Raw genomic sequence first — 115,343 nt, forward strand, 5'->3', positions numbered from 1 at the left:
GAACCCATCGACATCCACGATCCGATACGCAACAAGACCGTTTCAGGCTTCCTTCCCGAGGAGCGCTCGTGGCTCGATATCTTTATGAAAAGTGGCTTTGTCGACAGTTTCCGCCATTTCAACAAGAATCCGCACAATTATACGTGGTGGAGTTACCGCGCCGGTGCCCGTGGCAACAATAAAGGCTGGCGCATCGATTACATTCTGGTCAGCAAAACCATCGAAAACAGGCTGACGCGCGCCGTGATTTTGCCGGATGCGAAACATTCAGACCATTGCCCGGTTTTGGCCGAGATTATTTAGGAGCATGATCCCGCTTTACGGCTTTATCTTGCTTCCGCTGCGCTACAGCAAGGATACCGCCTGCAATCGGGGCTAGGGTTCACAGAAAAATGAACGATTACAGTACACTATTAAATACCTACAAAAATGATTAAGAAAGTTTCCGCCGCACTATTGATTATGGCTTTGTCCAGTTCATGCGTATCTAAAAAAGTTTACACCGACCTCGAGAACAAATTCGCCGACCTGAAAAAAGAAAGCCGCAAAATGGCCGACGACAATGAAGCGCTGCTCGCCGACAAGAACAAGCTCGAAATCGACCAATCGAACCTTCAAAAGGAATACGACAAGACCAAATCCGAACGCGATAAACTGCAGGCGGATCTTGCTGCCGCCAATGCCAATATGAAAACGCTGCAGGCGTCTTACAGCGCTTTGGAAAAAAACAGCGATGACGCATTGCAATCGAACATGACTAAAAACCGCGAACTTCTGGCAAAACTGGAAGCCAAGGAAAAAGCCCTTGCCGCCGAGCAGGAGCGCATCAACAAACTTATGGCCGATTTCCAGGAACGGTCAAACCGCGTCACCGAACTCGAGGAAATGATGGCATCAAAAGAAGCCGGCATGAAAAAACTGAAGGAAACACTTTCAAAAGCGTTGAATGCCTTCGAAGGAAAAGGACTTACCATCGAACAGAAAAATGGCAAAGTGTATGTTTCCATGGAAAACAAACTGTTGTTCCAGACCGGAAGCTGGACAGTCGGCGCAGAAGGCAAGAAAGCCGTAACCGAACTCGGAAAGGTTTTGGCGCAAAACCCAGAAATCGCCGTACTTATTGAAGGGCATACCGATAACGATAAATTTGCAGGTGCCGTGGGCGGCATAGAGAACAATTGGGACCTTTCCACAAAACGCGCTACGGCTGTAGTGAACATCCTTTCAGAGAATAAAGGCATCAACAAGCAAAACCTCACCGCTGCAGGTCGCGGGGAATTCGCCCCAATCGCGTCAAACGACAACACAGAAGGCAAATCGAAAAATCGCCGTATCGAAATCATCTTAACGCCAAAACTGGACGAAATCAGTAAGATGCTGAATGATTTGTAGGAGTGCCTGAGTGCCTGAGTGCCTGAGTGCCTGAGTGCCTGAGTGCCTGAGTGCCTGAGTGCCTGAGTTCAAAATTACATTTTCAATAAAAAAACCAGCTTTCGGGCTGGTTTTTTTTATTACTGTTAAAGCATATAATCCGCACTTGAATCCATCGGAGGCAATTACTTTCACAAACCGTGAGGTATTCGTGTCTGTAGCCGAAGGCGTTTCCATAGTGTAGCGTTTATCCTACATATTATACAGCCAGCTCGCCGGATTCTGGTAGGTGGTATTCTGCGCAATCATGAATTTGATAACCGTCTTTCCCGTGTCGTTGTTGTGCCTTACCTTTCCAATGGTTTGCTTGGTCGATACTTTATCTCCCTTACCTACTGAAACGCTGCTCAGGTTTTGATAAAGCGTAAAGAAATCCCCGTGTTGGATCACTACGGCGGTATTGATCGGGGATAATTTCTGGACACTGAAAACCGTTCCGCTGAATACCGCACGGGCACTCGCATCATTATCCGTAGTGATCTCGACGCCGCTGCAGTGTACCGTGAGCGAGCTGATCAACGGATGTGGCTGGTCGCCGTAACGCAAAGTGACAGTTCCTTTTTCCACGGGCCATGGAAGTTTTCCTTTATTTGCCTTGAAATTATCCGAAACGAGTTTTGCCTCAGGTGTCAGTACGATTTTTGTTGACGTTTCCGTTTTTTTGGTTTCGGCAGCTGTAGTCGTTTTCGGGTTTGCCTTCAGGTTGGCCGCTGCTGCCTTTTTATTGGCTTCGGCAATTGCAGCGCGAAGCAATTTATCAATCTGTTTATCGATGGCACGGCTTTCCTGTTGCTTTTTCTTGATTTCGGCGGCAATTTTCTTTTTGTCTTTCTTAATGGAATTGACGAGCTTTTCCTGTTCCTGTTTTTCTTTTTCGAGGGTCTTGCGTTCCTCTTCCTGTTCTGCAAGCAGTTTCTGCTTTTCGCTTTTTTGTGCATCAAGCTTACTGTTGAAACGCGCCAGCTCGGTTTGCTTCTTCTGGATTTGCGCGCCCTGCGCACGACGGTAATTCGCGTACTGCTTCATGTACTGCGCGCGCTTGTATGCCTGCAGGAAATTCTTGGAAGACAGTAAAAACATCGCCCGGCTTTGCTGTGAGCGGCTTTTGTATGACTTGACGACCATTTTGGAATATTCCGCCTTAAGGTCGGTGAGGTCGCGGTTCAGCCGGTTGATTTCAAGCTGGTTGATGTACATGTCGTTCTTTAGGCCTTTTGCCTGTTTTTCAGTAGTATTGATGAGCTTCTCGCGCAACTTGATTTTTTCGGTCTGCTGGGCGATAATGGTGGTAACTGATTTCTGTTTTTGGTTCTGCGATTCCAGTAAACGCTCTTTTTCCCGGATTTCCTCCTGGATTTCGGCTTTGCGCTTTTCGAGTTTTTCCTGGTCGATCTGGCTCCAGCCGAAGGCAGAAACAAACAGGAATAAAAACGTTAAGATTGTTTTTGGCATAGTATTGGTTTTTGCAAATCTAGTCAATATTGACCCTTTCATAACCATCAGGCGCACTGTATGGAAATGTAAGGTCCTCGTTGAAATTGACGGTTTGGTATTCAATATTGATGGCGGTTTTCTTTTGGTTGTCAAAAGCCTCGATTTTTATTTCGGTAGGCAGTGACATTACCGGATATTCTTTGTAATTCGGGTAGAAGACATGCAGCATGCGGTTTTTTTGCATCTGCTCGATTTCCTGTTTTTTGGTCAGGAATTTAGAGGCTTCGAAATAAAATTCCTTTTGGGTTTCCTGGCCATTCAAATCCTCGAGTTTGTAAAATTTATCTTCGATTGAGGATTTGTATTTGCCTTTCTTAAGATCATCCATCGCCTGCCCGATGAGCATGTTCTGGACTTTGCTGAAATTGAGGTCGGTCCCCAGCCACTTGCTCAGTGTCGAATAATCGCCTTCAAAAAACTTGCCGTTGATTTTTTCGTAATATTTGACTTCAGTCGGCGTAATCAGTGCCTTAGCCATTGTAATGCCAAGCACGCGGATGCTCACCAGGATTTTTTCGTCCTTTTTGATCTTGATTTCAGCATTGACATTTTGTGACTGCCTGTCGTCTTTATAAGAAACACTGGCTTTGATGTAGAGCGTTTTAAAATCACGTTGGGTGCTGTAGTGGTTTTCGATGACTTTTGCCGCCGTCAACGTAGTCGTGGCATTGGTTTCGGACACCAGTCCTTTCGTCGATTTACAGGAAACCAACAGCATCAGAACTCCGAGGCTGATATACTTTTTCATTGCTTTTTCTTTTTTAATAACTGGTCGGCTTTCAGGAAATACTGTTCTTTTTTCTTAGCATCGCCAAGGCCATTCCAGGCTTCCCCGAGCTGGATATTGAAATTGATTTCCATATCGCGGTTGTCGACAAGGTAATCGATTCCGGCTTCAAGGGTGTCTTTAGCCTTTTTGAAATCCTTGAGCTGGTTGTATGCCAATCCTGAGAAATAATATAATTCCGGCTGCAGCGGAAACAATTCGATCAGTGCATCGGCTTTTTTTGCCAAAACATCAAACTGCTTGTTTTCGGCGTAAGCCTGGAGCATCAGGATCCTGGTTTCAAGGTCGTCGGGATGGTTTGCGGCATCGATTTCATAATATTTTGCGGCTTTGGCCCAGTCTTTTTGGTTTTGGTAGAATTTACCCAACTCCTTTGCAGCATTTACATCCTTATCGCCATTCACATAACCGATGGCTTTTTCAAGATCGGCATCATATTTGGGATTGGTTTTGGTAAAAATCAAAAACTCGTTGATGATGCGTTGCTTCACTTTATTGTCAATCTTGCTGCTTTTCAAAGCCTGGTTCATTGAAACGACCGCCTTATCGCCGTCATTATTATTCAAATGGAATTTGAAAAGGCTTACCTGCGCCCAGTCTGATGTCGGGATTTCCTTTTCCAGCTGTTTTGCGATTTCCTGTGCTTTCTGTTCCTGGTTGCTGTTGGAATAGAGGTAAATCAGGGCAATATAATTCGACTCTTCCTTCGGGTTTTTCTTAATCTGATCGATAAGGTTGTCCTTTTCAGAACCCTGATATTTTGTATCTTTCAGGATGTCAGCTTTGTAAGCATCCCTTTTATCGGAATGCCCAACGGATTCGTTAAGCTCGTTGATCATTGCAAGGGCTTTATCAAATTGTCCCGTTTTCATGTACAAAGAGGTGAGGTCTTCCTTATAACTGTCATCAAACGGGACCAGTTTCTGTACCAGCGTAATGGAATTGTTGTAATCTTTGGTCTCATAGGTTACATCATACATCCCGGCCAGATACCAACGGTTTTTAGGCTCGATTTGTGAGGCTTTCTCATACGCTTCATAAGCCTCCTTATACCTTTTAAGATGCAGGTAATTTTTGCCGAGCTCACTTAAAACCACCGGATTATTCGGTTGCAGCTTAAGGCATTTTTCTAATGATTCCACCGCCTTGTCATAATTCTCGATTCCTTTTTGCTTCAGGGATTCGAAAAAAGACTCCTGGAACTGGTCCGAAACCGCGGCAATATCCTCAGGTTCACCCTGGGCATGGAGCGCCTGCGGCCTGAAACCGGTAAGCAGTATAACCAATAATAAAAAAATCCTTCTCATAATATCTTATTCTAAAACCGAGTAATCGCCGATGCTGATACTGGTAAATTTTCCGTCAAATGTTGCGTGGCTTCCTACCATTGCATTGTCAAGATCGGCATTGCGTATTTTGGAATGTGTCTGGATCAGGCTGTTCTTCACCGTACTGTTGATGATGTGGCAGCCACGGCCCAGCGAAACATTCGGGCCGACAGTCGCATTGATTAATATGACATCCGGGCCGATATAACATGGCGGGATGATTTTCGAGTTTTCCGCCTTCACATGGGCATCGACAAGATCTTCGCCATCTGCATTTAAAAAGGCAAGCATCCGCGAATTGGTTTCGACAGTAACGTTTTTGTTGCCGCAGTCCATCCACTCATCCACTTTACCGGGAACGAATTTTAGGCCTTTCACTTTCATGTTCTCCAGTCCGTCGGTCAATTGGTATTCGCCACCCTTTACAACATTATTATCGAGTAAATATTGTAACTCATCGCGTAAAGTTTCTCCGCTTTTAAAGTAATAAATCCCGATAATAGCCAGGTCTGAAACAAAAGTCTGAGGTTTTTCAACGAAATTCACAATCTGGTTATTATCATTGAGCTGTACTACTCCGAAGGCGCTCGGATCTTCCACCTGCTTTACCCAGATTACACTATCGGCGGTAGTATCGAGGGTGAAATCGGCACGGAAAAGCGTATCGGCATAAGCCACGACAATCGGTCCCTGCATCGACTCTTTGGCACACATGATCGCATGCGCGGTTCCCAAAGCCTCATTCTGATAATATATCGTCCCTTTCGCGCCAAGCTTTTCCGCAATCGCGACCAGGTCTTTTTCTACATGAGACCCGAAATCTTCATGGATGATGAATGCGATTTCATCGATTTTCTGGTGTATTACGCCGGCGATGTCTTCTACCAGACGGTGTACGATCGGTTTTCCGGCTATAGGAATCAATGGTTTCGGCACTGTTAATGTATGCGGGCGTAATCTGGAGCCGCGACCGGCCATGGGTACTATTATTTTCATATTTTATATTGAAAGATTGAAGAATTGAAAGATTTAAAATTCCGTTTGAACGGGCGCTTTCAGTTGTCAATTATTAATTGTTTAAGTATTCATTATTTCACGCCTGTACTTCCAAAACCACCTTCACCTCTCGAAGTTTCGCTTAATACATCAACCTCAAGCCACTCCGCGCGTTCATGTTTTGCAATGACGAGCTGTGCAATGCGTTCGCCGTTTTCCACGGTAAAGTCCTCATTGGATAAATTTACTAAAATCACCCCGATTTCCCCACGATAATCTGCATCAACAGTTCCGGGTGAATTCAGTACCGTAATCCCTTTTTTTGCAGCCAATCCGCTGCGGGGCCGTACCTGCGCTTCATGACCGATCGGCAATTCAATAAAAAGCCCTGTTTTTATGATAGCCCTTCCCAATGGTTTCAAAACAACGGATTGGTCCAGGTTTGCCCTGAGGTCCATTCCTGCCGAAGCAATGGTTTCATAATTTGGTAACGGATGCTGTGATTTATTGACGATCTGGATCTTCATCTGGATTTTGGGTATTTGGTATGATATCTTTTGCAACCGGCGCTGTTGCCTTTCTTTTGATGATGGCGTTGAGCGTGGCTTTTTCGTTGTAATATATGAAATAAAGGAAAATCAGCAAAAAGGCCGACCCTATAAAATAATTTTCCCGGAAATAATAAAATGACATTCCGGAAAATAGGATCGAAAGCCCCAGGTAACCGCCAATTTTTTTACCATCATAAGGAATCGGATAGTGGCGGTTGCCCCAGATGTAAGAGATCAGCATCATGCTTCCATAGGCAGCGATCGTGGCGATGGCCGAGCCCATGTAGCCATCATAGCCATTGTTTTCAAAAAACGGGATCAGGATAAAATTAAGCGCCAAGGTAATGATGGCACCGATCACCGAAATATAAGCACCGATGTAAGTTTTGTCGATCAGTTTGTACCAAACAGAAAGATTGGTGTAAATGCCAAGGAAGAAATTCGCAAGGATAATCAGTGGGACGACTTTCATGGCTTCCCAGTATTGCGGGTTTGGGATCATGACTTTTTTGAAAACATCTGCAAAAACGATCACGAACAACAATATGAACGACCCGAAAATCACGAAATATTTTGTCACCGTCGCATACGTCTGGCTCGCATTTTCCTTGTCGGCATGGCTGAAGAAAAACGGTTCAATACCCAGTGTATAAGCGGTCCGGTACAACACCATAAACAATCCGAGTTTATAACAGGCCGCATAGACACCCACTTCTGCTTTGGCAATATCAGCAGGAAGCAATTTTTCGAGCAGGATCTTATCGAATTGGTCGTTAATGGCAAACGCGATCCCGGCCACAAGGATGGGCAGGCCATAGCGCATCATGCGTTTCCACAGATTGAAATCGAACTGCCATTTGATGTTGAAATAATTGGGCGAAAGGATGAGCAACGTCAGTCCGCTTGCAATGATATTCGACACGAAAATATACCCCGCCTGAAAATCCCTGAAATAAAAACCGCTGAGCAAAGAATCCGGCCAGGTTTTTGCTATTTTCGGCAGGTAAATCAGGAAGAACACGTTGAGCAGCAGGTTCACCCCCACATTCCCAATCTTTACTGAGGCATAAAGCAACGGCCGGCCGTGCGCACGTAATTTCGAAAAAGGCACCACCGCCAAGGCATCAAGAACAATGATCCAGATGGTATAAGTTATAAACCGGACATCAAATCCTATCAGGTGTGCCAATGCATTCCGGAATAAAAGCGCGGCACCCAGAAAAACGACAGACGACCAGAACAGTGAAATGGTAGATGTCCTGATGACATTATCCTTATCGGTTTCCTTATTATAAAAACGGAAAAACGAGGTTTCCATGCCATAAGCCAAAATCACATTAAAGAAAATAATGTAGGCGTAAATGACATTTACCGAGCCATAATCCGCTTTGTTGAGCAGCTTCACATACAGCGGCACCAGCAGGAAACTGAAAATCCTCGGCAATACCGTGGCCAGGCCATAAATGGCGGTCTGCTTGAAAAGGTTTTTATATAAACTCAAGGATATCCGGTTATTTGTGGTTCAAAAATAATTAATCTTTACGGTTTGTTGCGCGTGTAGGCCTATTTTGTTTCCGTAAGTTACCCTTAAAGGACTATTTTTACGCTGAAATCATTTATCATGAGAAAATTCCTGCTGCTTAGCTTCCTTACCATGTTTTCATATGGCTTTTCCCAATCGCCTGAGACGAAAAAAACACCAACCGTTGTAACCCGCCACGGACTTTCATTTACAGATGACTACACCTGGCTGCAGCAGATGAATTCCCCGGAAACCAAGGCTTGGGTTGAAGCCAACAACCATGTCACCGATGAAGCGATAAAACTGGCAAGGAAATCATATGACCCAATCTCCAAAATAAAGGAGTATGATTTCCTGTCGTCAAACTCGTTGCCTGCCCGGAAAGGGGCGTATTTCTATTCGCGTTACCGCACCGACAAGAATTATCCGGCAGCGCTGCATTACCGTAAGAACCTGAAAGACCAGTCGATTGAACTCGTGGATCCGTATAAATTGACAAAGAATAAGAATGTTGTTTTGGATGATTATATGCCGTCTGCCAATTCGGTTTACATGGCTTACATGTTGAGCCAGAATGGTGGGGACCGGAAGGAAATACGGTTTTGCCCATTTTCAGGATCGGCAAAAATGGAAGATTTGATTACCGATGTGAAGTTTTCAGGCATCAGCTGGAATGGTGACAAAGGCATTTTTTACAAAAAGAATATGAACAAAAGTACGTTTGCGCGCGATTCGACATATCAGTTGTTTTATCATAAAATCGGGACGGACCAAAGCATTGATAAACTGGTTTTGGACACGAGCAAAAATGATGGAAAGATCAGCTTTCATACCAAGGACAATTATCTTTTTGTAACCGAATCCAGTCCGAAAAGTGCTGCCATTTACTATTATTGCTTTCTTGATGATGAGGAATTTGACCTTGTAAAGTTTTATGAGAATGAGGTGGATGGATTCGATTTTTTCGGTTACAGCGATGGGCGTATCTATTATTCGTCAGGGAAATTCGATTGGGGCGACATCCGGTCGTTTGATCTGAGGCATCCTGAAGATGACAAACAAGTGGTGCCGCAGCTGTACCAAAACCTGTTGGTATCGACAACCATTTCAGACGAATACCTTTTCTGCAAATACAAAACTGTCGGGAAGAATTACATCGTTGTTTATACCAAGGCCGGGCAGTTCGTACGAAAATTCGATGCGCCGGCGGGCATGGATTTCGACATGCGTTTTTATGTAAAGGAAACCAAAGAGCTGTTCGTGACATTTTATTCCAATACGATTTCGTTCCAGAATTTCAGGTTGAATATTGAAACCGGCGACGCCGGATATTATTATAATGATTACATCAGGCCGAAGGTTTTGTTGTTCCCGCTGGATTATTTCATTACCAAAAATATTACGTACAAGAGCCGCGATAACGTAGACGTGCCGATTACCATCATTTATAAAAAGACTTTGAAACTGGATGGAAATAATCCCACTTTACTGTCCGCTTACGGGGGATTCGGGAACATCTCCGAACCGGATTATGATACCGGGATATTGTATTTCCTCGAAAAAGGCGGCGTGTATGCCTTTGCTGAAGTGCGTGGCGGCGGCGAGAAAGGTTTGGGATGGCACCGCGAGGGAAAGGATGAAAACAAGCCCAATTCGATTCATGATTTTGTTGATGCAGCGGAATTCCTGATCATTGAGAAATATACTTCGCCGCAGAAACTCGCGATTACGGGCGGTTCCCACGGCGGTTTGCTTGTGGGTGGCGCTGTTGTGGAAAGACCAGACTTATTTAAGGTTGCCGTGCCGTATTCCGGGCGACTGGATGTGTTGAGTATTGACGATTATACATCTGGGAGATTCCACCTCGAGGAATACGGCAACCCGAATGACAAAGAAGATTATAAACGGATGCTGGCGTATTCGCCATACCAGAATATTAAGGAAGAGGTAAATTATCCGACAATGCTGATTGTTACTTCTGAAAATGATGACCGTGTGCCGCCGTTACAGTCATATAAATTTGCCGCGAAAATGCAGAACCGGGCTGCGCAGAAGAATCCAATTTACCTGCGGACACAGCATGATTCGGGACATTCCGGGAAGATAGCGAGTTATCAGGACCGAAAGGAAGCTCAGGCGGATTTCTTTGGGTTTTTGCTTTATATTTTAATGTAGGGTCTGTTGCGTTAGCGATTACAGCGGAAATCCTTTTGGAAGGCCGGCGCAGCAAGGCGTTCCAAAAGATTGCAGCGGAAAGCGCGGGCCGCAGGCAACGCCCAAAACAAAAAAGCCGATCAAATGACCGGCTTTTGTATATCTGATAAAATGAATTATCCTTTCAATGCTTCCGCACCACCAACGATCTCGAGGATTTCGTTTGTAATAGCGGCCTGGCGTGCTTTGTTGTAGGTCAGTTTCAACTGGTTTCTCAACTCGGTTGCGTTATCAGTTGCTTTGTGCATGGCAGTCATACGGGCACCGTGCTCAGAAGCGAATGAATCACGAACTGCTTTGTACAATTGTGTTTTCAGCATTTTCGGGATTAATGTCAATACGATTTCCTCTTTTGAAGGTTCGAAGATGTAATCCACATTTGAATTCACCGATCCTGAAACTACAGGAGCCAATGGCAGGAATTGCTCGGTTTGGATGATCTGCGTTGCCGCATTCTTGAATTGATTGTACACCAAAACGATTTTATCGTATTTACCGTCTGTAAAGAGCTTTACCAATTCGTCGGCTACCTCTGATACACGCTCGAAAGTAAGATCATCGAAAATGTGGTTGTGGTTTGACAATACGGTATTGGTTTTACGGATAACGTCATTACCTTTCTTACCGATGGTAACAAAATCAACCTGTTTTCCGGCGTATTCGTTTTCAAGCAGACGCTTGGTTTCTTTTACGACATTGGAGTTGAAGGCACCGCTCAATCCCCTGTTTGAAGTGATTGCCACCACCAGCACGCGTTTCACGATGCGTTGTGTAGTAAACTCTCCACCTGCATCACCATCAAGTGTTGCAGAAAGGTTTTGAAGCAGTTCCGTCAGTTTTTCGGCATAAGGGCGCATGGCTGTGATTGCATCCTGTGCCTTCTTCAGCTTGGCCGCAGAAACCATTTTCATCGCTGATGTGATTTGCATCGTTGATGAAACGGAGGTAATTCTGTTACGGATTTCCTTTAAGTTTGCCATTTTTTATGGATTCAGGGTTCAGGGTTCAGGGTTCAAGACTCAGGAATCCCTGTACCTTGCACCCTGTACCTTGCACCTATTTAGTTATATTTTGCTGAAACTTCTTTCGCTACTTTTTCAATAACATCAGTAATCGAATCGTCCAGTTTTCCAGCCTTTAATGCGTTCAGCGTGTCTTTGTGCTGTGCATTAAGGTATTCAAGGAAATCTTTTTCGAATTCTTTCACTTTGTTCACAGGAACGTTCCTCAACAGGTTTTTAGAACCTGCGTAGATAATCGCCACCTGGTCTTCTACTTTATAAGGATCGTTCAATCCTTGTTTCAGGATCTCTACGTTTCTTTTTCCCTTTTCGATTACGTTCAACGTAACAGCATCAAGGTCAGAACCGAATTTAGCAAACGCTTCCAGTTCACGGAATTGTGCCTGATCCAGCTTTAATGTTCCCGATACTTTCTTCATCGACTTGATCTGTGCGTTACCTCCAACACGTGATACAGAAATACCCACGTTGATGGCAGGACGAACCCCTGAGTTAAACAAATCTCCGTCAAGGAAAATCTGCCCGTCGGTAATCGAGATTACGTTGGTTGGGATGTATGCAGAAACGTCACCCGCCTGTGTTTCGATGATTGGCAAAGCCGTTAAAGATCCACCACCTTTTACGATTGGTTTCAGGTTGTCCGGAAGATCGTTCATCGCTTTTGCGATTTCATCGTTGTTGATTACTTTACAAGCTCTTTCCAATAAACGGCTGTGCAGGTAGAAAACGTCTCCAGGGTAAGCCTCACGGCCCGGTGGCCTTCTTAAAAGAAGGGAAACCTCACGGTAAGCCACCGCCTGTTTTGACAAATCATCATAAACGATTAATGCAGGACGACCGGTGTCACGGAAATACTCACCGATGGCAGCACCCGCAAGTGGCGCGTAAACCTGCATTGGCGCAGGATCAGAAGCGTTCGCTGCAACGATAATAGTATAAGCCATTGCGCCCTTTTCTTCTAATGTTTTTGCAATACTGGCTACAGTCGAAGCTTTTTGCCCGATCGCAACATATATACAGAATACAGGCTGGCCTGCATCGTAAAATTCTTTTTGGTTCAAAATGGTATCAATACAAACTGTAGATTTACCAGTCTGACGGTCACCGATTACAAGCTCCCTTTGTCCACGTCCCACAGGAATCATGGCATCAACAGCTTTTACACCTGTCTGAAGCGGCTCTGTTACCGGCTGACGGAAGATAACTCCCGGTGCTTTCCTTTCTAATGGCATGTCGTAAAGTTCACCACCGATTGGGCCTTTGCCATCGATTGGCTGGCCCAGCGTATTTACTACACGGCCAACGATTTGCTCACCCACTTTCAAAGAAGCGATACGTTGAGTCCTTTTTACAGTAGAACCTTCTTTGATTCCGGTTGATGGGCCTAATAATACCACACCTACGTTGTCTTCTTCAAGGTTCAGTACGATGCCTTCCATACCGCTGTCAAACGATACAAGCTCACCGTATTGTACATTCGATAAGCCGTAAACACGGGCAATACCATCTCCAACCTGAAGTACAGATCCCACTTCTTCAAGTGTGGCTCCTGACTCAAAATTCTCAACTTGTTTCTTTAATATTGCTGAAATTTCAGCAGGTTTAATTTCCGCCATAATTATATAAAAATAACTAGTTACTTAATTCTCTTTTTAATACCTGTAATTTGTTGGCAATGGAAGCATTATATTGCTGATCGCCCATCCTTAGTATAAATCCACCGATGATGGCAGGATCCACTATATTTTCCAATACCACTTTCTTATTTGAAAGCGTTAATACTTTTGACAATACTTTGGCTTCCAACTCCGGAGTCATCGGGAAAGCAGTGGTTACCGTAGCTTTCTCCATGCCGTTCATTTCGTCAAAAAGCCGTCCGTATTCAGAAGCGATGGCGCTTAAGATTTCAAACCGCTTGTTTTCAAGTAACAACCTGAAAAGATTTTTGGTTACGCCGTTTACATCAGCAAAAATCTCAGAAACCGCTTTTTCCTTATTTTCAACTTTCGTGGTTGGGTTACCGATGAAAGTGGTCAGTTCTGCATTACCGGTAATGGTTGCTGCAATGGTATCCATATCATTGTTCACCTCATTAGCCACACCTTTTGAGTGCGCCAGGTCAAGGATCGCTTTCGCGTAACGGATTGCTGCTCTGCTTCCTGCCATGATTAGTTCAGTTTAGCGTCACCCAACATTTTCTCAACCAGTTTGGTTTGCGCTTCTTTGTTGGATAATTCGTCCTGTAATAATTTTTCTGCGATTTCAAGGGATAATGAAGATACTTTGGCTTTCAATTCGGCCATAGCAGCGTTTTTCTCGCTTTCGATAGCGGCTTTGGCCTGCTCGATCATTTTTAATCCGGCTGCCTGCGCTTCGTTTTTAGAATCCGCAATCATTTTATCTTTCATTTCACGGGCTTCTTTGATCATCGCATCGCGCTCAGCACGTGCCTGTTGCAAAGTCCTTTCGTTGTCTGCCTGAAGGTTCTGCATTTCTTTCCTTGCATTTTCTGCAGAAAGCAATGCGTTCCTGATACCTTCTTCTCTTTCATTAACAGCGTTCAGGATTGGTTTCCAGGCAAAAGCCCTTAAAAGAAATATCAATCCGACGAAGATCAGCATCTGCCAGAAGAACAAACCAAACGAAAAATCATCTACTAACTTTCCCATAATATTTATATAAGTAAATTATCTTTTTATTATCAATGTCATTTTTAAAACAAGGCTGCAACCAACCGTTACAGCCTGATGTTTTCTACTAGTTTTCAGCAACTGCGAACAATGCAGCAAAACCGATACCTTCAATAAGCGCCGCTGCAATAAGCATCGCTGTTTGAATTTTTCCTGTAGCTTCTGGTTGACGCGCGATAGCATCCATAGCTGATCCACCGATCTTACCGATACCGATACCAGCTCCGATAACTACTAAACCTGCTCCAACGATTCTAGGAATTTCCATAATATATGTATTAAAAATTAAACATTCTGTTTATAAATTATGAATTGTAACTTATGAATTACGCCCTTCGGATTCTTAATTCATGATTCTTAATTCATAATTAATGGTGTGCTTCTTCGTGGTGGTGTTCTTCAACAGCCGACCCGAAATATAAAGCGGATAACATCGTGAAAATATACGCCTGCAATAAGGCAACCAATATCTCAATGGTTGAAATCGCGAAGGAAAGCAGGAATGACAACGTTCCGCCAACCCAGCTTTTGAAAATGAAAATCAGTGCGATCAGACTCATCAATACGATGTGGCCTGCAATAATGTTCGCATACAAACGGATCATTAATGAGAATGGCTTGATCAATACCCCAAGCAATTCAATCGGTGCCAAAATGATTTTCATTGGAAGCGGCACGCCCGGCATCCAGAAGATGTGTCCCCAGTAATTCCTGTTGGCAGTAAGGTTTGTAATCAGGAAAGTGATGACAGCCAGACCGGCAGTGATGGCGATGTTTCCTGTAACGTTGATCCCCAGTGGTGTCAACCCGAAAATATTCAGGAACCATACGAAGAAAAAGATCGTAAGCAGGTAGCTCATATATCTTTTATAGTGCTTTTCACCAATGTTTGGGATAGCGATTTCATCACGAACGTACAATACAATTGGTTCGAAAATCCTTCCGAAACCCGAAGAAATACCCCCGTTCTTAGCAAATGATTTGCCAAGTCCTGCAAAAATAAAAAACATCAGGATGGCAACGACAAACATGGAAAGCACATTTTTCGTAATGGAAAAGTCCAGTTTCACCTGCTCGTTTGTCGGGTGGTGCTCATCTCCTGACAATTCAGCATCAGCACTTTCTACCTTATATATTTTCTCGTTGTGCCCTAACCTGTAGTAATTGCCGTTTGATTCGGCAACAGCATGGCCGTGCTCGAATTTTGAAGAGGAAAATATATGCAGGCCATTGTCCCAAAGGATAATAGGCAATGAGAAACCATAATGCTTGCCTTCTTTTTCATCAGAAAAAAGGGTAAACTCGTGAGAATCTAAAACGTGGTGGTTTTTGTAAGCGTCAATCTTTGATTTTAAATCAGTTGGCTCGTGGCCTTCATGTGAAGTTTCGCCGGCAACCGCTTCGTGTTGAACAGCTTCACCGTGGGTTTGTGTAGAATCGGCAACTGTGTTTGCAAAACCAAAAAACGGAAGTGCGGCAACAAGAACGGTGATTATGAATTGGTGTAATTTATTCGAAAACATCATACCTGATAATTATCTTAATTGTACTTCTGAAATTTGGTGCAAAGGTACATTTTTTATTTACACGCAAAAGCATATGAAAAATATTTTTTTGTTGAAATAACCGATTTGGAAACGTTTTATTGATTTTTGTTTAATAAACGTATCGTCAGGATTGTTTCTATTGCCAAAAAGAATAAAAATACGATAATGAAATTTCCTTTCTCGAAAGAGACTGAAGTTCCGGAACTGCTTAAGCCACTGTAGAAAAGCCCGAAGCACAAAGCCATTTCAACAAAAGTGAGTAACATAAAAAACTGCCCGACGCTGTGTACGCTGGAACCTTTAATGAAAACAGAGGTTAAGGTGATCGCTACGCAGCAGGCAGTGAAAAAACCATAAATGGTAAGGAGTGGAAAAGCAAATGCGGTTTCGGCTTGGGGGAATAACAGGTAAAACAAGCCTTTATGTATCAAAAATGCCATTGCTGAAATCATGAATGCCCATAAAACCGCGGAAAAATCTTTTATTTTCATTGATCCGACTTGTTAATGTCTTTCAGTTGCCTGTTGATATTGTAAAAGGCAATTCCAACTCCGGCAATCGTAAGCACCTTAACCCAAAGTCCATTTTCGTTGTGGTATTTGCCATCGAGCCATTTTCCGGCCCAGGCAAAAGCGAAAACGATAATCCCCATTTGTATGGGAATATTAATCAGTGCCAGCCATTTATTGGGCTTTCTCTTCGGGGTATTGTCTGGTGTCATTCGGCGGCTGGTTTTTGATATTGGGTTTCATAAGGCAGGACGCACTGAAGTCGGCGCCCGGTTCCACCGAAAGCTTGCCGCAAATCACTTCACCATGTATGCTCGCTTTTGATTTTACATTCAGGATTTCCGAGACCTGTATCTTGCCGTCAAAAATCCCTTCAATATCGGCATTTTTGCAGATGATATCGCCTTTAATGACACCGGCCGGACCGATTACGATTTTTCCTTTTGAAGTAAAATTCCCATGCAATTCGCCATCCAACCTGAAATCGGCTTGCGAAAGAATATCGCCTGTGATGGTAGTCCCTTCCACAATCCTGTTGGTCTTACCTAAAAGATCTGTATATGATTTTGGGCTTTTCTCAAACATGATTATTTCCCTTTTACAGGCGGAGCCGGTGGGTTTGGTGAATCTTCCGGATCATCAGAGTTCACGTCTACAGGTTGCGGTGGCTCCTGTTTTTTCGTTTTCTCATCTAAATCCCTGCGTTTTTGTTCAGCTTCGCGGATTTGCTGCTCGAGCAATTGTTGCTTTTTTTGTGCATCATCGCCTGATGGTGGCATGCTGCCTGGTGCTGGTGGCACTCCTTTTTGTGATGTCGGAGGATTCGCCTGTGATTGTCCCGCTTTTTCAGCTGGTTTATTCTTGTCCTGAGAAATCGGGGTAGGGCCTTGTGCTCTTGGGCCCGGTTTCAGGTATTCTTCAAGGTTTTTCTTGATCTGGACAATCTTGTAATTTTCATTTGAAATCACAATCGCCTTTAATGGGATGTTATAATCCTTGTAATCCCTGAGGATTGTGGCTATATCATTGGCTTTTTGTTCCGTCCCGATGCCGTGGATTACGATAAAGTTTTCAGTCATCGTGTAAACGTCCTGTGACAATGTCAGTTTTTCTGTGGTTCGCTCTGACGCGAATTTTTTCAGTTTATCTTCCACAGCTTTGGTTGCAGGCGTTTCCACATTACTGACCTTATAAATAATTTTCCAGCTCAGTGGTTCCGCTGCATCAAACTGCAATTGTTCCAATGCCGGAATATCCTTCGCAATCATCGCCTCGGCCTGTTTGCCTTCTTCTACATTCGGATAATTCAAGGCGACATAGTTAAGCGCTTTTCTATATTCAGCCAATCCTTTGAGTTTCCCGATGACAGCCGCCTTAAGCAATTCCATTTTGGGTACGATCTCTTCACCGGTGAATTGTTCAGTAGCTTTTTCCAGGCCTTCAAGCGTTTGTATAAACTGGCCGTCATCATACATTTTATAAAGGTTCTTGTACGCTAGTTCAGGAGAAAGTGCGGCGCTGTTTGGATCTGTAGTGCCATTCTTCAGGATTTGCGCATACCTTGATTCCGGGTATTGGCTGATGATTTTGTTTTTCATCGCTTCTGCCTTTGGTTTGTCAATGATTTCATAAATCTTGAAAAGATGGTACATTGATGGCAAAACCAGCCTTTCTTCAGGCTTATTCAACAAAAGTTGCTCCAGTTTTGACGCTGCCAATTGATATTCCTTGAATTTTTCCTTATAAATTATACCGAGCTGGTAATAGGCAAAATTGCGCTCCTTCGCCAGGCTGTCCAGCAGTTTCTTGTCTTCCGGAAGTTGTTTGAGATAAAAATCGGCCGTATACCTTTCATCGATTTTATCCTTTTTAGCATCTCCTGAAAGGCTGTCCTTGCTGTTCGAAGCATCATTTTTCTTATCGCTGTCAGACTCTTTTGATGAGGAAATGCGCCAATTGTCTTTTAATCCGCGGCTGCCCCATTTTTTCTTAAACTCCAGTTTCCCGTAAGCTACTGTTGAAGGGTTGTAAAAGTAGAATGCATCGTTCTTTCCGGCTGTAGTTTTCGTAATATCGCTGCCGCCCTTATTTGCAAGCGTTTTTTCATTCAGTTTGTCATTTGTTTTTCCCTGTACGCCAGATCCCGGAGCTGATGGCAATCCCGGTGATCTTTTGCTGTTCACAGGATCAATCACATCGTCATTGCTGCTGGCATTCCTGGCCAGGCGCTCCGCTTTTTCCTGTGCGGCTTTTTCGGCAGCGGCTTTTTCAGCATCTGATTTTTTCAGCCTGACGATATAATCTTCGTAAAAACTTTTTCTGTCTGCTGGAGATAATGATACCACATTGAGGATACTGTCATGGTGCTGTGCAATGCCTTCATACTTGATGACATCGGCGAGGTTTTCGCGCTTGTTTTTAATGTAGCGGTATTCCCGTGTTTTCGGCATAAGCCTGGTCAGGGTACTGTCGTAGTACTGTCCTGCCTGCTGGTACTTTGCATTATCAAAATAAATCTTGGCCAGGTTCCTGTAATTGGAAGCCATCAGGTATTGGTCCTGGGATTTGGTGCGCAGTGATTTATTGTAGTATTTAACAGCTTGTTTCCTATTCGTTTTCTTGTCATAAAACAAAGCCATCTGATGGTTCAGTACATCGAGGAACGGCCTGTTTTCCCTGTCGTCCATCAGTTTTTTATACTTTTTCAGGAACGCTATCGTATCGCCTTTTGCAAAATCAAACTGAGCTGCCTGCCTTGCATGCGCCTGGATAATATAACGCCGCGGAGAATTGCGCTTCATGTCGATGATCGTCTGGAATGCTGCGTAAGCGCTATCCTTTTCTCCCGCCTCATCATACAATTGGCCGAGGATAAAAGTATACCTTGCTTTTTCTTCTTTGGATTTGGTGAGTTCCCGTGCATCTTTCAGCCTTGCCCTTGCGCTGTCACGCTCTTCCATATTCAGGAAAGCCTGTGCCAGTGTGGCATTCACGTCAGCATAAACCTGTTGCTTGAGTTTGGTTTTAAGCTTGATGTCAATCAGCAGTTTCTTGAGGTTTTTCACGGCCAGCGCATCATTGTCCATACGCATATTGGTGCGCTCTCGCCAAATTTTGGCCTCATAAATCTTGTCGCTTTCCGGATATTTGTAAAGTATGTAATTGAATGCCTCGAGGGCCGGTACATAACGCTGGTCATAATAACGCGCTTTCCCTAAAAGCAGGTGCGCTTCGTCCATCTGCGGGTTTTTCTCCTTGCCGTCAATATTCATGGAACGTTTCTGGATGGCTTTGGTGGCTTTTTCTTCTGCCCTTGCGAAGTTCGCGTTGCGGTTTTGTCCCGGAAGTATATTCTCGGCGCTGACCTGCATGCGCTCTACCGGCAGGATTTCCCAGAAATTGTCTGTATAGGTGAGTTTCACATCTTCAATCCCTTTATCCAGGGCGATGTTCCCGTTGTAAAGCACATTGTATTCAGTATTGAGCGCCTGCCATTTCCGGTTTACCCATTTGTCTTTTTTGGTCGAACAGGCAAACAGTAACACCACAAAAAGCAGGGAAAATATATATCGTAAGTCGTTATTCTTCAATTTCAAAACGTTTTTAGGCATAACTTCCAAAAGCTATTTTTAGTATACAACCGGTAAAAATACGTTTCTTTTTGATATGAGGAAAAATTTGGGTGGTTTTTAGTTTGTTTGGGTTTTGGGCACCTCCCGTTATTGCTTCCTGCGTCGCAATAACGGGAACGGGCTGTCCGCTATATCTTTTTTAACCCTGCGGGATTAAAAAAGGATGCCGCTTCCATCCCTGGCGCAAATCTTCCTAAAAATGAAAAAAGCCCTCAAATTGAGGGCTGTCATCTATATTGCAAAGAATGCCTCAAGTTCTTTCAGGGTTTCTTCCGAAGTAACAATGTCTTTCACAACTTCGCCTTTATTCAATACCACAATCCTGTCCGAAACCTCAACGGTGTGCATCAGGTCATGGCTTGAAACCAGGATGGTTACCCTTGGGTCATCGGCCAGTTCCTTGATGATTTTCTTGAGTCGGAATTGCGTCGTCGGGTCCAGGTTTGCAAAAGGCTCGTCGAGCACGATCACATCGGGATTGCCGATCAGTGTAGCGATGATGCCTACTTTCTTTTGGTTTCCTTTTGAGAAATCCCTGATGTATTTCTTGCTTTTCAGGATTTCACCGTTGAAGAATTCATCGTGTTTTGCCAGTAATGCATCGACATCGGCTTTGTTCTGCCCGCGCAATTCCCCGATGAAATAAAAATATTCCTCCGGTGTCAGGTAACCGATCAGGAAACTTTCGTCAAGGAACGATGCCGTAAACGTTTTCCATTTTTCATTGGTATTGATCTGGATGCCTTTTGTCGTGATATGGCCTGTAGAAGGCTCGATCAAATCGAGCAATAAACTGAAAAAGGTCGTTTTTCCGGCGCCATTGTTTCCCACCAGGCCGAAACTTTCACCCTGGTTAATGACAAGATTTTCTATTTTAAGGACACGTTGCCCGTTGTATGATTTTGAAAGATTGGTAACTTGTATCATGGTTTGTGTGGTTTAATTTTTTTGTTTGTATGCGTCTAAAGTGGCGTATTTTTCGGTTTTGTATATTTTTTCAATCATGGAAAACACCTTATTCCTGAAAACGAGGCCCAAAATGCCCATTGCGGCCACAAAAACAAGTCCTAAATCCGGGCTGTAAATCGCGGATCCAAGGAAATAAAGCAGTATCGGCAGTAATAATTTCGGCATCGAAATGAGCATCGTTTTTACATTAAACGCTTTCTTGTCCCCAAAAGCACCTTTGGTGCTTGACAGGTCTATAGGTGTTTTTGTAAATGCCCCGCCGAGCAGCACCAGGTGCGAATTGAACCCAATGTTGAAAATAGCGCCCACCACAATCATCATGTAAATGTGCCATCCGAAATACAGGTAAAACGAGGCCAGCAAGGTGGAAACACAGGTTGCGATTACGATCAGCCACCATTTCGCCTGCAGGTATCCTTTATAGGGGATGTTCTGTGTCATCATTAACGGATAATAGGAACTGTCCCAGCTCGGCACGAACTGCCCGAAAGTGAACAGGAACCCACCCGTTACAAAGATCCCGGCAAACATGTGCATCACCGGATTGTCATACGTTTCAATCCCTCCGGAGAAAAACAACAGTCCGTAAAACAGGAACAATACACTCATCATGACCGTAGTCTTGGAGCGTTTGTTGCGCTTGATCAGCCTGATGTCATTTTTCATAAATGTCCCTATGGTCCCGAATTGGTTAAGCCAGTCAAACTGCTCCGTTTTCGCCACAGCATGTTTTGCGGCAAGTCCGGCATCGAGGTACAGGTTTTTCATCAGGTATTTGTGTGTGATGATATATAACGCCGCCACGGCGGCCAATGGCAACGCAAACATCCAGCCTGAAGTGTACAACCCATCAAAAAATACTGCCGTATAGGCCGTGATATCAAACAAATCATAATATTGCGAAGCGCCTAAAGCCGCAACAACCACAAGGAAAATCGCAAAAAGGTTGTCCTTGTTATTCAGCAGGATGTTCAGGAAGTTGTTGCAATATAAAAGGCACAAGATGGACAAATGCCACAGCAGCACGCCGCTTACATCATAACCTTCCCTTAAAAGCACAATAGTAAACGGCACAAAAAGGAAAGCGTGGATCAGGTTAAAAAAAGACAGCATCGTTTTGCCGATAGAAAAATTGACGATTATCGGCCTTTTTATGGGCAATATCAGCATCGGACGTATGTTCATCACGGGGATTTTCTGCAGCAGCAGCCTGATAATCAAGTCAAAAATAAAATAATAGACAATCATTTTATTGAGGAGCGTCAGCGGATCAAGCTTCATTTCATCGCGCACGGCATAAAATCCTCCGATACCCGCTAAAAGAAATATCGAAATCATGTAAATCGCCATAAATCCCATGAAGATCTTCAGCGCAAGGTTCGTCGCGAAGGAAGCCGACCTTATGAACGACTTCCATTCGAGGTAAAGAAATTTTCCAATCATGTAGTTTTGGTTTTGGTTATTGGGAGTGAGTTGCTAAAATAAGAAAATGTTACACTTTTGCGACGGAATATTCGGGATACATTTCCGTAAGGTAGTGTTTTGCCTTTAGCGGAATTAAAACCACGACCACATACACCAGCAGGGAATAGACGACGAGCGATGACGCAGCGATCCACAGTGCCGTATTGCTTTGAAAAACCGTACTGTCGTACATCCTGCTAACGGCCTGCAGCGGAAAAAAAAGAAACGCCGAAATGCTCCCGTAACGGTTGATGATATCTTCAAAAAGCCATTTTTTTTCAGGTTTTGCCTTGTTCCGGTTCCGGATTGCGGCTGCAATAATTTTGATGTACAAAATAAGGGTAATGCCCAAAAGCAACGTTGCGAAGTGATTTCTCGCCAAAGGATTAGTTTCAGTACATAAAACAACAGCACTACCGCCATTGCCGACAAGGCGATTTTAGGGAGTTTGAAAAACGTGACGAAGTGCTTCCACACCATTTTATGGTATTTTTTCGTCAAAGCGGCCTGCCTGCTTTCGATGACATCCATAAACCCGAAAATGCCGAACTTCCTGAACTCGGCCTGCAGCGCGTGATCGAAGGTTAGTGTTGGATTTTCAGCCATCACCGCTTCAATAGCGTTGGCGAGGTGGTCTACGAGTTCCGACTGTACGTCGTAATATTCCACGTAATGTTGTTTGGTGAAATCGTAAAGATGCTGTATTTGCTGGTCGTTGAGTGTCATTTTACTATAGCTGTAAGGTAAATTTTGTTGGTGTAAAACTGCCTGAGGTTGTACAGGGTGTAAAATATATATCCGATACTGATATAGCTGCTTATGGCAATGCCTACCGCGCTGAAGTCTTCAGAGAATAGCGTCAGGAAATACGAAGCCTGGTATAAGCTTGCCATCAGAAACCCGCTTCTTTCAATATAATAAAACCGCTTTTTGGTAACGGCATACACCAGCAGTTGGGGAGAAAGGACAATGGCCATCCAAATGAGCGGAAAGATATAAAAACTGCCATCCATGCTAAAAGCCTCGGTTTGCGAACGGAAAGTTACCGTCAGTAGAAAGAAATTCAGCAAGGCAAAAACAATCATCCAGGGTTTTTTCAAAAAGTCGAAATAGTGCCTTGCGACCACCATCGACGAAGTCCCGTTGCGCCTGTTCATTTTCATCAGCTCTTTCTTATGCTGTACCATGTAATCTTTGAATAAGATAAGGAACTCCCCGCCGGTTTCGGTCATTTCCGCCTCGATTGCTGTTGCGATGTGGTCGGTCATTTCAGAGCGTATGTCTGCATAAATCACGTCTGAATTCCTCAGGTATTTGTCGATAAATTCAATGTTTTCAGGTGTGAGCGCCATCAGAATTCAAGGTTTGGTTTTACTAATGTCTGCATGTTCCTTATAAAAGACTCGAGTTCCGAAAGCAGGTTTTGCGTTTCGGCAGTGCCTTTTGATGTCAGCCGGTAATACTTGCGCGGGCGGTTGCCTACTTTCTCGAATTCGACTTCAAGCAATCCATCGGCTTCGAGCTTATGTAATGCCGGATAAAGCGCGCCTTCGGTAATATTGAGTTCGCCGGTGGTGATCGCTTTCACCTTTTGGGTAATCTCATAACCATACATCCTGCCATTTTCCTGCAGCAGTTTCATGATGATGGTGGTGAGGCTTCCTTTATATAATTGGGAGTTTTTCATAGTGGTAAAATTACGAGGCTAATATACATAAGATTTTTATACATAAACAAATTATGTATTATAAATTTCAAAAGTAACTTTCACGACGCTTTATCGTTTAGTATCTTTGCAAAAAAAGAACTTTACATGTCCTCATTTTATAAATTACAGATTAAAGAAGTAAAAAGGGAAACTGAAAATGCGGTTTCCGTACTTTTCAATATCGCTGATGAATTAAAGCCAAACTATAAATTTACCGCCGGGCAATACATCAACCTGAAGCTGACGCTTGACGGAAATGAAATCCGCCGCGCCTATTCCTTATGCTCTTCACCCGACAGCGGCGAATTGCGTATCGCCGTAAAATCTGTAAAAAACGGGACTTTCTCCCCGTTTGCAAACAAGACATTAAAAGCCGGCGACATCCTTGAAGTGGGCACTCCGGAAGGAAAATTTACCTTTGAGCCACAAGCCGGGAAAAGGAAAAATTATGCAGCCTTTGCCGCAGGAAGCGGGATCACGCCGGTGATGAGCATCCTTAAATCGGTGCTGCTCAGCGAGCCTGACAGTACCTTTGTGCTGGTTTACGGAAATAAGACACCTGCCGAAACGATCTTCCATCAGGAACTGCACGACCTGCAATTACAATATGTAGGGCGCCTCATGGTGCATTATGTGTACAGCCAGGCAAAAGTGGAAAATGAATTGTTCGGCCGGATTGAAAAATCCACGGTGAATTTCATCCTGAACAACAAATATAAAAATGTCGCTTTCGATAAATTCTACCTTTGCGGCCCCGAGGAAATGATCAACACGGTTTCGAATGTCCTGAAAGAACACAACATCCCTGAAAAGGACATTAAATTCGAGCTTTTTTCCACGACACTTACCAAAGACAATATCGACCATCCGCTCGAAGGCCATACGAAAATCACCGTGCTTGTCGACGACGAGGAAACGACTTTTGAAATGTCGAAAAAGCAGACGCTGCTTGACGCGGCTTTAAAACAAGGTTTGGATGCGCCATATTCCTGCCAGGGCGGCATCTGCAGTAGCTGTCTCGCCAGAATCACTTCGGGAACGGCAGAAATGAAGAAAAACGCCATACTTACCGACAGTGAAATTGCCGACGGATTGATCCTGACATGCCAGGCACATCCTACTTCTGCAGAAATTTACGTGAATTACGACGACGTTTAGGAAAGTTAGCAGTCGCAGTTTTCAGTATGCAGTTGCCAGCTACCGCCCAACGACATTTCTTTCAGCGATTTGACTTAAAGCTCCATCCCAAAGCAACTTTCGTTTTTTCAGGGATTCGATTGTAGCCTGTTCTGCTTCTTTCCAAAACTGACTTTCCGTACCACAAAGGTTTGATGTCATCTGGATGGCAAGGTGGCTGTGATGGTCACCATCAACTTCAATATGCCTTTCGAGATAATACTTAAAGATGGAAATGCTGTTAGGAAAATGTTGGTGGATGTCATTTACGATTGAAATAAACATACCCGGAATCAGGTCTTCACGCCCGAAGGTAAAAACCGCTGATTGGAGATAATCCTTGTCGCTTTCGATAACCTCAAAAGTATAATTCACAAAATCACGCGCTTCTTCTGGCGTTCCCGAGGCCGCAAATGCTACTTCCAAATCACCAGAATCCTTCAGCACACTTATAAATTTTCCAATTTCTGAGGTGTCAGCTCCGCACTGCTGCATAGCATCAAGATACAATTCGAAATGGCTTTTCCGTACACCTTCCGGATCAACATCAGATTCCTCCCCTGCGACAATCTCATTGATCAGGTAACGCGTTTCAGCATCGCCTTTGGGAAACCAAGGCACACTCGTACAGGTTAAATTATTCTGCAATGCCTTAAGTAAAGACATAAAATCCCAAACCGCATACACGTGGTATTGCATGAAAATTTTCAGGTCTTCTATATCCTTAATAGCGGCATACACTGGATGGCTGATGATTTCCTGTCGCAATTGCGTGATACTGTCCTGTATCTGTTCTATCTCTTTTCTCATATTTTCACTGTTGTCTTTCATACGGCTCAAACTGCCAACTGCGACTGAATACTGCTCACTATAACCGAAGGCGCAATCGTCCGCATGGCATCCTCATACCCTTCCACTTTTTTATTTCCATATACTGATGTCGGGATTTTCGGGAATTGATTGCGGTCGGCGGTCAGGGCGTTTTCCATTTTTTGGTTGAAAGGCAAAAATCCTGCATAGGGGTGCGTGGCGCCCCAGAGTGTAATGACTTCCACGCCGAGCATCGCTGCAATATGTGCATTCCCGGAATCCATGGAAAGCATGATATCGAGGTGGCTGATGAGCTGCAGTTCCTGTTTGAAATTGATTTTTCCGGCAACGACAATGATGTTCTTCCTGTTTTGGGCAAACGCTTCCAGTTTATTTACTTCATCCTTTCCGCCAAAAAGAAAAAGTTTGTGATTGTGGTTTTCAGAAAGTTGGTCAATAACCTGTTGCATCAAATCTGCAGGGTAGACTTTTGAATCATATTGTGCATAAGGCGCAATACCGATCCATTTTCCTTCTTTTTTTCCGGTTACTGAAAGCAATTCTGAAGTGAATTCCGGTTTTTGGGGGAATTTCGGGTTTGATAAATTTACCGGAAAACCCAATTGACGGAACACTTCCGCATGGCGTTCGAACATCGTTGGCAACGGCTCGAAGATTTTATTTTCAGGTCGGATTAATGCTTTTTTTGCGGCGCGGGCTTTATCGACAAATGCCGTTTTTTTGCCGCTTAAAGCAAAAAGGGTTCGGATAATTTTAGAGCGCAAAACGTTATGTAAGTCGGCAAAAGCGTCGATATTCAATTTTTTCAAATCCCCGAATAACCGCAGCAATCCGAAAAAATCTTTGTGCCGTTGCTTGTCATCAAACTCGAAAAATGAAAGATTGGGGATGCCGTCAAAAAAAGGCCTGAAGAATGGCCGCGAAATGACCGTAATACTTACTTCGGGATATTGTTGAGAAAACGCGCGAAGCACAGGTACCGTCATCGCGACGTCACCCATTGCGGAGAGCCTCATTACGGCGATATGTTTGATGGGTTTCAAGGTTAAAGGGTCAGGGTCAGGGCTTGGGCTTGGGTATACTGGTTTCTTGTGCCTTGTACCCTGCGCCATGTACCTATTTTTTATTCTGGTACAACACTGGATTCAAATCGTCGTCGTTGTACATCTTCATTTGTTTGTACACTTTCATGAACTTGTCGCCGTTTTCGATATCTTTCAGTAAATCATCGATGGCTGTTGATAAATCTGTGCGCTGCTCCAGCAAAACATTGAGTTTTTCCTGACATTTGTCGCGGTGTTCCTGCGTGGCTTCCCCGCGGGTGGCTTCTTCCTGCATGTGGTAGATCTTCAATGCCAGGATGGACAACCTGTCAAACGCCCAGGCCGGGCTTTCAGAATTGATTTTTGCGGTTTCTTTTACCTTGACACCGCTGTATTTCTGTAAAAAATAACTGTCGATGTATTCTACCATGTCCGTACGCTCCTGATTTGACGCGTCAATCCTTCTTTTCAATGTTAAAGCTGCAACGGGATCAATTTGCGGATCACGGATGATGTCTTCAAAATGCCATTGCACGGTATCGATCCAGTTTTTCATGTACAACAAATGTTCGAATTTATCTTTCGGGTACGGATTGTTTATCGGCTGGTCCACGCTGTCAAACTGGTGGTAGTCCCTGATACTTTGCTCGAAAACGGAATAGGCTAGTTTTGAAAACATATTTTTGATTTTAAAAGGCAAAGATACTTTTTATACTTTTACGTTTTGAAAAAAAGTCCGAAAGTCCGAAAGTCCGAAAGTCCGAACCCTGTACCCTAAACCCTGCACCACTTATGCAAATCCACTACATATCCGAAGCCAACAGCGTCCTGAATCATTTCCTGGGCCAGATTCGAAACATACATGTGCAGAAAGACAGTATGCGTTTCCGCAGGAATATTGAGCGTATCGGGGAAATCATGGCATATGAGCTCAGTAAGGACCTGGTGTATAAAAATGTGGAGATCACAACGCCTTTAGGGATTAAGAAAACGACTGAAATCGCAAATGAACTGGTGTTGTGTTCGATCCTGCGCGCGGGTTTGCCATTGCATTTGGGATTTTTAAATTATTTTGATGCGGCGGAAAACGGATTTGTTTCAGCCTATCGTCACCACCACAATAACGGCGATGATTTTACCATCAAGGTGGAATACCAGGCCGTCCCGAATATCGAAGATAAAACGTTATTGCTCATCGATCCGATGCTTGCTACAGGACATTCGATGGTGGCGGTTTTCAATACGCTCCTGGAAAAAGGCAACCCAAAGGAAATCCATATTGCCGTCGTGATTGCCGCTCCTGAAGGCGTGGCTTACTTAAAGGACCAGTTGCCTGACAACTGTCATTTATGGGTCGCCACTCTGGATGAAAAACTCAACGGGAAAAACTACATTGTCCCAGGATTGGGCGATGCCGGCGATCTGGCTTACGGCAGTAAATTATAACTGGGCGAAAAACGAAAATAAGCTTGTCGCGGCCAAAATCAGCATGGCAACTTCCCTTACTGTAGTCATTTTCAGGTTTTCAATATAGCTTGTCGCCATAATCGACAACGGCATGAACGTATACACCAAAAGGCTGTTGTCTTTGCCCGGAGAGATTATGAAAACGACCACCGCTATCACAAAACCAAAAAGCACTTTTTTGTATGAAGCGTGTAAAATCAACGGCTTTGAAGGCAAAGAGATCAACTGCGCGCCAAAGAACAGGAATGCGATAGCAGCGAAAACCGAAAATGCGATGTTCTCCGCCTTATTCGTGAAATACGAAAAGGTCAAATCGATTTGTGATTGATTGATTACATCGTCAATCAGGCTCCTGTCAAAAATGATCGCAATCATAAGGTACGTCACACTCACCCCAAAAAAAGCGATGTACGGTAATATCCAATTCCGGTAATCGCGCGACACATGGAAAAACACGGAAATAAATACCAGTAGGATAAACAATATCGCCCAAAAATGGAACAAGGCCGCAACGAAAATCCACAGCGAGGCATCGAATATTTTTTCCTTTGGCGTAATCAACGATTGCAACGATACGAGCCTGCGCATGGCTAAAAGCAGGAAAAAATTAGACACGACAATCTTTGAATCCAGCAATACCGACGGAAACAAAATCAGGAACAGGAAGAAAAACAGGAACGGGTAAGTACTGTCCTTGCTGAGGCCGTTCCTTTTGGTCACAAAATTCGTAATGAACAGCGAGCTGATCAATATCCCCAGAAAAGCAGCTTTTTTAGCCAACACCAAACCGAAATCAATGCCAGTCAGGTGGGTTGACTGGATCATTATGAAGCATATTATCAGCAGCCCTGTGACCAAAATATAATTAAATGGCCTCGATTTGCTAAAAATAGTTGTTATCATGCGGATATTTTATATTTTTGTGGCTGTAAATATAATACTTGAAACCATGTTTAAAGCATTTTTTGAAGCCATCCAGTTCCTTTTTGTGGACATCCTTTTCAAACCGCTTGACCTTTTGAGGCATTTGGAATTGAAAAGCTGGTATGGTTGGTGGATTTCGAACGGCGTGAGCTGGATCCTTATGGGAATTTGTGCTTACTATACTGTTTACTGGATTAAACAATTACAGCTTCACAAAGAAAACGGAGAAGAAAACCAGGATACTACCGCGCATTCGTTCTTAAACAAATAAGTCGAAACCGATATCCTTCCTATAATACATCTTATCAAAATGTAGTTTCGCTATATTTTGGTAAGATTTTTTTATGGCCTCATCGAAGTTGTCGCCGTAAGATGTAATCGCAAGGACACGTCCTCCGTTGGTAACCACTTCCCCGTTTTTCTCAGCTGTTCCTGCATGGAAAACAATCGAATCCTCAATCATTTCCAACCCGCTGATGATTTTTCCTTTCTCGTAATCTTCAGGATAACCGCCGGAAACGACCATAATGGTCGTGGCGCTGCGCTCGTCAATCTCCAAAGGGAAATCCTCAAGCTGCTGGTTCGCCACAGCAGTAAACATAGCCACCAGATCGGATTTCAGCCTCGGGATGACGACTTCCGTTTCCGGATCGCCCATACGCACATTGTATTCAATCACCATGGGCTCGCCTTTCACATTGATCAATCCGATAAATACAAAACCCTTATATGGGATGTCATCTTCCTGTAGCCCAGCAATCGTAGGCTTAACAATGTGTGTTTCTATTTTTTCCAATAATACCGCATCGGCAAAAGGAACCGGTGACACTGCGCCCATTCCACCCGTATTCAATCCGGTGTCGCCCTCCCCGATACGTTTGTAATCTTTTGCGGTGGGCAGGATCTTATAATTTTTGCCGTCGGTGATTACAAAGCAACTCAGCTCGATGCCATCCAGGAATTCCTCAATCACGACTTTCGTACTGGCGTTCCCGAACTTTTTATCGACAAGCATGTTGTGCAGTTCCCTTTTGGCTTCAGCAAGATCATGGATGATTAAAACGCCTTTTCCTGCTGCCAGTCCGTCGGCTTTTAAAACATATGGCGGCTGCAAAGTTTCGAGGAATTCCCATCCTTGCGCCACGGTTTCAGCAGTAAAGCTTTCATAAGCAGCGGTTGGGATGTTGTGTTTCACTAAAAACTCCTTCGCAAATTCCTTACTGCCTTCGAGTTGCGCGCCGATTTTCGACGGCCCGATCACCGGTATATGTTCCAATGCTTTATCATCACGGAAAAAATCAAAAATACCGTGCACCAAAGGGTCTTCGGGACCTACCACGACCATGTCCACATCTTCCTGGAGCACAAAGTTTTTGATGGCTTCGAAATCTGTCGGGTTTATCGAAACGTTCTTCGCAATCGAAGCGGTTCCGGCATTTCCCGGCGCCACAAAAAGCGCATCGCATAAAGGGCTTTGAAGCATTTTCCATGCCAGTGCGTGTTCTCTTCCGCCGGAACCTAAAAGTAAAATCGTCATAATATTGTGTTTAGTTGTGTGCCGCAAAAATAGGCTGTTTTACGCTCAAAAAATAATATATTTGTTGAAAACCCCGCCGCTTGAAGTTATTCGACCTTACCTTAAAACTGAACGGTTTCCCGATGAAGGAAGCAAAGGCCGAATTGGATAAAATCATCCGCCTGAACGACGAACAGCATCATGCTTTCATTGAAAATAAAAAAAGGGATATTGCAGAATTCCATTTAAAGCACAATGCTTTTTACCGGAATTTAAACACTTCCGCAGAATATACTTGGTGGAAAAATCTGCCGGTGCTTACAAAGAAAAATCTTCAGGTCCCTTTACAACAAAGGCTTTCTGAGGGTTTCCCAGAAACAAAAGTTTACATCAACAAGACTTCCGGTTCCTCGGGCGACCCTTTTATTTTTGCAAAGGACAAATACAGCCACGCACTGACCTGGGCTTCCAATATTTACCGTTTCGGATGGTATGGCATCGATTTCAACGAGGCGCTACAGGCAAGGTTTTATGGTATTCCGCTTGACTTTATGGGCTATAAAAAAGAGCGGCTTAAAGATTGGCTGGCGCACCGTTACCGTTTCCCGATTTTTGACCTTTCGGATAAAGTGCTTGACGATTTTCTGAAGCATTTCCGCACCAAAAAATTCGACTACATCAATGGATATACGAGTTCAATCGTTTTGTTCGCCAAATTTCTGAAACGCAAAAACATCCTTTTAAAAGACATTTGCCCAACGTTGAAAGTCTGCATGGTGACTTCTGAAATGCTTTTTGACGATGATAAAAACCTGTTGGAAACACAATTTGGGTGTCCGGTTGTCAATGAATACGGGGCTTCGGAACTGGATTTGATTGCTTTCCAGAATCCGCAGGACGAGTGGCAGGTGAACGCCGAGACGCTTTTTGTCGAAATCCTGGACGAGCATAATAATGTCCTGCCTTACGGAGAAGAAGGACGCATCGTCATCACGTCGCTGTTCAATAAGGCGCATCCGTTTATCCGTTATGATATAGGCGATATCGGGATCCTGGATGAAAAAAGTACGCTGAAAAAACCTTTACTCAAAAAACTCGTTGGCCGTACAAATGATATTGCGTTATTGCCAAGCGGCAAAAAATCCCCGGGACTGACATTTTATTATGTCACCAAAAGCATTATCGAAGATGACGGTAATGTCAAGGAATTCATCATCATCCAAACCAAAAAAGATACTTTTGAAATTGATTACGTCAGCGAAAAAATACTGGCTCCTGAACAGATTGCAAAAATTGAAGCAGCCATCGCACAATATCTCGAACCCGGATTGCATTTTACCTTCAACAGGAAAACGACACTGGAACGCAGCAATCGGGGGAAACTCAAACAATTCCGCAGCTTGCTATGACTTTTTGACGTAACGCGGCTTGACCAACAGCTGTACCACCAGGAAAATCGCCATGCAGGCTAATGCCGCGATGACATTCAACCGATGGAAGTCTCGGTATACGGCATAATTGTATTGCAGTAAATTCATTTTTGAAGACGACACCGATTTTGTCCTGATCCTGTATACAGCAAGGCTTTCCGGAACAGGTTTCGCATACTTCAGCTTTTTGAGGATGGTGAGCCATACGATCCAGTCCTGCCGTTTTTTTATGGATGAAACGGGGATTTTGCCGAAATAATCGCTGTCGTAAATCCCGGTCAGGTTGCCGACGTAATTGCAAAAGAAAAGCTGCTTGTAAGACAATGTTTCCGGGGCTTCGACACGTTGGTTCATCAAATCGCCGTTTTCATCCATGCAATCATAAAAAGTGAAAGTGAAATGCTGGCCCGATTGCGCCATGAAACGGATTTGCTTTTCCAGTTTTTCAGGTTTCCAGAGGTCATCGGAATCAAGGAAGGCGATGTATTTTCCGGCCGCATGGTTCAGGGAATGGTTTCGGGCCACACCCGGCCCTGCATTCTGCGGAAGCGTAAAAAGCTTTATCCGGCTGTCTGCTTTTATGAAAGCGTTGATGATTTCCACCGTGTCGTCCGTGGAGCAATCATCGGTAATCAGCAGCTCCCAATGCAAAAAGGTCTGTTCCTGGACAGAGCGTATGGTTTGGGTAATAAACGAAGCGGAATTGTAAGATGGCGTGATGATGCTGACGACCGGCCTTTCCATCTTAATAGGCTTTATCTTCTCCTTTGAAGATGTTGACAACAGTTTGCACGATAATTTTCAAATCCAGCAGCAGCGACCAGTTTTCGATATAAAAAACGTCAAACTTAATCCTGTTGATCATATCGTCATCGGTTTCGATTTCACCACGGAAGCCGCGAACCTGAGCCAGTCCGGTAATGCCCGGTTTAACATAATGGCGCATCATGTATTTCTTGATTTTGTTCCCGTATGCTTTATTTTGTGACCAAAGGTGTGGCCTTGGCCCTACGACCGACATGTCACCGAGCAATACATTGAGGAACTGCGGCATTTCATCTACGCTGGTCTTGCGCATGAATTTCCCTATTTTGGTCACCCGCGGGTCGTTTTTAGACGCTTCCCTTTCTGTGGTTTTGTTGATTTTCATCGAGCGGAATTTGTAGCAGAAAAATTCCTTTTCATCTATTCCCGGCCTTCCCTGCTTAAAGAATACAGGCCCTTTGGATTCCAGTTTGATGATGATCGCTAAAATCGGGACGAGCCACGAGAGCAGGCCCAGGATGACGAACAGGGAGAAAACAATGTCGAAAGCCCTTTTGAATATTTTGGTTGCGGGATCATGCAGGATCGTTTTTTTGAGCGATAAAACCGGGAACATCTCATAGTAATCCATTTTCAGGTTTTTTGAGAAAATTTCCTTTGAATCCGGGATAAACTTGATCGTTTTGTTGTTTTCATCGGCAAAGTCCACGATATCCCTTACTTGTTCGTTGCTCATTTCGTTCAGTGAGCAATAAATTTCATCGACGTTATGCTCGAGCACAAATCCTTTGAGGTTGTCGATTTTACCGGTGATGTTCTGGTTGGTTTTCTTATCTGAAAAATAGCCCATAAAACGGTATCCGTAATCATTCCTGACCTCGAATAATTCCTTAAGCCGTATGGCTTCTGGCGTATAGCCAATGATTACTGCGCTGCGGAAATTGCTTCCGGTGACAATCCTGTATTTTTTCAGATAATAGAAAAGCAGGAACTTGAATATTGTAATCAGTGCAAAGCTCCAGATCATGAAGATGGCAATCGCATTTCCGCTGAAAATGACATTTTTCGAAAACGGAAAAAAAGCAATGACAATCAGGGTAAATATGACGCCCTGTTTGACCAGCCTTGAGAGGATTTCAACCGGGGTCGTAAAACGGTACACTTCATAAAATTTTACGAAATACGAAATGATGAACCAGCCCAGTGTCTGGTAAGCAATATAATACAGCGTATTGAGATTCAGTTCCCTGAAGAAAAACAGGCACAATACATTGATGACCAATAGGTCGATAGCGACACTAATGGGGCGTATGTATTTTGAGTATCTACCTGTGTGGGCTGCGGTCATTTTAATGTATAAATCCCGTAAAGTCTTTGTGTTCTTCCTTAAGGAGTTCTTCAGAAGATAACGATTTAAAATAGTCGTAGGTTATTTTCATACCCTCTTCCCTGTTTACTTTAGGTTCCCAACCTAAAATGGCTTTGGCTTTCGAAATATCCGGCTGGCGTTGCAGCGGATCATTTACAGGCAGCGGATGGTACACTACTTTTTGTTTTGTACCGGTAAGTTTTATGATTTCTTCGGCAAAATCCTTTATCGTAATTTCATCCGGGTTCCCGATATTCACGGGAAGTGCATAATCAGACTGCAGCAGCCTGTATATTCCCTCTACCTGGTCATCGACATAACAGAAGGAACGCGTCTGCATGCCATCACCGAAAATGGTCAGGTCCTCGCCCCGCAATGCCTGCCCGATAAACGCTGGGATAACCCGCCCGTCGTTGAGTCGCATCCGTGGTCCATAGGTATTGAAAATCCTCACGATCCGTGTTTCGACATTATGGAACGTATGGTAGGCCATCGTGATGGATTCCTGGAACCGCTTGGCTTCATCGTAAACGCCACGCGGGCCAATGGTATTAACGTTTCCGTAATAATCCTCAGTCTGTGGATGTACCAGCGGATCCCCATAAACTTCTGATGTCGACGCAATCAAAATCCTGGATTTCTTGACCCTGGCCAATCCAAGGAGGTTGTGGGTACCTAAGGAACCCACTTTGAGCGTCTGGATAGGAATCTTAAGGTAATCGATCGGGCTTGCCGGTGAGGCGAAATGCAGGATATAATCCAATCTCCCGGGAATGTGTACGAATTTAGTAATGTCGTGATGGTAAAATTCAAAGTCTTTATGACCGAATAAATGCTGGATATTTTTAAGGTCTCCGGTAATCAGGTTATCCATTCCAATGACATAATATCCTTCTGAGATAAAACGATCACAAAGATGCGATCCTAAAAAACCTGCCGCGCCGGTAATGAGTATTCTTTTCATAGTTTTTTATTCTTTATCCCGGGATTTTAGCGCAATCCCTGAATTGAAAAGGCAATAGATCGCTGCAAAAAACACCACACCCCTTTGCCTTGCGAGGAATGATTCGGTCAAAAATAAACTTATCATTAGAATTGCGAAAGAAATATGCACAAAATCTTTGGTTTTAAAGGCGTTTTTTAAATTCACAAATACGATGATAAGCAGCAGCAGGAATCCAAAAACGCCTGTTTCGGCAAACAGCTGTACATATTGGTTGTGGAAATTCTTTTTCTGGTAGCCTTCGTTTTCCCCATTTCCTGAGAAAACCGTGTGCTCCAATCCTTTCTGCTCAATCCTGAAATCGGTCGCATTGAGTCCGTAACCCGTAAAAAAAATGTCATCTTCATGAAGCATTTCAGTAAAAATCCTGAATTGGTACACCCGGAAAGCCGCTCCGGGGAAATATTCATTTTGCTCAAAATGCTCTTTTTCCCACGCTTGTTTGATGCTGACGTTATACACTTTACCCTGGGGGCCAAAATCCGTATTGATAGTGCCTTCCTGTTGGTTCGATTTAAACTCGACAAGAAACCTGTCCCTGATCTTACTGGAAAACAGCATCGTGGCCGATAGCAGCACTAAGAGTCCCAGCGTAATCCATTTTATCTTCTGTGTGGCCTTGAAGTAAAAAATCTCATAGAAGATCATGAGTACCACCAGCATCAAGATGACATTCTTCGAAGATAATAAAACGATAAAAATGGCCAACAAGAACATAGCCAGTTTATCAAAAGTACGTTTTTCATTTTTTGTGAAAAACCAGAAAAATGCCAGCGCGGCGTAAATCGATACGTGTATCGCGTTTACATCCTCTGTTACCAGCTTATGATAAAAGAACGTTGAAAAATCATTGGTTTCTATATAGTTTACCAATGCCTTTACCAGGTAAAATATACAGTAAAGTAATATTCCATAACTGTAGAACATCATGATTTTTCGCTTCTGGTTCAGCGAATACCTGGGTCCTATGATAAAACAGGCGGGCAAAACCAACAGCGGCAGGACCTTGGATATGGCCCGTGTGGTGGCTTCCTTATCGTGGCTCCAGATGATGGAGGCGGCCATGAGCAGGTACAATAAAACCGGATAAACCAGCGCCCTTTCTATACGGATATTGGCCTTTTTACAGCAGATGATTGTCACCAGAGCGAAAAGCCCCACGGCAATCCCGTTTACGGCATACGGCATAGGAATGGAAAGCAGGGAAAGGATGAGGAACAAAAAAGGCGGGTTGCGCTTAGTTTCGTTTTTTAGTTCCTGAAAAGCATTCGTGGAATAATTGGAGGTATTGGCCATTGATTTTTTCCCAGTTAAAGTCGTTTACTATGGATTCAAAATTATGCTGAACCAACTGCAAGTTATCATTTTTTTTGATTGACTGAAGGATATTTTTCACTTCCTGCGGATTCGAAAAATACACTGCATTTTCCCCTAGCACACCGCGGTTGAAACTGTTGTTGTGTGCCGCAATGAATGCCCTGGATGCCATCGCCTCGAGCAACGATGGATTTGTTCCCCCCACGGAATGCCCGTGAAAGTAAATGTTGGAATAAAACCGAAGGTTATTGAGGTGTTCCAGGTTATAGATTCCGCCCATAAAGCGGATGTGTGAATGTTCGCGGAATTTATCCTTGAGGTATTTCCCATATTTGGTTTCATGTTTGCCGACAACCAAAATCGGCGTTACGTCACCGCTCAACACCACGCCTTCCAACACCATGTCCAGGTTGTTCTCGGGTTCGAACCGCGCCATGATCATGTTGTACTTGCCGCTTTCAACCTGGTATTGCTGCAACAGCGAGGCATCAGGATTTTCAAACGGATGCGCACCATAAGCGATGTAAGTCGAATCCTTTCCGTAGCGCTTTTTAAGGAAATCCTTTATCCCGAGCGAATCTGATACCAGGAAATCACTGCTGATGGCGGCAAGCCTTTCGGCAAATTTAAGGAACTGCTGCACCGGCCTGGAATACTTGGAGCGTTTCCATTCGATGCCATCCATATTGGTGATGATTACCGGCTTTTTGGGCAAAAGGAAAAACCAAATGGAATTGCTGGTATATCCAAGTTGCAGGATGATGTCAAAACCGCGCTTACGGGAATCCATGATGCAGTTATAATCATAGATGAATTGTCCGAAAGTTCCTAACTTATGCTCCGGGTCATTTTTATGGATGATGTTCACCTGATGGAAAACCGGTTCCTGGAATGGGTGGTTGTGCGAATTGTAAACATACACCTCGTGCCCTTTTTCAGCGAGGTAAACTGAAAAAAATTCGGCAAATTGCTCGAAACCACCATAATAATTTGGTATTCCGCGGGTTCCGAGTATGGCTATTTTCATTAGTGAGTTTCTTTTTCGGTTGCCAAAAATAGTATTTTTTTCACCTTAAGCGTCGGTTACCGTAAAAAATATAGCCTCGGGTTTTTTAAGTTTCCGGAATTTATAGGCCGGCCATTATGGTTTTATTGTAGTTTTACAATTCTAAAATAACATCATTATTTCCTGATGAAAAGCATTTTATTCCTTTTTGGGACAAGGCCTGAAGCAATCAAAATGGCGCCGCTTATCCATTGCCTGAGTAACGATCCAGAGTTCCGCATAAAGGTTGGCGTTACGGCACAGCATCGGGAAATGCTGGACCAGGTTTTGGATTTTTTTGAAATAAATGTGGATTACGACCTCAATGTCATGTCGCCTGACCAGAAGCTGCACACTTTAACCTCCCGTTTGATTGCCGACATTACCAACGATATTTTATTAAAGGAGTCTTTCGATTTTGTATTGGTCCAGGGCGATACCACAACGGTGCTTGCAGCATCGCTGGCCGCTTTTTATCAGAAAGTAAAAGTAGTCCATCTCGAAGCAGGGTTGCGGAGTGGCAACATGGATGCCCCCTTTCCTGAAGAAATGAACAGGATACTGACATCAAAACTGGCCAGCATACACCTCTGCCCTACGGAAAATGCCAAAGCCAATTTATTTGCAGAAAACATCAAGGAAAACGTTTATGTAGTGGGGAACACCGTTATTGATGCCTTATTCCTGGGTTTGGAAAAACTGCGTGAAATGCCCGATACGTCATTTTCTGAAAAATACCACAACATTGATTTTACCAAAAAAATCATCCTGGTGACCTGCCACAGGCGGGAAAATTTTGGGCAGCCATTCGAATCAATCTGTAAAGCACTATTAACCATTGCTGCACAGCACCAGGACGATGTGGAGATTGTATACCCTGTACATCCCAACCCAAATGTGCAAAAAGCAGCGCACCAGCATCTCGTGGCCAGGAATATAAAACTCATCTCCCCGCTTGATTATCCTGACCTGATCTGGATGATGAGCAAATCCTATATGATCCTCACCGATTCAGGGGGCATACAAGAGGAAGCGCCAAGCCTTGGGAAACCGGTGATTGTTTTAAGGGAAGTCACCGAGCGGATTGAAGGTATCACTGCCGGAAATGCCGTTTTGGCCGGATCTTCGGTTGAAAAAATCATTGCTGAAACCTCGCGGCTGCTTTCTGATAGGTACTATTATGATTCGTTTACAGCTTCAGCAAACCCTTATGGCGACGGCAATGCGGGCAGTAAAATTGTGGCATTGTTTAAAACCGCTTTCAGCGGCTAGGTTTTTTTTCGTCCTTTGCCGCAATTTTAACATGAATTGTCGCTTATCCTGGCATTATTCTGTGTGATTAATTTCTTTATTTTGTTACTTTTGCTGGAACTATAATACTTCTTAGAGTATGATTAATTTTGAATTTTTGGAAAAAAACCTGGAAACATTGCGCATCCAGTATTTATCCGCACAACCATTCCCGCACTTGTTGATTGATAATTTCTGTGATGAGGAAAAGCTGTTAAAAGCTTACAGCAATGTTCCCGAACTCAATAATAAGAGCCGCGATTATGCTTTTGCGAACAACAAATTCGAAAAGTCAAATTACAGGGAAATCTGTCCTGAGTTTATGGAGTTATACAATGACCTGTCTTCGGAAAGATTCAACCGGATCCTTGCTTTCATTACTGCTAAAAAAACTTTCGTTGACCCAAAAAATTTCGGAGGCGGGCTGCACCAGGGTAAAAAGAACAGCTTCCTGGATATGCACCTCGATTTTAATTACCATCCGTTAAACAAAAACTGGTATCGCGAACTGAACCTGCTTTTGTACCTCAATAAAGATTGGAAACCTGAATACAAAGGCCAGCTCAAGATTAAGGATTTAAGGACAAATGACGAAGCAGAGCTCGACGTGCCTTTCAACAGGCTGATCATTCAGCAGTGTGCGCCATATACCCTGCATGGTTATGATATGACCAATTTCCCGGAGGGCCGGTACCGTACTTCCATAGCAACTTATGCTTACCAGGTGCATGAACGCCTGATAGAAACGCCCAGGACAACTGACTGGTTTCCTAAAGAAAATGCGTCGTTCTGGAAAAAGCAATTCGCTAAAAACTATAACTTTCTGGTAAAGACAAAAAACAAATTCTTCGGAAGCGCTACTGCAAAAAATCAGTAATCGCCTGATTGTATACAGCCGCAGCCAACGGCCAGTTGTACTTTTGCTTCAAGGCCGCAATCTTCCCCTCAAATCCGTAATCGGCATGGCCGCTTGTAACGTATACCAGTTTTTCCTCAAAGTCTTTTGGGTTGGCAGGATCGAAAGAAACATCTTCCAGGAAATCAAAATCCGCCATCGCGGTAAGATTCGATGTGATTGTGGGTATCCTTGCAGCAACCGATTCAAGTGGCGGAATACCGAATCCCTCTGCTCTTGAAGGATATACTGCGATTGCCGCACCCCTTAAAAGCAGCAACATGTCCGGAAAGCTTACTTTCTGGAAACTGAAAATCTTCCGTTTAACATCGTCATCAAGGCTGTCGAAAAGCTGATCGTATTTCTTATTATGAAAAGTAGTGTCGCCAATAAAGACCAGGTTAAAATCGCGGAACAATCCCAGGTTAACGAATTGTTCCAGCAACAGATGATGGTTTTTTCTGGGTTCCCAACGGCTGACGTAGATGATATACCGCGACGATATCCCGAATTTCCCTGATACTGCAGCGGTTACGCCAGCTTTGTCATACGGCTCAAAAAAAACGTCTTCCACTGCATTCGGCGTTACCCATACCCTTTTTACTTTCAGGTGACGTTCTATCTGCTTTTTTGAATAGTCCGAAACAGTCAGGACAATATCCGACATTCGTGCGCTTGCCTTATAGGTAAGGAAGCTTTGAAGCCGGTTGAGTTTTGGGAAATCTTCCGGGAAATCTTCAAAAAGCACATCATGTATGGTGACGATGTACCTGCAAAGCTTTACGGGTGGCACCCGGTATTGGAAATGTGCGAAATCAATTTGATTTTTCCTTATCATACGGGGTATTTCAATACCCAGCCTCGATAAGGCTTTTGATGATTTGTATTTCAGGTAGGTAATGTTTTCTGCCTTTCCGAAGATGTCCTGCAGATTGCCAGTGTCTGAAGCCGCAAGGAAAAAATGCCTCGAATTGTCTTTGATCAGTTCCAGGTATAATCCCTGAATGTATGTCCTGGTGCCCTGAAATCCTTTGTCGAAAACATGGCAATCCACAAATATGCGGAGCCTCTTAGGTGTTTTCATACTGTTCCTGTTCTTTTAAAAGCAGCTCTTTATAGCATAGTAAAAAACCGATAAAAATGGATTTATTATCCAGTTTCAGGTAAAAACCCATAAAAACCCAATTAGATAATATCAGGAAGACTGCACTTCCTACTAACAGGTAATTGATATTGCGGATAATGTCGCTGTTTGCCTTTGGATGCTTATAGACGAGGCGCATGCTGTAAATCAAAAGCAAAACCCCTAAAAGCCCTGATTTAAGGAAAATCGTCATATAGGAATTATGCAATGCCGGGACATAGCGGATGTATTCCCCGTCGTTGGTCCACATTTCCCTGCCAATATCAATTGTAGAGCCCATTCCTTCACCAAAAATTATGGTAAACCAGCCATGGCCGGTCACCTGCTTTACGGTAATGATATTTTCAAAAGACCGGTAATTATCGTTGAATTCTTTCCAGTCGTTTTCATTGATGTGCGTTTTAAATGCTTCAATCGGGGCAATTTTTATCTTGTAGAAAAAAGCTTCAAGGCCTTGTGCATTCCGTTGTGGATAAGAATAGTAAATAGCGGTATAGGACAGGCTTGAGATGATGATGAACGCGCCCAATATCCCGAGGCTCCGCTTTGTCATCCTCAAGTGTCCTTTCATGGCAAGGACCAGGATCAGGAACTGTATGATGTTCGTCCTGGCGAGGTATAAAAACGACGAACACGCAATAACCGCTATGAATAGATAGACCGTGGTCTGTTTTAACCCAATGTCAAATTTCTTATAGAATAGGAGAAGTACCAGGATGTAAATTTCATAATCGTCGAAATAACCCCCGTATTGCCTCAGTTCGTTGATGTTCCTTATCCCGAATACCACATAGTAAAATCCTACGGTGGCTATGTGTATCGCCGCGAGGGCAACACCGGAATAGATTATGGTGATAATGGCCTGTTTTCCGACGCTTTTGCAAAAATTATATCCTACCAGCAGTCCGAGGATCGGTTTGAGCAGGTAGGCAACATCCCTGAAAAAATTATAAGCCCTGAAATCCCTGAAAAAAGAACTGAAAAGCGCAATCAGCATAATCACGGAAAATACAAGGATCAGTTTGGATATTTGCACGGAGTAGCGGTTCCTCAATGAAACAAAAGCCGACAATGACCATACGAGGAATGTTATTTCATAACTCGTCAACAGCAACACCAGCACTGATGCGATTAATAAGGACTTGTGGAATGTACTTTTGCGGATGGATATCATGGCTTACCAGCTTATTTATCTTGGGACCAGTTGATGTCCTTGATTTTAGTGAGCTGCTGCTTTTCAATGTCAAAGACCGGTAGGTCTTCAATCATCTTCAGCCTTTCGTGGTGCCTTAAAAAGAGCAGTTCCCCTTTCTCATTTTTCGAATCCCTGTTGGCCGATTCATTGAAGCCGGTTTCCGGATTGTATTTCAAAAACGGCGCCGAAAGATCTTTCCTTACAAAATAAGCATTTACACCTGCCCGTGTTGTTCCGATGAAGTCGTAGCCTTTCTTATCGGCTAAATCACAAAATGCAGCAAGCGACGCGCCGAAATAGAGTTCGGAGTAGTGTTCTTTGCTGCGGACAAAATCCTGCTTATAGGGTACCGTAACTTTCTTTTTGCTCCCAAATGCCGAATTGTATTCACATACCACTATTCGTGGATTGATACAATCAATCTGCTCCCAAACCCAGTAGTCATTGCCATCGATATCGACACTCAGCAGCCCGATATCTTTAACAGAAGTGTAGTTGCCAATCAGCTTATTGATGTTTTCTTTAGTAATAAAACTGTTTACGGCAACAAGGTCATACTTCCAATACACCAGGTCTTTTTTTATGAAGTCCACATTTTTTTCTGAACCATCTATGACAAGTCCTGACCAATTATCGTTAAAAAGCAGGAATCTTGTATTGGATTCGGTATAAGTTTCTACGCCGAATTCAACAAAAATCTTGTTTGGAATTTCAATCTTATTGATAATATATTGGATGATTCCATCTTCGCCGCGTTGTGAAAAAACCTGGAATTCAACCTCATCCAGGGATTTGATTTGTTGTTTCTGGTTGTTTTGGTTTGATAAGATTTTGCCGTTTAACAACAGTGCCTTCTGGACATCATAATTAAGTTTTTGGTAAATCTTCTTATAAAGTAGCTTAATGAAACTCATTCGGAATTTTAAAGTATTTTATTTAGTGCTTCGGATCAGATACCGCAAAATAAGGTTTTAATATCAGTAAATATATACATATCAAACAAAGCTCGGTTATAATCAGCACAAAAAAGGCTTCCCTTAATGCAAAATAGGTCATTGCAATTGTTATACCTACGGCATTCAGGATCGTTGATGCAATCGTAATGCTGATATAATAGCGATTTTTGTTCAGGCTGAATAAAAGCTGTTCCATGGGCAATGTCACGCCTATGAGCAGTGGGATCAATAATCCGATGTGCAGGTAGCTGACGAATTCCAGGAGCATTGTTTTGTCGACTTTGAAAAACCTCAGCACCAGGTCTGAAAAAAAGAAAACCACAGTCAGCAACACGATAAGGAAAATGGTATTGAGCCCGTTTAGTTTCTTCCACAAATGTATGCCTTTTTTCAGATTCCTGTCGATTTCAAAACAAATATAGCTGTAGGAAAACTTAAAGAACATCTGTAAATAAGTCCGGAAAAGATTGACAATCTGCTCGATGACCTTGAATTGTCCCGCCACATAATTTCCGGCAAAGAAACCAATGATCATTACTGAAGAATAATTCCTTATCGCAAAAAACAGCTGGGAAACGCAAAACGGAAAATTATTCCTTAACAAATCCGCAATGGCAACTGAAGAAAAATCCCTGAAGGAAAATTTATATTTTTTCACCAACCACAGGAACCCTATCAGGTTGGCTACGATAGCCCCGCCGCCAAGTAACAGATTGGCGTAAATGTAATCGTCTGCGGAGGTAATAAGCAAAATCACTCCTATAACGTTTATTGCTTTTGAGATGACATTGATTATTGTGATCCATAAGAAGTTTTCAATGCCCTGCAGAAACCACGTCGGGTTGATAAACTGGCCCACAATGATGCTTAAGCTCAGATAAAAAACGACCATGTTTTCACGAAAGTAAGGCACAAATACCGTTAGTAAAAACGTAATCAGGCACACCAGCAACAACAGCAGGAACTTTGCCGCATAATTGGTTTTAAAGATGTCCTGAAGTGCGGCATGGTCATCCCTGTTGATAGACGTTTCGCGAACGCCCACGATGTAGGAACTGTAATCAACCACTACAATGAGGATGTATGCGAACGCCTGGCCCATGGCAATCACGCCGAGTTTTTCAAATCCGCACACAAACAACAGGTATGGGGTAATCAATAATGGTGTCAGAATATTTACAACCTGTCCGATTCCGTATACAAAAAAGTCTTTTGTCTTTTTCTTATAAAGTACAGAAAGTAGTTTTTCTTTTATCATTGGTTAACACCGAATTTGAATAATATAAAAAACAAAAGCCATAGAATACTATGGCTTTCGAAAGATATATTTAAGATTTACATCGCCAGTTTAGGCAATTCTGCTGCCATTATAGCCTCATTAGGATATAAGGAAGGCGTTTGTTTTTTTCCGTCTTTCACTAAAGCTTTGATCACGCCGGTTGAAGAATCAAATGTACATTTTGATGGATCTGGCCTGAAGAACAATCCCAATTCCGCACCTTTTAATTCTCTGGTTTTACCTGCATATTCAAATTTAACAGATTTGATTACCATGTCATCCTGTTCCTGGCCTTTTCCTAAATCCAGTCTCAATTGCGTTGGGTATACATTTGCCGGTAAAGCAATCTCGATGGCTTGCTCATTTTCCATTCCTGTAACGCCTTTCCAGGTCCCTTCGTTAAATTCCAGTGATCCGTTTTGAGTATATAATACACAAAAGTCGTCGTTCTTTTTTACGACGGCATTAATCACCACCTTAAACACATCGGCCTCAACTTCAGGAGCTTGATTTCCATCAGGTCCATCTGGCTTGTCTTTGCAGCCTACAACAGTTAAAATAAAAAGAGATAATATACAATAAAATCCGGCTTTCATGTGGTTTTCGATTAGAGAGTTACAATTTATTTGCTTTATTTTGCAAACTAAATGATTATTTTTTTAATAAACAAATATAATTAATCCTTTTCCTTATTTAATATTTTTATGTTAAACTCCAATAATATCAGCACTTACAACACGTACAAATTATTTGTTTTTTCTTTTTTATTAGCCATCCTCACGTACGGATTTGCCCTTACGAATTTTACTGTAAGTATTGATAATGAGATTCCTATTTTGCCCGATTACGGACTGGATTTAGGAAGATGGGGGCAAAACCTGATCGTGTATCACTTATTCAAAGGGCATTTACAATATTTTTCGCTTGCGTTAAGCCTGTTCTTATTCAGCATTGCGGCTGTTCGCTTAACCAATTTGTTTAAATTCCAGGGGTATTCCGCTTTGTTTTTTTGTGCCTTGTTTGTGACTTTTCCACAAATCTCCTATCAGGTTGTTTTTGGAATGATGGCCGATATTGCTGCGCTTGGCGTCTTACTGTCTGTTTTTGCTGTGGAGTTATTTCAGAAAGGAATTGAAACGCCATCACCGAAAAAGAAAGTACTGCTTTTTTTATCAGTTGCCTTGCTGCTGATGTTTACACTGTCAATGTACCAGGCATTTATATTGGTTCCTACGGCGATATATGCCATTTTATTTTTCCAAAATTCCTTTAAGGATACATTCAGCTTAAAGTCAGAGATTAAAAATATACTGCTTTTTGGCGGTATCCTGATCGTTGCGTTATTATTATATTACATATCGGTGAAGATCATTTGCCCTATCCAGCAAGGCGGATACCTCACCTCGTTTGTTTCAGAAGGTTCGACTGATAACCGGTTTCTGAACTTTTGCTCCATTTGGGGGAAAAACCTTCTCGGGGCATTTTACTATGGCGAAAAGCTTTTTACTGTGGCAACCTTGTCGGGATTGTGTTTATTGGTGTACTTTTTTATCGCAAAAAAACATATTGCCGTTCGCTTCGTCACGCTTCTGGTGATTCTGATGCTTCCTTTTATGATGTCTTCCATCATTACGAATGGATACCATCCTCCGCGCTTATACCTGACATCCAACCTTGTCTTCGCATTTCTTATAGTATTCGTCGCAGATCATTTTAATATAAGCACCAGGATGATTACCAAAACCGTTTTGACCGTAATCGTACTCGTAAATTTTTACTTTGTGACAAACCTCTTTAATGCTGTTCATAAAATATATAAATACGATAAAAAAATTGCGGAAAAAATCGATTTTACAATCCAGTCGAAATACCCTGATTTCTCTTCTTCGGATAAGTATGTTTATTTTTACGGGCACTTCCCGTTTGACAATTACCAGAAATTCCAATTGAAAAATTCAGAGATTTTCAGTGGTTCAATCTTTGTATGGGATAATGGGAATAATTACCGCATCACGAATTTCTTCAGGGAAGCGGATGTCGCGGAGTACAGGATGATTGATACAAAAGAGCAGTTTAACTCCGTAAAGGATTCTATAGCTAAAATGCCAATCTGGCCAAACCATGAATCCGTTAAGATGTTCAACAACATCGTAGTGGTGAAGTTAGGAAACGAAAAAGGATCTCCGCTTAATATCGAATAATCCGGGTTATGATGACTTTTAAAATTTTAAGAGCGCTTCGATTACTTCATCGGGATTCAACTCATAAAAGAGCGGCAGCCGCACCAGGGTGTCCGTAAATCTATCTGTCTCAGGCAATTCGCCACCTTCATGCTTTGGCGCATAAAACGGGCTTGTGTGGAGGCTTATGTAATGGAAAACAGCCAATATCCTATTTTGCTTCAGATAACCCAGCAATTTTGTCCTTTGTTCCAAACTGTTGCAAACCAGGTAAAACATATGCCCATTATTGGTAGCATATTCCGGAACCTTAGGCAATTCTATCTGATTTGCACCGGCCCAATCGCTTAGTTTATCGAAATAGCCTTCCCAATGGTTTTTCCGGACGGTTTGAATCTGCTTTAAGTTTTCCAGTTGCGCCCATAAGAAAGCCGCTATGATTTCTGATGGCAGAAAGGAACTTCCGATATCTACCCAGCCGTACTTATCAACTTCGCCCCTGAAAAAGGAGGATCGGTTAGTTCCTTTTTCCCAAATTATTTCGGCCCTGTTTATAAATTCCTCATCATTTATGGCCAATAACCCACCTTCCCCTGAAATGATATTCTTGGTTTCATGAAACGAAAAAGCCGCCATGTGGCCAATGGATCCAAGGGGTCTTCGGATGTTGTCCTTTCCAATGTAATAACTGTCGATTGCCTGAGCTGCATCTTCTATGACGTAAATGTTATGCTTTTTTGCGATTTCCATGATGGTATCCATTTCGCAGGCAACACCGGCATAATGGACAGGCACAATGGCTTTTGTTTTTGTCGTGATCAATCCTTCAATCGCATTTTCATCCATATTGGGATGGTCTTTGCGGCTGTCAGCGAAAACAATCTTAGCACCTCTCAGCACAAAGGCATTTGCTGTGGAAACAAACGTATAACTTGGCATAATTACCTCATCACCCGGCTGAATATCGATTAATATCGCTGCCATTTCAAGTGCATCAGTACACGACGTGGTCAGCAAGCATTTTTTGAAGCCATAATGCTGCTCGAAAAAAGCCTGGCATTTTTTGGTATAATCGCCATTGCCTGAAATTTTTCCTGAGCTTACAGCGTCTTCAATATATTTTGTTTCGTTTCCGGTAAAGTACGGTTTATTAAATGGCAGCATTTTAATTATAAGTGTCTAAAAATGTTAGTCGATAAAAATAATAAATCCCCGATATCAAATGGAGTAAAAAAGCAACAATCTCTATTTTATGAGCGCGCCAGCCAAGCGGATTGGTGAAAATGGATTTCAGTAACTGAATGATGCAAACGAAAAACAGTAAGAAACTGCACATAAAGGTTTGCCATATAAAATTACCGTCGAATTCCCTTTCGCCCGTTTCGCTCAAGGCATAAAAGATCAGCAAGCCGACAACCGTGCATAAAACAGCAAAAAAAACCATATCCTGCTTCAAAAGTCGCCTGTTTTTTGCCAAAAACACAATCGGGAACAAATAACTTGAGATGATTGTACTGACTACAATAAGCAAAATCTGATACCAATGCGTGGATCCGGTCCAATGTGCCAGAACGTTAAAGAAATCGATCTTTACTGACGATTGTTTTGCCACGGTCTCAGCAGAAATAAAAACATAATAATATTGCAGGATGACAAAGAAAAAGGCCACAAAAACAGGAATGATGTTGATCCAAAACTGCCTGCTGAATTTATACTTCAGGAAGTTGAGCAGCGGATATGCTACCACATATACAAATATAAAACTGGGTTTGATTACAATATTGACCGCAATCAGCAATATGATGACAAGCGTGCGTGTGGGTTTATAGTCTGAAATTTGCTGTAACGAATTCCAAAACAACAATATCACAAATGGCATGGCAAATATAATCGTAGAATTATGCCAGATATTCGCCGGGAAATTTGCCAGGTAATAGATGTTATCAAGATATAAAATTGAAGGCAGGCTAAAACAAACCAGCAGTAAAAACGCAGCTAATGAAGAGACGATAATGGGTTTTTTGGCAATCGTCCCAATCTCAGAATGGATGATTTTTTTGGCAACATAATACTTTAAATACGAAATTGCCGCCAATACATAAATAGATACAAACAGTAATAGAATCAGGTCTTTTGAATAAAAACTCAAAGCATATACCGTAAAATAATATAAAAAGTTTACCTGAAACGGCATCTGTCCATCGGTATAACTTTTTATAAATTGGGCATGCAATTGGATGTCCGTGGCAACGACGTATGTCAAATGATTGAAGATCGATATCAAAAGCACCACAAGTATCAACTCGAAAACTCCATGGTTTTTACTAAAAAATTTCATGCCTGTTATATTAATTTAACACTCCAATAATGCTTTATAAATGTTCTTTCGGAAATTCCGTACCCTTGCTTCTTATAAAAATTGCAGGCAGCCAGGTTATTTTCCTGAGTAGGTATCTGCAGTTTGCGAATGTTTTTTTTCCATAAACTGCCTTCCAGGAATTGCAGCAACTTCCCTCCAATTCCTTTTCCCTGGTGATCAGGGCTAACGGCAATCAGGCCGATTGTTGCCAAATCATTGTTGGTTTTATAGGTCACAAAACCCGTAATGTCGTTTCCCTCAACATACACCAGAACATCATCTGCGATTGTTTTTGAAATAGAATTGTCAATCCACTTCTGGTATAGTTCACGGAATTTTTCAACAGTAAAATGTGTGTCTAAAAAGAAACGGCTGAATTTCCCGCTTTCATAAGCCAGATCGTAGATTTCTTGCTTATCATATGGGATTTGGTCAATAGAAACAATAGGATTTGCTTCGTGATTGCCCTCGACAAGTGCTTTAGAAAAAACCAGCTTCACTTCTGAAAATCCGTTTTCAAATCCTTCAATCTGGGCATCAAAATCGTTGTTTGCCTTTACATACAACAAGTCATAGTCCGGTGTGGAGGTTAATTTTTCTTCATAAAAAGCCTCGCCAATCCTTAATCCGAAAAAATCGCTGTCCCAATCCAATCGCTTTATCATATGATTTCGTCGATAATATATACAGGCCTGTTTTTAGTCTGGTCGAATATCTTTCCGACATAAATCCCTACGACGCCGATCGTTGTTATGATAATGCCGGATAAAAACCATATTGAAACCATGATCGAGGTAAATCCGAGCACTTCGATTTCATGATGCATCGCCTGATAAATATAATAAATCCCGACGCAAAATGACAGCAGGGAAATGATCATTCCGAATTTCACAAAAAGCTTCAACGGTTTATTCGAGAACGAAATTATGGTATTGAAAGCCAGGCTCACCAATTTCGAAAAACTATAACTTGTCGTTCCCGAATCCCTTGGTGCATGTTCCACAATGATGGATGTAGATTTGTATCCGACAAAAGCTATGAATAATGGGAAAAACTTGATGTAATCGGATACCTCCAGCACTGACTTAATGACTTGCTTATGGTAAATCCCATAATTTGCTATTTCATTATCGTACTTTGTATCTGTAAAGTAACCGTAAACTTTAGAGAAAATCTTCGATGAAAGCTTTTTCAGGAAACTGTCTTCCCTGTTTTTCCTTCTTGCCTGCACGACTTCGAAACCTTCCTGTGCCTTGTTGTAGAGTTTTACGATTTCTTTCGGCTGGTCTTGTAAATCACAATCCATGACGACAGTCCACTCCCCTTTCGCCTGGCTTAATCCTGCCATAATTGCGGGATGCTGCCCGAAATTCCGACTGAGCCGGACACTTTTCACGTGGGGTTTTTTTGAAGACAGGACTTTCATGATTTCCCATGAATTGTCTTTGCTTCTGTCATCAACGAGAATTATTTCATAATCAACATCGAGGGTAAGCATGGCCTTTTCGATTTCAGCGACCAATTTGTCTAAAAAACCCTCCGCTTTATAAATCGGGCTTACAATCGATATTTCAGGATTACTCTTCACTATTTATTTTTTAAGCTCGTTTCCCAATTACTGATTTCAATTCCAAACGTTTTCTTTATTTTACTTTTATCCAGAACACTAAAATACGGACGCTTCGCCGGCGTTGGATAATGTGTTGTCGGAATTGGCTGTAAATCTATTTTAATTTTATTGATTTCAAATATTTTATTTGCAAAATCATACCATGAACACTGTCCTTCATTGCTGAAATTGTAAATCCCGAAAGTATTTTTCCCACTCCTTATCATTGTTATCAAAGCCTCGGCTAAATCCAAAGCGTTTGTAGGTGTTCCGAATTGATCGTTAACCACCGATAAACTCGTTTTTTCTGAAGCAAGCCTTAACATTGTTTTCCTGAAATTATTGCCAAAATCAGAATAAACCCAGGAGGTCCTGACAATGAAATGCTTATCCCAAATCGCAGCAATGGCTTTTTCACCTTCTAATTTTGTCTTACCGTAAACACCCGTTGGATTGGGCAGGTCTTCTTCGGTGTAAGGTTTGTCTGCATTTCCGTCGAAAACAAAATCTGTGGAAATATGTATAAGCAATGTCCCGAATTCCCTGCAAACCTTCGCCAGGTTTTCAGGACCTGTCACGTTTACGGCAAATGCTTTCGCCGGTTCGCTTTCGGCCTTATCAACTGCTGTATACGCCGCAGCGTTGATGCAATATGAAGGTTTTACAGCAGAAAAAACTGTTTCGCATTGTGCTAAGTCTGTGATATCAAGTTCAGACGAGCTATAAAAATGGAAAATGATCTGTGGATGGTTTGCTGCTATTTTCTGCAATGACTGCCCCAATTGTCCAGAAGAACCGGTTACTAAAACTACCATATTTTTCTTGCGTTGGCGAGATTGTCGAGAAATTGGTCTTTTTCAGAGATGATCAGGTTGGCTGGATTGAATTGCCAGTCGATATTAATGTCAGGATCATTATACATAATGCCGCCTTCGGATTCTTTGTTGTAAAAATTATCGCATTTATAAAAAAAAGTAGCCGTCTCGCTAAGCACCAGAAATCCATGTGCAAAGCCCCTTGGAACAAAGAACTGGCGTTGATTTTCAGCCGAAAGTATGACATCGGCATGTTTTCCGAAAGTTGGTGACCCGGGTCGGAGATCCACAGCTACATCCAGTACCTCTCCCTGCAATACCCTGACGAGCTTTGCCTGTACATGATCGCCGGTCTGGTAATGCAGTCCCCTGAGTACCCCTTTCGACGAAAATGATTGATTGTCCTGGACAAAGTGAGTATCCGTACCGGTTTTTTCGCGGAAAATCCTTTCATTGAAACTTTCCATGAAATAACCTCTTCCGTCATAAATCAGTTTCGGCTCGATGATAAAACAGCCTTCGAGTTCCGTTTCGATGAAGTTCATTAGGTTAAATTATATCTAGTAAATGTTTGCCGTATCCGCTTTTAAGCAACGGTTCTGCCACTTTACGCAGTTGTTCTTCGCCTATAAAACCCATTTTATAAGCCGCTTCCTCAATGGAACCGATTTTTAGTCCCTGTCTTTCTTCAATCACCTGAACGAATTGCGATGCCTGCATCAATGAATTAAATGTTCCGGTATCGAACCACGCTGTGCCGCGGTCAAGAATACTTACCTTAAGCTTGCCTCTTTTGAGGTATTCTTTATTTACGTCGGTAATCTCGATTTCGCCGCGATGGCTTGGTTTAATGTTATGGGCGATATCAACCACATCATTGTCATAAAAGTAAATTCCGGGAACAGCGTAATTTGATTTCGGAGAAATCGGCTTCTCTTCTATTGAGAGCACTTTTCCGTTATCATCAAAATCAACTACGCCATAGCGTTCGGGATCATGCACATGATAGGCATAAATAATCCCACCGTCGGGATCGTTGTTGGATTGAAGCAAATCAGCCAATCCGGTGCCATAAAATATATTATCGCCTAAAACGAGCGCCACTTTATCATTTCCTATAAAATCAGCACCGATTATAAATGCTTCCGCAAGTCCGTTTGGGTGTTCCTGCACGGCATATTCAATAATGCAGCCCAATCGCGAGCCGTCGCCCAGCAATTGCCTGAAAAGCGGCAGGTCATGTGGCGTGGATATGATCAATATTTCCCTGATTCCCGACCACAGTAAGGTGGAAAGCGGATAATAAATCATCGGTTTGTCGTAAATCGGCATCAGTTGCTTACTTACCGCTAAAGTCAACGGATGCAAACGCGTTCCGGAACCGCCTGCAAGAATAATTCCTTTCATAATTTAGTTTGCTGTGCTTTCCTTAAATTTTAAGGATTGCCTTTTATAAAAACGAATGAACAATTTTCCAAAAATAAACAGTACGATTAAAAGCACCGGGAAAACATAAGTTTCCGACGAAGGTGTTTCAATATTCGAAACAATGCTGATGTCCTTTATGATCTTTTGATAATTGATAAGCTCAATCCTCCTGTTTCCCTGTTCGGTAACAAGGTTATATTTTGATTTCAAAACCTCATCAATCTGCGTGTCCTCACTGTAATAAATCAGGTTGCCGTTTTTTGCGCCTTTTCCGTCAGCATTGGAAAAATTATCAAGCAGGGCATTGATCTGGTTGATGGTTTGTTCGTTATATTGCATCTTTTGCTTTACATTCTCAAGCGCTTCTTTCTGGATGATTTTCAAATAATCGTTGTCGTTTAAGGCCGCCAGCAGCGGTTGTATGGTGTTTGCGTCCGTGGCCTTGCCTTTGGTGGAGAAAGTGATTTGGTGATAGGAATAATTTTTGCTTGTAATCTTATCTTTCAAAACCTTGTCGATACTTCCGTTTTCAGCCATAAGACGTAGAAGATCCATGTTTTCCTCCCTGTCCCTTACAAAATTGTAAGGGTCAATGATAGGCTCTATTTTTAGTTTTGATATGTTTTTAGGGAATTGTAATCCCATTTTTTTTAGAAAAACAGTATCTCCTTCACTGATTTTGGAATTGATCAGCTCAATTTTAGCATACAGATAATCCGAGCTCCCGAAGTTCGGCAATACGATGATTTCATGGTTGTACTTCTTTTGGTTGCTGTCCATGAAAATTCCCAATCCGACCCCTACAGCAAACAATATCAGGATAATGACCGCATTTTTTATAAAAAACCGGATTGATTTAAATATACCTGTACCAATATTCTTAAATCCACTGTTAATCTTTTTGGAAATCTGGGACAGGTCAATTTCCTTGTCTTCCGGAACGTTTTTAGGGGTATTACTCATTTTATGCTTTATTTTATGTTAAAGATTTGTTCTAGTATTTTAATTGTGATCAGGTATGTCGGCTTTACCCCTGTGGTACCCAATCCTCCTGAAGCGAGTGTGCTTCCGGTTTCAAGCGGGTTATCCGAAGCGTAATAGGCATACCTTACTTTCACATCGGGATTGATGCTCTTCCTTATTTTCGAAGCCGATTGTATCGCTTTCTGGTAGTAAGCGCCTTCCATTTCCAATCCGATTACACCCCAGGTCGAGTCGTGGAAAAACTTCAGCAAATCCTTATTTTGCAATGAAGTCCCTAAAACGGTGACCATCGGTCCGGCAAAAACCGGGATATCATTCCCTTCAAGCATTTCAGCTGTCAGCTCATTTTCAAACGGGTAATTGTCGCCGGTGCCTTCGTTGATGTGCGCTGACGGAATCATGATATCGCCTTTTCCGCCTTCCAGAATACCGGCTTTCCCCATAATCGACACGGATTCTACATTCAGGAAATGCTTTTTATTTTTCGATTCCTGGTATGGTTTCAGCAATTCGTCGATTGTTTCATAAGCCTGTTCGCCAAAGGCATAATCCATAACGATGATTACGGGTTCTCCGTTTGGCTTTGCTTTTGCAAAAGTGGATTTTTTCCAGTCAATTTTGGCTGTATCGAAAATCTGCACGTCAATATTAGTACCAGAAGTATCCGGCAGTGAAATCATGCCGTGAAGCTTTGCAAAATCTTCCACTTTGTCACGAACGTCATGTGCTCCGGGCCTGCTCAGCTCTTCATACACATGGAAATCCGGCTTGTCCTTGTATTTGATGCGGTGTACATAAGGCGCGAAAATCGAATTCATCACGCTGTGCATGTTCGCGCTGATGATGTGGATTGGCCTGTCGAGCAGGTTATTTTCCTTCAAGGTCTGCTTGATATTCGTGGCCCAGATTTCTCCGTGGATGTGGTGCCCAAGCCTTTCGCGTAAAATCGGGCTGAAGGTAATGGTGCGTTTGCTGCTCTCCAAAACCTCTTCCAAAGCGCCTTTCCCGAGCCAGTAAATGACGTGCAGGAAACGGTCGGGCTTTTCAGCATTCCCGAACCCGTCATAAATCGAAAGGATTTCAGCGAACGAGCGCCCAAGGATATTTGCTGTATGCGAAATCGCTTTCTCCTTTTCGATCTGCGTCAGTTTTTTAGTCTGTAGGACGGTTTGTTCCAGTTTTTGCCAGTCGCGGGACACTTCGCCGCTTTCATCAAGCAGGATGCGGTTCTTAATCTTATGCGATTCGATGAAGATGAATGTAAGGTGGGTCAGGATATCATAAATATCGGAGCGCCCGCGCGTGATTTCCACGTTCATCTGCTCATCGTCGATGCGGTAGCAATTGCGTTTCCGCTTTGGTGGCACAATGGCCTTGAAATGGGATTTCGAATAGCCTTCATCTGAAATCAAATTGATGAAACGGCATTCCTCTATCCCGACCGGAAGCCTTTCAATGACATACAAAAGGCCGCTCAATTCGACTTTCTCTTCGGCAATGGAGCCGTAAATTTCAGGCCTTAAATCCAGTAAGGCTTCACGTAAGGTTTCACCTGAAACCCCCATCGGCTTATAGAAACCGCGGTTGAATAAATGCCTGATGGTAATGTACAATCGTTCAATAGCTGCTGACGATTCTTGCGCCCTGGAGCGCGAAATGTTTTTAACTTCACTCATTAAATGTTATTTTCTAACCTGCAAATGTAGGGTTTTTATTTTTTAATTGGTCAGTGTAAGATTTATCGCGGGTTCAATCACGGTGCCTTTGTATTTTCCTTCGTAAGTGCTCTTCTTTACATTCTTAAACCATTTGCCGCCTTGAAAACGGAAAGTATGTTCCTTTTCTACAGGATTACAGACCACCGTCGGGGCATAGGTATCGAAACTGTTTTTCTTACGGTTTTCATCCCTGTATTCATAAATATACTTGTTGCTTTCTATGATCATCCATTCAAAACCGATGAAGATTCCGTTTTCAGGAATGGAAAGATGGTACTTTGACAAGTCAACGATATTTTTCTTCCCGCCTTTTTTCACGCTAATAATAATATCTTCATCCACAAGATCAGCGCCGGGAAAACCGTTTTCTGCTACAGCAAAAATCCTGAGTTTAAAAGTGGCATCTTTAATATTGCTTTCGGTAAAAATGATGGCATTTTTGATAAAAGGGGTTTCGGTATACGTGTTTTCAAAAGGGAAAAATTTCGCATCAATCCATGGTGTTGCGCCACAAAGTTGATTGTGGTGGATTTTTTCAGAACCGCCAATTTCTATTTCTTTTATGTCTGACGGTTTTCTGGCCGTAACTTTTACCTCATCCAGTTTAATTACGGCTTCCTTTAATAATACAATGGCTGCGTCTGCGGTTTTTACGGTTTTCGCCTGATAACCAACTCCTGTGAAAACGAGGTTTTTGCTTGCATCAGCCTGTATTGAAAAGGTCCCGTCCTGTTCAGAAGTGGTGCCTGTATTTCCGTTTTCAATCCAAATGTTGATGTACGGGATCGGTTGCCCGGAAAGGCTGTCTTTTACGATGCCAAGGATTTGGCTGAAGCCTGAAAAGCTAACAAGCAACGTCAAACAAAGCCAACTTCCAATCTTTAAATTCTTCAATTTTTAAATCTTTAAATTTTCCAACTCTCCTGCAATGTTCCGGTCATTCGACAACCTCGGGATCTTATTCTGTCCGCCTAATTTTCCTATCGATTTCATATAATCGTTGAATCCGTTCGGCTTTACTTTCGAAATGACCAGCGTCCGCAACACATTCCCGGAAATCAAATCGTCGTAATACGTGTTTTGTTTTCGCATCGCGTTATCGATTTTCAAAGAAAAATCCTCCAGGTTTTGCGGTTCGTTTTCAAATTCGATAAACCATTCGTGGTACGGAAGTCCGTTCTGCGGATTGATTTGCGGTGCCACGGTGAATTCATTGATGCGGACATGCGTATCCTGGATCGCTTCCTGTAACGCCCTTTCGACTTCCTTGCCAATGACATGTTCGCCAAAAGCAGAAATGAAATGCTTGATCCTTCCGGAGACGATCAAACGATACGGTTTTAGTGACGTAAATTGCACCGTATCGCCAATATTATACGCCCAAAGCCCGGCATTGGTGGAAATGATGAGCACGTAATTTTGTTCCAGTGCCACTTCGCCGATCGTATAACGTTTAGGATTTTCTGTAAAGAATTCTTCGGATTTTACAAATTCATAAAAGATGCCTGAATTCAAAAGCAGCAACATGCCCTTTTCCTTTTGCGAATCCTGGTAGGCGAAAAACCCTTCCGAAGCCGGGAATAGTTCAATGCTGTCCACTTTGCGGCCAATCAGGTTCTCGAATTTCGCGCGGTACGGTTCATAGTTTACACCGCCGTAGATAAACAGGTTGAAGTTTTCAAACAAGGTCCCGACAGGCTTTCCGGTTTTCTCTTTCAGTTTTTCAAAATACATCTGCACCCACGACGGAATCCCGGAAATCACCGTCATATTTTCATTGACGGTTTCTTTTACAATCGCATCAACCTTGGTTTCCCAATCTTCAATGCAATTTGTTTTTAAGGATGGAAGACGGTTTTTCTGCAAATATTTCGGGACATAATGCGCTACGATTCCGGACAATCTCCCAAGTTTAATCCCATTTTTTTCATCGAGTTCGGGACTGCCCTGCAGGAAAATCATTTTGCCGTTCACGAAATCTGCATTTCCGGTTTCATGGATGTAATGTAAAATCGCATCGCGTGCCGCCTGGATGTGAGATGGCATCGACTCCTTTGTCAGTGGGATGTATTTTGCACCGGAGGTCGTTCCGGAAGTTTTGGCGAAATAAAGCGGTTTTCCGGGCCAAAGTACATTTTCTTCGCCATGAACCACTTTTTCAACATACGGTTTCAGCTGCTCATAATCACGGACCGGGACGTTTTTTACAAAATCAGCGTGATTTTTAATCTGATTGAAATGATGGTCTTTCCCGAATTGCGTCTGACCTGCTTTTGCAATCAAATCTTTAAAAACTTTTTGCTGCGTGGCCACTGGATTTTGTGCCCATTTTTGGGTTTTCTTAAAAATTCGCGAAGCGAAAATTTTTGCGGCGACCGCCTTGATTGAAGCCATATTATTCGAATTCTATGAATTGTGATGGATCGATCGGGTAGCCGTCTTTCCACAATTCAAAATGAAGGTGCACGCCGGTCGATTGTTCGCCCGTGGTGCCTGCAATGGCGATGACTTCGCCGGTTTTAACTTTGTCCCCTTGCTCTGCATTTAATGATTCGCAATGTTTGTAAACCGAAATCAATCCGTCGTTATGGCGCAGCAAAATCACGTTCCCGTTTGTGGGGGTCCAGTCGGCAAAAATCACCGAACCTGCCGCAATGGACTTGATCGGCGTATCTTTTGCCAAAGCGATATCCACCGCATAGTGTCGGTTTTTGATACTATATGGTTCTGTAACCATGCCTTTAACAGGGGAGAAAAGCACAGCGCCAGCCTTTGACGAAGCCTGCTCAAACAGGTTGTATTTGTCTTCCTGGGCAACTTCTTTGCGAAGCTTTAAGTCTGCCTCACCTGGTTCCATGTTGAGTTTTGTTTCGTCAAGCGTTTGGCCTGCCGTAATGGAATCTTTGTTGAGTTTGGCATAGTCTACGTCACCGGTAAGGATTTTCCTGATAGAAGTGATATAAGCTTCATTCTTTTTCAGGGCATTGGTCAGCGAATCGGATTTCAGGGCAAGTTCAGTGGCGTCTTTTTTAAGCTGTGACGATGCATAACCGGGAATGTATTCGCGCAAAGGCGTAAAAGCGATAATATAGGTCGTTACAAAAATGATCAGGACGGCGCCTACAGAGGCTACCACAAAAACGTTCATCAGTGTCAGCCTTAAGGAGAAGATTTCCTCGAAGGTATCCTCATTCAGGATTACCAGCCTGTTTTTGGTAAACAGTTTCTTTTTAATCCGTTGTCTTTTGAGTCTTTTGTCCGACATGGTCTGAGTTTGTGCTACAAATATAAAAATTTATCAATGCCCGTTTTGGAAAGCGCCATAACATAACGCGGGCTTTCTTTTTTATTTTAAAAAAATCACAAATAAAAAGCGTAGTTTCATTAGGCAGAAGATTTTTTATACCTTTGTTGCCTTATTTTAATATGAATATATGGTTTCTTCAATAGTTTTTCTTGGCGAATTTGGTGGTCCGGAAGTAATTTTCGTCATTATAATTATCCTGCTGCTTTTTGGTGGCAAGAAAATTCCGGAATTGATGAGAGGCCTTGGAAGCGGTGTAAAAGAGTTTAAGAATGCTGCAAAAGAGGATACCCCGGCACAGAAAAAACCCGCTTCAACAGACCCGATAGCGCCTACTTCTCCATTAACGCCGCCACCGGCGCCACAGGATGAAGAAAAGGCTTAGAATTTTGATTTCAATTGATTAATGCCTATCTTTAGGTGAAATAAAAACAAAAAAGATGAATATATTATATGTTTTCCTTGGTGAAATCACTCCGATGAAAGTGATTCTTGTCCTTGCGATTGTTTTGCTGATGTTTGGCGGCAAGAAAATTCCCGAACTGATGCGAGGGCTTGGAAGCGGCGTAAAAGAATTCAAGAATGCTGCGAAAGGAGAAGATGAAGCTCCTGCTGCACATAGAGAAGACGAAAAGATTTAATCAAGATCCCGGTTCAGGCCGGGATTTTTTATATAATCATACTGAGCTGCACTCTTTTCCTGGCTTCATCTACGTCGGTCACTTTTACCTGAACGTGCTGGTGCAGTTTCACCACTTCATTCACATCGGAAACAAACCCCGCTTTGAGTTGGGAAATGTGTACCAACCCGCTTTCCTTGATGCCGACATCTACAAAACAGCCGAAATTTGTAATATTATTTACAATTCCCGGCAATACCATTCCAGTTTTTAAATCGGAAATCGTACGGACATTGCTATCGAATTCAAACACTTTTGCGGACTTCCGTGGATCAAGCCCGGGCTTTTCCAATTCGCGGATAATGTCTTTCAGTCCAAGCAATCCGATTTCAGGTGTAACATATTTATCCGCTGAAATCAATGCGGTTTTTTCCTTATTGGCAATCAGTTCATGTACTGAAATCTTCAGGTCTTTCGCCATTTTTTCGACTAAAGGATAACTTTCAGGATGCACTGCTGAATTGTCCAGCGGATTTCTGGCATTTGAAATCCTGATGAAAGCCGCGCCCTGCTGGAATGCTTTTTCGCCCAGCCTTGGCACTTTCTTTAATTGCTTCCGATCTTCAAAAGGCCCGTTTTCTGAACGGTATTGCACGATATTTTCAGCCAGTTTTTCCCCGATTCCGCTCACATACGACAGCAGATGCCTGCTCGCCGTGTTAACGTTCACACCAACCGAATTTACACAGCGCATCACTACCGTATCCAATTCCTCTTTCAGTTTTCCCTGATCGACATCATGCTGGTATTGGCCTACGCCAATGGCTTTAGGGTCGATTTTCACCAATTCTGCCAATGGATCCGATAATCTCCTTCCAATGGAAACCGATCCGCGAACCGTCACATCATATGACGGGAACTCATCGCGCGCAATTTTGGATGCGGAATAAACCGAAGCGCCGGCCTCACTGACCACAAAAACCTGCACGGGCTTATCAAACGCGATTTTCTTGATGAAAAATTCGGTTTCGCGTGACGCGGTTCCGTTCCCGATAGCGATGGCCTCAATTTTATAGGCATTGACCATCGACTTTATTTTTTTCATTGCAATGGCGCTTTCATTTTGCGGCGCGTGCGGATAAATGGTTTCATTGTAAAGTAAGTCGCCTTTTTCATCCAGGCACACGATTTTACAGCCACTGCGGTAGCCGGGATCTATTGCTAAAATCCTCTTTTCGCCTAAAGGGGCTGCCAAAAGCAACTGACTTAAATTCGCCGCGAAAACCTGGATCGAATTCGCATCTGCTTTGGCTTTGGCTTCCTGCAATGCTTCATTCGAAATCGCCGGTAACAGCAATCGTTTCAGGCTGTCACCGATGGCCAGTTGTATGTGTGGTGTGGTGTCATTATGTTTTTTTATGATAATCTGGCTAACCAGATCAAAAGCTTCCTCAGGATCAGTTTCAATCTTAAGCTTTACAAATCCTTCATTTTCTGCCCGCAGCATCGCCAGCAAACGGTGCGGCGGTGCTTTGGCCAGGTTTTCGGACCAGTCGAAATACTGGCTGAATTTCTGCGCAGCTTCATCGTCCTTTTTCGATCTGGAGACTTTGGTTTCAATGAGTCCGGTGCGGTGGTATAAACGGCGCAATTGCCTGCGTACATAGATATTTTCATTGACCCACTCGGCAATGATATCGCGCGCACCCTGTAATGCCTCATCTTCGTTCTTTACATTTTTATTCAGGAAACGCGTCGAGACGAAATCGACATCGTCATTCCCTTGCGCCATAATGATTTTAGCCAAGGGTTCAAGTCCGTTTTCGCGGGCTACATCGGCGCGTGTCTTTTTCTTTTTCTTAAAAGGGAGGTACAAATCCTCGAGCTCCTGAAGGTCGAAACTTTGCTCGATTTTCTGGCGGAATTCAGGCGTGAGCGCATTTTGCTCGGCAACCGATTTCACGATGGTTTCCTTGCGTTTGATGATGGCTTGGTACCCGGAATTCAGTTTTGCAATCTGCTCGACGACAACCTCATCGAGGTTTCCGGTCTGATCTTTGCGATAGCGGGAAATGAATGGGATAGTACAGTCTTCGGCCAGGAGCTTCAGCGTGTTTTCAATGTTTTTGGGTGCGGTATTTACAAGGTTTTGTATGAATTGGACAGCCGTCATTTCTGAAATAAAGTTTTGATTCTTATTTCACAAATCTAATCAGATTCGGGTAGAATTTTTTATTATTTCCTTTATTGATTCTTGAGGCAATGAAAATCGGGTAAAGCAAAGCCACTATGATCAACAGGTAATAAATATAAAAAAATGACGGGATTTGATAGTCATGTGAGATTTTGCCATAAACCCCTATGACCAAAAAGACATTTACAAGTATGGTAAATAAAATCTGGAAATTGAGGATGCTTTTTCCGTGAACATCTACATTGATGATTTTATCGCGTTTGTTAAGCCACAAAATTGCAGGAAGAATAATGTTTCCCAAAGGAATAATGATTCCTGTCATTACAGATAAATGAAGAAAAACAAGGTACTTTCGGTCATCGATTTTACCATAATCCACCAATTCTTCAATATTGATTTGTAAAACCTCGCAGATTTGCTTTAAGGTATTTCCGCGTGGTTCGTTATCGCCTTTTTCAATACGCTGTAATGTACGCAAATTGATTTTTGACAAATCGGCCAGCTGTTCCTGGGACATTCCCTTCTGCTTCCTTACTTTTAGAATTCTTTCTCCAATAGCTTCCATGTTTTTATATTTAAAGTTTGGACAAAATTATAACCGGAGAAAGTCTTTTGATGACGGTTTTAATACGACATTTATACGGCATTCGTGCCTAATCGTTATTTTTAAAGGGCTAGCTGCAAGCTATTTTATCCACGCGGTTGGCATGGCGTCCGCCTTCAAAAGCGGTATTCAGGAACGTATCGACCATCTCCACAGCCTGCGGGATTGAAGTGAACCGCGCCGGGATGCTGATGATATTTGCATTATTATGTTGGCGCGCCAGCGCCGAAATTTCCTTGGTCCAGCATAAAGCTGAACGGATGCCCTGGTGTTTGTTGACGGTCATGTTGATACCGTTTCCGCTTCCGCAGATGACGATGCCGAAGTCCGCATTTCCATTTTCGACATCCTGAGCGACGGGATGCCCGAAATCCGGATAATCCACGCTGTCCGTAGTATCTGTTCCGTGGTTGGTTACCTGATGCCCTTTTTCTTCGAGCATTTTGACGATCGCTTTTTTATAATCAGGGCCTGCGTGGTCGTTTCCGATGGAGATTTTCATGTTATCGTGTTAAGTTGTGTCGCACAAAGTTAGTTACAATCTTTTACAAAGGCAATGAGCCGTGCTTCCTTTAAGTTTAATTCAAATTCCTTTGCAGAAATGTTAAATTATTTCAATGTTGATACATTTTACAAACGCTTGATATTCAGTCAACTTTAAATTAACAGCTTTTGTTTATAACTTAAAAACGATTTTTAGAAGTTTTTTTTGGTCGTACGGATTAAATTCCTAATCCAAAACAGTATTGACAAATCCAAGAAATGTTTGATGAATTTTTTGAAGAGTTATCCCTATTTTTTTTGTGCTTATCAACATGTTTGATCAAACAATTTTGCAACAAAAACTACCTGTTCTGAATTATCAACAACTGTTAATTAAACCTAAAAATTTCTTCATTTTCAGTCTTTTGCAATGTAAAATTAATGTTAGTAAATTGTTATAACAAGTATAAACTACATAGCAATGCCATCTTTTAAAAATTTATTGTAGCTATCAACACGCTATAATAACCACCAAAATTTTAAAATTCTATTTTCTTTTTTTTGTGATGTTTTTAAATGTTGTTGAAAACTTGGATGTGTTGGAGCGTTATATTTTTTATAAATGTTAAAGCGAATGAAAGCGTTGTAGATTCTTATTCGTAATTTTCCGCTTTAAGAAAAAAATATATGAGTCACAAGCCAAAAAAGTTTGGAAAGAAAGAGAAAGACTTCTCAGGGAAAATACTAAAAATACTCGCTGCACACGCCAATAAGGGTTTTAACCACAAGCAGATTGCAGCCATCCTCGATGTTGACGATACCAAAAGCCGAAACGAAATTATAAAGGACCTTAAAATCCTTGCTTCCCAGAATAAAATCATAGAATCAGAACCCGGAAAATATTTAGTGAAAGCCATCAGTAAGGATTATTATGAAGGCACGATCGATATGACCAGCAGGAAAACAGCCTATTTTATTTGTAAAGATGAATTTGCTGAAGATGTTTTTATTCCGACAAACAACCTCAATCATGCACTCGATAAGGACAAAGTCAAAGTGTATGTTTACAACCGACGCAAAGGCAAACGTCCTGAAGGCGAGGTCATTGAAATCGTGGAACGAAGCAAAACCGAGTTCGTCGGCGTGATCGATATCCAAAAGAATTTTGCTTTCGTTTCTACCGCCAATGCCAAAATGTATACCGATATTTTTATCCCGAAAGATAAGATAGGCGATGCCGAACAAGGGGATGTCGTGATTGCAAAAATCGAAGACTGGCCGAAAAAAGCTGACAGTCCTTTCGGTTCTATCATAAAGGTACTTGGAAAACCTGGTGAACATGATACTGAAATCCATGCGATTTTAGCAGAATACGGTTTGCCTTATGACTTCCCGATCGATGTGGAAGTATTTGCGCAAAAGCTTGATACGGAAATCCATCCCGAAGAAATCGCCAGGCGCCGCGACATGCGTGATACGCTGACATTTACGATTGACCCTAAAGATGCAAAGGATTTTGATGATGCCCTGTCCTTCAAAAAGCTGGAAAATGGCAACTACGAAATCGGGATCCACATTGCCGATGTGTCCTACTATCTCGAAGAAGGAACTATTCTTGACGATGAAGCATACCAACGAGGCACTTCGGTATATCTCGTAGACCGCGTGGTACCGATGCTTCCGGAGGTGTTGTCGAATTTCGCGTGTTCGCTTCGTCCGAACGAAGAAAAATATACTTTTTCAGCGATTTTTGAATTGACGGAAAAAGCAGTGGTCGTCAACCAGTGGTTCGGACGGACCGTGATTTATTCGGACCAGCGTTTTGCTTATGAGGAAGCCCAGTATATCATAGAAACAAAAGACGAAACCATCCCTGCAGAAATCTCCCTGACCGGTGAAGCTTATCCTGTTCCCGATCCGATTGTGGAAGCCACTTTAAAGCTCGATGAGCTTGCTAAAATTTTACGATCAAAAAGAATGGCCGATGGTGCGATTTCTTTCGATAAAGTCGAAGTGAAATTCAACCTGAACGAAAATGCAGAACCTGTCGGCGTGTACTTTAAGCAATCTAAAGATGCGAATCACCTGATTGAGGAATTTATGCTTTTAGCCAACAGGAAAGTGGCGGAATTCATCGGAAAACAAAAGAAAACCTTCGTGTACCGGATCCACGATGAGCCAAATGAGGACAAATTAATGAACCTTCAGGGCATCATTTCAAAATTCGGCTACAGCATCAATTTCAAATCCAAAAAAGATATTTCGCAGTCGCTGAACAACTTACTAGAAAATGTCCAGGGAAAAAAAGAGCAAAATCTTGTAGATACCCTGACCATCCGAAGCATGAGCAAAGCCAAATATTCAACGGATAATATAGGCCATTACGGTCTGGCGTTCGATTATTATTCGCATTTCACTTCGCCAATCCGCCGTTATCCTGACGTGATGGTGCACCGCCTGCTGCAATATTATCTCGATGGCGGCAAATCAGTAAGTGAGGAATTGTATGAAGAAAAATGTGAGCACGCCTCTAATATGGAATCTTTAGCCACCAATGCCGAACGCGACAGCATCAAGTACATGCAGGTCAAATACATGCAGGACCATCAGGATGAGGAATTTTTGGGAGTGATTTCCGGTGTTACCGAATGGGGAATTTACGTGGAAATCCTGGCAAACAAATGTGAAGGCATGTGCCGTATCCGTGAAATCAAAGACGATTATTATACGTTTGATGAGAAGCAATATGCGCTGGTTGGAGAAGTTTCAAAAAATATACTGCAACTCGGTGACGAAGTTTTCGTTAAGGTAAAAAATGCCGATCTGGTGAAGAAACAGCTTGATTTCCATTTCATCCGGCGCAATGAATAAACTTTAAAAAATAGATACATGAAAAAGTTAGCCCTGATTCTGATAGTACTGATTGCCAATATTTCTTTGGCACAAACCAATAAAACGCTTGGCGATTTCAGTGATGTCAAGGTTTTTGACCGGATTAATGTAGAGTTGATTCAATCTTCTGAAAACAGGATTGAAATCAGCGGAAAAAGAAGCGACGAAGTAGAAATCGTAAACAAAAACGGCCTCCTGAAAATACGAATGAAGTTCGGTAAACTGCTTGAAGGCGATGATGTTAAAGCTAAATTGTATTTCAAAAATATCCAGAGTGTGGATGGAAGTGAAGGCGCTTACATCATCAGTGACGAGATCTTCAGGCAGACTTCTTTTGAAATTACTGCTAAAGAAGGTGCCGAAATCAGGTTGGCACTCGATGTTTCCAAAGCAAAAATAAAATCGGTAACCGGCGGCATCGTGAAAGTCCACGGAAGTGCGCAAAACCAGGAAGCGGCACTCGGAACCGGCGGTATCCTTGAAGCCGCTGAATTGAAAACAGTACAAACTACCGTATCGATCACAACCGGAGGAGAAGCCGATGTTCAAGCGACGGAACTCGTAGATGCAAAGGTCAGGGCAGGAGGGACCATCACGATTTACGGCAATCCGAAACAGATTAACAAGAAGACGGTTTTGGGCGGTGACATTGTAGAATCAAAACAGTGATTCGGAATTTATTTTATTTTTGATTTATATTTGTGTTGACAAGCACCGGTTTCAGAACAAAATTTAGTACCAAAAACGAATGATTCAGGACATTTTATTAGGCATTCCATTAGGCATTTTATTATGTTTCATGATAGGTCCTGTTTTTTTTGTATTGCTTGAAACCGCCGCCACCAAAGGATTCCGTGCTGCAATGGTTTTCGATTTGGGTGTCGTTACCGCTGATATTGTTTTCATTGCCGTCGCTTTTTTCAGCAGTTACCGATTGATCAACAGGATTAAGGATGATCCCGCATTATACATTTTCGGCGGATTGATTATGGTGACTTATGGCATTATTTCGTACCTGAAATTAAAGAAGAATGCCAAAACAGAACCCGAAGAACCCGAACTCGAAATCATAAAGAAAAACTACGGAAGCCTTTATCTGAAAGGATTCCTGCTGAATTTCATCAACGTGGGCGTATTGGGTTTCTGGGTATTGGTCTTCATTACTTTCGGGCCTTCGTTGCAACTGGATTATTCCCGGATGTCCATATTTTTTGCCTCAGTAATAGGAACTTACCTCGCGGTGGATATCATGAAAATGCTTTTGGCAAAAAAGCTGAAAAACAAGATGACTCCGGCCAATATTATGAAAATCAAGAAAGTCACGAGTATCCTTTTGGTCATTTTCGGGATCTCTATTATGCTGCAGGGCTGGTTTCCAAGCGACCAGAAGTTCGTGAAGGATGCGGTGAATATTATTGGGCCGCATGATAAAAAGTAAAATACATAAAAAGTTGTGCGGAGTTAAACTTTTTATTTACATTTGCGCTCCATAGAAATAATGGCGTCGTGGCCGAGTGGCTAGGCTGGGCTCTGCAAAAGCTCCTACAGCGGTTCGAATCCGCTCGATGCCTCTGAAAAGCTTTCCGAAAGGGAAGCTTTTTTCATTTTAAATGTTGAAGTTTAAGTTATGCAGGCAACTTTATTAAATCCAGAGATTTAAAATCCATATTAAAAATTTAAAATAATACTTAATTCCGATACTCTTCCATCTCAATCGTCACCAATTCCACGTCGCCATTGATCGGTGGATTGACTTTTGAAACCGCTACAATAATCCTTGAAACGGCCGCTATTTCCTTAAAAATGCGCTTGATGATACGATGCGCGACATGTTCGAGCAATTTTGAACGAATCGCCATTTCCTCCATAACGATGCGGTTTAACAAGACATAATCCACAGTATCCGAAAGCTCATCTGAAACCGAAGATTTCCTCAAATCAGTTTTGATTTCAAGGTTTACGATATAATCAGACCCGATTTTACTTTCTTCTTCAAGGCAGCCATGAAAGGAATGCGTACGTATATTTTTGAGTTTTATAGTTCCCATATCAAAGGTTCAAGGTTTATGGCTTAAAGTTACAGGTTTTACGCAATTTTAAACGGCAAACTTTAAACTATGTTTTTCTATCTTTGCCCAAAAATTATTCTAATGTCGACCGAAGAGAAATCGCTGAATTTTATAGAACAAATCATTGAGGAAGATCTTACAAAAGGCCTTTCAAATGCTAAACTGCGTTTCCGTTTCCCGCCGGAACCTAATGGTTACCTGCACATCGGGCATGCGAGCTCGATTGCGCTGAATTTTGGCCTCGGAATCAGTTACGACGCCCCGGTAAATCTGCGTTTTGACGATACAAATCCAGCTAAAGAAGAGCAGGAGTTCGTAGATGCCATTAAACGCGACGTGCAATGGCTTGGTTACAAATGGGCTGAGGAACGCTATGCATCTGATTATTTTCAGCAATTGTACGATTGGGCTGTGATTTTCATCAAAAATGGTAAAGCTTATGTAGATAGCCAGACCTCGGAAGCTATGGCCGAACAGAAGGGAACGCCATCGACTGAAGGTACCGAAAGTCCGTACAGGAATCGCTCCATCGAAGAAAACCTCGATTTATTTGAAAGGATGAAAAAAGGTGAATTTCCCGAAGGAACGCACATCCTTCGTGCGAAAATCGACATGAAATCGACCAATATGCTGATGCGTGACCCGATCATGTACCGCATTTTGCACAAACACCACCACCGTACCGGCGACGATTGGTGCATTTACCCGATGTACGACTGGGCACATGGCGAAAGCGATTATATCGAACAGATTTCGCATTCGTTCTGTACGCTTGAATTCCTTCCGCACCGAGAATTGTATGACTGGTTCCTGGATCAGATTTATGATGAAAATAAAGTAAGGCCTAAACAGCGTGAATTTGCCAGAAGGAACCTGAGCCATACCGTGGTAAGCAAAAGGAAATTACTGAAACTCGTGCAGGACAATCACGTGACGGGATGGGATGATCCAAGGATGTCTACGATTTCCGGATTGCGCAGAAGAGGTTATACCCCCGCTGCACTACGTAATTTTGCTGAAGTAATAGGGATTGCCAAGCGTGATAACCTGATCGATGTTTCCCGTTTGGAAGCCTGTATCCGTGAAGATCTGAATAAAACAGCACCTCGTGTCATGGCGGTTTTGGATCCGGTGAAGCTGATCATCACCAACTATCCTGAGGAAAAAGAAGAGTGGCTTGATGCAGAAAATAACCAGGAAGACGAAACGGCAGGTTTCAGGAAAGTGCCTTTTTCAAGGGAAATTTATATTGAAAGGGAAGATTTCATGGAAGACGCTCCGGCAAAATTTTTCCGTTTGAGTATCGACAGGGAAGTGAGGCTGAAGAATGCTTATATCATTAAAGGTGAAAGTGTTGTAAAAGATGCAGATGGCAATATTACTGAAATCCATGCCACTTATGATACGGACAGTTTAAGCGGAAGCGGCACCGAAGCCAGTCAACGGAAAGTGTCCGGAACACTGCACTGGGTTTCGATTGCACATGCGATTCCTGCTGAAGTGCGCTTGTATGACCGCCTTTTCAATGAAGAAGCACCCGATACACATAAGGAAAAGGACTTCCTTGAATTTGTAAACCCGGATTCATTGAAAGTCGTTACAGGTTATCTGGAGCCGAGCCTGAAATCGGCTGAAAATGAAGATAAATTCCAGTTTCAGAGATTGGGTTATTTTACGGTTGATAAGGATTCTACGGCTGAAAAACCGGTTTTTAATAAAACTGTCGGATTGAAAGATGCCTGGGAAGAAAAAGGTAAAAAGGAGGAAAATGCCATTAATAATTCACTTAAGGAAATCAATAAATATTTCAAGGTGGAAAGCGATGAGGAACGCTTAACGATTGAAAATTTCATAGCTGAAAACATCAAATCGATCAGCAGTTTCAGTTTGCTGCAGAATGCCATCCGAAAAAATGTAAACAACAATAAATCGTCGTTGCTTTTTTCAAACTTCATTCTGAAATATGCAGATAAGATCAAATATTCAGATGTTGATGCCGAGGTTTTGGAAAAACTATATGCGATGTCTTTAAGGAGTGAATCAATTTTCGTAAAAAAATCGGTGATTGAAAACCTCAAAAATGATGCAGCGAACTTTGAAAAGTTTCAAACTGAAATTTTGAAAGTACAATAATTCAAACCATCAGTTTTTTATATCAAAAGCCTCTTTTTACAAGGGGCTTTTTTATTATATATAAATCTTATTAAAGGTGGAATAAATATTAGTTTTATCAATTAAAATCAGCTTCCATAGAACGCTTTTATTGTAAAAATTTTACTCCGGAACCCTCTTTGTCATTTACTGAAATTGGATTTAACAGCGCGCTTTATTTTGCGTTTTAGATATTTTAAAAATCATTTTTTGAGATATCGACTTTTAACGGCGCGTTAACACCACTAAATGTTAAAATCCTTAACTTTAAAATTCTAATTTTTAAAATTAAATTATCATGGCAAACGATAGGGGAAATACCATCATCGCCGTTTTGGCAGGAGCAGCCATCGGCGCAGCACTCGGAATTTTATTTGCTCCGGACAAAGGGTCCAACACCCGTGGAAAAATCAAAGGCGGTTTTGACGACAAAAAAGATGAACTTAAAAACAAGTTTGGTGAACTGTCGGAAAAAGTGAAATCAAAATTTTCAGCCACCAAAGCCGATCTTGAATCCAGTTTCGATGACCTGGTGGCCAATGTAGATGAACATACAGAAGATGTCATCGCTACTTTGGAGAAAAAACTCGCAGAACTGAAAAAAACAGCTGAAGCTTCAAAAACCAAACAATAATGGCTTTCGAAGAAATCAAGGAAAACGCGGACGATTTGCAGGAACAGGCCAAAGCTTTCCTGGAAACCAACGTGTCGTATTATAAATTGTGGCTATTTAAAGTGGCCATGAAATCGACGACGATGCTGTTGAAGATTTTCCTGTTGAGCATGGTCTTTGTTTTTGTGATGCTTTTTTTCTCGATTGCAGGCGCTTTGGCGATTGGATATGCACTGGATAATTTTGCTTACGGATTTTTAATTATTGGTGGATTTTATATGATCATCGGATTTTTCGTGTACCGTATCAAAGATAAAATTGTCGAAGGCCCGATCCTCGAGAAATTCTCCGAATTCTTTTTCAACGATTAAAGCCATGGAAAATAAAAGATACAGCTCTTATGAGGAAATCGACCGCGATCTTGAAATCCTGAAATTGGAGAAGGAAATTCAGTTCAGGAAATTGTCTCAGAGTTTTGGAAGGGCAAAAGACAGCCTGTCGCCGGGGCAGATGATCAAGAACAGTTTGCCATCGGTAGCGGTGAATGTCCTGAGCGGATTGTCCGGCCCGATAAAAGGCATGGCGTTGTCGTTTATACTGAAGAAACTATTTAAGATTTAATATTTTTTACCGCATAGATACATAGGTTATTTTCTTTGTATTTATACCGTAAAAATTGAAATGTGTAGAAAAGAAAAGAGGCCGCAAGGCCTCTTTTTTATACCGTAATCTCAGGGTTTTCCGGATTTTCCGGCATGTCCCTGAAACGGGGTTCCTTCTTTTCGATTTTAGGGGTATTGCGTTTCATCATTTCACCCACCTGATTTGAAGCGGCGAAAGAAGCGACCATATTGTTCAGCATATCGGTTGCGGCCTGTGGGGAATTAGGCAGTAAAATCAAGTTCGAATTCGTATCGGCACCGATGGCCTGCAACGTATCGTAATGCTGCGTCACCACAATCAGCGCGGAAGCTTCCTGCGAATTGATCCCGACATTGTTCAATACTTCGACACTTTCCACCAAACCACGCGCGATTTCACGACGTTGGTCGGCGATACCCTGTCCTTGTAAACGCTTGCTTTCCGCTTCAGCCTTGGCTTTGGCAACAATACGGATCCTGGAGCTTTCAGCCTCAAACTCGGCAGCAGTTTTCTCACGATCGGCTGCATTGATACGGTTCATTGCGTTTTTCACCTGGATGTCCGGATCGATATCGGTCACCAAAGTATTGATAATGTCATAACCATAAGTCATCATCGCATCATTCAGTTCGCGTTTCACGGCAATGGCGATATCATCTTTCCTTTCGAAAACATCATCGAGTTTCAGCTTGGGTACTTCGGCACGTACGACATCAAAAACATAAGCCGTAATCTGGTCGTGCGGATATTCGAGTTTGTAAAACGCATCATACACTTTATCCTGAATCACTTTAAACTGCACGGAAACCTTCATTTTGATAAACACGTTGTCGTGTGTCTTTGTTTCAATAATGACATCCAATTGCTGGATCTTGAGGTTTACACGGCCTGCAATACGGTCGAAAACCGGAATCTTCAGCTGCAAACCGGAATTGCGTACGTTCAGGAATTTCCCAAAACGTTCGATGACCACAGCCGTTTGCTGCTTGACGGTAAAGAATGAGGAAAAGAAAATAAAAAGTCCAATAAAGCCGAGAACTGCGAACATAATTTCAAAAGTCATTGTTTTTGGATTTTAAGGTTAATGGTGTTTATACGGATGGATATTTCAAATGTTACAAATTTATTTCAGGCGGATTAAAGCAATTCAGCCAAATAATCCTACGTTTGCTGTAAAAATCTACACTTATGAAAAAAATAATCTTGCTGTGCCTCGGTGTATTTTCGATGGCGGCCTCAGCGCAATACGATTATAAAGATTCCAATATGATCGGCATCACCGGTGGTTTGAACCAAATGACGATGATGACCGATGGTTTTGAAGCCAAAGGCGGAACGGGATGGAATGCAGGGCTCTCTGTACGCGGCAATTTCTTTAACAATTGGGATATTGTATATGCAATGCAGTTCAGCGAATATAACTTTTCCGTTGCAACAACCAATACCATCGGCATTCCTGATGATACTGATTATACGATGTCCGGCGGGCAGGTAACGCTGCAATTCAGTTATAAGATTGTCCCGAGGCATTTCAGTGTGGAGATCGGGCCGGCGTTTCATTTCCAGGGAGAATTGGCTTATGACAGGGATAAAAAAGGAAACCTGATTGCGGGAACGCCGCTTACTGTAGAACAATTGCGCGACATTTCGAAGTTCAACTTTTCACCGGTCGTAGGTTTGACGGCGGGATTTTTGAAATTCAGGGTCAACGTTTCCTACCAATATGGTATGCTGAATACTTTTGAAAGGGTCAATAAAAGCCATGGAAGCCATATTACCGGGCATCCAGGCGTGCTGAACGGAAATATTGTGTTGTATCTATAAAAAAAGCCCTCTTCTGAGGGCTTTGATTTATAATGTATCGATGGCTTTTTGAATCCTTCTGATGGTTTCTTCTTGTCCGATAATTTCAGCGATATCGAACAAATGCGGCCCTTTTAAAGCTCCCACGAGGCTCAAACGGAACGGCTGCATGATTTTACCCATACCGATCTCATTTTTCGCCATCCAGTCTTTTACAATGTCTTCTATATTTTTGGAATGAAAACCTTCCATTTTTTCCAAAACCGAAATCAGTTGTTTCATCAATTCCGGGGTATCTTCTTTCCAGTTTTTGGAAGCTTTTTCATCATAAGAAATTGGTGCTACAAAGAAGTAATCTGCCAAATCCCAGAATTCCGAAACGAAATGCGCACGTTCCTTTATTAGTGAAACGATTTTAACCAATGTGCCATAATCTACAGAAATGCCTTTTTCATAAACGATGGGAGCAAAGGCTTTTGCCAAAGTATCGTCATCCTGCCTGATTAAATATTGGTGGTTGAACCATTTGTTCTTCTCCGGATCAAATTTCGCTCCGGCTTTGTGCACGCGGTTTAAGTCAAAACTTTCCGCAAGTTCTTCCAACGAAAACAATTCCTTGTCCGTGCCATCGTTCCAGCCTAAAAGCGCGAGGAAATTGATGACTGCTTCAGGGAAAAATCCTTTTTCACGGTAACCTGACGAAAGGCCTTCTTCCGTCTTCCATTCCAGAGGAAACACAGGGAAGCCCATTTTATCACCGTCACGCTTTGATAATTTTCCGTTGCCGATTGGTTTTAAGATTAATGGCAAATGCGCAAATTCCGGCGCCTCCCAACCAAAAGCACGGTACAATAGAACATGTAACGGCATAGATGGAAGCCATTCCTCACCGCGGATGACATGGGATGTTTCCATCAAATGATCGTCAACTATATTGGCAAGATGATACGTTGGCATGCCATCGCTTTTGAATAAAACCTTATCGTCCAGTAAATTTGTTTCAAACTTGATATCACCACGGATGATGTCATGCAAATGCAGAGTTTCATCAACAGGAGTCTTAAAACGGATGACAAAATCTTCACCGGAAGCAATTCGTTTTTCAGTTTCTTCTTTTGAAATCACCAAGGAAGTATCGAGTTTTTCACGATTATGGTGGTTGTAAATAAAAGTTTTCCCTTCTGCTTCATGCTGTTTACGGTGCGCATCCAAAACTTCCGCAGTATCAAAAGCATAGTATGCCCAACCTGAATTTACAAGCTGGTCTGCGTATTGTTTATAAAGCGGTTTCCTTTCGCTTTGGCGATACGGTCCGAATTTTTCATTCTTCCCAACAGTTTCTGAAGGGGCGATACCCAACCATTCCAGCGCTTCCATAATATACGCTTCGGCACCCGGAACAAAACGGTTTTGGTCAGTATCTTCGACACGCAGATAGAAAATGCCGCCATGCTTTTTGGCGAAAAGATAATTAAAAAGCGCGGTCCTGACACCGCCGATGTGCAGCGGACCTGTTGGGCTTGGTGCAAAACGCACACGAACTTGTTTGGACATTTGTTGAAATTTTTGGCAAAGATATGAAAGGTTCAGGGTACAGGGTACAGGTTCAGGAAAAAGAAACCTGCACCTTGTAACCCGCATCCAATTTTTAACATTTCCCTAACCTCATAATTACTACTTTTATCGGTTATAAATAAAATGGCAACCGAATTGGAAACTACATCGCTCATTTACGAGAAGTTAGAGGCTTTTATCAAAAAATATTATACGAATGAATTGATCCGTGGTGTGATTTTCTTCACCGGCCTGGGATTGATTTACCTGTTGTTTACGCTGTTTGTAGAATATTTCCTTTGGCTCAAACCAACTGGAAGGACAATACTTTTCTGGCTTTTTATCGGGGTGGAAGCGTTTCTTTTGCTGCGTTATATTTTGTTCCCGATTTCGAAACTGTTCAGGATTCAGAAAGGCATTGATTACAACGACGCTTCAAAAATCATAGGGAACCATTTTTCAGAAGTTAATGACAAGCTGACTAATTTTCTGCAATTGTCAAACGACAACAATAAATCAGAACTGTTGCTGGCTTCGATAGCGCAGAAGGCAGGGACTTTAAAACCTGTTCCTTTTGGCAATGCAGTGAATTTCAGTAAAAACAGGAAATACCTGCCATTGGCGATTATACCCATTTTATTTTTTGCGTTTTTCTATATTTCGGGCAATAGCAAAATGATTTCACAGAGCCTTGACCGTGTCGTACATTTCAAGCAGCAATACCTGCCGCCGGCACCATTTGAATTTAAGGTAATGAATAAAAGCCTGCAAACAGAACAAGGCAATGATTTTATCCTCGAGGTAAAAACTGAGGGTAGGATAGTTCCGGAAAACACGATGATTTTTATCAATGACGAATCGTATTCCATGGAAAACGTTTCGCCGGGCGTATTCCAGTTCCGATTTGAAAAACCGAAGAAGGATGTGGCGTTCCACGTGGAGGCTAACGACATTTCTTCGCTTGATTATAAGCTTGCCGTGGTAGCCGTCCCTACGATCGCAGATTTTCAGATGGTCCTGGATTTCCCTTCATACTTACGTAAGAAATCCGAAATTGTAAAGGGTACAGGAAATGCCATAGTTCCCGAAGGTACGCGCGTAACGTGGAAAGTTTCGGCATTGGCTACACAAAAAGTGGAGTGGTCTGACACGAGATCAATTGTGGCTTTTACTGCAAATGAAAATAATTTCAGCCTGACCAAAGGTATTGTTCAAAATATGGATTATCAGATACTTACGTCTAATGCAAAAGTGAAGCATTATGAAAAGCTGAATTATCAGATCTCGACGGTTAAGGATCAGTTCCCGACAATCAGCGCAGCAAATGCACCTGATAGCCTTAAAGTGGCTAAAAACGTCATTATCGGCCAGGTTTCAGATGATTATGGGCTTTCTAAATTGCAGATTGTTTATTATCCGAAAAACAACCCTAAGGATAGCCGCAAAGCAAGTCTTAGTGTCAAGCATGATGCCTTCGACCAGTTCATTTTCAGCTTCCCGGGAAATCTTCCGGTGCAGGAAGGCGTGTCGTATGAGTACTATTTTGAGGTATTTGACAATGATGCCATCCACAATTATAAAAGCACCAAATCATCCGTATTTTCAGACAGGATTGCTACCGAGGAAGAAAAGCAGGACGAGATGTTCCAGGAGCAAAACAGCAACATCAATGGCATGGAAAAGTCATTGCAGCGCCAGGACAAGCAATTGAGCGAACTGGAGAAGTTACAGAAAATGGCTAAGGAAAAGGACAATCTTGACTTTAAAGACCAGCAAAAGGTCAATGATTTCATCAAGAAACAAAAAGACCAGGATGAAATGATGAAGCGCTTTTCTGAGAAAATGAAAGAGAATCTGGAGAAATTCAAGTCCGATCCAAAGGACGAGCAAAAGAAGGCCCTTTTGGAGAAAATGGAAAAAGTCGAAAAGGTTTCTGAAGAAACGCAGAAGTTGTTGGATGAACTTAAGGAACTCAACGATAAAATCCAACAGGAAGACCTGATGGAGAAAATGGACAAGCTCAAACAAAGTTCCAAAAACCAAACCAAAAACTTACAGCAATTGGTGGAGTTGACCAAGCGTTATTACGTACAGAAAAAAGCGGAACAACTAGCAGACCGTTTGGAGAAACTTGCCGAAAAGCAAGACGAATTATCAAACAAGGAAGATGAAAATAGTGCCGAAAAGCAAAAGGAAATCAATGATGAGTTTGATAAGATACAAGAAGATTTAAAGGATTTGGAAAAGGAAAATAAAGACCTCAAATCTCCAATGGATATCCCAACCGATACGCAAAAGCAAAAGGATATCGATGAGGATTTGAAGAATGCTTCCGATGAATTGAAGAAAAACAACAAATCCAAAGCCAAGCCGAAGCAAAAAAGCGCTTCGAAGAAAATGCGTGAAATGAGTTCCAAAATGAGTGAAGGCATGGAAGGCGGGGAACAGGAGCAGATGGACGAAGATGTAAAGATGCTTCGCCAGATATTGGATAATCTATTGGCATTTTCATTTTCAGAAGAGGACCTGATGAAGCAGTTTAAAGACCTGAAAAGAACGTCTCCGTCTTTCAACAAAAACCTGAAAGCGCAGCAGGATTTACGGCAGCAATTCCGACATGTTGATGACAGCCTTTTTGCGATGTCACTGCGCAACCCTAAGATTAGTGAAGAGATTACCAAAGAGATAGGCAATGTGCATTACAATATGGATCGTTCATTGGAAACATTGGTTGAAGGGATGGTCGCCAAAGGGGTTTCGCATCAGCAGTATGCTGTTACTTCATCAAACAAGCTTGCGGATATGCTGAGTGACATCCTCAATAGTATGCAAATGTCAATGTCCGGCATGGGTATGGGCAAACCAAAGCCGGGACAAGGTGAGGGAATGCAGTTGCCAGATATTATTATGAAACAAGGCGAACTTGGTGACAAAATGAAAGAGGGCATGAAGCCGGGAGAAAAACCAGGTGACAAACCAGGTGACAAACCTGGAGATAAACCGGGTGAAAAGCCAGGAGATAAACCTGGACAGAAACCCGGCGACAAGGGAAAACCTGGGCAAAGCGGCAAACCCGGGCAAAGTGGAAAGGATGGAAAAAGTGATTCTGAAGGAGAAGGCGGTGACGGCGAAGGCAACGCCAAAGCGATTATGGACATCTACAAAGAGCAACGGCAACTGCGCGATGCGCTGCAGAAAGAGCTTGAGAAAAATGGAATGAACGGGGCAGGGCAACAAACGCTGGATAAAATGAAGGATATTGAAAAGCAATTGTTGAATAAGGGTTTTAAGAATGAAGTGCTGCAAAAGATTCTTAACGTAAAACAGGAGCTTTTGAAATTAGACAAAGCCATCCAGGAACAGGGAGAGGAAAAGAAGCGTCAGTCACAAACCAATAAAAAGGAATTCAACAACCAGACAAACGCCTTAAATCCTGCGTTGCAACAATATTTAAATAGTGTAGAGATATTAAACAGACAAAGCTTACCTTTGCGCTCCAATTTTAGCCAGAAGGTTCAGGAATATTTCAGGAAAGATGATTGAGTTTAATTATGAAACGGCGTTCGAAATCGAAAATGAAGAAGCTTACAAAAACTGGCTTGTTTCCATAATCGATTCCGAGCAAAAGCGGCAGGGCGACATCAATTATATTTTTTGTGATGACGACTACCTGCACAAAATCAACCTGCAATACCTGCAGCACGACACCTTAACGGACATCATCAGTTTTGATTATTCTATGGGTAACGAACTCCACGGTGATATATTTATATCCGTTGAAAGGGTGAAGGAAAATGCCTTGGATTTCAATGTGCCATTTGATGATGAATTGAAAAGAGTGATGTCCCATGGCATACTGCACTTCTGTGGTTACAAAGACAAAACAGAAAAAGACGAACTTCTAATGCGTGAGAAAGAAGATGAGAAAATAAGCATGTTCCACGTGGAACGTTAACCTAATCTTTGTTTTCTTATGTTTCACGTGGAACAATATCAGTAAAACCCATGTTTGAAAATGAATATGATGTAATTGTAGTAGGCGCAGGGCACGCTGGTTCAGAAGCCGCCGCGGCTGCCGCCAACCTGGGTTCAAAGACGCTTCTGGTAACTATGAGCCTGCAAAATATTGCGCAAATGTCCTGTAATCCCGCTATGGGCGGCATTGCAAAAGGGCAGATTGTACGTGAGATTGATGCGCTTGGAGGATACTCCGGGATTATTTCAGACAAGACCGCCATCCAGTTCAAGATGCTGAATAAGTCCAAAGGACCCGCCATGTGGTCGCCACGTGTTCAAAGCGACAGGATGCGCTTTGCGGAAGAATGGCGCCTGATGCTTGAACAAACACCCAATCTTGACTTTTACCAGGAAATGGTGAAAGGATTGCTTATTGAGAACGGCAAAGTGAAAGGAATCCGCACGTCACTAGGTGTGGAAATAAGATCCAAAGCCGTGGTGCTGACCAACGGTACGTTCCTGAATGGGTTAATCCATATTGGTGAAAAGCAATTCGGTGGCGGCAGGGCAGGCGAGAGCGCTGCTTTCGGCATCACCGAAGACTTGGTGAAAGCAGGTTTTGAAGCCGGAAGAATGAAAACCGGTACACCGCCACGTGTCGATGGGAGGTCACTCGATTATTCCAAAATGAACGAAGAGAAAGGTGATGAAAGGCCGGACAAATTCTCTTATTCTGATGTTACGCAGTCTTTAAAGCACCAGAAATCCTGTCATATGACTTATACTTCTGACCTGGTGCACGACATTCTTCGGGAAGGTTTTGACCGCTCCCCGATGTTTAACGGACGCATTAAAAGTATCGGGCCAAGATATTGCCCGTCGATTGAAGATAAGATCAATCGTTTTGCAGATAAGGAAAGGCACCAGCTTTTCGTAGAGCCTGAAGGCTGGAATACGGTTGAAGTGTATGTGAACGGATTTTCAACATCACTTCCGGAAGATGTGCAATTTAAAGCGTTGCGCAGCGTGGCCGGTTTTGAAAATGTAAAATTCTTCAGGCCGGGTTATGCCATTGAGTATGATTATTTCCCACCCACACAGCTGAAGCATACACTCGAAACGAAGCTTGTTGAAGGCTTATATTTTGCCGGGCAGATCAACGGCACGACAGGCTATGAAGAAGCCGCTTCGCAAGGACTGATGGCCGGAATCAACGCCCATTTAAAGATCAATGAGAAAGAGCCATTGATTTTAAAACGTGATGAAGCATATATCGGCGTTTTAATTGATGATCTGATTACAAAAGGCACAGAGGAGCCCTACCGCATGTTTACTTCAAGGGCGGAATACAGGACCTTATTGCGCCAGGACAATGCCGATTTCAGGCTTACGCCAAAGTCTTTCGAAATAGGCCTGGCTTCTGCCGAAAGAATGAAGCGGATGGAATTCAAGCAACGGGAATCAAACAAACTCGTTAATTTTTTCAAGGAGACAAGCGTTTCCGTAGCCGAAGTCAATCCGATATTGGAAGCAAAGGAAAGCGCACTGGTAAATCAATCTGATAAAATGTTTAAGATTCTTTCGCGTCCGCAGATAAATCTGGAAGATGTAATGAAATTTGAGAAAGTCCAGGAATATCTTTCCCAAAACGATCTCGACAGGGAAGTTTTGGAACAAGCCGAAATCCAGGTGAAATATTCAGGCTATATTGATAAGGAACGAAACAATGCGGATAAGCTCACCAAACTGGAGGATATGAAAATCCCTGAAAATTTTGATTATAATAAAATCAAATCGATGTCTATTGAAGCCAAGCAAAAACTGAGTAAAATTCGCCCCGTAACCATTTCGCAGGCCTCAAGGATCAGTGGCGTATCACCAAGTGACATTTCTGTGTTGCTGATTTATATGGGAAGATAAATATGTTTCACGTGGAACGAGAACCGAAAACACTTATAAATACAGGGCTTAGCCTATTTTTTGCCATATTTTTGATGAGTTCCTGCGCATCAAGATACAAAACCGTTATTAATGATTATGTCGTGCTTCCTGAAGGTAAAGAGGTCGTCGGTGGGAAAGCGCCGCTCAACGCTTTTATCTTTGAAACGCTGACAAAGCCTTTTGCATTCCAGAACTTTATAATGGAAAAATATAGAACGGATGATTTAAGAGCACCTGAATTTTGGGTAACCATTGATGGCTCAAAATATAAAGTGCTGGTTTACGATAATAACGAACTGGAGAAATATTTTCACGTTTCCGAATTTATCCAGACCAATTTTGACACCAATCCTGATAACAACAACCGCCCGAAATTCATCGCGGTGTCAATGATAAACGAATACAATGAAGATTGCCTTCAGGAAAACTCCCTATACTATAACGTGGCAGTCAATTTTCTTAAGACATTAAAACAAGAATATTACAAACGATAATGGACGTATCGAACCTTACACATTTCCTCACGGTAAAAGACCATTCGGTTTCAGGCGAGAATTTTGAGCTTTATAAGGATGACGTGCTTGATATGCTGGTCACCTTTCCCAAACCTGAAGGCGCAGCCCTGGCACGCTATTATGAAAGTGAAGATTATATTTCGCATACGGATTCCAAACGATCGCTCTTTGAAAAAGCCTACCATATCGTGAAGTCAAGAGCGCTCAGAAACAAGGTAAGTTTGATAAACTCCTTTACAAAATCAAAGGGAAAACTTCTGGATATTGGCGCGGGAACCGGGGATTTCCTGCTTGCCGCTAAAAATGATGGCTGGGATATTACTGGGATTGAACCTAACGCCAAAGCCAAAAACACCGCCGAACAAAAAGGTGTCCGTTTTACCGAAAACGAACAAGCGATAGCGGATAGTACTTTTGATGTCATCACCATGTGGCATGTACTCGAACATGTACCCGATGTGAAAAAGCAAATTTCGGAATTGCACAGATTGATAAAACCCAAAGGCACGGTAGTGATTGCCGTACCGAATTTCAATTCCTACGATGCAAAATATTACGGAAACTTTTGGGCGGCTTACGACGTACCAAGACATTTGACACATTTCTCAAAAACGGCCATAAAACTCCTTTTCGAAGCACAGGAATTCCGATTGGAAAAAATCCTGCCGATGAAATATGATGCCTTTTATGTCAGCCTGCTTTCGGAAAAATATAAAACCGGAAAAATGAATTTTATAAGCGCATTTTTTACCGGATGGCGCTCTAATGTAAAAGCTAAACGAAATTTAGAGTTTTCGTCCCATATTTACGTGTTGAAAAGCCTTAAAACTTAAAATAAACACGACTGTCGAATAAAATTGCGCTTAAATAGCCAATCACATCAAGAAAAGTCAAAACCCGCTTAAAACGCTTTATTTGAGTCGGGTTTTAATAACGAAAAACAATATTACTTCACATAGTGATAAAGTATTCTTATAGGCTTAAAATCACCTGGAAAATCACTTCCATATTAATTATAAAATTTTGCTACTTTTGGCAACGAAAAATAACAAGTCAAATAATGAAAAAAACAATTGCAATAGTATTGTTGTCAGCAGTACTTTTTTCCTGTAACAAAGAAACTGCGGCTAAAGCATCAAACGGGCTAAAAACAGCCAGCGTAGATTCTGAAAAATTAATGAAGGAATATACCGAAGCAAAAGACCTTACGGCTAAATTCAAGGCAAAATCTGAAGTCGAAGGAAAAAAGCTCGATGAGGCGCAAGCCGCTTTCGATTCAGATGTTGAATTCTTCAAGAAAAATGCCAAATCCAACGGACAGGAATGGGCCCAGCAAAAAGGAGGCGAGCTGCAGCAAAGGCAACAGCAGATCCAGTATTATGCGCAACAGGTCGATGCCAAACTGCGCCAGGAGCAGGGTGCGGAAATGGACACATTGGTGAAAAGCATCAAGGCTTATATTACTGATTACGGTAAAAAGAACGGGTACGATTACATCTACGTTTCAGGTGATGGCGGCGCATTGTTGTATGGCAAAGAACAATATGACATTACGAAGGACATCGTGAAGCTTTTGAACGAAAAATATGAAGCTAACGGTAAAAAATCCGCTTCCGAAGAAAAAAAGCCGGAGACTAAGAAGTAATACGCTTCCCTAAGATATAAAAGCCTTTATGCTGATTTTCAGCGTAAAGGCTTTTTTAATTTTACAATTTATACGATTTGAATTAACAATCCGGTGACTTCTCAGCAAGTTTCTTTAACATTTTATAAAGCCGTTTTAACATTCGTCTCATATCCGCAGGATAGATTAGCCATTTTGAAAGATGACTAAACCTAACCTGAAATGAAATTTAAAACTACATGTATTGCGCTTTTCTTTATCCAGCTGATTTTCAGCCAGTCCGGTATAAAAGGAACCATCGTCGCTGAAACCACAGGACAGCCGATTCCGGGTGTAACCATTGTCGTAAAGAACACCACGATCACCACAATGTCCGATGCCGAAGGGAATTATTTCATCAGCAAGCTGCAACCCGGGAAATTCGACCTTGAATTCTCGATGATGTCTTTCCAGACCAAACTCATCACTGAAACCGAAGTCGTTAAGGATGAAGTCACGGTGCTGCATGTTTCCCTGGCGGAAGGTGGCGCAAAGACGCTGGATGAGGTCGTCATCAAATCCTCCAAAGCCAGGACGGAATCAGTAAAGACTTTATTGCTGATGCAGAAAAACAGCGTCAATGTGTCCGACGGTATTTCTGCCGAAACCATCAAGCGTACACCCGACAAAAGCACTTCCGATGTGCTTAAAAGGATCAGCGGTGCCAGCATGCAGGACAACAAGTTCGTCGTCATCCGCGGATTGAACGACCGTTACAACGCGGCTTATTTAAATGGTGCGCCCCTGCCGAGTTCCGAACCGGACCGCAAAGCATTTTCGTTTGATATTTTCCCGGCCAATATGCTTGACAATCTTGTGATTACCAAAACCGCAACGCCCGACATCCCGGGAGAATTTGCAGGAGGCGTGATACAGATCAATACCAAAAGCATTCCGGACAGGAACTTCCAGACCATCACTGTGGGCGGAGGCTACAACACCATCACCACCGGAAAAAAACAATTGTATTATGAAGGTGGGAAAACCGACTGGCTTGGCGTAGACGACGGTACACGTGCCCTGTCCTCTAAAGTCCCGGATTACCTGACATTCCTTAATCTCGAGCCAACGGAAAGGGCAGAATATGCTAAATTCCTCAACAGTGACTGGAGTTTGCATCAAAAGAATTTTGCTCCGAATATGAGTTTTCAATACACCAATGGAAGGCGGATCAATATTGGTGAAAAAGTGCTTGGGATCTTATTTTCAGCTTCATATAACAAGACCAATATTTATAATGAAACCATCAGGAAAGATTATGAAAATCCGGACGAAACATTGCCATCTGTCTTAAAAAGTGATTTTTTTGACAAAAATAACGTGGAACAATACCTTCTGGGTGCGATGGCCAATTTCAGTCTGAAGTTAAACGCCAACAATACCATCAGTTTCAAGAATATTTACAGCATTAATGCTGACGACCGCGTGATTGAAAGAAATGGTGCTCCTGATGGCGCAGTGGATCCTGAAGCGTCAAAAATCTATTCAACCGCACGCTGGTTTACAAGCAACACGATTTATTCCGGGCAATTGTTCGGGGATCACTTTTTCCCAAAAAGCCGCACCAAATTCAGCTGGCTTGGTTCTTACAGCAATGTGAGCCGCGAAATCCCGAACCTCAGGCGAAATACTTATGATATTGTACAGGATCCGAACAATCCCGCAGCGGTCATTTACAAAGCAAGTATCGCTGATGGAAATGCCGGGGCAGATTACGGCGGAAGCATGTTTTTTTCTGAAAACAACGAAAATATTTACAGTGCCAAAGCCGATTATTCGGCTAAATTCAGCGATGATTTAAGCAGCAACGATGAAATCAAAGTGGGACTTTTTGTGCAATACCGCGACCGCGATTTCTTTGCAAGGCAGCTGCAGTATAACAAATTCAACCTTCAGGATTCGCCTTTCAGGGAAGAACTGCTTTTTCTGGATGACAGCGAAATTTTCCAGCCGCAGAACATTGGGCTCATAGCGCCCAACACAGGCGGATTTACGGTGTTCGACGGTACGAAATACTACGATTCCTATACCGCCTCGTCTGAATTGCAGGCAGCGTATATGATGTTCGACAATGCCATCGGCAAGCTCAGGATGATCTGGGGATTCCGTGCAGAGAATTATATCCAGCGCCTGGAGACGAAAAAAACTGAAACCGAAGACCTGAATGTTTATAACGAACAGGCGGATTTCCTGCCATCAGCCAATGCGATTTATGCCTTAAGCCAGAAGCAAAACCTGAGGCTGAGTTATTATAAAACGCTGAACCGCCCGGAATTCAGGGAACTGGCACCATTTGGTTTTTATGATTTTACGACGCAATTCTTTACCAACGGAAATCCGGAACTGCAGATTGCCGTGATTGATAATGCGGATTTCCGCTATGAGATTTACCCGGGGAAAAACCAGTTGTTTTCGGTATCGGCATTTTACAAAAAGTTTAAAAACCCGATTGAGCTGATTGCCGGCGCAAACAATAAGGAAGTGACCTATAAAAACGCAGCATCAGCTGAAAATTATGGTTTTGAAATGGAGTTCAGGACCTTGATCGCATCATTGCTGAACAATGAAAATTCGACATTCCTGAACGGGCTTACGGTGTTTTCCAACCTGGCTATTATCCACTCTGAAGTGGACGTTTCGAATGCTGTGGCCATCACCAACCAGGAGCAGTCGCGCCCGATGCAGGGACAATCGCCTTATGTATTCAACTGCGGCACACAATATACCGACAGCCATTATGGATGGACTTTGTCTGCGAATTTAAACCGTATCGGCGACAGGATCGCCATCGTTGGAAATCCGCCTGACGGAGAGCCGACCTTGTGGGAAAAAAGCAGGACCTTACTGGATGCGCAGCTTTCGAAGACATTCCTGAATAAGAAACTGGAAATCAAGCTCAATTTACAAAACCTGCTGGACCAGGAATCGATTTTTTACCAGAATAAATTATCAGGAAATAAAGAGGAGTCGGGTGTGAAAGGTTTTTTCAATAATATCTTCACCGGTGATTCCGGCAATAACAACGGTTATGATAAAGACCATGACGATTTGTTCTGGAGTACGAAATTCGGGCGGACTTTCTCCTTATCGGCAACTTATAACTTTTAATTTCCAATAGCTTAACATTATATAACCGATTAATTTCCAAAACGTTGGTTTGTTAACACAACAATCATTATTATATAAATACTCGTTAAAATCTTGTTAACATAGCGCTTGTAGTTTTGACCATTATAAACCAACTTAATTTCTTAACGATGAGAAAAATTTATTTACTGGGATTGTTGATGATGATCGGCAATCTTTTAAATGCGCAAATCCAGCCGACGAGCTATCGGGGTGCTTTTGCTCCTGCTCCTGCTGCGATGTGGACAGACAGCTGGACGAACTATGACCCGCAGAATACGGCCTATCCCGCTCCGACGGTGACGGTAAACTCCGCGATTACTACAAACACCACATGGACTTCCGGAAACACTTACCTGTTATCAGGATTGGTTTATGTAAAGAACGGTGCCACACTCACCATCCAGCCGGGCACTAAAATCCTGGGTGACAATTCAGGATCGGCATTGGTAATTACAAGAGGTGCCAAGATTAACGCCACCGGTACTGCTGCAAGCCCGATTGTATTTACATCGGATAAGTCAGCCGGTTCGCGCAACAAAGGCGACTGGGGCGGTATTATCCTTTTGGGCAAAGGCTCATTCAACATCAACGGCGGTGTGAACAATATTGAAGGAATTACAGCTTCTGCCGATACCCAATATGGTGGTGGTGCAAACCCTGATGACAATGACAATTCAGGGACTTTGAAATATGTAAGGATTGAATTCGGAGGTTATGTTTTTGCCCCGAACAACGAAATCAACGGACTAACTTTCGGTGCTGTTGGCCGTGGAACAACCATTGACTATGTACAGGTTTCTTTTTCAAATGACGATGCTTTCGAATGGTTTGGAGGTTCTGTAAACTGTAAGCACCTGGTTTCTTACAGGAATCTTGACGATGATTTTGATACTGACAATGGTTTCAACGGAAACGTGCAATTCGCTTTATCCGTAAGGGATCCGCAAATCGCTGATGCCCCTGCCGTATCTACTTCAGAAGGGTTCGAATCGGATAACAACGCTACTGGAAGTACTGTTTCGCCATTCACCAGCGCCATTTTCTCAAACCTTACGATGGTTGGACCTACTTACCGCCAGACATTGCCAAACGGCGGAACTTTGGCAGCAGGATACAAAAGGGCGCTCCGCATCCGCAGGGCTTCACAATTGAAGATCTACAACTCCGTCTTCATGGATTACCTTGAGGGACTTCATATTGATGGTATCGCTTCTGAAAATGCTGCCGTTGCCGGGACTTTGCGTTTCAACAACAACGTATTGGCAGGAATCACGACGACTTCGAAAGTATTGCAGATCACCGCTCCGGGAACCATTACTTCAGGAAACAATGCGTCATTCAATATGACATCATGGTATGCGGCAAACGGGAACACCACTGTAGCATCAAACTCCGGATTATTGACAAATGCTTACGATAACGGAAATGCATTCACTTATACAGGTTTGGATTACAGGCCGGCTTCAGGATCAATCCTGCTTTCAGGGGCAAGTTTTACCGATGCACCTTTCAATGGTAAATTAGAGAAATCAGCGCCAACGGTGGTTTCGCCAGTGAATTATTGCAGGAATGATGTGGCTACGCCATTGTCAGCGACTTTGGCTTACGGCGGTACGCAATTGAGGTGGTATGCTTCAGCCGGCAGCACGACACCATTGGCAGGAACGCCAACGCCAATGACAAATTCTTCAAGCGTAGGCACGAGGAACTATTATGTTGCACAGGTTTATCCTGACGGATTGGAAGGCCCTAAGGCTGTTATCACGGTAAATGTTTATGCTTTGCCTGAAATGCCTACTACACTTACAGGAACGACTGTTATCTGTAACTACATCGGAAGCACAGAAACCCTGAATTACACTACTACTGCTGTGTCGGGCGCAGCGAGCTACAGCTGGACTTTGCCAGTAGGCGCTACATTGGTTTCCACTTCACCTGACGGTTTGACGGCTACTGTAAGCTTCCAAAATGTGGCACAGGGAAGCGGTACCGTATACATCGGCGTACAGGCTGTTTCTGTAAACGGCTGTAAGAGCATTGCCAAGACATTGGGCCTGATCAAGATACTTCCTACTGCGCCTGCAAGCATTTCTGGGGCCACTTCTGTCGGAAATTACGTAGGAACATCTACAGCAATCACTTATACTACGCCTGCCGTAGCCAATGCGCAATCTTATCTTTGGACTGTACCAGCGGGAGTTGACATCATCTCAGGACAGGGAAGCACTTCTATTTCAGTAAATTTCCTTAACGCTTCCACGGCAGCGGGTTCTTTGGGTGTTATTTCTGTAAAATCGGTAGCGCCATGCGGTATGTCCCCAGCGAGGAACCTGAGCCTTTTCAAAGCATTGCCTGCAAGGCCTGCAAACATCAACGCTTCTTCATCTGATGTGTGCGTTACTGCAGGACCTTCAAGCAGCATCACCTATTCTATCGCGCCTATCGCTGATGTGACCACCTACAACTGGACTATCCCAACAGGCGCTACTATCGTAGGAAACGCACACGGATCTACCATCACCGTGAATTATACCGCTGCCTTCTCTGCTAACGGCATCGTATCGGTAAGTTCCGTAAACAACATCGGTTCAAGTGCTGCAAGGAACCTTACGGTGTACCGCAACCTGCCAGCCAACCCAAGTAATATCAATGGAAGGCTGAAAGGCATTTGCCCTGGCGATACGTACAGCTATTCTTTCGCGAACATTGCTGCTGCCACGTCATATACGTTCATCGCTCCTGCAGGCGCAGTGATCAAATCAGCGAATTTCCCTGGAAACGCTACCAACAGTTTAACAACTTCAGAAAATGCATTTACGGTAACTTATCCTGGAGATTTCGTTTCCGGAACACTAAGCTTCAGGTCGTCTAACGGCTGTGGTATGAGCGTAGGCCCTAACAACCAGGATGTTGCCAAGGCAATGCCTACACCTACGGTATTGAATGGACCTGATACCGTTACCTGTGCCATGATCGGCCAGCAGGTTACTTACACTACCGTAGCAGCTCCAAACGTCACTTCTTATGTATGGATTGTTCCTCCTGGAACCACTATCGTAAGCGGTCAGGGCACGGCATCGCTTACTGTTATTTTTAATGCTGGCCTTCCTGCTTCTTCAACCATTTCGGTACAGTATAACAATGCCTGCAACGGTATCGGTGGTAAAAAGAAACTGACGCTGACAAAACAAAGCTGTACGTCTCGTGCTGCTGAGGAAGTGGCTACTACAACTTATTCTGAATTATACCCGAACCCGGCTTCAGAAGTGTTCAACATCGACATCAAGACCGAGAACGCTTCAGAGACTACCATTTCAGTATATTCTTTCTCAGGAAATATGGTAAGCAGCGTGAAGCACCAGCTGAATGCCGGTGAAAACACTGTTGCCACAGACATTTCAAGATTGCCTAGAGGAATTTACATCGTGAAGTTTACAGATCCGTCTTCAAAAGAAACGGAAACCAAAAAACTCATCAAAAAATAAAGTTTTTTCAGTTGTTTTTTAGGGCCATCCGAAAGGGTGGCTTTTTTTATTTAATTTATGGGTATTTTATTTCTGTTATGGGGGTTACGCTGCCTTTCCGCTTCGAAGCGGGCACCTGCATTCCGAAGATTCCGTAACCCGAGCGAAGCGAACAGGCGAAGCAAATTAAACAATGTTTGAGCCACAAGCGAGTTTGTTTAATTTAGGAATCAAGGGATAGCAGTCGCTGAGAAGAGGCTGGCTTGAATTTTTGCTTCTTTTGTTTAGCTTTGCTCAATTCGGCTCCGCCTTGGGTCAAGACAAAAGAAGAGAAGCCAAAAAACTTTAATTCCAATAAAACCACATCCCTCATCTAATTTATTTCAATATTTTTACGCCCTATAAATACACGCCATGGAAATCCTCACCGAAGCCGCATCCTATACCCTGAAGTTCATAAACCAGACGCACCGTTCCATATTCCTGACCGGAAAAGCCGGAACCGGGAAAACCACGCTGCTGCGCGAAATCATCCGCACGACGCACAAAAATACCGTCGTCGTAGCCCCGACCGGGATTGCGGCGCTGAATGCGGGCGGCGTTACGGTCCACTCGATGTTCCAGCTCCCGTTTGCAGGTTTTATACCGGATCATTCCAATAAGCATTTTTCGGAATCCGTTAAATTCGAGAACAAGAATACGCTCGGCAGGCACTTCCGGATGAATGCCCAGAAAAAAGCCGTCATCCAGAATATGGAACTGCTCATTATTGATGAGGTCAGTATGCTGCGCGCCGATTTGCTCGATGCGATGGATTTCATGATGCAAAGCGTACGACGCAATAAAAAACCTTTCGGAGGCGTGCAATTATTGTATATCGGCGACCTGTTACAGCTTCCGCCGGTGATTAAGGATGAAGAATGGCGCACGCTGCAGCATTATTACAAAGGCAAATTCTTCTTCCATTCGCAGGTGGTGCAGCAACATCCGCCGATTTATATCGAGCTTTCGAAAATATTCAGGCAAACCGACGACCGTTTTATTTCGATATTGAACAACCTGCGCCACAACAGCATTTCAGCAGCGGATATTGCGGTTTTGAATGCCTTCGTAAAGACTGGTTTCGACATCAAAAACAACAAAGGCTACATTGTCCTGACCACACACAATGCCAAAGCCGACGACATGAACGCCCGGGCTTTGGAAGATCTGGAAGGCCATCTGCATGCCTACCAACCTGAAATCATGGGCGATTTCCCAGAGAAGATTTATCCCGTCGAGGCAAACCTGCAGTTAAAGATCGGTGCGCAGGTGATGTTTGTTAAAAATGACCTTTCTCCGGAAAAGAATTATTTCAACGGTAAAATGGGTGTCGTCAAATCATTGTCCGAAGCCGAAATCCTCGTGCATTTCCCAGACGAAAACAAGACGATTGAAGTCGAACGCTACGAATGGGAAAATATCAAATACACCGTCAATCCCGATACCAAGGAAATACAGGAAGATATCCTGGGGACTTTCGTGCATTACCCGATCAAACTGGCCTGGGCCATTACAGTGCACAAAAGCCAGGGCCTTACGTTTGACAAAGCGGCGCTCGACGTGTCGCAGGTTTTCCTGCCCGGGCAGGCGTATGTTGCCTTGTCAAGGCTTCGTTCGTTAGAAGGCCTTATTTTGCTTTCTCCGCTGCGTATGAATGGCCTGTCGAACGATCAGGATGTTATGGATTATGCAGAAACCAAGGCGGAAGACAAAGTGCTTGAGAATTTACTGGAATCCGAAACCAAAAAATTCATTCACAATTACCTGAAAGCCAGCTTCAATTGGGATGAACTCGCGCAGGAATGGCGGAACCATCAGTTCAGCTATCAGAACGATATGGAAAAATCACCCAAAACCGGGCATGCAGTCTGGGCCGCGGAAAAAGCCAAAGTCATCTGGAACCTGCTCGAACCCGCAGTGAAATTCATGTCGCAGCTTGATAAACTTTTCTATCCTGAAAATACCGATCTTGTTTTTATCGGCGAGAGGATCAATGCCGCGATCGATTATTTTATGGGACCGATGGACCAGCTGGCGTATGACCTGCTATGGAAACTTGAGGAAATCAGCCGCATGAAAAAGGCAAAAGCGTTTTATGAAGAAATTGCGCTGCTTGAGGATTTGCAGGTCAAAGCCATCCAGCGGCTTTTGAAAGCGCGGCTGCTCATAGAAACGGTCATTTCCGGCAGCAGGATTTCTAAGGAAACGATGCATTCTGAAGAAATCAACAGCTATAAAAGCAGGAAAGTTACTTTGGTCAGGAATGATTTCAAAGCGATGAATGTCACGATCATTGAAGACGAACAGGATTACAACCGTTACACGTCAAAAAAGAAGGCGAAAAAGGAACCTAAAAAATCAACAGTAACCGAAACTTACGAGCTGTGGCTTGAAAAACATTCCGTTAAGGAAATCGCAGGCATCAGGAAATTGACGGTACAGACCATCAATACGCATCTGGCTAAACTGATTGAGGCACATACGATCATGATTTCCGAAATCTTACCGGAAGACAAAATCCGCGAATTGGCCGAAGTTTTCAGGGATTACCACGAAGAAACGCTGAACGGGCTGAAGGAACTGCACGGCGAGCGGTTCACCTGGGATGAACTCAAATTGTTCAGGGCTGCGCTGAATGCAGAAATGGCTTAACTGAGCCAATACACCGCCATGACCGCAGGGATGAAGTAAATCACGATGGTACGCGCACCATCATAATCTTTCGCCATACGCTGCCCCAAAAGCAGGAACAGCAATGTGATGCAACTGAAAATCGCACCGTATAACCCGAACGTGCGGACGTTGTTCACCAAAAGCTGTATGCAGCCGGAAATGCACAAGATCCCCGAAACGATTTCAAGTACCAAAACCAGGAATAATGACGAAGGCACCATATTCCTTATCGGTGTTTTTTCAAAATGCTTCTTAAGCCAGGCCACATTATCATTCCAGTACATGGTTTTCTCATAACCGGATTGTACGAACGTGATAGCGAGTAAAATCAGCAATAATATGGATCCGATATTATTCATAGATTATTTTTTATGGATGAGCCTCGTGAGCTTGATCGACAGATCGGTCAGGATGATTTTTGCATTGCCGTTGCGCTCGATGTGGTACATCGCATCGGAAAGCTCGGCAAAGATTTCGTTTATATTTTTCCCGTTGACAAAAGGCGCGAAATTTTCCAGTTTGAATTTCTCAATCTTAGGCTCCATATATACGAGGCTTGTCGCCTGATAATTCAGTAATAACGCCTGCCGGAACATATCGGTACAAAACAAAAGGAATTTCTTCTGTGTCTCACGGCCCAGACCCGCCACGAGTTCGCTCCAACTGATTAAATCCTGTATCGCAGCCGCATTGCCCTTCGCACGGAAAGCCGCACGTACCCAATCGACGAACCACTTTTCGAAATATACATCTTCACCATCTCCCTGCAGCAGCTGTAACGCCTTATTGTAATTTCCCTGCGACTGGTGTGCGATTTTTGTGGCCATGCGTGGCTCTGTGTTTTCACGGGAAACCAATGCCTGCGCTATTACATTTTCGCTCAGGCCATTGAAATGCAGCACCTGGCAACGGGAGCGTATCGTTTGTATAATGTCTTCCTCATTTTCGGAAATCAGGATGAAAAGCGTTTTGTCAGTAGGTTCTTCAAGCAGTTTGAGGAGTTTGTTGGAAGCGGCGATGTTCATCTTATCGGCCATCCAGATGATCATGATTTTATAACCGCCTTCGTAGGCTTTTAAAGACAGCGATTTCAGGATTTCCTGTGCATCATCCACACGGATTTCCCCTTGCTTGTTCTGCACGCCCAAAACCCGGTACCAGTCGAACAGGCTGCCATACGGGTTGGCCGTAAGGAATTCACGCCATTCCGATACGAAATCAATGCTTTTGGGTTTTGATTTGACGCTGTCGGTACTGACGGTCGGATACACGAAATGCAGGTCCGGATGCGAAAAATGGTCAAATTTCAGGTTACAGGCTTCATTGCCGCCGGTATTCTCGCCGGAACTATTGTTGCATAAAATGTATTGTGCATAAGCGATCGCCATCGGCAAAGTCCCGCTGCCTTCCGGCCCGATAAACAATTGCGCGTGCGGAATCCTTCCGGAACCGGCGCTTTTGGTCAGGTGGCTTTTAATGTAATCCTGCGCAAGGATATGTGAAAACTGCATGAAGGCAAATATAGGAAAAGTCGGGAAAGTCTGAAGTCGGGAAAGCCCGAAAGTGATTTCTGATTTGCATATATTTGACAAAAAACGTTTTCAAAGCCATAATGCACTCATCTACAAAAAACCAATATTCACCGCTAAACCTTGGCAAAGAAGCGTGGGATATATATTTTTACCAATACATCGAAAAAGCATGAAAAACAGTATTGCCGTTTATGCATTACACATCTGTATCTGTACGGCGTTTATTTTATTGCCTTACGTATTCAGTTCGACCGGGACTTTCCTGAGATTTCCGGATTTCAGCAACGGGCATGACCGCACTTATTTCGGGATTTATTTCGTGTTGCTGATATTCTTCTATTTCAATTATTTCTACCTGATTCCGCAACTTTACTTCCACGACAAGCGGTTCCTTTATGTGATTATCCTTGTATTGATGTTGCTTTTTTTTCTGTGGATTTCCAATTTTGTCGACCGCCCGCTCAACGAAATTTTATCGGCGATGGGATCCTACAACGGCCCTTTACAGAAAGTCAGCCATTCCACGACCGCACCAAAGCCTGCGCAGGACGAACACACCATACTGGTTTATATCATCGGGGTTTTGAGCAGCCTTTTCTTTTCCATAAACAAGCGCCTGCAGGAAACAGAAAGGGAGAAAATCGCTGCAGAACTCTCATTGCTAAAAGCGCAGATCAACCCGCATTTCCTTTTCAATACGCTGAACAGTATTTATTCACTTTCCATAAGAAAAGACGACCGCGCCTCGGATTGCATTGTGCAGCTGGCCGAACTCATGCGTTACATCATGAACAATGCAAACGACAATATGATCGATTTAAGCAAGGAAATCGAATACATCAGCAATTACATTTCACTGCAGAAATCAAGGCTTGAGGAAACAGCGCAGATCAATTATATGGTCAATGGGAACATGATCGGTAAGAAGATTACGCCGCTGATCCTGATCTCGTTTATTGAAAATGCATTCAAACATGGTGTAAATCCGGAAGAAAATTCCGAAATTGACATCTTGATTGAAGTCACAGGACAAGAGCTTAAACTTTTGGTTTACAACCGAAAAGTACATTCGGTACAAGCTGAAAGCGGTATGGGAATGCGGAATACCATCGAAAGGCTCGGGCATTTGTATCCTGACCATAAGCTCGAAATCGCCAATCTTGATAAAAGTTATTCAGTAAAACTGACCATGGAATTATGACAATAAAAGCAATTGCCCTTGATGACGAACCGCCTGCGCTGGCGATACTCGAAAATTTCTGCCGGAAGGTCGAATACCTTGATTTACAGAAAACCTTCACCAAAGCAGATGAAGCGCTGAAATACCTCAAAAAATATCCTGTCGATTTGTTGTTCCTGGACATCAATATGCCGTCTATTTCCGGAATCGATTTCCATAAAAAGATCCCGCACAAGACGATGGTGATTTTTACGACGGCTTATTCTGAATTTGCTGTGGAAGGCTTCAACCTGAGTGCTATGGATTATCTTTTGAAACCGATTTCACAGCCGCGTTTCCTGCAATCGATGGAGCGGGTGAAAGCGCAGATAGAACTCGAAAACCAAAACCAGAAAATCGAAGAACAATTCCTTTTCGTCCGTGCCGATTACAGCCTGATGAAGATTCCGCTCAAAGACATCCTTTTCATTGAAGGGCTTGATGATTACCTGAAAATCCATATCGAAAACCAGAAAACCGTCGTGGCCCGGATGACGATGAAAGCCATAACTGAAAAACTTCCTGCCTCAGAATTTGCCAGGGTACACCGCTCTTTTATCGTGCCGATGTCCAAAATTGAAAAGATACGCAACAAGATGATTTTCATCCGGGAGGAAGAAATCCCGATTAGCGCGAGTTATGAAAAAGATTTCCTGAACAAAATCCAGAAAGAGGAATAAAAATAAAAAGGCGCTTTGAAAGCGCCTTTTTTACGGGGAACAGGGTAAACCTTACAGCAACCGAAGCTGCCTGCGGTCCTTAAGCATTTTGAGGCAAAAAAGGCTTAGTGCGATAATCATGGTTTTATATTTTTTAGAAAGAGGGGACTTCAATTAATAATATGACGGCATTCTCGGACAAGGCCCTGAAAGATACCCGGTTAATTTTCCAGGTAGAGACCGAATCGCGGTGCTCGAGTATCCTGCCGTCGAATTCGAAAGTGCCGCTTATTACGAAAGCAAACAATCCGTTTTGCTTATCGGCCATGGTATAGTTTCCTTCATTTCGGCGGCCGTAAATTCCCATCCTGCAGCTTGCAAACGATGATTCATACAGTGGCATCAGTTGATTGCGGGTTGAAAAGTCGAATTTGTGCTGGAATGAAAACGGCGCAAAATCCTCACGTTTATTCGATATCCAGATCTGAAGGTAATTGATTGGCTCCCCTTCGTATGGATTGACCAGGTCAAAAGCCATGTTTTTCTGTGCTGAAAAAATGCGTATTTCCTCAGTATTGATAATACCCTGGTTGCCCAGCGTATCCATATAGTCGATAGAACCCAGTAAAGGCAACAGCAGTATGTCGGTATTCTCCCGGATGGTCATCGTAACGGATTCGCCGGCACTGAGCGTCTCTTCATTAAATACCTTAAGTGCGCCAAAAGGTTTGCGGGATTCGTCGTAATTGTTCCCGAAATTAAACACTGACAGGCACTTGAAAATATCAGTCTCCATTTTTCCGCGCATTTCCGACTTGTGTATCTTGGCCGGATTCTTCGGGGTAGTTTTGTTGATATTTCTGAAAAGTGTAAACATAAATAGTGTTTTTGGAGCAGAAAAAAGGTTGCTTTAAACCCATATTCCGAAGGCTAAATTACCGGTCATATCACAAACTACAAATTTTTTGAGGCTAACCAAATATTTTAAGAGGTGAAAACCAATATGTTATCCCATAATGCGATTAAAACGCAAGGCAATTCTGAATAATTAAGCCGTTCATCGGAAAAAGTTTATTTTTGTATACAGCATGCATTTGAAAACCATACTTCATAAAAACACACCCATCGCTTACGCTGATTCCGGCAAAGGCACCGCTTTGGTTTTATTGCATGGTTTCCTCGAAAACAGTACCATGTGGGAAGCTTTTGTGCCGGAATTGTCAAAGAAATACCGGGTCATTACTATCGATCTTCTCGGCCATGGCCAGACCCAGCCGATGGGATATATCCAAACCATGGAAGAGAATGCCGATGCCGTATATACCGTATTGCATGAACTTCGGGTGCGTAAAGCCGTATTGGCAGGACATTCGATGGGAGGCTATGTGGCTTTGGCTTTCGCCGAATTGTATCCCGATATGGTTAAAGGGATGGCATTGATTAACTCCACTTCACTTGCCGACAGTGACGAACGTAAAATAAACCGCGACCGGGCGATTAAGGCAGTAAAGGAAAATTACGTGAATTTCGTCAGGCTGTCCATCGCGAATCTTTTCAGTGAAGACAACCGCGAAAGGCTTTCGGCCGATATCGAAAACGTGAAACTGGAAGCCCTTAAAACCCCATTACAAGGCATAGTCGCTTCGCTGGAAGGCATGAAAATCAGGAAGGACCGCGAGGTATTGCTGCATTTTGCACCGTATCCGATCGTATTGTTTTTGGGTAAAAAAGATCCGGTGCTGAATTATGAGGAAAACCTGGAACAAATAGAAAATACGGCAGTGAAACTCATCACTTTTCCCGACGGGCACATGTCGCCGATTGAAAATAAAACCGCGCTGTTAAAGGGATTGATGGATTTTTTAAAATTGATAAAGTAGCCGCTTATACCATCCCTTCGTGTAAATATCCTTTATTGGTGATAAGCCTTTATAAGGTTCGTCGAGCAATACGAATTTAGATAAAATTTGTGTGAGCTATTATAAAACATCGCCTGAATAAATCATCTTAATTTGAAATGCAGTGATAGCTATAGCAATTATAAATATAAAATTCAAACCGCTTACCTCTTGTACTACACCAGATAAATTTTTATCATCCCTAAAACGTGATTTAAATCTGCCATCAATTTAATAATTACATTAAAAATTATTATTGCCAAGCTAAAAAATAACAGGACAAAAAATGTGAATCCAGGAATCATCGCCATTGTGCGAATAGCGTTATAAACATTGATAAATATAAAGGTAAATATAAAATATATGAAAATGAAAATTAACTGAAAACGTAAATTCTTTTGATTACACACTTTATATAATGCGTAATTAAGAATAGCAAAAAAATACTAGATAATGTTGTTACCACACTTTTAATTTATAATACAAATATAAAAACATTTCTTTTTAACATTCAGTTGCGCAATCGTAAACATTTCCGAAGCGTATTGATACATTCCCACTTAAGCCAAATCCAGCAATTACTATAATTTCAAAATGCCATTGCTGAAATAAAAAAAATATTCCTCTTTATTGCCCACTTCCTTCAGCGCCATTGCCGTAATAAATCCAAAGCTTACAAACACCAGTACAAACACACTCAAACCACCAAAAACAGCCGCGAGAAAACTCAGCGGCAGGTTTACAATCAACGTCGTCTTGAAGAATTCGAAAATGTTTAAAAATGTTCTGATACGAAAGGATTTTATGCAATCAATAACTTTTCGAAAGCGCGTATATTGCAACGAAACGTTTAAATTTTCTCCGTAAAAGGGGTTTCACTATCCAGTATTTCTTTCAGCAAAAACACCAACTGTTCCCTGTATCTTAAAGAAACATTTTCATCGACAATCGAAACAACCGTCTTTTCTTCCTTAAAAAGAAATGGCAGGAATCCCGATTTGAGGTTTTTAAACGAAATGATCCCAACTTCAATTTCCTGTCCTTCCGCCTGCGGTGCATACATGTAAGCATAGGCCAATACCTGGATAATCTTGTCGGTTTTGCTGTCGAGTGTCAGGTTTTCCCATTGTTTTAAGGTCACATCACGCGCTTCGACTTTCCCGGTCTTATAATCTACGATGCGGATTTTCCCGTTGCGAAGCTCGATACGGTCGACATTTCCGGCGATTAAAACCGGATGCGGCAAAACTGGATGTTCGAGCAGACGCGAATAATTTTGCTCCAATGCGACGATTTTTACGCTGTCGCCATTTCGTAATGATTCCAATTCTGCAGTGAGGAAATTGAAAATATTGCGTTTTGCCACTTCAAACGCAAGCAGGTTGCGGCCTTTGCGAATGTCTCCCTCTTTGTAAACCAGTCTGAATTGTTCCAAAACCGCTTGATCGATTTTTTTGAAACAACCTTCAATGTCACCGTCCGAAAGGAATTTACCGATAAATGGCTCAAACAGCACGCGAAGCGTTTCATGGATAATGGTTCCTAAGGTATTCAGCGCGATATTTTCCTCAACTTCTTCCACATCGCTGATGCGTAATATTTTTTTGTAATAAAAATCAATCGGGTTGCGGATGTACATAGTCAATGCAGAAGGTGAAAATCCTTTTTCAGAAATCTCCCGAAGCCGCGCCCTCACTTTTTCAGATTTCGGGATGACCAACGGCTCATAGGCTTTTTCCGGCAAAAACGGGCTATAAATTTCCTGTATCAGTTCATGTAACGGCTGCTTTTCTACTTCAAGCTGCGTGATGAAACGGCTTTTTTCGCCGGCATCCAAACCTTCACTTTCCGTATTGTACAACAGGTAAATATTTTTGGCGCGCTGCAGCAGATGGTAAAAATGGTACGTATAAATCGCATCTTTTTCCTTGAATGTGGGCAAGCCCAATTCGCGCTTCACATCATACGGGATAAAAGATTGTTGTGATTTTCCGGCGGGGAAATTCCCTTCATTCATAGAAGTGACAATTACAGTATCGAAATCCAGGACCCGGCTTTCCAAAACGCCCATGATCTGTAACCCGGTCAATGGCTCGCCTTCAAACGATACTTCGGACAGGTCGATAACCTGTTTGTAAATGGCATACAGCGTTTCCACTTTCCCGATTCCCGGATGGGCAGTGTAATGTGAAATGAGTTTGTTGATGACTTTAAAAACCGCAAAAACAAAAGCCTTTGTAATCTTTTCCTCGCGGTTTTCATTGCTGAGGTTATTTTTGATGGTTTGCAGCAAACCTGTAACCGAATCCAGCACGCTGATGTTATCGGTTCCCCACTTTGAAAAAAGCAAAGTGAATAATGCATTTTTCGGGCCAAGTTCAAACAGCCGGGTGTGGGTAATGAAGGTATAATTATTATTGTTGATGATGTTTACCAACTGCTGCGCTCCGGCGTAAGGCTCGATCAATGGATGCGTCAGGATATCAAGCACATCTTTGTAGTAAAAAACATAGGAACTGCGCTGGAGGGCATTGGTATGCATCTTAAAAAATTTCGACACCAGGATTTGTGCCGGATTATTTTTAGCCGAATAACCCATCGTGATATTCAGCGCCGAGGTCGATGCAGGAAGCGCATGCAGCACCGGGATAAGCAGGTTTTCCTCACCTAAAACCAGAGCGGTTTTGTCCCATCGGCTTTCAGGGTTTGATGCCATGATGTTTTCGAGCAATTTTCCGGCGATTTTAGCCTGCCCGACGGTTTTAGGCGTGCCAATGACGCGGATTTGTTTTTCGCTGCTGAAATTGTCCCAAATCCACTCGAACGGATGGCCTTTATAATAATTCCAGTTGTCTTTAAAACGTCGAAGGAAAAGCCCTGCATCATGATAAGCGTCGTCAAGGAAAGCGCGGTCCGCATCCCAAAACACTCTGGCCAGTCCTGCGGAAAGCAAATGCTGGATGATATTTTCTTCGGCAGCATTTAAGGCGTTGAAACCGGCAAACAGGAATTTCTTATTGGCAACAGATTCGGAAAAATGGCTGAGGTTGTTTACTGCTTCGCGATAAATCAATCCCTGGTATCCAATTTTTTTTTGAAGCAGGTGATGGTAAAGCGCATGATAGTAAGCTGGCAAAAGCTTCCAGAAATCAATGTAGTTTTCCAGTAAAGTCGTTTTGTTTTCGGGTTCTACGCCCCAACGTTTGATGTCTTCAATATCTTTGAGGTAGGAAAGGACATGATCGGGATTGAGGAGATAACGGTCTATTTCATTGAAATCCTGAAGTAATGTTTTCGCCCAATTTGCAAACTGTTCGAATGGCTGCGGGTCTTTTTCAGCAATGGAAAGATACACGTCATAAAAACTGAATAACAATTCAATGGGATCAATCGCACGAATGGCTGCGATGTCCTGTATAAAATCCTCGATACTGATGATATTCGGGGAAAAGACCGTTTGCTCAGCTTGTTCCTTAAGTTCATTTACCAGGAAAACCTTTGCGCGTTTGTTTGGAAGGATGACAGTAGTTTCTGTTAAATTTTCAGCATAATCAGCCAAAATTACTGATGCCAGACGAGAAAGAAAAGCGTTTTGACCCATGCCATAAAAATAAAAAAACGCCCCGACTAATCGGGGCGTTCCTGTAATTATTTAAGAGGAGGAAATTATTTTACCAATTTCACTTCTACCCTTCTGTTGTTAGCTTTACCAGCAGCAGTTTTATTCGTATCGATTGGTTTTGATTCACCGAAACCAGCAGAAGATAACCTTGCAGAGTCAATGCCGTTTTCAATCAGGTAATTTTTAACGGCAGCAGCCCTGTCTTCAGATAATTTCTGGTTCATGGCATCTTTACCATCGCTGTCGGTGTGTCCTTCGATGCTGAATCTTGAAGAAGGGTATTCTTTCAAGATGGCAGTGATTGACTGAAGTACAGCATAAGTTTCCTGTTTGAAAGTAGATTTACCACTGTTGAAAAGGATTGTTTTAGCGTAAGCGTTCAGTCTGTTGATCTGCTCTTCAGAGATTTCAGGACAACCGTTGTTTGCTACAGTACCTTTTACATCCGGACATTTGTCGTCTTTGTCAAGAACTCCGTCACCGTCAGTATCTGGCCATGGGCAACCTTTGTTGTCTTTTGGTCCTTTTACAGTTGGACATTTGTCTTCTTTATCCTGGATTCCGTCACCGTCAGTATCAGGACATCCACCGAAAGTTTTCAAACCAGCTTCATCAGGACAAGCATCATCTTTATCAGCTACGCCATCAGCATCCCTGTCTGGACATCCCTGGAATTCAGCAAGACCTTTTTCAGTAACGCAGGCATCATCTTTGTCAAGGATACCATCGCCATCTGTATCAGGGCAACCGTTCAGTTCTTTTGGACCAGCCTGCTCAGGACAAGCATCGTATTTGTCATAGATTCCATCACCGTCAGTATCTTTACCTCCGAATTTGAAAGTAAGACCAGCAAAGTGCTGTAAGTGTGAAGGAACGCCAACCGCCCTGTCGTCATTGTCATTGAATGAATGCTTGTAAGTAGATTGTAATGAAAGACCTACAGTTTCAGACAACCAGAAAGTCAATCCAAGTCCGCCATTTACAGTACCAGCATCATAATCGCCGAACCAGGTATAACCTCCACCGATGTGAAGTGATGGGTCGAACCATTTCGAACCGATCAATTGCATAAAGCTGTATTTGATCACAGCATCAGCAGCGTAGTAGCTTAAATCACCAGGATTTTTTACGACGAAATCTTTTGGGTTTAATTCAGAACGGTAAACCAATTTGTCAATTTTGTTAACAGATCCGGATACGCCGAATGTAAATCCGCTTCCCACATACTTAGATACATTTAAGTAAGATACTGAAGGAAGGATGTTCCAGTTTTCCTTGATGTGGAAAGGTTGGTCGAAATGAGCGAAGACATTCTTGTCTCCCGCACTGGTCCTTGTATCAACAGCATTCACTCCAAAGGAAATGGCCCATGGGTTGTCAGCATCCTGTGCCTGGGAACTCAATCCCAGAAGCAATAAAGCGGCTGCAAAAATTTTGTTTAGATTTTTCATACTTGTTTTTATTTGATTATCATCAGTTAAATATGGAGCAAAAGTAAGCGCTAATTACATAACTACAAAATAAGATGTTAAAAAAAACGCTGAAAAATACTATAAAATTTAGATGTTATAACATTTGAAAAAAATTATATAACCCCAAGAGACTGCCCCACTTCAGTAAATGCATTGATGGCTTTGTCGAGATGTTCTTTATCATGCGCTGCAGATAATTGTACCCTGATGCGTGCTTTTTCCTTAGGTACTACAGGGAAAAAGAATCCAATAACATAAATGCCTTTCTTGAGCAGTTCGTTAGCCATGGTTTGAGACAGTTTCGCATCGTATAACATGACCGGTACGATTGCAGAATCTCCGTCGATAATATCAAAACCCGCTTTTTTCATGCCTTCCTTGAAATAGTTGGTATTCCATTCGAGCTTATCGCGGAGCGAGGTATCTTTCTTCAGCAGGTCAAAAACCTTGATCGAAGCACCTACAATGGCAGGAGCCAGCGAATTTGAAAACAGATACGGCCTGGACCGTTGGCGGAGCAATTCGATGATTTCTTTTTTACCGGTTGTGTAACCGCCCATGGCACCACCCAAAGCTTTGCCTAAAGTTCCGGTAATGATATCAACACGTCCCATCACCCCTTTGGCCTCCAGTGTTCCTTTGCCAGTGGTCCCGATGAATCCTGCGGCGTGGCATTCGTCAACCATCACCATCGCATCGTATTTATCGGCCAGGTCGCAAATCTTATCCAACGGTGCCACCAAACCATCCATAGAGAACACCCCATCGGTAACAATAATTTTGAACCTCGCCCCAGCCTCATTGGCCTTGATCAATTGCTGCTCCAGGTCTTCCATATTGCTGTTTTCATAACGGTAGCGCATCGCCTTGCACAAACGCACGCCGTCAATAATCGAAGCATGGTTCAGGCTGTCGGAGATAATGGCGTCCTGCTCATTAAATAATGGCTCAAAAACACCGCCGTTCGCATCAAATGCGGCGGCATATAAGATGGTATCTTCGGTTCCGTAAAATTCGGCGACTTTCTGTTCCAGGGTTTTATGGATGTCCTGTGTCCCGCAGATAAAACGTACGGACGACATGCCGAAGCCATGCGTGTCCAATGCGTCTTTGGCCGCCTGGATCACTTCAGGATGAGACGACAGCCCAAGGTAATTATTCGCACAAAAATTCAACACGGTTTCCCCGGTCGACACTTTAATCTCTGCACCCTGCGGCGTGGTGATGATTCTTTCTTTCTTGAAAATCCCGTTGTCTTCAATGGCCTGCAGCTCACTTTGCAGGTGTTCTTTGATTTTTCCGTACATAGTTTAGTTATTTATTTAATTTGATTTTTAGATTACCAGAAATCCGACAATCTGATAATCCCTCACAAAGTTACCACTTCCACCCCATCGCCGATATACACCAATATTTTTTTTATCACTCGATATCCCATTTTCCCGATGGCCTGTTCATAGGTCTCAAGCTGTAATTTGTATTTCGGTTGGTGCGCGCCGGTTTTATAGTCTAGCAGCATGACTTCGTTTTTCGGCGTAATGACCATGCGGTCGGGTTTGATGAGTGTACCTTCTTTGCGGATAATGGCCTGTTCGTTCAGGATTTTATTTCCGGCTGAAAAATACAGGTTGATTTCCGGATGTTCTATAATGGAAATGATACTATTTCGAATCTCAGCTTCCTTGTCTTTTGAAATCAGACCGTCACTGATCGCCGAAGCTATTGCGGTATCTACATCTTCTTCAGTGCGTATCCCGGAAAGGATTTCATGCACGAGATTTCCGTATTCGATTGATTTTTGTTGTTTCGTGCCCCACATCAACGATTCGCGCTGCGCAATTTTAATGCTGGACATCTGCAACGCCTCATTTACGGTTTCAATGAGTTGATTATCATTGTTTTTCGGCATTTCTGCAGATAATTTTGCGGCGTTCCCAAAAGCATATTCGTTTTTATCTTCTTCAAAAATCCCTTTCCCGATAAGATAATTTACAAAGAAAGATGACATGTCATTTGCTTTTACTTCACCGTTTGCATTGATGTTTTTGTTTGAAATGATGTACAATTGTTCTTCGGCACGCGTCAGCGCCACATACAAAACATTCACATTGTCCAGCAATTCCTCCTGTTTTTTCTGCAGGTAAATCACTGAGGCATTTTCGCCAAAACCTTCGACAGCACTGCTGTTATCAATCAAGGCTTTCGGTAAACCGATGTTTTCCTCTTCCGTTTCGAGCCAAAGTTTGTCTTTCGGTTTGCGGCTGTAATCTTCTTCTGCAAAAGGCATGATCACAACCGGGAATTCAAGCCCTTTCGATTTGTGTATCGTCATGATCCGGACCGCATCGCTGCCTTCCGGAGAAGGAATGCTGAATTTCTCTGAATTTTTTTCCCAGTATTCCAGAAAATCGGAAATGCCTGCCTGTCCGCGCACGTCCCGTTCCAAGACGATATCCAGGAAATACTGGATGTAAGCGTTGTGTTTTTTTGCAAGAAATGCGTCTATGATGATTTCAACCGCTTCGTAAAGCGACTTGCGGCGCACTTCCTGGAACACCATCGCAATGCCTTTTCCCGAAAGCCAGTGTTCCAGGTCCGTTTCGGTTTCAAAAGCCATACCTTCCGCTACAAAATCATGGACAGGCAATTCGTGTTGCAGGGTTTTCGCCATAAAAACAAGCCATTGCGCTTTGGCTTCCACATCCTTCCCGTTTTTCAGATATCGCAGCAGGCTGATGATCAATCTTACTTCAGAAGCATTTCCGATGACCAAAGTTTCAGACGACAGTAACGGAATGTCGTTTGCGGTCAGGAAATCGGCAACTGCGATGCCTTGTCCGCGTTTGCGGGTTAAGATGGCTATATCATTGTAATGAAATCCGAGACTGAGGACTTTTTTAATCGTATCCAATGTGGCATTTACATACAGTTCAGTTTTTTCAGTCGCCTCATCCTCTGCGGAAGCGTCAGGAAGAAATGAAATATTGACGTAGCCACCTTCTTTGTGGTTGGACTTCTGGAAACTCTGCTCCTGGTATAGCGCGCGGTAATCGACATGGTCAAATTCACCGGACATGTACCTGAAAAAATCATTATTGAAATCAATCACCTGCGAATAACTGCGCCAATTGGTGTCTAAAGAAAATCGTTCTTTTTCCGGATTGTTGAAAGGATTATGGCCTTTTCCAAGCTCTATGAACTGCTCCGCTTTCCCGCCACGCCAACGATAAATGGATTGCTTCGGGTCGCCGACGACCATTAAAGTGCCTTTTTGCCCCGTCTCATCCTGCCCGGAAAGCGCATTGTCAATCAGCGGGATCAGGTTTTGCCACTGCATTTCGGACGTGTCCTGGAATTCGTCTATAAAAAAGTGGCGGTAACGCTCGCCCAGCCTTTCATAAATAAACGGTGCGGGCTGGTTCTGGATTTCGCGGTGGATGATGGCGTTGAATTCGGCGATGGAAAGCACGTTTTGTTCCTTTTGAATGTCAGTCAATTGTCTGCTTACGGTGCTCAGCAGCGATAAAGGTGTAATATTTCTGAGAAATGCGCGATAAAAATCCCGTCTCCCAAAATTTTTGTACACCTGTGCCAGGATCGAAATCCATTCCGGGATAAAGCTTTCGATTACTTCGCGGTCCGCGGCGGTTTTATTGATGCGGAAATCTTCGGTTTCGCGATACGTTTTGTTTTTCGGGTTGAAGCGGCCTTCAATAATGGATTCGAGGTGTTTTGGGAAATACTGCCCTGAAAACGATGCCGGATTGATGTTGTTGACCTGCATGATTTCCAAAGCATTTTTGGCAAACGCAACCGCACCTGCTTCCAGTTCGTTAATGCTTTCAATGAGTTGGTTCTTGATGGCGATGAATTCCGGGATCGTTTTTTCATTAAAATGAACGATTTCGTGGCGGTTGTTTTCATTCAACGCCAATCTTCCCGTTTCGAGGATTTCGCGTGAAATGTCCCAGCTTTTGTCGTCATCGGTTTTTTCCATCGTGAAATCGACGAGCAGTTTGGTCAGCGTTTCGTCTTCTCCGGCGCGCGCGATAATGGTGTCGACCGCTTCCGCCAGAAGGTTTTCGGTGTCGAGCGTGACTTCGAAAGTAACGGGCAGGTTCAGGTCATGGGCAAACGCGCGGATGACGCGGTGCGTGAATTTATCGATTGTGGAAATATCGAACGCCGCATAATTGTGAATTAAATGCCGGATGATCTGCTGCGCCTTTCGTTTGATTGTTGCTAAAGGAATCCCAATTTCTCCGGAAATGGTTTCCATCAGCGCGACGGCTTTCGCGGAAGGATCATCTTTTGCAAATTCGGACAAATTGCCGACGATGCGCGACTTCATTTCATGTACCGCCTTATTTGTAAAAGTGATCGCGAGAATGTTACGGTACGCATCGTTCTTCTCGGAACGCAGGATGATTTTAAGGTATTCCTTGACAAGGGTGTAGGTTTTTCCCGATCCGGCCGAGGCATCATAAAGCGAGAAAGAGGGTGTATGCATGGTGAGAAATTTCAATTGATGTAGATGCGCCAGCCCCGATGGAAGCGGCATCCTTTTTCCGGCTCCTTTAGCCGGGAAAAGATATAGCGGACAGCGGGATTATGCTCCTGAAAAAACAGAAATCAAAACAATCGATTATTTTAATTCAATTATAACGAAATAGTATTTCCATTTCCAAAGTTAAATGTTTAAATTTGATTTTTGAAAACAACCTTAAAACTAAGATTATGGCTTTTGAATTACCCAAATTGCCGTATGCCTACGATGCGCTGGAACCACATATTGATGCGCGCACGATGGAAATACACCACAGCAAGCACCACAATGCCTACACTACAAACCTGAATGCTGCGATTGCAGGAACGGATTTAGAAGGTTTGACAATCGAGAACATCCTGATTAACCTTGATAAGAAAAACGCAGCGGTTCGCAATAACGGCGGCGGATATTACAACCACAACCTTTTCTGGACAGTGATGTCGCCTACCGGCGGCGGAAAACCAAGCGGAGACCTGCTTGCTGCGATTGAAAGGGATTTTGACAGCTTTGACGAATTTAAGGCAAAGTTTTCGAAAGCGGGCGCTACGCAGTTCGGTTCCGGATGGGCGTGGCTTTGTGTTCATAAAGGCGGTAAGCTCGAAGTGTGCGGTACGCCAAACCAGGACAACCCGCTGATGCCGGATTCAGGATGTGGCGGTACCCCAATTTTAGGCATGGATGTATGGGAACATGCCTACTACCTGAATTACCAAAACAGGAGACCTGATTATATCGAGGCATTCTTCAATGTCATCAACTGGACCGAAGTGGCCAGGAGGTATGCGCTGGAGAAATAAAATTAAGTTTTGAGATTTTAGATTTTTTTTTTGAACACGGAAAAACGGGCGAATGCAAATTTGTCCGTTTTTTTATTCCATCAGTTTTTTGCTGACGCGGCCCGAGGCGATCAGTGAAGCAAGGAATCCGAGCGAAATAATCGTAGCCATGACAATGGCAATATTTGTGAGTGAAAAAACGACAGGATAAGCCAGCGTATCCGTAATCATGACGAGTTTGGAATACTGTTGGACAACAACGACGATGCTTCCTATGACAATCCCGATCAATCCACCCTTTACACATAACAAAGTGCCTTGCAGCAGGAATATCTTGCGCAGGTCTCGAATTTCGGCACCGAGGTAAAACAGGGTTTTCAGATTCGATTTCTTGTCTAAAATCATCATAATGATCGCGCCTGCAAATGCGAAAAGGATCAATATAATCACCAATGTAAAAATCAGGTAAATCGCAAGGTTCTCTGTACGCAGCATTTTGTATAATGAATCGTTGAGTTGTGCGCGGTTTCGGATCAGTAATTGATTTCCGAAAATTTTGTGGAGTGATTGGATAACTGCCACTTCGTCCTCAGCGGATTTTAATTTCAGTTCCAACGCGGTAACCTGTCCTGGTTTGTAACCCATCAGTTCCGAGGCCAATTCGAAATCCGTAAAGACATATTTAGAGTCCAGTTCCTCGCTGATTGCATACATCCCGACAGGAATTACCGAAGTTTTCCTAAAAGCCTCCTCCGGGTTTTCAATAATGCCTTTACCGGGTTTCGGCGCATATATTTCCAATTGCCGGTTGTATTCGCCCAAACCGACACCGAGTTTCTCATACAAGCCATATCCGATTACCGCCTGGTTTGTATTTGGCTCAAGCCAGCTGCCGTTCACGACGCTTTTCCTTACGGTGCTCACGTTTGTAAACAGGCTGTCAACGCCTTTAATGTATGTAAATTCGGATTTTTCATCAAAGACAAAAAGCATGCGTTCTTCAATGATTTTACTGAAGGAAGCAATACCTTTTTCATTTTGCAGTTCGCGCTGCTGTTTCGCGCTGATGAAAAATGATTTTCCCGTGGCGGCTACGGCCTTGATGTCCGGGTCGATGGTGTTGGAAAAGGAAAGGCTGAAATCCACGAGTCCGCTGAAAACCGAAAGTACAATAAACAAAGCCGCCGCACCCGTAATGATCCCCAACGATGCAATGCGGTTGATGATATTGATGGCGTTGTTTTTGCTGACGCTTTTAAGGTAGCGCTTGGCTATGTACAGCGGGAAATTCACTAGAATTTTTTTCTGCGGTCGAGCAAATCCCTGTTTTCAATCGGATTTTCCTTTTGCGAAAGCGCCTTGTCAATCTTTTCGATATAATCCAGGGAATCGTCAAGATAGAAAGTCAGGTTCGGTACTTTGCGCAACTGCATTTTCACGCGTTGGGCAAGATCATGTTTAATCAAAGGGCCATTGGAACGGATGGCTGCTAAAGTCTCTGCCGCCTTTTCCTGAGGAAAAATGCTGAGGTGCACGCTGGCAACGGATAAATCAGTGGTGACACTGACTTTTGATACTGAAATCACAAGATTCGTAATACCGTTTTTCCGGATTTCACCTTGTAAAATATCTACCAAATCCTGTTGCAGTACGCCGCCTATTTTTTTCTGTCTGTTCGTTTCCATGCGGCAAAGGTATGAAAATAGGTTCAGGGTACAAGGTTTAAAGGTTCAGGGTTCAGTTAAGGTTTTGCAGGATACTATTAAACCTGTACCTTGCACCCTGAACCCTGTACCTTTTTAAAATGAACAAAATCGAACATATCGGCATTGCTGTCAAAGACCTTGAAACGTCCAATCTTCTTTTCGAAAAAATCTTCGGAGCGCCGCCTTACAAAAGTGAGGAAGTCGCCAGCGAAGGCGTAAAAACATCGTTCTTCATGAATGGCCCAAATAAAATTGAACTCCTCGAAGCCACCAATCCGGATAGCCCGATTGCCAAATTCCTGGAAAAGAAAGGGGAAGGCATCCACCACATCGCTTTCGACGTGACTGATATCGTTGCCGAAATCGCACGCCTCAAAGGTGAAGGCTTCACGGTCCTGAATGAAACCCCGAAACCCGGTGCCGACAATAAGTTAGTCGCCTTCCTGCATCCTAAAGGCACGAACGGGGTTTTGATCGAGCTGTGCCAGGAGAAGCGCTAGTTTTCAGTGGGCAGTAGCAGTAAGCAGTTGTCAGAGCAAAATCGCGAAAAAAACATTTGCAACCCAACAAAAATAGTAGTAATATTGCAGCCCTAACCCGGTCCTATAGCTCAGTTGGTTAGAGTCCCTGACTCATAATCAGGTTGTCCTTGGTTCGAGCCCAAGTGGGACCACCGAAAGTTGGCAGTATACAGTTGCAGTTTGCAGTTGTTGCCGATGAAATTACAGCCCTTCAGCGATGAGGGGCTTTTTTTTGACATTATTCTTTTGGGTTTTAGCCCCATTCAGATGTGAGACTTGGCTTCAGGATTTAAATCTTACCTGAACACCACGCCATTCAATTGCAAACCACCGGTAATCCTTGATCCATCGTATGTTTTATGTCGGTAAACCCTCTGCAGTTTGCCGTTTTTGCCGGTTGACATCAATTCAGGGCAATAGTCGCAACCGGTCTCAATGGCGTCGATCACAAAGTGGCCATTATCCTCAAAGGTGCCTTTGTAATTGTAGAAACCGCCGTCGCTTTCAGAATAGGTAGTGTCCGAGTTAAAAACATACACAGGCGTTTGTACAATGAATACGCTGTCCTTCCTGAACGTCAGTTTAGTCATATGAAACCATTTGCTGTCAGGTTTGGAAGGGTCGATATTCTGCATCGGTTCATACCCGGTCAATGTCCTGCCGTCAAAAGATTCCCGGTGCCGTTGCCCACAGCCGGACAGCGCGATGACCAAACATAAAAATGCGGTTTTGGTAAAGATTTTCATAACTGATTCATTTCAAAATTTTAAATATCCTATGGTGGCCCGCCCGCAGCTTCCTTATACTGCATATCCCAGTTAAAAAGCAACTTTTCCAATTCTTTCAGGTTTCGGTCAACGGGCAGTTTCCTTTTCCATTTTCCGATGATCCGGGCCAACGTTACTTTATCACGCCTGATGAAAGCAGCCGTCCCTTTTGCAAAATAAAACCACGCTTTTCCGTCTTCTCCGCCAAACCATTTTTGGATTACATTGTAAGTTTTCCTGAAATATTTCAAGGCTTGTTTATTTTCTCCGGCAAAAGCGAACATTTGGCCCGCATGCCAGTTCAACGACTGTATATTGGCCACATTTCCATGTTCTATGTAAGCAACAATCAATGCGGCACTTTCTTTATATTGCTTTTGCTCAGACAATTTCCGCCAACAGCAATCCGTGCCGTCGAAATCTTTCTGGTCAAGGCCAGGCGATGCCGTCGTTTGTGAAAACAGGGCAGACGAAACCAGGAGAAGGATCAGCTTGAACATGCTTATTTAATTTTAATCTCAAATTTTTCTATGACCTCGTATCGGTTGTTCTTGACGATAATATCATAAATTCCTTTGGCTAAAACCAGGCTTGTTTTATCATCGGCATGTAATACTTCAACCACATCAGCAGGAACACCGTGCTGTGAAAACTCATTTTTCCGGTAAGCAAGGACCAAAACAGGATATTCTTTGATTTTTGATTTCGGGATTTGATACGTTTTTCGTTTACCGTCCATTAAAAGCCATTCGGGGCGGGAATTTACAAATCCGGTTACCGGATGAATTATTTTACAATCGGTTTGGTCATTAGCTGCAGGTCCATTAAAAAGCCTGCCATTGGCATCGACCATAATTACAGGCGTTTTGGAACCTGCCATTGCAATGTAAGGGCTGGAAAATTGACGATCGCCTTTTTCAGACAAAGCCGTCTGGTCAATCGTGAAAGGATCGACACGGGTCTTTTCCTTCAGTCGCCCCGCCATTGCCTTTCCCCAGCTTTTATTGCCAGGAGTACCTTCAATCACGTGGTCCCAGCCGCAATGGATCAGGAATTTTGCGTCCGGGTTTTTCTGCATCCATCGGGCGATATTATCGGCCTGCCCGATTTCCCGCTCTTTGCCGGATGCTACATCGGCAGGTTCATATTCAAACAGGGTAAACCCGATATCGATGGCCTCTTTGAGTAAGTTGGCCATTTGTGGTTCCTGAGTGTAGTACCCGCTGTCCATTACCGGAAATTTCCTTTTATTGATCAGTGTATCCGATAATGCCTCTAAACCAAAAAAACGATAGCCATTGTCATAAAGGCCATGCAACAGCGATGTGGTGAAAACCCGATGCTTTATATTGTGGTGCGCTTCATTTATAATAATAATCCTTTCCTTTTTTGAACGGTTAATGATGTAATCGCGTGCGTCATCTTGTTCGAAATACCCAAAGTACAAACTGTCTTCTTTACTGATTTTTACAGGAGAAGCCCCGTTTTTATCCCAGGCCTCCAGCGCCTTTTTATAAAATCCGCTAATGGAATAGGCTGTTGCGGCCATCTGATATTTCCACGGCAGCGTGTCTTTGTCGGTTTTCGCTTCGATGTCTTTGGAAAACTGATAAATTTCCTCTTTCGCTTGTGCTGAAACATTAACGATAAAGAACAGCATAATCGCCTTAAATAATAATTTCATTGGATTAGGTTAATGTTCTGGCTTAGTATAACGCATTATATTTCAAAATACGCAAATTAAACAGATTTTGCATACAAAGCAATCTGCCAGGCTTTAGTCGGAATATTCAAAATCCTAATTTTTAGAAATTATTCGCCAAATTCTCTATATTTGAAACCATTAAATTTCAAATTATGACATCGAAATCCCTTCCGATATTTCTAGCAGCCGGATTGCTGCTTGTTTCCTGTAAAAAAGAACTCATGCCTCAGGACAATTCCGATATGCCTAAAAAGGCAGCGACAGAAACTGCCACCGTGCCTGCCAATGCACAACCCATAAACGTGCAGCCACAGCCGGTCCAGGGGCAGCCGCAAATGGTACAGACTCCGGCACCTGCCGACGTAAAAACCGCTCCCGGTATGAATCCGCCTCACGGGCAACCCGGACACCGTTGTGATATTGCCGTAGGCGCACCATTGAACTCCCCTAAAGGCAACGCCACCACAGTCACGCCCGGCAAAGCAGCTGCGAACCAGGGAATGACCGTAACACAGACACCGGTGAAAACCGCACCAGGCATGAACCCTCCGCACGGACAGCCTGGACATCGCTGTGATATTGGGGTGGGAGAACCACTAAGCTCCGCGCCTAAAAAGGCAGCAGCAACCCTCACTCCGGTGACGCCTCCTGCAAAAACTCCGGCATTGCTGAATCCCGATGCAGCGCCTGTAAAAACCGAATAATGCGTTTTTTTAAATCCATGTTTTTCCTGTTGCTGTTTGCCGGCAACATTGCGCATGCCCAGACGGATTATGCAGGTGCCATAAAGGATAGAACCTCAGGAGAACCATTGCCTTACGTAAACATCGGGGTGGTCAATAAGAATATAGGAACGGTTTCGGATGTAAACGGCCATTTCACTTTAACGCTGTCGCCGGGTTTGGATGCAGAGATGGTGAAGGTGTCGATGGTGGGTTATGAGCCGCAGACGATCAGGGTTTCCGATTTTATTTCCAAAATTAATAAGAATCCTGTAATCCAGCTCGAACGCAGCGTGTCGACACTCAAGGAAGTGGTCGTAAAAAACAAGAAGCTTCAGACGAATACTTTAGGCAATATTCCGGGTAAGAAAACGGAATCGGCGGGGTTTGAGAAGAACATCCTCGGGAACGAAATGGGCGTAACGATTAAACTGAAGCGCAAACCAACTTACATTAAAGCATTCCACGCAATAATTGACTTTAACCGATACCGCGAACTCAAGTTCCGGCTCAATTTTTACGATATCAAAGACGGCCTGCCAAACAACAGCATCCTCAGCGAGAACATCATCGTCGATACTGAAATTAAAAAAGGCCAGCTCGACGTAGACCTCACCGATTACAACATCTGGGCGGAAGGCGATTTTTTCGTCTCCATAGAATTGATTGAAGAGATGGGCGAAAGCGGCCTGCATTTCCTTGCTGATTACAAAGGAACCCCTGTTATTACACGCGCCGCCAGCCAGGGCAAATGGAATACGAGGAACGACAAACTGAGTTTTGGGTTTTGGGTAACGGCAGCCTATTAATTTGAGGAAGGAGAATTAATATTATTTTACAAATGATTTTGCAGTATGGTGTAAAATAGTATATTTGCCGAACTATTGGGGGATTAGCTCATTTGGCTAGAGCGCTTGCCTGGCAGGCAAGAGGTGACCGGTTCGAATCCGGTATTCTCCACGTAAAGCAGTATCGAGAGGTGCTGCTTTTTTAAATTTCCGTAAATAAATTACGATGGCTAAAATCAGGATCACCAAGCAATTCAGTTTTGAAACCGGCCATGCGCTCTACGGCTACGATGGTAAATGCAAGAATGTGCATGGGCACAGCTATAAGCTTTCGGTGACGGTGATCGGCACGCCCATTGCAGACAGCACCAACGTGAAATATGGCATGGTAATCGATTTTACAGACCTGAAATACATCGTGAAAGAAGAAGTTGTCGACCAGTTTGACCACGCTACCGTCTTCAATAAAAACACGCCGCATCTTGAATTGGCAAACGAACTCAAGGAACGCGGCCATCATGTAATTTTAGTGGATTACCAGCCGACAAGTGAGAATATGGTGATTGATTTCGCAGAAAAGATCCAGAAAAGGCTGCCGGCCGGGATTTCATTGTTTTCGTTGCGGCTTCAGGAAACGGACACTTCGTTTGCGGAATGGTTCGCATCTGATAATGTCATTTAACCGCTAAGTTCGCTAAGGTTTTTTCGAAAGGTCCGCATGGGACTTGCGTCCTTTGCGTTTCCTGCCTTTGTGTCCCTTATGGTAGAAAAACCGTTAAGAAGATTTCATCAAGCGCTCAGATGATCGTCCGGAACCCAATTGCAGCATTCTGAACGAAAATGTGCTGCTTTTGACTTTTGACTTTCGACCAGCCGTCCTTATTTCCTGCTATTGCTCAGGAACTGCCCGCTCAATTCATCGTAAATCAAAAGCAACTCATTGGATTTCCCATCCTTGTCAAAAAACTGCTCCCAGGTACTTAAGGGTTCCCAGATGAAGGTGCCTTTTCCTTTTTGGGCTGCAGTTTCAAACGCAATCTTGTTCACTTCACGCTTCAGCTGTGAATACTCCACCACCACAAGGTTTTTTTGGTAGCGCAGGGCAAGATCATTCATGTTGTTGCGTAAATCGTCCAGGGTGCCATGCCATTTCGGGTAGTAAGAGAGTCCGATCACATCAAAATGAGCATCCCTTTTCAGCATGCCGTCGATATAGGCAACACATTCATGGTTTTGCCCGCCCAAAGCCAGGTGCAGCATGATCGGGATGGTCGCATCTACAGATTTTACCGCGGCTGTTCCCGCCTTGAAAAGCTGTGCCATACCGTCAGGATTGTTGACGTTGCCTTCCGGCCAGACCATGCCGTGGTTGATTTCGTTGCCGACCTGCACCATATCGGGCAGGGTGCCCTGGTTTTTAAGTTCGGTCATCACATTAACGGTATAGTCGTATAGCGCTTTCTTTAATTCGTTGAAGGACAGCCCTTCCCAT

General features: G+C 43.0%; 104 protein-coding genes and 3 tRNA genes (2 of these 107 only partly in view). 40 read left to right on the forward strand and 67 right to left on the reverse strand.

Features of this window, described 5'->3' with window-relative positions:
• Together HYN49_RS03515 and HYN49_RS03520 are read left to right on the forward strand one after the other, a co-directional pair.
• Window positions 1–303, forward strand: the 3' end of a protein-coding gene (locus HYN49_RS03515; protein WP_108902830.1) for an exodeoxyribonuclease III. Its footprint begins 459 nt before the window's first position; only the last 303 of its 762 coding nucleotides appear in the window; its start codon lies beyond the left edge, outside the window; the stop codon is at window positions 301–303.
• 126 nt (window positions 304–429) lie between these two features.
• Entirely contained in the window at window positions 430–1,392 is a 963-nt protein-coding gene (locus HYN49_RS03520; protein WP_108902831.1) for an OmpA/MotB family protein, read from the forward strand.
• 231 nt (window positions 1,393–1,623) lie between these two features.
• On the opposite strand, the gene HYN49_RS03525 is transcribed toward HYN49_RS03520, so the two are convergent.
• From HYN49_RS03525 to HYN49_RS03550, 6 genes are all read right to left on the reverse strand, one after another.
• Complete coding sequence (locus HYN49_RS03525) at window positions 1,624–2,883, reverse strand: murein hydrolase activator EnvC family protein (RefSeq protein WP_108902832.1); 1,260 nt, start codon at window positions 2,881–2,883, stop codon at window positions 1,624–1,626.
• 19 nt (window positions 2,884–2,902) lie between these two features.
• Window positions 2,903–3,673 carry a DUF4292 domain-containing protein gene (locus tag HYN49_RS03530; RefSeq protein WP_108902833.1) on the reverse strand — a complete coding sequence of 257 codons (771 nt, stop codon included), beginning with the start codon at window positions 3,671–3,673 and terminating at the stop codon, window positions 2,903–2,905.
• Window positions 3,670–5,019, reverse strand: coding sequence for a tetratricopeptide repeat protein (locus tag HYN49_RS03535; RefSeq protein ID WP_108902834.1), 1,350 nt, complete (start codon window positions 5,017–5,019; stop codon window positions 3,670–3,672). The genes HYN49_RS03530 and HYN49_RS03535 overlap by 4 nt, the downstream gene beginning before the upstream one ends.
• A 6-nt stretch (window positions 5,020–5,025) precedes the next feature.
• Window positions 5,026–6,036: a sugar phosphate nucleotidyltransferase gene (locus HYN49_RS03540; RefSeq protein WP_108902835.1), complete on the reverse strand. Its 1,011-nt coding sequence runs from the start codon at window positions 6,034–6,036 to the stop codon at window positions 5,026–5,028.
• Between the two features lie 92 nt (window positions 6,037–6,128).
• Complete coding sequence (gene dut, locus HYN49_RS03545) at window positions 6,129–6,563, reverse strand: dUTP diphosphatase (RefSeq protein ID WP_108902836.1); 435 nt, start codon at window positions 6,561–6,563, stop codon at window positions 6,129–6,131.
• Window positions 6,541–8,088, reverse strand: coding sequence for a lipopolysaccharide biosynthesis protein (locus tag HYN49_RS03550; RefSeq protein ID WP_108902837.1), 1,548 nt, complete (start codon window positions 8,086–8,088; stop codon window positions 6,541–6,543). The genes dut and HYN49_RS03550 overlap by 23 nt, the downstream gene beginning before the upstream one ends.
• Before the next feature lie 120 nt (window positions 8,089–8,208).
• On the opposite strand from HYN49_RS03550, the gene HYN49_RS03555 reads away from it, so the two are divergent.
• Complete coding sequence (locus HYN49_RS03555) at window positions 8,209–10,284, forward strand: prolyl oligopeptidase family serine peptidase (RefSeq protein WP_108902838.1); 2,076 nt, start codon at window positions 8,209–8,211, stop codon at window positions 10,282–10,284.
• A 155-nt stretch (window positions 10,285–10,439) separates the two neighbouring features.
• Here the strand turns inward: HYN49_RS03555 and atpG are convergent, their stop codons facing one another.
• The 15 genes from atpG to HYN49_RS03630 all read right to left on the reverse strand — a co-directional run bounded on the left by atpG (window position 10,440) and on the right by HYN49_RS03630 (window position 23,843).
• On the reverse strand, window positions 10,440–11,303 hold the full coding sequence (atpG, locus tag HYN49_RS03560) for an ATP synthase F1 subunit gamma (protein ID WP_108902839.1): 864 nt from the start codon (window positions 11,301–11,303) through the stop codon (window positions 10,440–10,442).
• 80 nt (window positions 11,304–11,383) lie between these two features.
• On the reverse strand, window positions 11,384–12,961 hold the full coding sequence (gene atpA, locus HYN49_RS03565; RefSeq protein ID WP_108902840.1) for a F0F1 ATP synthase subunit alpha: 1,578 nt from the start codon (window positions 12,959–12,961) through the stop codon (window positions 11,384–11,386).
• Between the two features lie 16 nt (window positions 12,962–12,977).
• The gene (gene atpH, locus HYN49_RS03570) at window positions 12,978–13,511 is read right to left on the reverse strand and encodes an ATP synthase F1 subunit delta (RefSeq protein ID WP_108902841.1); all 534 of its coding nucleotides are present in this window, start codon (window positions 13,509–13,511) and stop codon (window positions 12,978–12,980) included.
• Window positions 13,512–13,513: 2 nt separating this feature from the next.
• On the reverse strand, window positions 13,514–14,014 hold the full coding sequence (locus tag HYN49_RS03575; RefSeq protein ID WP_108902842.1) for a F0F1 ATP synthase subunit B: 501 nt from the start codon (window positions 14,012–14,014) through the stop codon (window positions 13,514–13,516).
• A gap of 88 nt (window positions 14,015–14,102) precedes the next feature.
• A complete protein-coding gene (gene atpE, locus HYN49_RS03580; protein WP_181369001.1) occupies window positions 14,103–14,303 on the reverse strand; it encodes an ATP synthase F0 subunit C in 201 nt (66 codons plus the stop codon).
• Window positions 14,304–14,403: 100 nt separating this feature from the next.
• A complete protein-coding gene (gene atpB, locus HYN49_RS03585) occupies window positions 14,404–15,561 on the reverse strand; it encodes a F0F1 ATP synthase subunit A (protein WP_108902844.1) in 1,158 nt (385 codons plus the stop codon).
• A gap of 116 nt (window positions 15,562–15,677) precedes the next feature.
• Window positions 15,678–16,073 carry a hypothetical protein gene (locus HYN49_RS03590; RefSeq protein WP_108902845.1) on the reverse strand — a complete coding sequence of 132 codons (396 nt, stop codon included), beginning with the start codon at window positions 16,071–16,073 and terminating at the stop codon, window positions 15,678–15,680.
• Window positions 16,070–16,303 (reverse strand): AtpZ/AtpI family protein, encoded by a 234-nt coding sequence (locus tag HYN49_RS03595; RefSeq protein ID WP_108902846.1) that lies wholly within the window; start codon window positions 16,301–16,303, stop codon window positions 16,070–16,072. Before HYN49_RS03595 ends, HYN49_RS03590 begins: the two co-directional genes overlap by 4 nt.
• Window positions 16,266–16,676, reverse strand: a complete 411-nt coding sequence (locus tag HYN49_RS03600; protein WP_108902847.1) for a bactofilin family protein — start codon at window positions 16,674–16,676, stop codon at window positions 16,266–16,268. Before HYN49_RS03600 ends, HYN49_RS03595 begins: the two co-directional genes overlap by 38 nt.
• 2 nt (window positions 16,677–16,678) lie before the next feature.
• A complete protein-coding gene (gene porW, locus HYN49_RS03605) occupies window positions 16,679–19,681 on the reverse strand; it encodes a type IX secretion system periplasmic lipoprotein PorW/SprE (RefSeq protein WP_245892244.1) in 3,003 nt (1,000 codons plus the stop codon).
• Between the two features lie 273 nt (window positions 19,682–19,954).
• Entirely contained in the window at window positions 19,955–20,650 is a 696-nt protein-coding gene (locus HYN49_RS03610) for an ABC transporter ATP-binding protein (protein ID WP_108902848.1), read from the reverse strand.
• Window positions 20,651–20,662: 12 nt separating this feature from the next.
• Window positions 20,663–22,135 carry a DUF5687 family protein gene (locus HYN49_RS03615; protein ID WP_108902849.1) on the reverse strand — a complete coding sequence of 491 codons (1,473 nt, stop codon included), beginning with the start codon at window positions 22,133–22,135 and terminating at the stop codon, window positions 20,663–20,665.
• A 114-nt stretch (window positions 22,136–22,249) separates the two neighbouring features.
• Window positions 22,250–22,882 carry a hypothetical protein gene (locus tag HYN49_RS15075; protein WP_146185045.1) on the reverse strand — a complete coding sequence of 211 codons (633 nt, stop codon included), beginning with the start codon at window positions 22,880–22,882 and terminating at the stop codon, window positions 22,250–22,252.
• Window positions 22,879–23,508, reverse strand: coding sequence for a hypothetical protein (locus HYN49_RS03625; protein ID WP_108902851.1), 630 nt, complete (start codon window positions 23,506–23,508; stop codon window positions 22,879–22,881). The genes HYN49_RS15075 and HYN49_RS03625 overlap by 4 nt, the downstream gene beginning before the upstream one ends.
• Entirely contained in the window at window positions 23,508–23,843 is a 336-nt protein-coding gene (locus tag HYN49_RS03630; RefSeq protein WP_108902852.1) for a PadR family transcriptional regulator, read from the reverse strand. Before HYN49_RS03630 ends, HYN49_RS03625 begins: the two co-directional genes overlap by 1 nt.
• 126 nt (window positions 23,844–23,969) lie before the next feature.
• Between HYN49_RS03630 and HYN49_RS03635 the strand changes: the two genes are divergently transcribed.
• A complete protein-coding gene (locus HYN49_RS03635) occupies window positions 23,970–25,022 on the forward strand; it encodes a ferredoxin--NADP reductase (RefSeq protein ID WP_108902853.1) in 1,053 nt (350 codons plus the stop codon).
• Between the two features lie 39 nt (window positions 25,023–25,061).
• Here the strand turns inward: HYN49_RS03635 and HYN49_RS03640 are convergent, their stop codons facing one another.
• The 3 genes from HYN49_RS03640 to HYN49_RS03650 all read right to left on the reverse strand — a co-directional run bounded on the left by HYN49_RS03640 (window position 25,062) and on the right by HYN49_RS03650 (window position 27,593).
• Window positions 25,062–25,850 carry a DUF3050 domain-containing protein gene (locus HYN49_RS03640; protein ID WP_108904939.1) on the reverse strand — a complete coding sequence of 263 codons (789 nt, stop codon included), beginning with the start codon at window positions 25,848–25,850 and terminating at the stop codon, window positions 25,062–25,064.
• A 26-nt stretch (window positions 25,851–25,876) separates the two neighbouring features.
• On the reverse strand, window positions 25,877–26,887 hold the full coding sequence (locus HYN49_RS03645; RefSeq protein ID WP_108904940.1) for a glycosyltransferase family 9 protein: 1,011 nt from the start codon (window positions 26,885–26,887) through the stop codon (window positions 25,877–25,879).
• 100 nt (window positions 26,888–26,987) lie between these two features.
• Window positions 26,988–27,593, reverse strand: coding sequence for a DUF4254 domain-containing protein (locus tag HYN49_RS03650; RefSeq protein WP_108902854.1), 606 nt, complete (start codon window positions 27,591–27,593; stop codon window positions 26,988–26,990).
• Window positions 27,594–27,706: 113 nt separating this feature from the next.
• On the opposite strand from HYN49_RS03650, the gene upp reads away from it, so the two are divergent.
• Window positions 27,707–28,360: a uracil phosphoribosyltransferase gene (gene upp, locus HYN49_RS03655; RefSeq protein WP_108902855.1), complete on the forward strand. Its 654-nt coding sequence runs from the start codon at window positions 27,707–27,709 to the stop codon at window positions 28,358–28,360.
• Here the strand turns inward: upp and HYN49_RS03660 are convergent.
• Window positions 28,355–29,284, reverse strand: a complete 930-nt coding sequence (locus HYN49_RS03660) for a DUF6427 family protein (RefSeq protein ID WP_108902856.1) — start codon at window positions 29,282–29,284, stop codon at window positions 28,355–28,357. The two genes, upp and HYN49_RS03660, sit on opposite strands and share 6 nt — an antisense overlap.
• Window positions 29,285–29,330: 46 nt before the next feature.
• Between HYN49_RS03660 and HYN49_RS03665 the strand changes: the two genes are divergently transcribed.
• Complete coding sequence (locus tag HYN49_RS03665; protein ID WP_108904941.1) at window positions 29,331–29,576, forward strand: DUF6341 family protein; 246 nt, start codon at window positions 29,331–29,333, stop codon at window positions 29,574–29,576.
• Here the strand turns inward: HYN49_RS03665 and purD are convergent.
• Window positions 29,565–30,842, reverse strand: a complete 1,278-nt coding sequence (gene purD, locus HYN49_RS03670; protein ID WP_108902857.1) for a phosphoribosylamine--glycine ligase — start codon at window positions 30,840–30,842, stop codon at window positions 29,565–29,567. The two genes, HYN49_RS03665 and purD, sit on opposite strands and share 12 nt — an antisense overlap.
• Window positions 30,843–30,964: 122 nt before the next feature.
• Here purD and HYN49_RS03675 point away from each other — a divergent pair, with 122 nt between their 5' ends.
• A complete protein-coding gene (locus HYN49_RS03675) occupies window positions 30,965–32,230 on the forward strand; it encodes a phenylacetate--CoA ligase family protein (protein ID WP_108904942.1) in 1,266 nt (421 codons plus the stop codon).
• On the opposite strand, the gene HYN49_RS03680 is transcribed toward HYN49_RS03675, so the two are convergent.
• The 5 genes from HYN49_RS03680 to HYN49_RS03700 are packed head-to-tail and all read right to left on the reverse strand — an operon-like array spanning window position 32,225 to window position 37,732.
• On the reverse strand, window positions 32,225–33,034 hold the full coding sequence (locus HYN49_RS03680) for a glycosyltransferase family 2 protein (RefSeq protein ID WP_317045868.1): 810 nt from the start codon (window positions 33,032–33,034) through the stop codon (window positions 32,225–32,227). The two genes, HYN49_RS03675 and HYN49_RS03680, sit on opposite strands and share 6 nt — an antisense overlap.
• Complete coding sequence (locus tag HYN49_RS03685; RefSeq protein ID WP_108902859.1) at window positions 32,997–34,364, reverse strand: undecaprenyl-phosphate glucose phosphotransferase; 1,368 nt, start codon at window positions 34,362–34,364, stop codon at window positions 32,997–32,999. The genes HYN49_RS03680 and HYN49_RS03685 overlap by 38 nt, the downstream gene beginning before the upstream one ends.
• A 1-nt stretch (window position 34,365) precedes the next feature.
• Complete coding sequence (locus HYN49_RS03690; RefSeq protein ID WP_108902860.1) at window positions 34,366–35,349, reverse strand: UDP-glucuronic acid decarboxylase family protein; 984 nt, start codon at window positions 35,347–35,349, stop codon at window positions 34,366–34,368.
• Window positions 35,350–35,355: 6 nt separating this feature from the next.
• Window positions 35,356–36,609 (reverse strand): O-antigen ligase family protein, encoded by a 1,254-nt coding sequence (locus HYN49_RS03695; RefSeq protein ID WP_181369002.1) that lies wholly within the window; start codon window positions 36,607–36,609, stop codon window positions 35,356–35,358.
• A gap of 16 nt (window positions 36,610–36,625) precedes the next feature.
• Entirely contained in the window at window positions 36,626–37,732 is a 1,107-nt protein-coding gene (locus HYN49_RS03700) for a DUF1972 domain-containing protein (protein ID WP_108902862.1), read from the reverse strand.
• A 165-nt stretch (window positions 37,733–37,897) separates the two neighbouring features.
• Here HYN49_RS03700 and wecB point away from each other — a divergent pair, with 165 nt between their 5' ends.
• Window positions 37,898–39,022 carry a non-hydrolyzing UDP-N-acetylglucosamine 2-epimerase gene (wecB, locus tag HYN49_RS03705; RefSeq protein ID WP_108902863.1) on the forward strand — a complete coding sequence of 375 codons (1,125 nt, stop codon included), beginning with the start codon at window positions 37,898–37,900 and terminating at the stop codon, window positions 39,020–39,022.
• Window positions 39,023–39,158: 136 nt separating this feature from the next.
• Window positions 39,159–39,917: a 2OG-Fe(II) oxygenase gene (locus tag HYN49_RS03710; protein ID WP_245892246.1), complete on the forward strand. Its 759-nt coding sequence runs from the start codon at window positions 39,159–39,161 to the stop codon at window positions 39,915–39,917.
• Here the strand turns inward: HYN49_RS03710 and HYN49_RS03715 are convergent.
• The 5 genes from HYN49_RS03715 to HYN49_RS03735 all read right to left on the reverse strand — a co-directional run bounded on the left by HYN49_RS03715 (window position 39,898) and on the right by HYN49_RS03735 (window position 45,105).
• Window positions 39,898–41,019, reverse strand: coding sequence for a glycosyltransferase family 4 protein (locus HYN49_RS03715; RefSeq protein WP_108902865.1), 1,122 nt, complete (start codon window positions 41,017–41,019; stop codon window positions 39,898–39,900). The two genes, HYN49_RS03710 and HYN49_RS03715, sit on opposite strands and share 20 nt — an antisense overlap.
• Window positions 41,006–42,253 carry a hypothetical protein gene (locus tag HYN49_RS03720; RefSeq protein WP_146185048.1) on the reverse strand — a complete coding sequence of 416 codons (1,248 nt, stop codon included), beginning with the start codon at window positions 42,251–42,253 and terminating at the stop codon, window positions 41,006–41,008. Before HYN49_RS03720 ends, HYN49_RS03715 begins: the two co-directional genes overlap by 14 nt.
• An 11-nt stretch (window positions 42,254–42,264) precedes the next feature.
• A complete protein-coding gene (locus HYN49_RS03725; protein WP_108902867.1) occupies window positions 42,265–43,188 on the reverse strand; it encodes a hypothetical protein in 924 nt (307 codons plus the stop codon).
• A gap of 22 nt (window positions 43,189–43,210) precedes the next feature.
• Window positions 43,211–44,488 carry an oligosaccharide flippase family protein gene (locus HYN49_RS03730; protein WP_108902868.1) on the reverse strand — a complete coding sequence of 426 codons (1,278 nt, stop codon included), beginning with the start codon at window positions 44,486–44,488 and terminating at the stop codon, window positions 43,211–43,213.
• A 77-nt stretch (window positions 44,489–44,565) separates the two neighbouring features.
• On the reverse strand, window positions 44,566–45,105 hold the full coding sequence (locus tag HYN49_RS03735) for a hypothetical protein (RefSeq protein WP_108902869.1): 540 nt from the start codon (window positions 45,103–45,105) through the stop codon (window positions 44,566–44,568).
• 108 nt (window positions 45,106–45,213) lie between these two features.
• Between HYN49_RS03735 and HYN49_RS03740 the strand changes: the two genes are divergently transcribed.
• Window positions 45,214–46,710 (forward strand): glucosyltransferase domain-containing protein, encoded by a 1,497-nt coding sequence (locus tag HYN49_RS03740; protein WP_108902870.1) that lies wholly within the window; start codon window positions 45,214–45,216, stop codon window positions 46,708–46,710.
• Between the two features lie 18 nt (window positions 46,711–46,728).
• On the opposite strand, the gene rffA is transcribed toward HYN49_RS03740, so the two are convergent.
• From rffA to HYN49_RS03800, 12 genes are read right to left on the reverse strand one after another with little or no spacing between them, the layout of a single operon-like run.
• On the reverse strand, window positions 46,729–47,853 hold the full coding sequence (rffA, locus tag HYN49_RS03745) for a dTDP-4-amino-4,6-dideoxygalactose transaminase (RefSeq protein ID WP_108902871.1): 1,125 nt from the start codon (window positions 47,851–47,853) through the stop codon (window positions 46,729–46,731).
• A 1-nt stretch (window position 47,854) separates the two neighbouring features.
• Window positions 47,855–49,027, reverse strand: a complete 1,173-nt coding sequence (locus HYN49_RS03750; protein WP_108902872.1) for a hypothetical protein — start codon at window positions 49,025–49,027, stop codon at window positions 47,855–47,857.
• 5 nt (window positions 49,028–49,032) lie between these two features.
• On the reverse strand, window positions 49,033–49,713 hold the full coding sequence (locus tag HYN49_RS03755) for a GNAT family N-acetyltransferase (RefSeq protein ID WP_108902873.1): 681 nt from the start codon (window positions 49,711–49,713) through the stop codon (window positions 49,033–49,035).
• Entirely contained in the window at window positions 49,710–50,636 is a 927-nt protein-coding gene (locus HYN49_RS03760) for a glycosyltransferase family 2 protein (protein WP_245892248.1), read from the reverse strand. The genes HYN49_RS03755 and HYN49_RS03760 overlap by 4 nt, the downstream gene beginning before the upstream one ends.
• Window positions 50,636–51,472 (reverse strand): dTDP-4-dehydrorhamnose reductase, encoded by an 837-nt coding sequence (gene rfbD / locus HYN49_RS03765; protein ID WP_108902875.1) that lies wholly within the window; start codon window positions 51,470–51,472, stop codon window positions 50,636–50,638. The genes HYN49_RS03760 and rfbD overlap by 1 nt, the downstream gene beginning before the upstream one ends.
• Window positions 51,466–52,017 carry a dTDP-4-dehydrorhamnose 3,5-epimerase gene (gene rfbC, locus HYN49_RS03770; protein WP_108902876.1) on the reverse strand — a complete coding sequence of 184 codons (552 nt, stop codon included), beginning with the start codon at window positions 52,015–52,017 and terminating at the stop codon, window positions 51,466–51,468. The genes rfbD and rfbC overlap by 7 nt, the downstream gene beginning before the upstream one ends.
• Before the next feature lie 4 nt (window positions 52,018–52,021).
• Window positions 52,022–52,879, reverse strand: a complete 858-nt coding sequence (rfbA, locus tag HYN49_RS03775) for a glucose-1-phosphate thymidylyltransferase RfbA (RefSeq protein WP_108902877.1) — start codon at window positions 52,877–52,879, stop codon at window positions 52,022–52,024.
• 3 nt (window positions 52,880–52,882) lie between these two features.
• Entirely contained in the window at window positions 52,883–53,863 is a 981-nt protein-coding gene (locus tag HYN49_RS03780; RefSeq protein WP_108902878.1) for a hypothetical protein, read from the reverse strand.
• 8 nt (window positions 53,864–53,871) lie between these two features.
• The gene (locus HYN49_RS03785) at window positions 53,872–55,560 is read right to left on the reverse strand and encodes a DUF6909 family protein (RefSeq protein ID WP_108902879.1); all 1,689 of its coding nucleotides are present in this window, start codon (window positions 55,558–55,560) and stop codon (window positions 53,872–53,874) included.
• 42 nt (window positions 55,561–55,602) lie between these two features.
• Window positions 55,603–56,496 (reverse strand): carboxypeptidase-like regulatory domain-containing protein, encoded by an 894-nt coding sequence (locus HYN49_RS03790; RefSeq protein ID WP_108902880.1) that lies wholly within the window; start codon window positions 56,494–56,496, stop codon window positions 55,603–55,605.
• 3 nt (window positions 56,497–56,499) lie between these two features.
• Window positions 56,500–57,996, reverse strand: coding sequence for a GH3 auxin-responsive promoter family protein (locus HYN49_RS03795; RefSeq protein ID WP_108902881.1), 1,497 nt, complete (start codon window positions 57,994–57,996; stop codon window positions 56,500–56,502).
• Between the two features lies 1 nt (window position 57,997).
• Entirely contained in the window at window positions 57,998–58,867 is an 870-nt protein-coding gene (locus HYN49_RS03800; RefSeq protein WP_108902882.1) for a M23 family metallopeptidase, read from the reverse strand.
• A 169-nt stretch (window positions 58,868–59,036) separates the two neighbouring features.
• Between HYN49_RS03800 and tatA the strand changes: the two genes are divergently transcribed.
• Both tatA and HYN49_RS03810 read left to right on the forward strand, forming a co-directional pair.
• Window positions 59,037–59,291 (forward strand): twin-arginine translocase TatA/TatE family subunit, encoded by a 255-nt coding sequence (gene tatA / locus HYN49_RS03805; RefSeq protein WP_108902883.1) that lies wholly within the window; start codon window positions 59,037–59,039, stop codon window positions 59,289–59,291.
• Between the two features lie 55 nt (window positions 59,292–59,346).
• Window positions 59,347–59,547, forward strand: a complete 201-nt coding sequence (locus HYN49_RS03810) for a twin-arginine translocase TatA/TatE family subunit (RefSeq protein WP_108902884.1) — start codon at window positions 59,347–59,349, stop codon at window positions 59,545–59,547.
• A 28-nt stretch (window positions 59,548–59,575) separates the two neighbouring features.
• Here HYN49_RS03810 and HYN49_RS03815 read toward each other — a convergent pair whose 3' ends face one another.
• The 3 genes from HYN49_RS03815 to rpiB form a co-directional block, all read right to left on the reverse strand.
• The gene (locus tag HYN49_RS03815) at window positions 59,576–61,699 is read right to left on the reverse strand and encodes a Tex family protein (RefSeq protein ID WP_108902885.1); all 2,124 of its coding nucleotides are present in this window, start codon (window positions 61,697–61,699) and stop codon (window positions 59,576–59,578) included.
• Window positions 61,700–61,721: 22 nt separating this feature from the next.
• Window positions 61,722–62,285: a helix-turn-helix domain-containing protein gene (locus tag HYN49_RS03820; protein ID WP_108902886.1), complete on the reverse strand. Its 564-nt coding sequence runs from the start codon at window positions 62,283–62,285 to the stop codon at window positions 61,722–61,724.
• 109 nt (window positions 62,286–62,394) lie between these two features.
• Window positions 62,395–62,826 carry a ribose 5-phosphate isomerase B gene (gene rpiB, locus HYN49_RS03825; protein WP_108902887.1) on the reverse strand — a complete coding sequence of 144 codons (432 nt, stop codon included), beginning with the start codon at window positions 62,824–62,826 and terminating at the stop codon, window positions 62,395–62,397.
• Window positions 62,827–63,494: 668 nt separating this feature from the next.
• Between rpiB and rnr the strand changes: the two genes are divergently transcribed.
• The 4 genes from rnr to HYN49_RS03845 all read left to right on the forward strand — a co-directional run bounded on the left by rnr (window position 63,495) and on the right by HYN49_RS03845 (window position 67,270).
• Entirely contained in the window at window positions 63,495–65,678 is a 2,184-nt protein-coding gene (gene rnr / locus HYN49_RS03830) for a ribonuclease R (protein WP_108902888.1), read from the forward strand.
• Between the two features lie 18 nt (window positions 65,679–65,696).
• Window positions 65,697–66,368 (forward strand): head GIN domain-containing protein, encoded by a 672-nt coding sequence (locus HYN49_RS03835; RefSeq protein ID WP_108902889.1) that lies wholly within the window; start codon window positions 65,697–65,699, stop codon window positions 66,366–66,368.
• A 79-nt stretch (window positions 66,369–66,447) separates the two neighbouring features.
• A complete protein-coding gene (locus HYN49_RS03840; RefSeq protein WP_108902890.1) occupies window positions 66,448–67,137 on the forward strand; it encodes a LysE family translocator in 690 nt (229 codons plus the stop codon).
• A 62-nt stretch (window positions 67,138–67,199) separates the two neighbouring features.
• Window positions 67,200–67,270, forward strand: a tRNA-Cys gene (locus tag HYN49_RS03845).
• Window positions 67,271–67,387: 117 nt separating this feature from the next.
• Here the strand turns inward: HYN49_RS03845 and folB are convergent.
• Window positions 67,388–67,747, reverse strand: a complete 360-nt coding sequence (gene folB, locus HYN49_RS03850) for a dihydroneopterin aldolase (protein ID WP_108902891.1) — start codon at window positions 67,745–67,747, stop codon at window positions 67,388–67,390.
• Between the two features lie 102 nt (window positions 67,748–67,849).
• Between folB and HYN49_RS03855 the strand changes: the two genes are divergently transcribed.
• The 4 genes from HYN49_RS03855 to HYN49_RS03870 all read left to right on the forward strand — a co-directional run bounded on the left by HYN49_RS03855 (window position 67,850) and on the right by HYN49_RS03870 (window position 71,153).
• Complete coding sequence (locus HYN49_RS03855; RefSeq protein ID WP_108902892.1) at window positions 67,850–69,901, forward strand: glutamine--tRNA ligase/YqeY domain fusion protein; 2,052 nt, start codon at window positions 67,850–67,852, stop codon at window positions 69,899–69,901.
• 316 nt (window positions 69,902–70,217) lie between these two features.
• Window positions 70,218–70,553 (forward strand): YtxH domain-containing protein, encoded by a 336-nt coding sequence (locus tag HYN49_RS03860; protein ID WP_108902893.1) that lies wholly within the window; start codon window positions 70,218–70,220, stop codon window positions 70,551–70,553.
• Window positions 70,553–70,903 carry a competence protein gene (locus HYN49_RS03865; RefSeq protein ID WP_108902894.1) on the forward strand — a complete coding sequence of 117 codons (351 nt, stop codon included), beginning with the start codon at window positions 70,553–70,555 and terminating at the stop codon, window positions 70,901–70,903. The genes HYN49_RS03860 and HYN49_RS03865 overlap by 1 nt, the downstream gene beginning before the upstream one ends.
• Window positions 70,904–70,907: 4 nt before the next feature.
• Window positions 70,908–71,153 (forward strand): DUF6327 family protein, encoded by a 246-nt coding sequence (locus tag HYN49_RS03870; protein ID WP_108902895.1) that lies wholly within the window; start codon window positions 70,908–70,910, stop codon window positions 71,151–71,153.
• Window positions 71,154–71,250: 97 nt separating this feature from the next.
• On the opposite strand, the gene HYN49_RS03875 is transcribed toward HYN49_RS03870, so the two are convergent.
• Entirely contained in the window at window positions 71,251–72,222 is a 972-nt protein-coding gene (locus tag HYN49_RS03875) for an SPFH domain-containing protein (protein WP_108902896.1), read from the reverse strand.
• Between the two features lie 140 nt (window positions 72,223–72,362).
• Between HYN49_RS03875 and HYN49_RS03880 the strand changes: the two genes are divergently transcribed.
• A complete protein-coding gene (locus tag HYN49_RS03880) occupies window positions 72,363–72,998 on the forward strand; it encodes an outer membrane beta-barrel protein (RefSeq protein WP_108902897.1) in 636 nt (211 codons plus the stop codon).
• A 27-nt stretch (window positions 72,999–73,025) separates the two neighbouring features.
• On the opposite strand, the gene gltX is transcribed toward HYN49_RS03880, so the two are convergent.
• Window positions 73,026–74,531, reverse strand: coding sequence for a glutamate--tRNA ligase (gene gltX, locus HYN49_RS03885; RefSeq protein ID WP_108902898.1), 1,506 nt, complete (start codon window positions 74,529–74,531; stop codon window positions 73,026–73,028).
• A gap of 144 nt (window positions 74,532–74,675) precedes the next feature.
• Here gltX and HYN49_RS03890 point away from each other — a divergent pair, with 144 nt between their 5' ends.
• The 9 genes from HYN49_RS03890 to HYN49_RS03930 all read left to right on the forward strand — a co-directional run bounded on the left by HYN49_RS03890 (window position 74,676) and on the right by HYN49_RS03930 (window position 91,894).
• Window positions 74,676–78,074, forward strand: coding sequence for a DUF4175 family protein (locus HYN49_RS03890; RefSeq protein ID WP_245892250.1), 3,399 nt, complete (start codon window positions 74,676–74,678; stop codon window positions 78,072–78,074).
• Window positions 78,067–78,486: an rRNA maturation RNase YbeY gene (gene ybeY / locus HYN49_RS03895; protein WP_108902899.1), complete on the forward strand. Its 420-nt coding sequence runs from the start codon at window positions 78,067–78,069 to the stop codon at window positions 78,484–78,486. Before HYN49_RS03890 ends, ybeY begins: the two co-directional genes overlap by 8 nt.
• Before the next feature lie 50 nt (window positions 78,487–78,536).
• Window positions 78,537–80,408 (forward strand): tRNA uridine-5-carboxymethylaminomethyl(34) synthesis enzyme MnmG, encoded by a 1,872-nt coding sequence (mnmG, locus tag HYN49_RS03900; protein ID WP_108902900.1) that lies wholly within the window; start codon window positions 78,537–78,539, stop codon window positions 80,406–80,408.
• Between the two features lie 74 nt (window positions 80,409–80,482).
• Window positions 80,483–80,923 carry a hypothetical protein gene (locus HYN49_RS03905; protein WP_108902901.1) on the forward strand — a complete coding sequence of 147 codons (441 nt, stop codon included), beginning with the start codon at window positions 80,483–80,485 and terminating at the stop codon, window positions 80,921–80,923.
• Entirely contained in the window at window positions 80,923–81,777 is an 855-nt protein-coding gene (locus HYN49_RS03910; RefSeq protein WP_108902902.1) for a class I SAM-dependent methyltransferase, read from the forward strand. The genes HYN49_RS03905 and HYN49_RS03910 overlap by 1 nt, the downstream gene beginning before the upstream one ends.
• A gap of 227 nt (window positions 81,778–82,004) precedes the next feature.
• On the forward strand, window positions 82,005–82,589 hold the full coding sequence (locus tag HYN49_RS03915) for an OmpH family outer membrane protein (protein WP_108902903.1): 585 nt from the start codon (window positions 82,005–82,007) through the stop codon (window positions 82,587–82,589).
• A gap of 201 nt (window positions 82,590–82,790) precedes the next feature.
• Window positions 82,791–85,715: a TonB-dependent receptor gene (locus tag HYN49_RS03920; RefSeq protein WP_108902904.1), complete on the forward strand. Its 2,925-nt coding sequence runs from the start codon at window positions 82,791–82,793 to the stop codon at window positions 85,713–85,715.
• A gap of 149 nt (window positions 85,716–85,864) precedes the next feature.
• Complete coding sequence (locus tag HYN49_RS03925) at window positions 85,865–89,221, forward strand: T9SS type A sorting domain-containing protein (protein ID WP_108902905.1); 3,357 nt, start codon at window positions 85,865–85,867, stop codon at window positions 89,219–89,221.
• Between the two features lie 393 nt (window positions 89,222–89,614).
• On the forward strand, window positions 89,615–91,894 hold the full coding sequence (locus HYN49_RS03930) for a helix-turn-helix domain-containing protein (RefSeq protein WP_108902906.1): 2,280 nt from the start codon (window positions 89,615–89,617) through the stop codon (window positions 91,892–91,894).
• On the opposite strand, the gene HYN49_RS03935 is transcribed toward HYN49_RS03930, so the two are convergent.
• Window positions 91,891–92,274, reverse strand: a complete 384-nt coding sequence (locus HYN49_RS03935) for a DoxX family protein (protein ID WP_108902907.1) — start codon at window positions 92,272–92,274, stop codon at window positions 91,891–91,893. The two genes, HYN49_RS03930 and HYN49_RS03935, sit on opposite strands and share 4 nt — an antisense overlap.
• A 3-nt stretch (window positions 92,275–92,277) precedes the next feature.
• Window positions 92,278–93,426, reverse strand: coding sequence for a DNA polymerase III subunit (locus tag HYN49_RS03940; protein WP_108902908.1), 1,149 nt, complete (start codon window positions 93,424–93,426; stop codon window positions 92,278–92,280).
• Between the two features lie 190 nt (window positions 93,427–93,616).
• Between HYN49_RS03940 and HYN49_RS03945 the strand changes: the two genes are divergently transcribed.
• Window positions 93,617–94,648: a sensor histidine kinase gene (locus tag HYN49_RS03945; RefSeq protein ID WP_108902909.1), complete on the forward strand. Its 1,032-nt coding sequence runs from the start codon at window positions 93,617–93,619 to the stop codon at window positions 94,646–94,648.
• On the forward strand, window positions 94,645–95,346 hold the full coding sequence (locus HYN49_RS03950; protein ID WP_108902910.1) for a LytR/AlgR family response regulator transcription factor: 702 nt from the start codon (window positions 94,645–94,647) through the stop codon (window positions 95,344–95,346). Before HYN49_RS03945 ends, HYN49_RS03950 begins: the two co-directional genes overlap by 4 nt.
• A gap of 133 nt (window positions 95,347–95,479) precedes the next feature.
• Here the strand turns inward: HYN49_RS03950 and HYN49_RS03955 are convergent, their stop codons facing one another.
• Entirely contained in the window at window positions 95,480–96,202 is a 723-nt protein-coding gene (locus HYN49_RS03955) for a pirin family protein (protein WP_108902911.1), read from the reverse strand.
• Window positions 96,203–96,419: 217 nt separating this feature from the next.
• Between HYN49_RS03955 and HYN49_RS03960 the strand changes: the two genes are divergently transcribed.
• Entirely contained in the window at window positions 96,420–97,205 is a 786-nt protein-coding gene (locus HYN49_RS03960) for an alpha/beta fold hydrolase (RefSeq protein ID WP_108904944.1), read from the forward strand.
• An 868-nt stretch (window positions 97,206–98,073) separates the two neighbouring features.
• Here HYN49_RS03960 and HYN49_RS03970 read toward each other — a convergent pair.
• From HYN49_RS03970 to HYN49_RS03985, 4 genes are all read right to left on the reverse strand, one after another.
• On the reverse strand, window positions 98,074–100,824 hold the full coding sequence (locus tag HYN49_RS03970) for a PD-(D/E)XK nuclease family protein (protein ID WP_108902913.1): 2,751 nt from the start codon (window positions 100,822–100,824) through the stop codon (window positions 98,074–98,076).
• A gap of 65 nt (window positions 100,825–100,889) precedes the next feature.
• The gene (locus HYN49_RS03975; protein ID WP_108902914.1) at window positions 100,890–102,296 is read right to left on the reverse strand and encodes an OmpA family protein; all 1,407 of its coding nucleotides are present in this window, start codon (window positions 102,294–102,296) and stop codon (window positions 100,890–100,892) included.
• A 134-nt stretch (window positions 102,297–102,430) separates the two neighbouring features.
• Complete coding sequence (gene kbl, locus HYN49_RS03980) at window positions 102,431–103,624, reverse strand: glycine C-acetyltransferase (protein ID WP_108902915.1); 1,194 nt, start codon at window positions 103,622–103,624, stop codon at window positions 102,431–102,433.
• A 62-nt stretch (window positions 103,625–103,686) separates the two neighbouring features.
• Window positions 103,687–106,827 carry a UvrD-helicase domain-containing protein gene (locus HYN49_RS03985; RefSeq protein WP_108904945.1) on the reverse strand — a complete coding sequence of 1,047 codons (3,141 nt, stop codon included), beginning with the start codon at window positions 106,825–106,827 and terminating at the stop codon, window positions 103,687–103,689.
• 227 nt (window positions 106,828–107,054) lie between these two features.
• Between HYN49_RS03985 and HYN49_RS03990 the strand changes: the two genes are divergently transcribed.
• Window positions 107,055–107,663: a superoxide dismutase gene (locus HYN49_RS03990; RefSeq protein WP_108904946.1), complete on the forward strand. Its 609-nt coding sequence runs from the start codon at window positions 107,055–107,057 to the stop codon at window positions 107,661–107,663.
• Window positions 107,664–107,735: 72 nt separating this feature from the next.
• Here the strand turns inward: HYN49_RS03990 and HYN49_RS03995 are convergent, their stop codons facing one another.
• On the reverse strand, window positions 107,736–108,935 hold the full coding sequence (locus HYN49_RS03995; RefSeq protein ID WP_108902916.1) for an ABC transporter permease: 1,200 nt from the start codon (window positions 108,933–108,935) through the stop codon (window positions 107,736–107,738).
• Entirely contained in the window at window positions 108,935–109,327 is a 393-nt protein-coding gene (rbfA, locus tag HYN49_RS04000; protein WP_108902917.1) for a 30S ribosome-binding factor RbfA, read from the reverse strand. The genes HYN49_RS03995 and rbfA overlap by 1 nt, the downstream gene beginning before the upstream one ends.
• A gap of 119 nt (window positions 109,328–109,446) precedes the next feature.
• On the opposite strand from rbfA, the gene mce reads away from it, so the two are divergent.
• Together mce and HYN49_RS04010 are read left to right on the forward strand one after the other, a co-directional pair.
• A complete protein-coding gene (mce, locus tag HYN49_RS04005) occupies window positions 109,447–109,848 on the forward strand; it encodes a methylmalonyl-CoA epimerase (RefSeq protein ID WP_108902918.1) in 402 nt (133 codons plus the stop codon).
• A 99-nt stretch (window positions 109,849–109,947) separates the two neighbouring features.
• Window positions 109,948–110,021: transfer RNA gene (locus HYN49_RS04010), tRNA-Ile, on the forward strand.
• A gap of 144 nt (window positions 110,022–110,165) precedes the next feature.
• Here HYN49_RS04010 and HYN49_RS04015 read toward each other — a convergent pair.
• From HYN49_RS04015 to HYN49_RS04025, 3 genes are read right to left on the reverse strand one after another with little or no spacing between them, the layout of a single operon-like run.
• Entirely contained in the window at window positions 110,166–110,615 is a 450-nt protein-coding gene (locus tag HYN49_RS04015; RefSeq protein WP_108902919.1) for a hypothetical protein, read from the reverse strand.
• Between the two features lie 29 nt (window positions 110,616–110,644).
• On the reverse strand, window positions 110,645–111,136 hold the full coding sequence (locus HYN49_RS04020) for a hypothetical protein (RefSeq protein WP_108902920.1): 492 nt from the start codon (window positions 111,134–111,136) through the stop codon (window positions 110,645–110,647).
• 2 nt (window positions 111,137–111,138) lie between these two features.
• Window positions 111,139–112,320, reverse strand: a complete 1,182-nt coding sequence (locus HYN49_RS04025; RefSeq protein ID WP_108902921.1) for a hypothetical protein — start codon at window positions 112,318–112,320, stop codon at window positions 111,139–111,141.
• A 173-nt stretch (window positions 112,321–112,493) separates the two neighbouring features.
• Between HYN49_RS04025 and HYN49_RS04030 the strand changes: the two genes are divergently transcribed.
• The 4 genes from HYN49_RS04030 (at window position 112,494) to HYN49_RS04045 (ending at window position 114,533) form a co-directional block, all read left to right on the forward strand.
• Complete coding sequence (locus tag HYN49_RS04030) at window positions 112,494–113,045, forward strand: hypothetical protein (RefSeq protein WP_108902922.1); 552 nt, start codon at window positions 112,494–112,496, stop codon at window positions 113,043–113,045.
• On the forward strand, window positions 113,045–113,872 hold the full coding sequence (locus tag HYN49_RS04035; RefSeq protein ID WP_108902923.1) for a carboxypeptidase-like regulatory domain-containing protein: 828 nt from the start codon (window positions 113,045–113,047) through the stop codon (window positions 113,870–113,872). The genes HYN49_RS04030 and HYN49_RS04035 overlap by 1 nt, the downstream gene beginning before the upstream one ends.
• Before the next feature lie 77 nt (window positions 113,873–113,949).
• A tRNA-Ala gene (locus tag HYN49_RS04040) sits at window positions 113,950–114,023 on the forward strand.
• Window positions 114,024–114,077: 54 nt separating this feature from the next.
• Complete coding sequence (locus HYN49_RS04045) at window positions 114,078–114,533, forward strand: 6-pyruvoyl trahydropterin synthase family protein (protein WP_108902924.1); 456 nt, start codon at window positions 114,078–114,080, stop codon at window positions 114,531–114,533.
• A gap of 197 nt (window positions 114,534–114,730) precedes the next feature.
• Here HYN49_RS04045 and galA read toward each other — a convergent pair whose 3' ends face one another.
• Window positions 114,731–115,343, reverse strand: partial view of a beta-galactosidase GalA gene (gene galA, locus HYN49_RS04050; RefSeq protein ID WP_108902925.1) — the end only. 2,798 nt of this gene lie beyond the right edge of the window; the window shows 613 of its 3,411 coding nt (coding positions 2,799–3,411); the start codon falls outside the window, past its right edge — the gene reads right to left on this strand; the stop codon is at window positions 114,731–114,733.

It is taken from the genome of Flavobacterium pallidum (assembly GCF_003097535.1).
GTDB lineage: Bacteria > Bacteroidota > Bacteroidia > Flavobacteriales > Flavobacteriaceae > Flavobacterium > Flavobacterium pallidum.

Bases quoted from the DNA above. Each gene is read 5' to 3' on its own strand.
- HYN49_RS03520 (WP_108902831.1), top strand. From the start codon at position 430: ATGATTAAGAAAGTTTCCGCCGCACTATTGATTATGGCTTTGTCCAGT.
- HYN49_RS03525 (WP_108902832.1), bottom strand. From the start codon at position 2,883: ATGCCAAAAACAATCTTAACGTTTTTATTCCTGTTTGTTTCTGCCTTC.
- HYN49_RS03530 (WP_108902833.1), bottom strand. From the start codon at position 3,673: ATGAAAAAGTATATCAGCCTCGGAGTTCTGATGCTGTTGGTTTCCTGT.
- HYN49_RS03535 (WP_108902834.1), bottom strand. From the start codon at position 5,019: ATGAGAAGGATTTTTTTATTATTGGTTATACTGCTTACCGGTTTCAGG.
- HYN49_RS03540 (WP_108902835.1), bottom strand. From the start codon at position 6,036: ATGAAAATAATAGTACCCATGGCCGGTCGCGGCTCCAGATTACGCCCG.
- dut (WP_108902836.1), bottom strand. From the start codon at position 6,563: ATGAAGATCCAGATCGTCAATAAATCACAGCATCCGTTACCAAATTAT.
- HYN49_RS03555 (WP_108902838.1), top strand. From the start codon at position 8,209: ATGAGAAAATTCCTGCTGCTTAGCTTCCTTACCATGTTTTCATATGGC.
- atpG (WP_108902839.1), bottom strand. From the start codon at position 11,303: ATGGCAAACTTAAAGGAAATCCGTAACAGAATTACCTCCGTTTCATCA.
- atpA (WP_108902840.1), bottom strand. From the start codon at position 12,961: ATGGCGGAAATTAAACCTGCTGAAATTTCAGCAATATTAAAGAAACAA.
- atpH (WP_108902841.1), bottom strand. From the start codon at position 13,511: ATGGCAGGAAGCAGAGCAGCAATCCGTTACGCGAAAGCGATCCTTGAC.
- HYN49_RS03575 (WP_108902842.1), bottom strand. From the start codon at position 14,014: ATGGGAAAGTTAGTAGATGATTTTTCGTTTGGTTTGTTCTTCTGGCAG.
- atpE (WP_181369001.1), bottom strand. From the start codon at position 14,303: ATGGAAATTCCTAGAATCGTTGGAGCAGGTTTAGTAGTTATCGGAGCT.
- atpB (WP_108902844.1), bottom strand. From the start codon at position 15,561: ATGATGTTTTCGAATAAATTACACCAATTCATAATCACCGTTCTTGTT.
- HYN49_RS03590 (WP_108902845.1), bottom strand. From the start codon at position 16,073: ATGAAAATAAAAGATTTTTCCGCGGTTTTATGGGCATTCATGATTTCA.
- HYN49_RS03595 (WP_108902846.1), bottom strand. From the start codon at position 16,303: ATGACACCAGACAATACCCCGAAGAGAAAGCCCAATAAATGGCTGGCA.
- HYN49_RS03600 (WP_108902847.1), bottom strand. From the start codon at position 16,676: ATGTTTGAGAAAAGCCCAAAATCATATACAGATCTTTTAGGTAAGACC.
- HYN49_RS03610 (WP_108902848.1), bottom strand. From the start codon at position 20,650: ATGATACAAGTTACCAATCTTTCAAAATCATACAACGGGCAACGTGTC.
- HYN49_RS03615 (WP_108902849.1), bottom strand. From the start codon at position 22,135: ATGATTGGAAAATTTCTTTACCTCGAATGGAAGTCGTTCATAAGGTCG.
- HYN49_RS15075 (WP_146185045.1), bottom strand. From the start codon at position 22,882: ATGACACTCAACGACCAGCAAATACAGCATCTTTACGATTTCACCAAA.
- HYN49_RS03625 (WP_108902851.1), bottom strand. From the start codon at position 23,508: ATGGCGCTCACACCTGAAAACATTGAATTTATCGACAAATACCTGAGG.
- HYN49_RS03630 (WP_108902852.1), bottom strand. From the start codon at position 23,843: ATGAAAAACTCCCAATTATATAAAGGAAGCCTCACCACCATCATCATG.
- HYN49_RS03635 (WP_108902853.1), top strand. From the start codon at position 23,970: ATGTCCTCATTTTATAAATTACAGATTAAAGAAGTAAAAAGGGAAACT.
- HYN49_RS03640 (WP_108904939.1), bottom strand. From the start codon at position 25,850: ATGAGAAAAGAGATAGAACAGATACAGGACAGTATCACGCAATTGCGA.
- HYN49_RS03645 (WP_108904940.1), bottom strand. From the start codon at position 26,887: ATGAGGCTCTCCGCAATGGGTGACGTCGCGATGACGGTACCTGTGCTT.
- HYN49_RS03650 (WP_108902854.1), bottom strand. From the start codon at position 27,593: ATGTTTTCAAAACTAGCCTATTCCGTTTTCGAGCAAAGTATCAGGGAC.
- upp (WP_108902855.1), top strand. From the start codon at position 27,707: ATGCAAATCCACTACATATCCGAAGCCAACAGCGTCCTGAATCATTTC.
- HYN49_RS03660 (WP_108902856.1), bottom strand. From the start codon at position 29,284: ATGATAACAACTATTTTTAGCAAATCGAGGCCATTTAATTATATTTTG.
- HYN49_RS03665 (WP_108904941.1), top strand. From the start codon at position 29,331: ATGTTTAAAGCATTTTTTGAAGCCATCCAGTTCCTTTTTGTGGACATC.
- purD (WP_108902857.1), bottom strand. From the start codon at position 30,842: ATGACGATTTTACTTTTAGGTTCCGGCGGAAGAGAACACGCACTGGCA.
- HYN49_RS03675 (WP_108904942.1), top strand. From the start codon at position 30,965: ATGAAGGAAGCAAAGGCCGAATTGGATAAAATCATCCGCCTGAACGAC.
- HYN49_RS03685 (WP_108902859.1), bottom strand. From the start codon at position 34,364: ATGACCGCAGCCCACACAGGTAGATACTCAAAATACATACGCCCCATT.
- HYN49_RS03690 (WP_108902860.1), bottom strand. From the start codon at position 35,349: ATGAAAAGAATACTCATTACCGGCGCGGCAGGTTTTTTAGGATCGCAT.
- HYN49_RS03700 (WP_108902862.1), bottom strand. From the start codon at position 37,732: ATGAAAATAGCCATACTCGGAACCCGCGGAATACCAAATTATTATGGT.
- wecB (WP_108902863.1), top strand. From the start codon at position 37,898: ATGAAAAGCATTTTATTCCTTTTTGGGACAAGGCCTGAAGCAATCAAA.
- HYN49_RS03715 (WP_108902865.1), bottom strand. From the start codon at position 41,019: ATGAAAACACCTAAGAGGCTCCGCATATTTGTGGATTGCCATGTTTTC.
- HYN49_RS03720 (WP_146185048.1), bottom strand. From the start codon at position 42,253: ATGATATCCATCCGCAAAAGTACATTCCACAAGTCCTTATTAATCGCA.
- HYN49_RS03725 (WP_108902867.1), bottom strand. From the start codon at position 43,188: ATGAGTTTCATTAAGCTACTTTATAAGAAGATTTACCAAAAACTTAAT.
- HYN49_RS03730 (WP_108902868.1), bottom strand. From the start codon at position 44,488: ATGATAAAAGAAAAACTACTTTCTGTACTTTATAAGAAAAAGACAAAA.
- HYN49_RS03735 (WP_108902869.1), bottom strand. From the start codon at position 45,105: ATGAAAGCCGGATTTTATTGTATATTATCTCTTTTTATTTTAACTGTT.
- HYN49_RS03740 (WP_108902870.1), top strand. From the start codon at position 45,214: ATGTTAAACTCCAATAATATCAGCACTTACAACACGTACAAATTATTT.
- rffA (WP_108902871.1), bottom strand. From the start codon at position 47,853: ATGCTGCCATTTAATAAACCGTACTTTACCGGAAACGAAACAAAATAT.
- HYN49_RS03750 (WP_108902872.1), bottom strand. From the start codon at position 49,027: ATGAAATTTTTTAGTAAAAACCATGGAGTTTTCGAGTTGATACTTGTG.
- HYN49_RS03755 (WP_108902873.1), bottom strand. From the start codon at position 49,713: ATGATAAAGCGATTGGATTGGGACAGCGATTTTTTCGGATTAAGGATT.
- rfbD (WP_108902875.1), bottom strand. From the start codon at position 51,472: ATGGTAGTTTTAGTAACCGGTTCTTCTGGACAATTGGGGCAGTCATTG.
- rfbC (WP_108902876.1), bottom strand. From the start codon at position 52,017: ATGAACTTCATCGAAACGGAACTCGAAGGCTGTTTTATCATCGAGCCG.
- rfbA (WP_108902877.1), bottom strand. From the start codon at position 52,879: ATGAAAGGAATTATTCTTGCAGGCGGTTCCGGAACGCGTTTGCATCCG.
- HYN49_RS03780 (WP_108902878.1), bottom strand. From the start codon at position 53,863: ATGAGTAATACCCCTAAAAACGTTCCGGAAGACAAGGAAATTGACCTG.
- HYN49_RS03785 (WP_108902879.1), bottom strand. From the start codon at position 55,560: ATGAGTGAAGTTAAAAACATTTCGCGCTCCAGGGCGCAAGAATCGTCA.
- HYN49_RS03795 (WP_108902881.1), bottom strand. From the start codon at position 57,996: ATGGCTTCAATCAAGGCGGTCGCCGCAAAAATTTTCGCTTCGCGAATT.
- HYN49_RS03800 (WP_108902882.1), bottom strand. From the start codon at position 58,867: ATGTCGGACAAAAGACTCAAAAGACAACGGATTAAAAAGAAACTGTTT.
- tatA (WP_108902883.1), top strand. From the start codon at position 59,037: ATGGTTTCTTCAATAGTTTTTCTTGGCGAATTTGGTGGTCCGGAAGTA.
- HYN49_RS03810 (WP_108902884.1), top strand. From the start codon at position 59,347: ATGAATATATTATATGTTTTCCTTGGTGAAATCACTCCGATGAAAGTG.
- HYN49_RS03815 (WP_108902885.1), bottom strand. From the start codon at position 61,699: ATGACGGCTGTCCAATTCATACAAAACCTTGTAAATACCGCACCCAAA.
- HYN49_RS03820 (WP_108902886.1), bottom strand. From the start codon at position 62,285: ATGGAAGCTATTGGAGAAAGAATTCTAAAAGTAAGGAAGCAGAAGGGA.
- rpiB (WP_108902887.1), bottom strand. From the start codon at position 62,826: ATGAAAATCTCCATCGGAAACGACCACGCAGGCCCTGATTATAAAAAA.
- rnr (WP_108902888.1), top strand. From the start codon at position 63,495: ATGAGTCACAAGCCAAAAAAGTTTGGAAAGAAAGAGAAAGACTTCTCA.
- HYN49_RS03835 (WP_108902889.1), top strand. From the start codon at position 65,697: ATGAAAAAGTTAGCCCTGATTCTGATAGTACTGATTGCCAATATTTCT.
- HYN49_RS03840 (WP_108902890.1), top strand. From the start codon at position 66,448: ATGATTCAGGACATTTTATTAGGCATTCCATTAGGCATTTTATTATGT.
- folB (WP_108902891.1), bottom strand. From the start codon at position 67,747: ATGGGAACTATAAAACTCAAAAATATACGTACGCATTCCTTTCATGGC.
- HYN49_RS03855 (WP_108902892.1), top strand. From the start codon at position 67,850: ATGTCGACCGAAGAGAAATCGCTGAATTTTATAGAACAAATCATTGAG.
- HYN49_RS03860 (WP_108902893.1), top strand. From the start codon at position 70,218: ATGGCAAACGATAGGGGAAATACCATCATCGCCGTTTTGGCAGGAGCA.
- HYN49_RS03865 (WP_108902894.1), top strand. From the start codon at position 70,553: ATGGCTTTCGAAGAAATCAAGGAAAACGCGGACGATTTGCAGGAACAG.
- HYN49_RS03870 (WP_108902895.1), top strand. From the start codon at position 70,908: ATGGAAAATAAAAGATACAGCTCTTATGAGGAAATCGACCGCGATCTT.
- HYN49_RS03875 (WP_108902896.1), bottom strand. From the start codon at position 72,222: ATGTTCGCAGTTCTCGGCTTTATTGGACTTTTTATTTTCTTTTCCTCA.
- HYN49_RS03880 (WP_108902897.1), top strand. From the start codon at position 72,363: ATGAAAAAAATAATCTTGCTGTGCCTCGGTGTATTTTCGATGGCGGCC.
- gltX (WP_108902898.1), bottom strand. From the start codon at position 74,531: ATGTCCAAACAAGTTCGTGTGCGTTTTGCACCAAGCCCAACAGGTCCG.
- HYN49_RS03890 (WP_245892250.1), top strand. From the start codon at position 74,676: ATGGCAACCGAATTGGAAACTACATCGCTCATTTACGAGAAGTTAGAG.
- ybeY (WP_108902899.1), top strand. From the start codon at position 78,067: ATGATTGAGTTTAATTATGAAACGGCGTTCGAAATCGAAAATGAAGAA.
- mnmG (WP_108902900.1), top strand. From the start codon at position 78,537: ATGTTTGAAAATGAATATGATGTAATTGTAGTAGGCGCAGGGCACGCT.
- HYN49_RS03905 (WP_108902901.1), top strand. From the start codon at position 80,483: ATGAGTTCCTGCGCATCAAGATACAAAACCGTTATTAATGATTATGTC.
- HYN49_RS03910 (WP_108902902.1), top strand. From the start codon at position 80,923: ATGGACGTATCGAACCTTACACATTTCCTCACGGTAAAAGACCATTCG.
- HYN49_RS03915 (WP_108902903.1), top strand. From the start codon at position 82,005: ATGAAAAAAACAATTGCAATAGTATTGTTGTCAGCAGTACTTTTTTCC.
- HYN49_RS03920 (WP_108902904.1), top strand. From the start codon at position 82,791: ATGAAATTTAAAACTACATGTATTGCGCTTTTCTTTATCCAGCTGATT.
- HYN49_RS03925 (WP_108902905.1), top strand. From the start codon at position 85,865: ATGAGAAAAATTTATTTACTGGGATTGTTGATGATGATCGGCAATCTT.
- HYN49_RS03930 (WP_108902906.1), top strand. From the start codon at position 89,615: ATGGAAATCCTCACCGAAGCCGCATCCTATACCCTGAAGTTCATAAAC.
- HYN49_RS03935 (WP_108902907.1), bottom strand. From the start codon at position 92,274: ATGAATAATATCGGATCCATATTATTGCTGATTTTACTCGCTATCACG.
- HYN49_RS03940 (WP_108902908.1), bottom strand. From the start codon at position 93,426: ATGCAGTTTTCACATATCCTTGCGCAGGATTACATTAAAAGCCACCTG.
- HYN49_RS03945 (WP_108902909.1), top strand. From the start codon at position 93,617: ATGAAAAACAGTATTGCCGTTTATGCATTACACATCTGTATCTGTACG.
- HYN49_RS03950 (WP_108902910.1), top strand. From the start codon at position 94,645: ATGACAATAAAAGCAATTGCCCTTGATGACGAACCGCCTGCGCTGGCG.
- HYN49_RS03955 (WP_108902911.1), bottom strand. From the start codon at position 96,202: ATGTTTACACTTTTCAGAAATATCAACAAAACTACCCCGAAGAATCCG.
- HYN49_RS03970 (WP_108902913.1), bottom strand. From the start codon at position 100,824: ATGGGTCAAAACGCTTTTCTTTCTCGTCTGGCATCAGTAATTTTGGCT.
- HYN49_RS03975 (WP_108902914.1), bottom strand. From the start codon at position 102,296: ATGAAAAATCTAAACAAAATTTTTGCAGCCGCTTTATTGCTTCTGGGA.
- kbl (WP_108902915.1), bottom strand. From the start codon at position 103,624: ATGTACGGAAAAATCAAAGAACACCTGCAAAGTGAGCTGCAGGCCATT.
- HYN49_RS03985 (WP_108904945.1), bottom strand. From the start codon at position 106,827: ATGCATACACCCTCTTTCTCGCTTTATGATGCCTCGGCCGGATCGGGA.
- HYN49_RS03990 (WP_108904946.1), top strand. From the start codon at position 107,055: ATGGCTTTTGAATTACCCAAATTGCCGTATGCCTACGATGCGCTGGAA.
- rbfA (WP_108902917.1), bottom strand. From the start codon at position 109,327: ATGGAAACGAACAGACAGAAAAAAATAGGCGGCGTACTGCAACAGGAT.
- mce (WP_108902918.1), top strand. From the start codon at position 109,447: ATGAACAAAATCGAACATATCGGCATTGCTGTCAAAGACCTTGAAACG.
- HYN49_RS04015 (WP_108902919.1), bottom strand. From the start codon at position 110,615: ATGAAAATCTTTACCAAAACCGCATTTTTATGTTTGGTCATCGCGCTG.
- HYN49_RS04020 (WP_108902920.1), bottom strand. From the start codon at position 111,136: ATGTTCAAGCTGATCCTTCTCCTGGTTTCGTCTGCCCTGTTTTCACAA.
- HYN49_RS04025 (WP_108902921.1), bottom strand. From the start codon at position 112,320: ATGAAATTATTATTTAAGGCGATTATGCTGTTCTTTATCGTTAATGTT.
- HYN49_RS04030 (WP_108902922.1), top strand. From the start codon at position 112,494: ATGACATCGAAATCCCTTCCGATATTTCTAGCAGCCGGATTGCTGCTT.
- HYN49_RS04035 (WP_108902923.1), top strand. From the start codon at position 113,045: ATGCGTTTTTTTAAATCCATGTTTTTCCTGTTGCTGTTTGCCGGCAAC.
- HYN49_RS04045 (WP_108902924.1), top strand. From the start codon at position 114,078: ATGGCTAAAATCAGGATCACCAAGCAATTCAGTTTTGAAACCGGCCAT.